We start from the raw sequence: 113266 nt of genomic DNA, 5'->3' as shown, positions 1-113266 counted from the left end.
GCTCCAAGGCGCCGCTGACGGAAGCCTTTGGCCAGTGGCGCAACGCCAAGATCGCGCTGCTCGCCCTGTTCGGTGCCGTCGTCGGCCAGGCCGTCGTCTGGTATTCCGGCCAGTTCTACGCGCTGTTCTTCCTGACGGGCGTGCTGAAGGTCGACAGCCAGTCGGCGAACCTGATGGTCGCCGCCTCGCTGATCTTCGGCACCGGCTTCTTCGTCTTCTTCGGCTGGCTGTCGGACAAGATCGGCCGCAAGCCGATCATCATGGCCGGCCTGTTGCTCGCCATGCTCACCTACTTCCCGCTGTTCAAGGCGCTGACCTGGGCCGGCAATCCGGCGCTGGCACAGGCGCAGCAGGCATCCCGTGCGACCGTCACGGCCGCTCCCGGCGACTGCAAGTTCCAGTTCAACCCGACTGGCACGGCGAAGTTCACCACGTCCTGCGATATCGCGACCGACTTCCTGACCCGTAACTCCGTGCCTTACGACGTCGTCACCACGGCGGCTCCCGGCACGGCCGCGACGGTCAAGATCGGCGACGAGACCATCACGAGCTATGATGCCGTCGCCTCGGCGGACCAGGCAAAGGCGCTCGACGCGGCTTTCAAGAAGGGTATCAACATCGCACTTCATGACGGCGGCTATCCGCTGGTCCGTGGCGCTGCCAAGGTTCCGGACAGCAAGCTTGACGCCTTCGTTGCGGCCAACCCGGAACTGAAGCTCGACGCCGCCGCCATCCGCGCCGGCGAGAAGGCGACCGTGCCGGCTGCCGACCTCGTTTCCGGCAAGCTGCTGACGGCCGAGGAAGTCGGTAGCGCCGCCGACATGGCCGTCTACACGATCCCGGCTGCCGGTGCCTTCACCATGGTCGCCGACCCGGCCAACGTGAACTGGGTCACGATCATCGCCGTGCTGACCGTGCTCGTGATCTACGTCACGATGGTCTACGGCCCGATCGCCGCCCTTCTGGTGGAACTGTTCCCGACCCGCATCCGCTACACCGGCATGTCGCTGCCCTACCATATCGGCAACGGCTGGTTCGGCGGCCTGCTGCCGGCAACGGCCTTCGCGATGAGCGCGGCCCGTGGCGATATCTACTTCGGCCTCTGGTATCCGATCATCTTCGCCGGTCTCACCCTCGTCATCGGCATGCTCTTCCTGCCGGAAACGAAGGACCGCGATATCCACGCCATGGATTGATCACCCCCTTCCGATCTTTCATGGCGAGCCGGCCCGTGGCGACACGGGCCGGCTTTTCATTGGGATTTCGCGCCGAACGATTTCGGCAGTGGCCAGCCGCGTTCGTCGAGACGGAAGAGCCATTGCCTGCGGGCGAAGATGTAGGCAACGGCAATGGCCGTCCACAGGCCGAGCAGCAGCCCGGCGGCGACATCGCTCGGATAATGCGCGCCGAGGATGACGCGCGAGACGCCGATCGCCAGCGCGCCCATGAGGAAGAGCGGGCGCAGGCGTGGCGCGAGCATGGCGAAGGCGCCGAAGAAGGCGCCGACGGCCGCCGAATGGCCGGAAGGAAAGCTGGAATAGAGATCGTCATAGGCGAACGGCGTCAGGCTATAGGCGCCGTGTTCGCCAAACAGCGCCGGGCGGGCGCGGCCGATGACCAGCTTGAGGAGGTGGACGAGGACGCTCGTCGCACCGATGGTCAGGAAGAAATAGAGCGCCAGTCGTCCGGCGGCTTGCGCCTTTCCCGCCACCGTTTCGCGGCTGCTCGCCCGGGCAAGTCCATAGGCGAGGACGGCGGTGAGGCCGGAGCCGTAAAGCATCCAGCGGAATGTGCCGAAGTCGGTGATGCGCCCGTTGAACGCCACGACGGCGGCGGGAAGGTCCTGGGCGCGCCGGGACAGCATCGGATCGAGGGGGACGAGGGCCGCGACGAGCACGACGGTGGCGGCGAGGATCCAGAGCGAGGAGGTCGCGAACGATCGGTTCATGGGTATCCCTTGACGGCGGCGTTGCCTCCATGTGCTGGCGGCGGGCGGTTTTTCAAGGGCGGGAAACGAAAAAGGCTCCCGGAGCGGTCGCGCCGGGAGCCTTTTCAGTAACGGGATCGGCTCAGGCCGAGAGCGTCTTGAATGCCGCGAGGATGGCGTCGCCCATCTCGGCGGTGCCGACCTTGCGGCTGCCTTCCGACATGATGTCGCCGGTGCGGATGCCGCTGTCGAGGACATTGGCGATCGCCTTTTCCAGGTTGTCGGCTTCTTTCACCATGTTGAACGAGTAGCGCAGGCACATGGCGAAGGAGGCGATCATGGCGATCGGGTTGGCAATGCCCTTGCCGGCAATGTCCGGGGCCGAACCGTGCACCGGCTCGTAGAGCGCCTTGCGCTGGCCCTTGGCATCCGGCGCGCCGAGCGAGGCGGACGGCAGCATGCCGAGCGAGCCGGTCAGCATGGCGGCGACGTCGGAAAGCATGTCGCCGAAAAGGTTGTCCGTCACGATGACGTCGAACTGCTTGGGAGCACGCACGAGCTGCATGCCGCCGGCATCCGCCAGCATATGTTCGAGCTGGACGTCGGAATAGCTGCGCTTGTGGGTTTCCGTCACGACCTGGTTCCACAGGACACCGGACTTCATGACGTTGCGCTTCTCCATGGAGCAGACGCGGTTGCCGCGCGTGCGGGCCAGCTCGAAGGCGACGCCGGCGATGCGCTCGATCTCGTAGGTGTCGTAGACCTGCGTGTCGATGCCGCGCTTCTGGCCGTTGCCGAGGTCGATGATCTCCTTCGGCTCGCCAAAATAGACGCCGCCCGTCAGCTCGCGCACGATGAGGATGTCTAGGCCCTCGACCAGCTCCGGCTTCAGCGAGGAGGCATTGGCAAGCGCCGGATAGCAGATGGCCGGGCGCAGGTTGGCGAAGAGCTTCAGGTCCTTGCGCAGGCGCAGCAGGCCGGCTTCGGGGCGCACCTCGTAAGGAACGGCATCCCACTTCGGGCCGCCGACGGCGCCGAAGAGCACGGCGTCGGCGGCAAGCGCCTTCTCCATGTCGCTTTCCGAGATCGCCGCGCCATGGGCGTCATAGGCCGAGCCGCCGACGAGGCCTTCGTCGGTCGAGAAGCCGGCGCCGAGTTCGGCGTTCATGTAGGCGATGATCTTGCGGACTTCCGCCATGGCTTCCGGGCCGATGCCGTCGCCGGGCAGAAGGAGGAGGGTACGCGCTGTCATGGGATTTTCCTTGGTCTCACGGAAAGGGTCGCGCGCTTCTTAGCGCAACTTCCGTTCAAGGAAAATCGTCGAAAGGAAAGAATTTTGCGCGCGGAAGTCAGCTTCGGCGCAATGCCGTGACCTCGATCTCGATCAGCATCTCCGGTCGGATCAGATCGCAGACGATCATCGTGGCGGCGGGGCGGATCGAGCCGAAGGTCTCGCCGAGGATCGGGAAGACGCGGTCGGCGAAGGCCGCTTCGGTCACATAGTAGTGGCAGCGGACCACGTCGGCGAAAGAAAAGCCGGCGTCCTCAAGGGCCTTGCCGATGGTGGCAAGGCAGTTGCGCGTCTGGTGCTCGACGCCTTCGGGCATGGTCATGGTGGCGTAGTCGTAGCCGGTCGTGCCGGAAACGAAGCACCAGTCGCCCTCTACGACGGCGCGCGAATAGCCCGCCGTCGCTTCGAATGGGGAGCCGGATGAAATCAGCCGGCGCATCGGATCAGGCCCAGGGGCGCGAGGTGGCGGCCTGCTTCTCGAACGTGTCGATGGACGTCGCCTTTTCCAGCGTCAGGCCGATATCGTCGAGGCCGTTCAGCAGGCAGTGGCGGCGGAAGGCGTCGATCTCGAAGCCGATGCGGCCGCCGTCCGGGCCGGTGATTTCCTGGGCTTCCAGGTCGACCGTCAGGATGGCGTTGGAGCCGCGGCTGGCGTCGTCCATCAGCTTGTCCAGGTCTTCCTGGCTGACGACGATCGGCAGGATGCCGTTCTTGAAACAGTTGTTGTAGAAGATGTCGGCAAAGCTCGTGGAGATGACGCAGCGGATGCCGAAGTCGAGCAGCGCCCAAGGCGCATGCTCGCGCGAGGAGCCGCAGCCGAAATTGTCGCCGGCGACGAGGATCGTAGCGTTCTGGTAGGCCGACTTGTTCAGCACGAAGCTCTCGTTGACGCTGCCGTCCTCGTTGTAGCGCGCTTCGGCGAAGAGGCCCTTGCCGAGGCCGGTGCGCTTGATCGTCTTGAGGTAATCCTTCGGAATGATCATGTCCGTGTCGATATTGACGACGGGAAGCGGCGCGGCGACGCCGGTCAGCTTGACGAACTTGTCCATGCGAAAACCCTCGAAATGCGGTGATGTCGGTTGAGCCAAGCGTTTAGATCAGTTTTCCCGGGATTTGAAGGAGAATCTTCGGGAAAGCCGGGCTGCAAGCGCAAAAGCCGGGCGCGAGAATACGCCCGGTCGTCCCTCCGCCGGGAGGGAATCGACGTCAGAGGTCGATGATCGTGCCGCGGCCGTCGTTCCAGATGCGCGGCTCGCGCTGGCCGGGCGCCCTGCGGTCGGTACGGGCGGTCGCGCGTACCGGAGCGGGCTGGAGCTTGGCGGCAAGCATGGAGCCGAGCATCAGCACGGCGACGATGCCGGCGATGGCAAGGCCCACGGAGGCGGCGAACACGAAGGTCGCGCCGGCGATCATCAGGCTGAGGACGGTGAAGACGATGGAGCGGATGCGCTGCATTTTGATTTGCCCTTTCTCTGACAAGCAATGTGGGGGGCGATCTTGTTCATTGCAAGGCCGAATTTGGTAGCGCTTGCGGCCTGCGGCAAAGCGCGGCACAAAGGCGGGATGAACAGAACGCCCCGCCATCATCCGCTCCACCTTCGCCGCTCGGTACTCACCGTTCCCGCCGTCAATGCCCGGGCGCTCGCCAAGTCCGCGACGCTCGATTGCGATGCGATCATCTTCGACCTTGAGGACTCCGTCCTTCCGGAGAAGAAGGGTGAGGCGCGCGAAGCACTGGCCCGGCATTTCGAGTCGCTCGACCGTTCGGCGGGCCGTGAGCACATCATCCGCATCAACCCGCTCGACGGGCCTGACGGTGTGCTCGACCTCGAGACGGCGCTGGCCTGCATGCCGGATGCGGTTCTGCTGCCGAAGGTGTGCGAGCCGCAGGACGTGCTCACCGTCGCCGACTGGTTCTCCGAGGCCGGCGCCGACGACGGGCCGCGCCTTTGGGCGATGATCGAGACGGCGGCCGGTCTCCTCAACCTTTCGGCCATCGCCGAGGTGGGCCGCACCCTGGGCGGACGCCTCGATTGCCTCGTTATCGGTCTCAACGACCTGCGCGCGGAAACCGGCATCGCCGATATTTCGGGCCGCCCCTTCCTCATGCCGTTGCTCCTGCAGGTGGTGATCGCGGCGCGGGCTTCGGGGCTGGACGTGATCGACGCCGTCTTCAATGATTTTGCCGATGCGGATGGATTTGCGGCGGAGTGCCGGCAGGGCCGGCAGATGGGTTTCGACGGCAAGATGCTGATCCATCCGGCGCAGATCGCGCCGGCCAACGCGGCCTACGGCGTGAGCGAGGCCGAGGCTGCCGAGGCGCTTGCTATCGTCGCCGCCTTCGCTGCGCCCGAGAATGCCGGCAAGGCGGTCGTCAGCATCGCCGGCCGCATGGTCGAAAAACTCCATGCCGACCAGGCCCGGCGGGTTATCGCCCGGGTCGACCTGATCAACGAGAGAAAGAAGAACGCATGAAAGTCTACCGCTTCCTCACCGCCCCCGACGACGCCTCGTTCTGCCACAAGGTCACGCTGGCGCTGAACAAGGGCTGGGAGCTGCACGGCTCGCCGAGCTATGCCTACAATGCCGAGGCGAAGATCATGCAGTGCGGCCAGGCAGTGGTGAAGGACGTTCCGGGCAAGGAATACACGCCGGATATCAAGCTGTCGGAGCAATAAGACCGACAAGGGCGCGGCGGGTCAGCCCGCCGCGATCTCCGCGCTCGCCTCGATGCGCTCCATGTCGTCGTCCGACAGGCCGAAATGGTGGCCGATCTCGTGGATGAGGACGTGGGTGATGATGTCGCCGAGGGTTTCCTCGTTCTCCGCCCAGTAGTCGAGAATGGGGCGGCGGTAGAGGGTGATGCGGTTCGGCATCTCGCCGGTCTCGACGGTGAAGCGCTCGCTGATGCCGCGGCCCTCGAAAAGGCCGAGCAGGTCGAACGGCGTTTCCAGCGCCATGTCCTCGAAGACATCGTCGCTCGGGAACTCTGCGATCTCGATGATGAGGTTGCCCGTCAGCGCGCGGAACTCCTCCGGCAGGTGGCCATAGGACTCCAGCGCCAGGGATTCGAAGGTGCTGATGGTCGGGGCGTGGCGTGTCTGCCAATCCTCGGTCTGGTCGATGCGGGCCATAGGGTCTCCTTTGCCCGTCATATAGACGATTTCCAGGGTTTTTCGAGGGTCGAATTTGCATGTCGCGCCTGCGCTGCGCGCGTGGTCCGGCCCGGGTGCCTCACGATTCGATCTTTTGACGCCCGTCGCGCCCACAAGGCAGGCGTGGCGGATCGGGCGTCGTCCAAAGTTTTTTAATAAATCGTGATCGGTCAGTTTGCCGCACCCGGCTCACAGAGTTGCAAGTGTTATCGAACTGTAACCCCATGAAAAGGCGACGGATTTATTCAAGATTAGAACGACTCTAAATATATGAGTCAATGAGGCTGACCTGTTCATTCTTGACAACGAAGGTCGTCTTTTGCTTAATCCCGGAAACTCAGTGCTTTGCGTATGACGGGCAAGACGAAATGCTGGTGTGCAGCTGCAATTTCATCACCGAAAAGGAAATCGTCGATGTGGTGAACAGCCTCCTCGACGAGGACTGTTGGCAGCTTATCGTGCCTGCAAAGGTCTACCACGCGATGCAGAAGCGCGGCCGTTGCTGCGGCTGTTTCCCCAACGTCGTCGACATCATCATCCGCACTACAGAGCAGTATCACGCCCGTCGTGACTCGACGGATGCCGAGATATTTGATTTCATGACCCGCCTCAAACAATTCCATGAAGAAAACAGGAGAGCGGACCTTGAAAGGCGACAAAAAAGTCATCGAGCAGCTTAACGAAGCGCTCTATCTCGAGCTGGGTGCTGTCAACCAGTACTGGCTCCACTACCGCCTTCTCGAAGACTGGGGTTACACGCTTCTCGCCAAGAAGGAGCGCGCCGAGTCCATCGAAGAGATGCAGCACGCCGACAAGCTCGTCGCCCGCATCATCTTCCTCGAAGGCCACCCGAACCTTCAGACCGTCGCACCCATGCGCATCGGCCAGAACGTCAAGGAAGTGCTGGAAGCGGACCTTGCCGGCGAATACGACGCCCGCGCGGCCTACAAGAAGTCGCGCGACATCTGTTACCAAGCCGGTGACTATGTCAGCATGAAGCTCTTCGAGGAGCTGCTGATCGACGAGGAAGGCCATATCGACTTCCTCGAAACCCAGCTCGAACTGCTCGGCACGATCGGCGAATCGAAATACGGCCAGCTCAACGCGGCCCCGGCCAACGAAGCCGAATAAGTTTCGGCTTCCGCAGATACGAAGAACCCCGGCTCTGCCGGGGTTTTTTGTTTCAGGGCGCCAGATGCGCGAAGGCTGCGACGACTTCTTCGTAGACCTTGCGCTTGAAGGGCACGATCAGGTCCGGCAGGTCGCGCATCGCCTTCCATTCCCAGGCGTCGAATTCCGCGTCGTGGCCGCCCGGCGGCGGGTTGATGGCGATCTCGTTTTCCGCGCCTTCGAAGCGGAAGGCAAACCAGCGCTGGGTCTGGCCGCGATACTTGCCCTTGAGACCGATGCCGAGGAGATGGGCCGGCAGGTCGTAGTCGATCCAGCGGCCGGCATCCGCGATGAGGGACACGGTCCTCATGCCGGTCTCCTCGTAGAGTTCGCGATAGGCGGCCTCCAGCGGGTCCTCGCCCTTGTCGATGCCGCCCTGCGGCATCTGCCAGAGCTGCGGCGAACCGTCATATTCCGAATTGCCGACAGGAATGCGCCGGCCGGCCCAGACCTTGTTGTCGGCGTTCAGCACCATGATGCCGACGCAGGGGCGATAGGGCAGATCCTCGGCCCGCACCACCTTGTCCTTATCCTTGCCCATCGAAATGTCCTATTTTCTGGCGGGAACGCCTGCGAGCGAGGCGACGCCGACGATCTCGACGCCGCGTGTCTCCGCTTCCTCGCACCATTTGCGGATGGCGTCCACACTTTCGTCGAAGGCCGAGGCGATGCCGATGGCCGTGCCGTTGCGCCGCGCGATGCGTTCCAGCTCGTCGAGTTTCTTCAGCACCGCCGCCTCGGAAAGATCGGCATCGAGCTGAAGGTCGGCGAAGGCGTGCGGCGCTTCGATCGCGCCGGCAAGGGTGCCGGAGAGCGACTGCGCCGTGCTGCCGTCATCGAGGAAGAGAAGGCCGCGACTTGCGATGTCGCGCATGACCGGCTCTAGCGCGTCGGCATCGGAAAGGAAGCGGCCTCCCATGAAATTGACGATGCCGGTATAATTGGTGAGCCTCGCCATGGCGCCGTGCAGTTCCGCAAGGTTCTGCGCCTCGCTCATATTCGTGCGCAGCGTGAAGGGGCCGGGATCGTTCTGCGGATAGTCGAAAGGTTCGAGCGGCATCTGCAGCAGGATCTCGTGGCCGTCGCGGCGCGCCTCCTGCATCCAGCGCGGCAGGCTGTTGCCGCTGGCGGCAAAGGCGAGCGTCACCTCGCCGGGCAGCTCGCGGATCGCCCGCTGCGTGCCCGTCTGGCTGAGGCCGAGACCGCCGACGACGACGGCGATGCGCGTGCCGCGCGCGCCGGACCACGGTCGGGCGTATTGATCCATCGGCCGCGTGCCATCGAGACCGACAACCGGGATCTTGCCGTCGGACGTTTCTTCCAGCAGCTCCTCGTTCGGGAAGGCGGCAGTGCGGGCATCCTGGCCGATGCGGTTCGCCTCGATGATCAGCGGGCCTGCGCCGTCGCGGGCACCGGGGGAATATTTGCGAACCACATTGCCATTCTCGGTCAACGTTTCCTCGACACGGGCGCCGGAAAGCCCCTTGGCCCTACGCACGCCGTCGCCGGCCTCGGCGATCTTCTGGTCGGGTTTCGCCTCCGTGGCGGCTTTTTCGCTGGGGATGGCAAGCGAGGCGGTGCGCAATCCGCTCGGCGCGAGCGCCGTCCAGCCGGAAAAGCCGAGGAGGCCGATAGCCGCAAATGTGAGCGCAATCGTTCCGCGGGAGAACCGGGACGGTCCCGCGGGTCCTGGCCTTGCCTTGCGGTTCTGGCCGAGAGGTGCGTGAATATCTGTGCCCAAGGTCAGTCCGCGCTGGCCGGAAGGTGCGGGAAAACGAGGCCCGTGCGGTCACGGGCCTCGTGAAGGCGGATTACTGCTTCAGCTCGGCCTTTTCCGGATTGGCCGGGAAGGCCGGGTCGGTCTTCTGGCCGCGCAGCAGTTCCAGCGCATACTGGAGCTGCTTGTCGTCCTTGGCTTCCGGCGGCACGTAGGCCGAAGAACCCGAACCGGCGTCCGTCTCGCTCTGGCCCTGGATATGGCCGCGCAGGCTGGATTCGCTGGCATTCTCGACCTTGCCCTGAAGCTCGGGCGGCAGCGGCTGCTCGACCGTGATGTCCGGCGTGATGCCGGTGCCCTGGATCGATTTGCCCGACGGCGTGTAGTAGAGCGCCGTCGTCAGGCGCAGCGCGCCGGCGTCGCCCATCGGAATGATGGTCTGCACGGAACCCTTGCCGAAGGAACGCGTGCCGAGCACGGTGGCGCGGCGCAGGTCCTGAAGTGCGCCGGCGACGATTTCCGATGCCGAGGCAGAGCCGCCATTGACCATGACGATGACCGGCTTGCCGTCGGTGATGTCGCCCGGCGTCGCGTTGAAGCGGCGGGTGTCCTCCTCGTCGCGGCCGCGGGTCGAGACAACCTCGCCGCGCTCCAGGAAGGCGTCGGAGACGTTGATCGCCTGGTCGAGCAGGCCGCCCGGATTGAGGCGCAGGTCCAGCACGTAGCCCTTCAGCTTGTCGGCCGGAACCTCTTCCTTGATCTTGTTGATGGCGGCTTCCAGGTCGTCATAGGTCTTGTCGGTGAAGGAGATGACGCGCAGGTAGCCGACATCGCCCTCCACGCGCGACTTGACCGCCTTCACGGCGATGATGTCGCGCACGACGGTCAGTTCGATCGGCTTGTCGGCGCCCTTGCGGATCAGCGTCAGCTTGATCGGCGTGTTGACGGCGCCGCGCATCTTCTCGACCGCTTCCTCCAGCTTCAGACCGCGTACGTCCACGCCGTCGATCTTCGCGATGAAGTCGCCGGCAAGAACGCCCGCGCGGGCGGCCGGGGTATCGTCGATCGGGGTGATGACCTTGACGAGTTCGTCTTCCATCGTGACCTCGATGCCGAGGCCGCCGAATTCGCCGCGCGTCTGGGTGCGCATGTCCTCGGCGTCCTTCGCATTCATGTAGGACGAATGCGGATCGAGCGAGGTGAGCATGCCGTTAATGGCGTTCTCGATGAGCTGGTCTTCCTTCGGCGGAGTGACGTACTGGGCGCGCACGCGCTCGAAGACGTCGCCGAAGATGGAAAGCTCGCGATAGGTCGACGAGCCGGCGGCTTCGGCAGGCAGCGTGACCGTGTTGATGACGCTCATGGCCGTGGCACCCATGAGTGCACCGACAATAACAAGTGAAGCCCTACGAATCATTGCGTGCCTTTCCAGGATTTCTTGCGGACCACCACGGCCGGGAATCAACCGGTTTTCCGTTCTTTCGGAATTCAATGTAGAGTGTCGGCTTGTCTGTTTCCAGCGTCAAGGCGTTGACACTCGCGACCCTTTTCTCGCCCATCGTGGCAAGCGGTTCTCCCGCCACGACGAACTGCCCTTCGCGCACATTCACCTTGTCCATGCCGGCCAGCACCAGATGGTAGCCCTCGCCGGCGTTCAGGATGATCATGCGCCCATAGCTGCGGAACGTTCCGGCGAAGACGATCCAACCGTCCGCAGGTGCCGTCACCAGCGCGCCCGGATTGGCGGCCAGCGTCAGCCCCTGCGAATCATGGCCGGTGCCGTCCGCCTCGCCAAACTGGCGCAGGACGTCGCCCGCCACGGGAAAATCGAGTTTTGCCTGCAGCTCCTGGAATTCATATGCCGGAGCAATGCGGTTTTTGTCGGGCATCGTCTCGCGGGCGATGGCCCTTGCCTTCTCCCGCTCCGCATCGCTCTGGTTGCGCCGCTCCTCTTCCCTGGTGCGGGCGAGCGCGGCGGCGTCGCGCACGGAGCCGATCTCCTGCTCCAGGCTGCCGATCAGGCCTTCGAGGCTGGTGGCGCGTGCGGCGAGTTCCTCGGCGCGGCGGCGCTCGGCTGCGAGCGTGCGGCTGTTCGTCTGCGTCAGCGCCTCGTTCTCGGCGACCAGAAGCTCGACGCGCTTTTCCGCCTCGATGCGCACCTGCATGGCGTCGGTCAGCTCGGTGCGCTCGCGGTCGATGTCGCTCTTGATGTCCATGAGGGCGGAGAGGTCGTCGATGAGCGCGTCGGTCTCCTTGCGGATGCCCGGCACGACCGCGCCGAGCAGGATGGCGCTGCGCACCGAGGCGAGCGCATCGTCCGGCGTCACCAGAAGGGCCGGCGGCGGATTGCGGCCCATGCGCTGGAGCGCAGCCAGCACTTCGGCAAGAAGTCCGCGGCGCTCGTGCAGCGAGGCGCGTACGCCCGCCTCCTCCTCGCGCATGCCTTCCAGCCGCTTCTCGCCCGCCAGGATTTTGCCTTCCATCTCCTTGCGCAGCGCGGCCGACTTGACGATCTCCTCGCGAAGGTTCTGCCGCGACTTCTCCAGCGTGGCGATCTCGGCCTCGAGCTGCTTTGTCTTCTCGTCGGAAACGGTGATGGACTGGGAGAGCGTTTCCAGTTCGCGTCGCGTGCTGTCGCGGCGCAGCGCAAGGGCGGCGGCGGGGTCCGGCTCGGCTTTGGGCAATGCGCCGGTCTTTTCCAGTGCGGCGGCGGCTTCCTGCGGTTCGGCACGGAGAGGCTGGCACATGAGCGCCGGCAGCAGGACGGCAAACAGCAATGCCGGCCGCAGCAGGCGGCTGACACCCTTGCCGGAATTGGCTGTGCCGATCTTCCTCATCGCTCCCCGAATGTCCGTTATGCCCGCTCTATGCTGATTTGCCGATTTCGCCAAGAAACAGCGCCGAAAATACGGCCTGGCCATCATGAACGTCAGGGCTTGCGCGGTGGTGGCGTGTTTCTCCCCGCGATCCACGCCCGTTTTCAGGTGCGGTGATAGGGGTGGCCGGAAAGAATGGTGACGGCACGATAGAGCTGCTCGGCGAGCAGGATGCGCACGAGCTGGTGCGGCCAGGTCATCTTGCCGAGGCAGAGCGTGGCGTTGGCGCGCTCGTAGAGGGCGGGGTCCAGCCCGTCGGCGCCGCCGATGGCGATCATCAGCTCGCGTTTTCCCGCATCGCGAAAACCGCCGAGAAGATCGGCAAAAGCGGGGGAGTCGAGCGATTTGCCGCGCTCGTCGAGCAGGATCAGAACGGCGCCGTCGGGCAGCGCCTTTTCCAGCATCGCCGCTTCCTCACGCTTGCGCGTGTCGGCATTGCCGGCCCGGCTTTCGCCGACTTCGGCAAGCTTGCCGAGCTCGAGGCCGATGGCGGGACCGGCCTTCGCGAAACGGTCGATATAGCGGGCCGCAAGTTCCTTCTCAGGGCCGGCCTTCAGCCGTCCCACCGAAAAAAGTCCCACCCGCATCGCCCAAAGCCCTGTCCGTTCGGGCGGCGCTCAGCCGCGCCACCGTTGTTCCTCGCCGGACAGGCGCCCGGCGTCTGAATTAGGTCTCTCTATCGCAATTCCGGACGCAAAACCGCTGCGCACTTTTGCTGGAATTGCTAGTGTACCGTACCGTCTTCGATCTCGGGAGCCGCCCACATCCGTTCGATGTTGTAGAACTCCCGGATTTCCGGCCGGAACACGTGGATGATGATATCGCCCGTGTCGATCAGCACCCAGTCGCCCGCCTCAAGGCCCTCGACGCGGGCATTGCCCAGGCCTTCGTCCTTCAGATCGGTGATGAGGTGATCGGCGATCGCCGTGACATGACGGTTCGAGCGTCCGGACACGACCACCATGTAGTCGCCCAGCGCCGATTTGCCGGCAATGTTGATGGTGACGATATCTTCCGCCTTGGAGTCCTCGAGGCTGGTGAGGACCAGTTGAAGGGCCCGGTCGGCGGCATCATCGCCCCTTCCCGCGCTCCTGGAGAAAACGCCGACGACGTTTCCCTTTGCGTGCACTGTTGTCAGGTTCGTTCCTTTCCGAATAACGAAACAGCACGTCTGTACCGGCAAACCGCGCCGGCACCTACTAAATGTAGGCACTGATGGCCATCAGTTTCAAGACGTCACTTCTGAGGGATGGTTTTCTCTAGAGCTCATCTGGTCGCGCAGCGCAGTGGAGCTAAGCGGCGAGCGGGGCCCGTGAATGAAGGTCCAGGCCGGCGCACGGCGGCCCGCCAGCGACATCGCATCCTCCTCATCAACGCGCGCATAGTCGAAGGTTTTCGCCATGCGCGAGGAGAGATAGGCGAGCGTCGAGCCGGGCCGGTCGATGACGGCGATGGGGAAGGTGCAGGCGATCTTCTGCCAGTTCTGCCAGCGGTGGAAGGTGCCGAGATTGTCCGCGCCCATGATCCAGATGAAGTGGACGCCGCGATTGAGGTCCTGCACGCGCTCCAGCGTCTTCGCCGTATAGCTCTGGCCGAGCCGCTTCTCGAAGGCCGTCACCTTCACGCGCGGACCGGGCACAATCTCTTCGCTGAGGCGGATACGCTCGGCGAGCGGGGCGAGCTGACGGTGATCCTTCAGGGGATTGCCCGGGGTCACCATCCACCAGAGCTGGTCGAGGCCGAGGCGGCGCAGCGCGATTTCCGCGACGAGCGCGTGGCCCTGATGCGGCGGATTGAAGGAGCCGCCGAACAGGCCGACCTTCATGCCCTTTTCGACATGCGGCATCCTCAGATAGCGCTCTGCCACCGCCTGCGCCGTCACGTCAGGGCCGCACCTGTCCGGTGCCGCGCACCCGGTATTTGAAGGAGGTGAGCTGCTCGACCCCGACGGGGCCGCGCGCATGCATCTTGCCGGTGGCGATGCCGATCTCGCCGCCCATGCCGAATTCGCCACCATCGGCGAACTGGGTGGAGGCATTGTGCAGGAGGATCGCCGAGTCGATTTCCGTGAAGAAGCGCTCGACGACGGCGGGATCCTCGGCGACCACGGCTTCCGTATGGGCCGAGGACCAGCGGTTGATGTGCTCGATGGCGCCGGAAATGCCGTCGACCAGCGAGATCGAGAGAATGGCGTCGAGATATTCCGTCGACCAGTCCGCTTCCGTCGCGGCAACGAGGTTTGGGATGCGGGCGCGGATTTCGTCCGTCGCGCGCACTTCGCAGCCGGCGGCGACAAGGCCTTCGACCAGCGGCGCGAGATGGGTGTCGGCGATGGCGCGGTCGATCAGTAGCGTCTCCATCGAGCCGCAGACGCCCGTACGGCGCATCTTGGCGTTGACGACGATCGACTTCGCCATGTCGAGATCGGCGGACTTGTCGACGTAGATATGGCAGAGGCCTTCGAGATGCGCGAAGACCGGCACGCGCGCCTCGCTCTGCACGCGGGCGACGAGGCTCTTGCCGCCGCGCGGCACGATGACGTCGATGGCGCCGCCAAGGCCGGACAGCATGGCGCCGACCGCGGCGCGGTCCGTCACCGGCACATACTGGATCGCATGCTCTGGAAGGCCGGCTGCCTTCAGGCCGGCGACCAGGCAGGAATGGATCGCCTGCGATGAATTCACGCTGTCCGAGCCGCCGCGCAGGATCACGGCATTGCCGGCCTTCAGGCACAGCGCGCCGGCATCCGCCGTCACGTTCGGCCGGCTCTCGTAGATGACGCCGATGACGCCGAGCGGCGTGCGAACGCGCTCGATATGAAGGCCGTTCGGCCGATCCCATTCGGCGATGACGTCGCCGACAGGGTCCTTGAGCGCGGCGATATCGCGGATCGCGCCGGCAATGCCTTCGATGCGCTCGGCCGTCAGCGTCAGCCGGTCGATGAAGGAGGCTGCGACGCCGCTCTCCTTCGCATTGGCAAGGTCGATGGCATTGGCGGCAAGGATCGCCTCGCGATGCGCGAGGATTTCCGCAGCCATGGCTTCAAGGGCGCGGTTCTTCTGATCGGCGGTGGCGATGGCAAGTGGGCGGGCGGCGGCGCGGGCGTTGCGGCCGATTTCGGCCATCAGGCTGTCGATGTCGGTCTTCACCTGGTCAAGCATGGCTCAAATCCCTCCCCGCCTCGGTGACGACAGGCAGCCCGGTCACCACGAGATCGTCCCTGTGTACCATCGCGGCGCGACCGGCATAACCGAGAATGGCGGCGATCTCCGCCGATTTCTTGCCAACGATCAGCCGCGCCTCGTCGGCATCGTAGCCGGCAAGGCCGCGCGCAATCTCGCGCCCGTTCGTGCCGTAGATCGAAACCGTGTCACCGCGCGAGAACGAACCCCAGACGCCGCGCACGCCAGCGGGCAGCAGGCTCTTGCCGGCCGAAAGCGCCGTTTCCGCGCCCGCATCGATCTCCAGCCGTCCGGCCGGCTGCAACTGCCCGGCAATCCAGGTTTTTCGCGCGGTAACGGGCGAACCCGAGGGGGCGAACCAGGAGGAGCGCGCACCCTCTTCGATGGCGCGCAGCGGATGGTCGACCTTGCCCGAGGCGATGATCATGGCGCAGCCAGCGCCCGTCGCGATCTTGCCGGCGTCGATCTTGGTGCGCATGCCGCCGCGCGACAGTTCCGAGGCCGCACCGCCCGCCATCGCCTCGATCTCGGGCGTGATGGCGTCGATGGTCTCAAGGAAGCGTGCTTGCGGGTCGAGATGTGGCGGGGCCGTATAGAGTCCGTCGATATCCGAGAGCAGCACGAGCAGGTCCGCCCCCGTCATCGTGGCGACGCGGGCAGCGAGCCGGTCGTTGTCGCCGTAGCGGATTTCCGTCGTGGCGACCGTGTCGTTCTCGTTGATGATCGGCACGGCGCCGAGCTTCAGGAGCTGGTTGATCGTCGCGCGGGCGTTGAGATAACGGCGGCGCTCTTCCGTGTCGCCCAGCGTCAGCAGGATCTGGCCGGCGACGATGCCGTCAGCCGAAAGGCTTTCCGACCAGGCGCGGGCAAGCGCGATCTGGCCGACGGCCGCCGCCGCCTGGCTTTCCTCCAGCTTGAGCGCGCCTGCCGGCACCTTCAGCACCGAGCGGCCGAGCGCGATGGCGCCCGAGGAGACGACGAGAACGTCCGTGCCGCCGGCCCGGAGCGCCGCGATATCCCGGCACATGGCGTCGAGCCAAGCCTTCTTCAAGCCGCTCGCCCGGTCGACGAGCAGTGCCGAGCCGATCTTGATCACAATCCGGCGGTATTTTCCGAGCGGTTTGCGGTTCTTCGTCATCTCAGTCGTCGGATCCGGAATTCTTCGCTTGAACGATGATGTCGCGCACCGCGCGCAGCGTGCCGACCATGCCGACATTGGCGACCGCAGAAAGCTGCAGCGGCGTCTGCCCGCAGGCCTTCGCCAGCGCCTTGGATTTCTTCTTCAGCTCATCCTCGTCGAGCACGTCGATCTGCGACAGCGCGACGATCTCCGGCTTGTCGGTGATGCCGCCGCCATAGGCTTCCAGCTCGCGCTTCACCGTCTTGTAGGCTTTCGCGACATCTTCCTCCTGCGCGGAGACGAGATGCAGCAGAACGCGCGTGCGCTCGACATGGCCGAGGAAACGGTCGCCGAGGCCGATACCGTCGTGCGCGCCCTCGATGAGGCCCGGAATGTCCGCAAGGATGAATTCCGCGCCGTCGATGGTCGCGACGCCGAGGTTCGGGTGCAGCGTCGTGAACGGATAGTTGGCGATCTTCGGACGCGCGCGCGTGCAGGTCGCAAGGAAAGTCGACTTGCCGGCATTCGGCAGGCCGACGAGGCCTGCATCGGCGATCAGCTTCAGGCGAAGCCAGATGGTCTTCTCCTCGCCCGCAAGGCCGGGATTGGCCCAGGTCGGCGCCTGGTTGGTGGCCGACTTGAAATGCGCGTTGCCGAAGCCGCCATTGCCGCCGGCCGCCAGCTTGAAGCGCTGTCCCTCGGTCACGAGGTCGATGATCAGCGTCTCGTTGTCTTCCTCGAAGATCTGCGTGCCGACCGGCACCTTCAGCGTCACGCTGGCGCCGTTCGCGCCGGTGCGGTTGCGGCCCATGCCGTGCGTGCCGATGGAGGCCTTGAAATGCTGCTGGTAGCGGAAATCGATCAGCGTGTTGAGGCCGTTGACGGCCTCCACCCACACGTCGCCGCCGCGCCCGCCGTCACCGCCGTCTGGGCCGCCGAATTCCACGAATTTTTCGCGGCGGAACGAGACAGCCCCTGCCCCGCCGTCGCCGGAGCGGATATAGACTTTTGCTTCGTCCAGGAACTTCATTGGCTCGCCGTTTGCTTTACTTTGATCGTCATGGTCATTTTGCCGTCTTCGATATAGCCGCTTCCCGCAGAGGTCAAAGACTATCGTGAAATTCGTCAGCTACAACGTCCAGTACGGCATCGGTCTCGATGATCGTTTCGACCTGCCGCGCATCGCCTCCAGCATTCACGGCGCCGATATCATCGCCCTGCAGGAAGTGACGCGGAACTTCCACCGCAACGGCCATGTCGACATGGTCGCCGAGTTGCGCACGCTGCTCGCCAACCACTATTCCGTCTTCGGCCCGGCCTGCGATCTCGATGCCGGCTCGGCGATCGAGAAGGGCCGGGTGGTCAACCGCCGCTTCCAGTTCGGCAACATGATCTTCTCACGCTGGCCGATCCTCTCGACCCGCACGATCCTCCTGCCGCGCACGCGCACCCTCGACAAGCTGAACCTGCAGCGCGGCGCGACCGAAGCGGTCATCGCGACGCCCGGCGGGCCGATCCGCGTCTATTCCGTGCATCTCGACCATGTCCACCGCGACGAGCGCATCGCGCAGATCCGCTACCTCAAGGACCGCGCCAGGCTCTACGGCGACGAGGGCGGGGCCATTTCCGGCGCGCATGAATTTGGCCTTGCCGAGCCGCCGGCGCCCGACGACTACGTGCTGATGGGCGACTTCAACATGGTGCCGGAATCGCCGGAATATTGCGAGATGGCGGGCGGCGTCGACCCCCTTTACGGACGGCAGATCCGCGCCACCAACCCGGTGGATGCGCTGGCCGGCCTCGGCAAGCGTCATGCCGGAAGCTTCAGCTGGATCAACCCCACGGACCATGCCGACCGCATGTTTCTCGACTATTGCTTCCTCAGCCATGGCCTCGTGGAGCGCCTGAAGGATGCCTGGGTCGACGAGACCGCCTTCGGCTCCGACCATATGCCGGTCTGGTTCGAATTGTCCTGACATGAAAGCGGGGCGGATCGCTCCGCCCCGCTCCTTTTTATTGCCTCGGCATTGCTGGGCGGAAGTCGCCCGGCTCCAACCGTGTCTCGATATGCGGGACCATCGAGCCCCGGGCGACGCAGTAGAGGTCGCTGCATCCGGTGATGCGGAAGCCCGCCTTCTCCTGGACCCGCAGCGAAGCGGGATTGTCGGCGAAGATGCCGGAATGGATGTCCGTTCCGGGTATGCGCGTCATGAACCGCGCCGTTACCGCATGCACCGCCTCGCTCATATAGCCGCGCCGCCAGTAGAAGCGGTTCAGCCAGTAGCCGAGATGCCATTCCCCGCCGAGCCACTCAAAGGAAACGCAGCCGATATGCACGTCGTCGCCGGTGGTGATGGCGAAGGCCCAGCCCTCGTTGAGATCGGTGGTGGCAATAGCGAGCCATTCGGCCGCATCCTGCCGGTCATAGGGGCGGGGGCCCGCGCCAGCATGCGCGCGACCTCGAAATCGCCGAGCGACTGGGCGATGGCATCCGCATCGGACATGCGGTGCGGACGCAGGGTGAGGCGTGCCGTCCGGATGGTCGGGCAGGGGCCCGGGCCAGTAACGCGCTCACGTTCCCTCTGGGTCTGCATGGCGTTCATCGCATGCCTCCCCAGCTCTTCAGCGAAACCCAGGTCTTGCGGTCGAGCCTGTACCATTCGACGGGCACCATGCCGCCGACGGCAAGGCTTTGCACCATGCCGGTCGCCTGGAACTGGAAGCCGCACTTCTGGATGACCCGGCGCGAGGGAATGTTCATGACCCGGCAGCGCGCATCGATCTGCTCGACATCGCGGGTGCGGAAGACCATGTCGATCAGCGCGTGGGCCGCCTCGGTGGCATAGCCGTCGTTCCAATAGGGTTCGCCCAGCCAGTAGCCCAGCTCGACCGTCCGTCCGTCCTCGTGCGGTTCGATCCCGCAGCAACCGAGGAAGGCGCCGTTGTCGGCTTTCGTAATGGCATAGACGCATTTGCCAATCGTGCCGGCGCGTGTGCGTCGCACGAAATCGGCGGCATCCGCAACCGTGTACGGGTGCGGCATGCGGGCGACCATGTTGGCGATGTTGGCGTTGTTGGCAAGATGGGCAAGGGCGTCGATGTCGTCTTCGTGCGGGGCTCTCATGACGAGCCTCGGCGACAGCAAGATCGGGCAATCGGTCCTTGGCCGCTCGGGCCTCAGCCTTTCCTTGGGAGACCTCGATTGGTCTTCCCGCAACAATTCGGTCTGCATGGCTCGTTCCTCCAGAACGTAAAAAAGGGAGATAAGGACTTGCCTCATCTCCCTTTTTTCCTGCAGGTCCGAAACCTGTAGCGTCAGCCGGGTCGATGAGACGCCGGCTGTTTTAGAGCGCTACCGGCTTATTCCGCTGCTTCCGCTTTCGTGGCTACAGACACGTAAACGCGACCGTTGGCCTTCGTACGGAAATTCACATTGCCAGCCGTAAGGGCGAAGATCGTGTGATCCTTGCCGATGCCGACATTGGCGCCGGGATGCCACTGCGTGCCGCGCTGGCGAACGATAATGTTGCCTGCGAGGACGGCTTCGCCGCCGAACTTCTTCACGCCGAGGCGCTTGGACTGGGAATCGCGACCGTTGCGCGAGGAACCGCCAGCTTTTTTGTGTGCCATGGGAGTTCTCCTTTACCTGTCCGGATTATTCGGCTGCTGCAACGGCTTCGGCTTCAGACTTCTTGGAAGCCTTCTTTGCCTTGCCGCCGGCTGCCGCGATCTCGACGATACGGACAGTCGTGTTGTGCTGGCGATGGCCGCGCGAGCGCTTTGAGTTCTGGCGGCGGCGCTTCTTGAAGGCGATGACCTTCTTGCCACGGCCATGCTCGACGACTTCGGCGGTCACGACGGCGCCTTCGACGAAGGGCGCACCGATCGTGGCATCGGCGCCGACGCCGACCATCAGCACTTCGGTGAATTCGATCTTCGCACCAGCTTCGCCGGACAGCTTTTCAACCGTCAGGACGTCGTTGGCGGCCACGCGGTACTGCTTACCGCCGGTCTTGATGACTGCGAACATTTTATATCCTTTCATGTTCGTGCCGGCTCTTTGCCCTTGAGGGCACGGCCGTCTTTTTGTCAGTCGCTACGAATGGAGAGGCATTGGCGCCCCGCCGGTTTAGTCGGTTCCTGCCGGCATGATCCCCGTGAAGCGAGGAAGTACGGCACAAAGAACCATCGTCGCGGCACAGGTCAGACCTATGCCGCTGCACCTTGCGCAATAGGTGAGCTGATGAAAACTGTCAAGGAGATTTCCGTCACCGTTGCAATTAGATGCATTCTACCCCCTTGCAACCCCACCCGACACCCGCTATGTACCGCCCGCGCTGAAGGCGCCGACCGACATCCGGAGAGGTGGCAGAGTGGTCGAATGCACCGCACTCGAAATGCGGCATACCTGCAAGGGTATCGTGGGTTCGAATCCCACCCTCTCCGCCACCCTGGGCCTGGGTTTCCGGCGTTTGACCGCATAACTGCGGTATCTGACAGACCTGCCAACGATAGGTTCCTCGTGGTAGGGCCACACTCTCGGCACGACCTCGCTCTTGGACTTCGATTTACGGTGTGCTCTAAAAGCGTGCTGTTATATCGCGTGCGTGAGGACCGATGCCGATCGAAATCGACGAAGTGCTGAGACGCTCCGAGCAGGGGGTTACGGAGCCCTATATTTGTCGAGGCTCGGATGGCAAACTCTACTTTGTTAAAGGCAGGGGAGCTGGTTACGATTCGCTCGTGAAAGAGTGGGTGGCCGGTCAGCTAGCACGACAACTGGGTTTGCCCATTCCGCGTTTCTGCGTCGTTGCGGTGCCGCGAGAACTATATGAGGCAGGCCGAGATGGGGTGTTGCGAGACCTGGGATACGGACTTCTGTTCGGCTCAGAAAATGTTGAGAACGCCAATGAAGTATCGTTCGTTAACGTTCAGCAAGCTCCGGAAGAGCTTAAGCGTGATATCGCTGCATTCGATTGGTGGATCCAAAACGGCGACCGGACGCTAACTGATGCTGGAGGAAATCCCAATCTCCTCTGGTCGGAAACGGCTCGCCGGCTGGTTGTCATCGATCATAATCTGGCCTTCGACGAAGGGGTAACTCTTCATTCACAGCTTGAAAGCCATATTTTCCGTAGTTCCCTGTCTGAGATTTGCGACCAACCGACTCTGCAGGGTCATTATAATACAAGGTTTGAGAAGGCCTTGACGGACTTACCCCAGATCCTTGGTGACATCCCAGAACGGTGGCACTATGTAGACGACGCCCGCACGGTCGATATCAACTTGTCGCTCGATCGTGTCGAAAACACACTGAGGCGACATAGAGTGCCGGCGTTTTGGGAACGAACATGAAAAAGCATGCTGTGAGCTATGCGATAATCCGTTTCCAACCACATGTCGAAACGGAAGAATTCGCCAACATCGGTATCGTGCTCGTTGCCCCGCGCGCGAGCTATTTGGACTTCAGGCTTGAGACAAGGCGTCTGGGGAGGCTGACGAGCTTCTTCGACAGTGTCGAGGGGGCGACTATTCGTGGCGTCCTCAAAAGCTACTACACAGAACTGAAGCGGATCAGAGATCTAGCTGGCCATACGGGCAGTGGGCAGCGTCGGTTCGAGTTCGAGCTGAGCGACAACGCAGAACATCTTTTTCATGCTTTGACTAAGGACCGCGAAGGGATCATCCGCTTCAGCGAAGTTCGCTTTGCTATGACGGATAACCCCAAGAGCAAGTTAGATGAACTCTTTGACTATTATGTCAGGCGGAATTTCGCTAGCTCGGTTTATCGTGAAGGGTTACTCGAAAAGCAGGTTCGTGGAATTCTAAAGCTGCGCGATATTGGCCGCAATTTTAAGCCAATGGCTTTTTCGGACGGACTATACTCGGCAAAATTCCCGTTCGTGGAAATTGTCCAGGACAAGCCCCTCAAAGTCTTGAAGCCGATCTATCTCGGGCAGGATGAACCGACGCGTATTCTCGACCATGGTAACAAATGGCTGTTCACCATCAACCGCTTGAAGGACAAGCTCCCACCCGACGTTGTTGTTGCAGTTGAGGGGCCGAAAGACTCCCTAAAGCGTAAGCAGGCTTTCCTGGAGGCGGTGGATTTATTCCGTGCGAACGATATCAAGGTGGTAGATGCGGGAAATGAGAATGAGCTAATCAGCGCGATGGAGCAATAGCTCGCTGTTGGGTATCTCTCTTCGCTTCTGGCTGCTGACCAACATATCCCGCCCACGATAAGAAGTCCAAGATCAGTGCCGGGATAATCCTTGGCTCCCCTCTAGGGGCATCCTATGCGTGATCTTCAACATCGATTGGAGGTCACATGGCAACGATCCGGAAGCTCAGAGGATGCTGGCATGCCCAGGTGCGCCCGCGCCCGGGTCAGTTCTTGGACGACGTGGTAAGCGAGGCGAGAACCGGATCAAAATGATCGAAGACCTTTCGAGCGAAAAGCTGAAGGGATTTCGTCACGATCTCAATGGCAGTCTCCATATCTGTTTCTTCATCGATCTGACTGCTGAGCATCTCCGACTTAGCCAGACACATCCAGTCACGCCCCACGCGTGTGTTGGGCCGGTGCAGTCTCTTCTTGTCTAACAAGGAAGCGTATGCTGCCCGAGCATCCTCCTCGCCGGGACCGAGATAGAGGTAGGCGTTGATCTTGGGACCCTCGCGCTTCAGCTCCAATAGGACAAACCGCTTCGACTCTGTCCAAGTTGCCTGCTTAAATCCTGGAAGATCATCCCACTTTGCAAAAGCGAAGCGGACAATGGTCTTGTAATCCGCGTCTAGAACGACTTGGGGGCCGACTTCGCTGAGGGCTTTCGCCAATTCGCCCCTGCGATCTTTCAGAGCATCGAACAGATTGCCAACCGCGTCGGGCCTTCGGTCAGCAAGAAATTCAAGCGCTTCTTTATGCCTCGACCATAGCTTGCTCGCGATTTCTTCAAGGCGTTTGTCTTCCAAGTGGTGCCTCCTCAGCATCCTAAGATATGCGCGCAAGCTCTCGCTCGCGACGCTCGAGCCGTTGGTCTTCGCTATCGGCTCAAGTTCGTTGACCAGGTCACTCATCCTGAGGGGATGCCATTGATCGGCGTCCAGTGGTGCTTCGTCATGTTTCGTGAGGAACACATTCAGGTGCTTCCATCCATGATCAAGAAGCCACTCGCTTTCAACGATGTGTCGGTATCGTTGAAGCTGATCGACGCCTTGCGTTGAGTCGATCTTCAACTCAATGGGAATTACGATTTTCTCGGAGGGCATGACAATGAGCAGATCGATGTTTCGCCATTCGCGTCGGACCTCAGCCTGCTGGATGTCCATCAGGTGAACGTCGAGGGGTCTTAAGCGAAAACTCCCGCTTGTCGGTGAGGTGGTTCGAGACAGTGCTAAGAGGAAAGCTCGGAGGATCTCGCTGTGAAAGCCATGAGGACGCTTCGGGTCCAAAAGGTATGCGAGGAAGTTTCCGTGACGGACTTCTGACCGAACCATCCCCAAAGCTTCGAAAGGACAGAACTGCTCGAATTCCTTTTCGAGCGTGTGGAAATCGTCGCCCTCAACAAGAAGGCGTTCCAGCTTAGCTTCCATTTCAGACGGTGTTGAGCTCAAATATCCATCTTCTCCAGAATGGGCGAGACGCGTTGGTAGCTGTGATTCTTGCTGCGATTCGCCACTCCGGCCAAGCATATTCGCGCGGCCCGCTGCCGGGATAGTCCTTGGCTCCCCTTCAAGGGCATCCTACGCGTGATCTTCAATAATCATTGGAGGCCACATGGCAACGATCCGGAAGCTCAGAGGACGCTGGCAGGCGCAGGTGCGTCGGCGCGGCATGAAGTCTCGCTGCAAATCCTTCGACACAAAGCAGGAGGCCGATAAGTGGGCGCGCGATCTGGAAGCTCAAGTTGACAAGTTCGGTGCTGCGCCGGACACGAAGATCCTTGAAAGCACGACGCTTGGGCAACTCCTCGAACGCTATCAGCGTGAGGTGTCACCCATGAAGCGCGGATCCGTCCAAGAGATCCAGCGGATCGACGTTCTCCAGCGTCATGATCTCGCCTACCGGACATTGATCGGCCTGAGCCAGCAGGACATCGCGTCGTTCCGCGACGAGCGCCTGCAGTCGGTAGCTCCATCTACCGCCGTTCGCGAGCTTGCTATCCTCAGCCACGTCATCGAGGTCGCTATCCGCGATTGGGGCATGCCGCTCGCCAGGAACGTCGTGAAGCTCGTGCGCCGTCCGGTCATTCGGAACGAGCGTAGCCGACGCCTGACCGGTGACGAGGAGCAGCGCCTTCTCGATGGTTGCGATGGTGGCAAGATTCCATATCTCCGGACGTTGCTCATCCTGGCGATCGAGACCGGGTGAGAGCGGCGGTGCAAAAGTCGGCCACGGTAGCGGCGGCATAATGCTGCTGCGGGCGGAGTAAAATCCGGCCACCTATCTTCCTTCTGCAATGATCGCAGGAGGGACAGGGGATCTACACCGTGGAACTATATCTGAAGGTTCGTCTGGCTGTTTCGGAAGGGATGACGCAGCGTCAGGCGGCGAAGCATTTCAACATATCGCGCGACAGCGTGGCGAAGATGGTGTCGTATTCGACGCCACCCGGTTACCAGCGGCGATCACCGATCCGGCGTCCGAAGCTGGATGCGTTTGTTTCGACGATCGAGCATTGGCTCGACGAGGACCTGAAGGTGCCGCGCAAGCAGCGGCATACGGCCAGGCGGGTATTTGACCGCCTGCGCGACGAGTGCGGGTTCACCGGCGGCTACACGATCATCAAGGACTACATGCGCGAGCGGGATCAGCGCCGGCAGGAAGTGTTCGTGCCACTTGCCCATCCGCCGGGCCACGCGCAGGCCGATTTCGGCGAGGCGATGGTGGTGATCGGCGGTGTGGAACAGAAGGCCCGCTTCTTCGTGCTGGATCTTCCGCATAGTGATGGCTGCTATGTTCGGGCCTATCCGGCGGCGGTGGCCGAGGCCTGGGTGGACGGTCACATCCATGGATTTGCCTTCTTCGGGGGCGTGCCGCAGTCGATCGTCTACGACAACGACCGTTGCCTGGTCGCAAAGATCCTGCCCGACGGTACACGCAAGCGGGCGGTGTTGTTCAGCGGCTTCTGTCCCACTACCTGATCCGGGATCGCTATGGGCGGCCGGGAAAGGGCAATGACAAAGGGAATGTCGAGGGCCTTGTGGGCTACGCCCGGCGCAACTTCATGGTGCCGATCCCGCAGTTTGCGACATGGGATGCGTTCAACGCCTTTCTGGAGGAGCAGTGCCGCAAACGCCAGCGCGACAGGCTGCGCGGCGAGAGCGAGACGATCGGCGAGCGCCTGCAGCGGGATCTGGCGGCCATGCGTCCATTGCCGACATCACCCTTCGATGCCTGCGATCAGGCCAGCACCAGCGTAACGGCCCAGTCCCTGGTGCGATACAAGACCAACGACTATTCCGTGCCGGTCGCCTACGGTCATCAGGACGTCTGGGTGCGGGGCTATGTCGACGAGGTGGTGATCGGCTGCCGTGGCGAGATCATTGCTCGCCATCCGCGGTGCTGGGATCGGGAAGACGTCGTCTTCGACCCTATCCACTACCTGCCGCTGATCGAGCAGAAGATCAATTCCCTGGATCAGGCCGCCCCTCTGCAAGGCTGGGACCTGCCGGAAGAGTTCGCTACGCTGCGCCGGCTGATGGAAGGCCGCATGGCCAAGCATGGTCGGCGGGAATACGTTCAGGTTCTGCGCCTGCTGGAGAGCTTCGAGCTCGCCGACCTGCATGCGGCGGTGAAGCAGGCAATCCAGCTCGGCGCAATCGGATTCGATGCGGTCAAGCATCTGATCCTGTGCCGGGTCGAGCGACGGCCACCTCGACTGGACCTGGCGATCTATCCCTACCTGCCGAGGGCGACGGTCGAGAAGACCTCGGCGAAAGCCTACATGCGGCTTTTGTCGTCTGATGCGGGAGAAGCGGCATGAGCACCGAAGCACCCGAGATACTGCTTGCCCACTATCTCAAGACCCTGAAGCTGCCGACCTTCCAGCGCGAGTATCAGAAGCTGGCCCGGTTATGCGCCACCGAGGGCGTCGACCACATCGACTACCTGTTCCGGCTTGCCGAACGGGAGATGATCGAACGCGATCGCCGCAAGGTCGAACGCCGGATCAAGGCGGCCAAATTCCCTGTCGTCAAAAGCCTCGACAGCTTCGACTTCACAGCCATCCCCAAGCTGAACAAGATGCAAGTGCTGGAGCTGGCACGTTGCGAGTGGATCGACCGCCGCGAGAACGTGATCGCTCTCGGCCCCAGCGGCACGGGCAAGACGCATGTCGCACTCGGCCTCGGACTGGCGGCCTGCCAGAAGGGGCTGTCCGTCGGCTTCACCACGGCCGCCGCCCTGGTCAGTGAGATGATGGAGGCGCGTGACGAGCGGCGTCTGCTCCGTTTCCAAAAGCAGATGGCAGCCTACAAGCTGCTGATCATCGATGAGCTGGGCTTCGTGCCGCTGTCCAAGACCGGCGCGGAATTGTTGTTCGAGTTGATCTCCCAGCGTTACGAGCGCGGTGCGACCATGATCACCAGCAATCTGCCTTTCGACGAATGGACGGAAACCCTGGGGTCCGAGCGTCTGACCGGCGCCCTGCTCGATCGCATCACCCACCACGTCAACATCCTCGAGATGAACGGCGACAGCTACCGTCTCGCCCAAAGCCGCGCCCGAAAGGCCGGCTGACGCCTTCTCTGAAAATCGCCGCGCGCGCCCGAGACCCCCGCTCGGGCTACGCCCTCCCGGCGGTCTCAGGCCCCGCGCCAAGGTGGCCGACTTTTGCTCCGCCCCGTGGCCGGTTTTTACTCCGCCGTTGACAGGCCATGCCGAAGAGATCGAGCGCGCGGTTCAAGGCCTCGTAGTGCCAGTCCTTGGCGTCGATCAGCACGCCATCCATGTCGAAAAGAACGGCCTTGATCATGTCGTACCCCGGAAATAGTTCAAAGCGGCTTCGGGAATGTCCGTGCAGAGCATCACGCGGTCGTCCTCGGCCATGTTCACCGTCGCGCGCCACTCCGCCCATGCGGCCTCGTGGCTGCGCCCGTGCAGTTCCGGCGAGACGAGGGCGGCGCGCTTGTCGTCGGCAAGCGTCTGCCGGATCCATTCGCCGGGGCTGTGGGGAATTTCGAAGCAATCGAGCCATACGCCCTGGCTGGACGCGTAGTAGGAAGGCGCGGCCTCCACGTCGCTCCGGCGCGTGAAGGTCGTGGCGCCGATCTTCAGGTAGCCCCGCATGTCCGGCACGGACATATCGAAGACGAAGGCATTGGCGACGCCGCATTCGGCAAGCTGCGCGGCGACCGCCTGCGCAAGGCCGTCCGCCTTGATGTTGAGCGCCAGCCAGCCGTCCGCCTTCATCGAGCGATAGAGGTCGAGAAACGCCGAAAACGGCATGGGGGCGTTCCGGCTCGCGGGCGGGTCGTGGGAAATCACCAGTTCGCCGTCGAGATCGCGAATGTCGGTCTCGATGCCGAAGCCTCCTTCGAAGGCGCGGCGGAAGGCGGTGAGACTGTTCTTCTCCCCCGGCTCCAGCCAGTAGCCCCTGTGCGCCAGAATGCGGCTTCTCATGCCTGCCCCTTAAATCGGATTTCCCGTTGTTTGCGCACGTAGCATCGGAAGCTGGCTCGAAGCCTTCCTGCCATGATGCTTGTCATTTCCGCTTCGGATAGGCGATTTGAGGCGGTCCGGCGGGCCTTGCGCATGGACGGACCGGCCGCGCCATGGCATAGGGCGCGCAACACGACGAGGCCGCCCTTCCATGATCCGCATCGAGAATATCAGCAAGTCCAACAGCCACCGCATCCTCTATATCGAGGCCTCCGCCGCATTGAACCGCGGCGAGAAGATCGGCCTCGTGGGGCCGAACGGCGCCGGCAAGACGACGCTCTTCCGCATGATCACCGGGCAGGAGCAGCCCGACGAGGGGCAGGTCTCCGTCGAGAAGAACGTCTCCATCGGCTATTTCAGCCAGGATGTCGGCGAGATGGAGGGCTGCAGCGCCGTCACCGAGGTGATGGACGGGGCCGGCCCGGTGAGTTCGGTCGCGGCGGAGCTGCGCGAGCTCGAGGCGGCGATGGTCGATCCCGACAGGCTCGACGAGATGGATGCCATCATCGAGCGCTACGGCGAGGTGCAGGCGCGCTACGAGGAACTCGACGGCTACGGGCTGGAGAGCCGGGCGCGCGAGGTCCTGGCCGGCCTCAGCTTCAGCCAGGAGATGATGGACGGCGATGTCGGCAAGCTCTCGGGCGGCTGGAAGATGCGCGTGGCGCTGGCCCGCATCCTGCTGATGCGGCCCGACGTCATGCTGCTCGACGAACCGAGCAACCATCTCGACATCGAAAGCCTGATCTGGCTGGAGCAGTTCCTGAAGGGCTATGACGGCGCGCTGCTGATGACCTCGCACGACCGCGAGTTCATGAACCGCATCGTCAACAAGATCATCGAGATCGACGCCGGCTCGCTCACCACCTTCTCCGGCGACTACGGCTTCTACGAGCAGCAGCGCGCGCAGAACGAGAAACAGCAGCAGGCGCAGTTCGAGCGCCAGCAGGCGATGCTCGCCAAGGAGATCAAGTTCATCGAGCGCTTCAAGGCGCGCGCCTCCCATGCCGCGCAGGTGCAGAGCCGGGTGAAGAAGCTCGACAAGATCGAGCGCGTCGAGCCGCCGCGCCGGCGCCAGACGGTCATGTTCGAATTCCAGCCGGCGCCGCGCTCGGGCGAAGATGTCGTCAACCTCAAGAATGTCGACAAGGCCTATGGCAGCCGCACGATCTACAAGGATTTCAGCTTCCTGATCCGCCGCCGGGAGCGCTGGTGCGTGATGGGCGTCAACGGCGCGGGCAAATCCACGCTCCTCAAGCTCATCGCCGGCACAGCCAATCCGGATACGGGCAGCGTGACGATCGGGGCGAGCGTCAAGGTCGGCTATTTCGCACAGCATGCGATGGATCTGCTCGACGGGGACCTGACGGTCTTCGAATGGCTGGAGCAGGAGTTTCCGCGCGCCGGGCAGGGGCCGCTGCGCACGCTTGCCGGCTGCTTCGGCTTTTCGGGCGACGACGTCGAGAAGAAATGCCGGGTGCTCTCGGGTGGCGAGAAGGCGCGGCTCGTCATGGCCGCCATGCTGTTCGATCCGCCGAACTTCCTGATCCTCGACGAGCCGACGAACCATCTCGACCTTGATACCAAGGAAATGCTGATCAAGGCGCTCGCCGACTACGAGGGCACCATGCTCTTCGTCTCGCACGACCGCCATTTCCTCGGCGCCCTGTCGAACCGCGTGCTGGAACTCAACGGCGACGACGTGCATCAATATCCGGGTGGATACACGGAATATGTCGCCCAGAGCGGCCACGAGGCGCCAGGTCTCGCCAACTGATTGCAGCCATCCGGCGCATCGGGATATCGTGGGGGATGATGGACCGAAAGAAGCCGCTCTATCGAAGCGTCAACACGCGGACCCATGGCGTGCGCCATGGCTCGGGCGGCGAATACCGCTGGTCACGGCGGCGCGAGGACCGGACGCATGACGGGGCCATGCGCGGCAAGCAGCACCATGGGCGCGATTATACGCCGCTCTTCAAGTTTCTGCTGTCGCGGGTCGGAGAGGAGTGGGGTGCCGTCTTCGCCGAGGTGGTGGCGCGGCTCGACAGGGACGAACCGGTCTTCTGGATAGTCGCCCGATCCGAGGCGGAGAAGACGCCTTTCGTACGAATCGGAGAAAATGCCTACTATTCCGGCCTGTTCGTCGATGCGGGCGGACGGCTTCAAATGGTGGATCCGGATTTGCGGGTGGAACATATGGAGCCGGGTTGCGCCTGCTGCACGCACACCTTCAACGGCGTGCCGTTCACGCGGAGATACATGCCGCCGGCCGGCTGACCGGCCCTTTCACGTGCCGCTGGCGAAGCCGCCGCGGACGCTCTATGAGGGGGCAAAGAGTTTCGAGGCACGGGCGGATGGTAAAGCGGATCGGGATTGTCGGCGGTGGGCCGGCGGGGCTGATGGTGGCGGACGTGCTGTCGGCGCGCGGCCATGCCGTTACGGTGCTGGAGGCGATGCCGACCGTGGGCCGCAAGTTCCTGCTCGCCGGAAAATCCGGTCTCAACATCACGCATTCCGAACCCTATGAGCGCTTCGCCACTCGTTTCGGTGCGGCGAACGGTCGGCTGCGCGCCGCACTCGATGCCTTCACGCCGGACGATCTTCGCACCTGGGCGTCGGAACTGGGGACCGAAACCTTCGTCGGTACTTCCGGCCGGGTGTTTCCGACCGTCATGAAGGCTTCGCCCCTGCTGCGCGCCTGGCGGGCACGGCTGGGGAAACAGGGTGTCGATATCCGCGTACGCCATCGCTGGACGGGTTTTGCGCCGGATGGTCTTCGGGTCGATACGCCGGAGGGCGCGGTGGTGCTGGCATTCGATGCGGTGCTGTTGGCGCTCGGTGGAGCGAGCTGGCCACGGCTCGGGTCGGATGCGGCGTGGGTGGAAGAGCTGGCCGAGCGGGGTGTCGGGATCGCGCCCTTCCGTCCCGCCAATTGCGGATTCGACGTGGACTGGTCGCCTTTCCTTGTGGAGCGCTTCGCCGGCGCGCCGGTCAAGGGCGTCACGGCGCAATCGGCCGCCGGCACGATCCCGGGCGAGTTCGTCATCTCGAAAACCGGCATCGAGGGCAGCCTCGTCTATGCCCATTCCGCCGCTCTGCGCGATGCGTTGGAGCAGGCGGGCGCTGCGACCCTCGTGCTCGATCTTGCGCCGGGGCGGAGCCATGAGCGGCTTGCCGGGGACCTCGCCCGGCAGAGCGGTAAGGCCAGTTTTTCCACGCGTCTGCGCAAGGCGGCGGGGCTGGATGGCGTCAAGGCGGCGCTGTTGCGCGAATGTGTGCCCGGGGCATCGACATTCGGCGCGGAAAGCCTTGCGGCGGCGATCAAGGCCGTGCCGCTTTCCCTTGTCCGGCCGCGGCCCATCGCCGAGGCGATTTCCTCGGCGGGTGGGATCGGCTTCGATGCCGTCGACGCGGGCTATATGCTGAAGGCGATGCCGGGTGTCTTCGTCGCCGGCGAGATGCTGGACTGGGAAGCCCCGACCGGCGGCTACCTTCTGACGGCGTGCTTTGCCACGGGGCGCGCAGCGGCCGAAGGCATGGATCGCTGGCTATGCGATGGTACTGGATAGCGCGGGTCAGCCCCGCCTTGGCGCGTGGCTGAGGCCGGCGGCGGCCATTTTCAAGGATTCGAGGTAGCGGTCACGGTTGGCGATGCCATCGGCGCGCGGAGCGACGAGGCAGAGCGTAGCTGCGGCGTGCCCGTCGTCCATGACCGGTACGGCGAAACAATGTGTGAAGCTGTCGACGATGCTGTCGAAGGTGAAGAAGCCGTCGCGCCAGGCCTGGCGCACCTGCGCAAGGAAGGCCGCCGGTTCCAGCCATTCGCCGCCCGGAAGACGAAAATCCTCCGGCGGGATGAAGGCGAGGATTTCCTCGTCCGTCATATGGGCGACCAGCAGGCGGCCGGAGGCGGTCCACGGGATCGGCACGGACTGGCCGATATCCGTGGAGATGCGGAAGGGCCGCGCGCCCTCACGCATGCGCACGACGGTGTATTTGTTGCCGTCGAGCATGCAGAACTGCGCCGTCTCGCGCGTCTCGTCGGCCAGCCTTTCCAGCGCCGCCTCGCATTCGCGGGTGAAATCGAAATGGTTCTCGTAGGCCGCGCCGAAGAAATAGAGTTTGCGGCCGAGATAGACGCGGCCCTCGCCGCCGGTGAATTCCAGAATGCCGTTGCGCAGCAACAGGTTCACCAGTTCATAGACCGAGGAGCGCGGCGCGCCGATCTGCGCCGCGATCTCGTTGGGTTTCAGCGCCTGTCGCTTCTGCCGCAGGAAATCGAGGATCTCGAACGCGCGGTCCAGCCCGCGGGCGCGCTTTCCCCCTGCTTCGTCGGCAATTGCATCCATCGCATTCATTCCTCGGCTGTCGTCGGCCAAGCTTCTCATACCCGCCGTCCCGTCTGTCAATCCGTACGCTGGTCCCGGCCGGACGAAATTTCCCGCCCCCTCTTGCAGGCCGGAAAAATCGGCATAAGATCACGGCGTCCATTATTAAGATCATTTGTACATTATATTGGACAATGACGGATGGCAAGCCCGAACGCTGGCCACAAAAAGGGGAACACCATGAAGAATTCTGCAAACCGCTCGTCCACCACGCTGCGCAACCGCCTTCTGGCCGGTGCCGCGGCTGCTGCGGCGCTTCTCGCCATGTCCGCCGGCACGGCGTCTGCCGCCGCAAACTGCATCAAGGGTGATCGCAAGGCGCCCTATACGGTCGGTTGGGCGAACATCTATTCCGTACCGACCTGGATGAAGCAGACCGAAGGCACCATCGCCGCCGAGGTCGAGGAGCTGAAGAAGGCCGGCCTCGTCAAGGACCTGATGATCACGGACGCGCAGGGCAACGCCCAGACGCAGATCCAGCACATCCAGTCGATGATCGACGCCAATGTCGACGCCATTGTCGTCATCGCCGGCTCGTCCAACGCGCTCGACCGCGTCATCTCGGATGCCTGCGACAAGGGCATCGCCGTCGTGAACTTCGACAGCCTCGTCAACACCGACAAGGTGACGGCGAAGATCAACACCGATTCCAATGAATGGGGCGCGGGCGCCGCCAAGTGGCTCGCCGACCAGCTCGGCGGCAAGGGCAAGATCATTGTCATGAACGGCCCGGCCGGCATTTCCGTCAGCGATGACCGCCGCAAGGGCGCCCAGCCGGTTCTCGAAGCCAATCCGGGTCTCGAAATCATCACCGAGACGAACACCGAATACAACGCCGCCCCGGCGCAGGAAGCCATGACCAGCCTCCTCTTCGCCAATCCGGAAATCGACGGCGTGCTTTCGCTCGGCGGCGCGCTTTCGGCCGGCTCCGTCATGGCCTTCGACCGCCAGGGCCGCGAGCAGGTTCCGATCACCGGCGAGAACGCCCGCCAGTTCCTGGAACTGTGGAAGGAAAAGGGCCTGAAGGGCTGGGCCACCATGCAGCCGAACTGGCTGGGCGCGCTCTCGGTCTACACGGCCGTCCAGGCGCTCGAAGGCAAGGACGTTCCGGCCTTCATCAAGGTGCCGCTGCCGGTCATCGACGACAGCACCATCGACGGCTACCTCGCCCGCGCCGATCAGTTCCCGGCCGACGGCTACATCTACTCGGATTACGACAAGGCGCTTTTCGACAAGCTGCTGGCCCAGTAATTCCGACCCGAGGACGCCGTCATGACGGATGCAAAACCCCTGCTGGAAGCCCGGCAGGTGTTCAAGGGATTTTTTGGCAATCCGGTTCTCAAGGGCGTCGATATCGCCCTTCTTCCGGGCAGGGTTCACGCCCTGCTCGGAGAGAACGGTGCGGGAAAATCCACATTGATCAACCTTCTCTCCGGCGCCCTCCAGCCGGATAGCGGAGCCATCGTCGTCGACGGCAAGCCGGTCGGGCGCTTCAGCCCGGCCGCCGCCCGCGCGGCCGGCATCGCCGTGGTGCAGCAGGAGCTGAGCCTGACGGCCGACCTGTCGATCGCCGAGAATATCGGCCTCGGCGCCTTCCCGCGCCGCTTCGGCCTCATCGACTATGCCGCGCTTCACCGCGGCGTGCGGGAGGTCTGCGACATGGTGGGCCTCACCGAACCGCTCGACATGCCGGTCGCGGATCTCGCGCTCGGCCGCCGCCAGATGGTGGAGATCGCCAAGGCGCTCTACCGCAAGCCGCGCGTGCTCATCCTCGACGAGCCGACCTCCTCGCTCTCCGCCCATGAGGCCGGCATTCTCGCCCGCCTCATCGAGACGCTCAGGGATCGCGGCACCGCGCTTCTCTATATCTCCCACCGCCTCAACGAGGTGCAGGCGCTCTGCTCGCACGTCACGGTGCTGAAGGACGGCGGCGTGACCGCCGACCAGTCGCTTTCCGGCATCGACGGCGAGGGGCTGGTACGCCTGATGGTCGGGCGCGAGACGGGCGATCTCTTCCCGCCGCGCGCCGTTTCCAGCCCGGGCGCGCTGCGCATCAGCGTCGAAGGCTTTTCCGCCGGTCTCGTCCGTGACATCGGCTTTTCCGCGCGGGCCGGCGAGATCGTCGGCATCGGCGGACTGGTGGGGCAGGGCCAGGAAGACCTGCTGCTCGGCCTCTACGGCGCTATTCCGGCCCGGGCCGCGAAGGCGGAAGTTTCCGGCAAGCCCGGCCTTCCCGCCCATGTCGGCGCGGCCAATGCCGCCGGCCTCGTCTATGTGCCGGCGGACCGCAAGCACGAGGGGCTGGTTCTGCCCCATTCCATCGCCTCCAACCTCATCCTGCCCTCGCTCGGCCGGCTCGCGCGCGGCGGCCTGCGTGATCGGGCGGCGGAGACGAACCTGATCGCCGATCTCGCCCGCCGCCTCACCATCAAGGGCGATGTCGCCCGCCCGGTGCAGGCGCTCTCGGGCGGCAACCAGCAGAAGGTGGCGCTCGCCAAGTGGCTGCCGCTCGATCCGTCCGTGCTGCTGCTCAACGATCCGACGCGCGGCGTCGACATCGAGACCAAGCGCGAAATCTACCACATGCTGCGCGCCTTCGCCGCCGAAGGCCGGCTCATCGTCATCGTCAGCTCCGACACGCCGGAGCTCGTGCATCTCAGCGACCGCGTCGTGGTGCTGCGCGAAGGGCGCGTCGCCGCGCAATTGTCCGGCACGGCGATCACCGAAGAGGCCATCGTCGGCGCGGCCATGGGCGTCAACACACAAGGAGCGGCCGCATGAGCGCTGTTTCATCCTCCGGCTGGCTCTACGGCGCCATCCAGCGCCGCCGTAACCGCAGCCTCGGCGGCCTCTATCTCGTCGTCGCCGCCTTCCTCATCCTCTATGCCGTGCTCTTCCCCGGCATTCTCTCGGTCGGCGGCTTCTCCAAGTTCACGCAGAACTGGTTCCCGCTCGCCCTCGTCACCATGGCGCAGGCGCTACTCATGCTGAACGGCGGCATCACGCTCGCCATCGGCCCGCTCGTCAGCCTCGGCGCGGTCATTGCCGCGACCACCATGGGCACGGCGCTCGGCGTGCCCGGCGGCTTCCTGGCCGTCGCCGTCACCGGGCTTGCCATCGGCGCCGTCATCGGCGTCATCGTCGCGCATCTGAGGCTCCCCGCCATCATCGTCACGCTTGCCGGTTCCTTCATCATCACCGGCGTCGCGCTGATCCTCCTGCCGCGCCCGGGCGGCTTCATTCCCGGCTGGCTGTCGAACACGCTCGCCGGCCACACGCCCGTCGCCTTCCTGCTGTTCGTCGTCGTCCTCGTGCTCTGGAAGGCGTTCCTTGCGACGCCCCTCGGTCTCGGCATCTATGCCGCCGGCGACAATCCCGTGGGCGCCTTCCGCTCCGGCGTGCCGGTCGAGCGGGTGAAGATCGTCGCCTTCGCGCTGTCTGGCCTGCTCGCCGCGCTTGCCGGTCTCTTCGTTGCAGCCCAGACGGGTTCTGGCGATCCGGTCATCGGCACGCCCTTCACGTTGAATTCCATCGCGGCGGCCGTGCTCGGCGGCGTCGGCTTCCTCGGCGGCAAGGGCACGATGCGCGGAGCGATCTGCGGCAGCCTGCTGCTCTCGGTCATGATCAACGTGATGTTCTTCCTCGGCTTTCCGCCGGTCGCGCAATATGTCGCGCAGGGGCTGATCATCGTCGGCGCCGTCGCCGTTCCGGAACTGCTCGCACAATGGAGGGCAAGGCGATGAATGCCGCTCGTTCCCTGTTCCGCAATCCCCCGCTCCTCACCTTCGTGCTCGTGGCGCTGGTCTGGCTCGTCGCCGGCCTCACGCTGCGCGGCTTCGGCGCCTACGGGCACCTGCGCTACCTGCTGGAGCTTGCCGCCGTCATCGGCATCGCCGCCGCCGGCCAGACGCTCGTCATCCTGATGGGCGGCATCGACCTCTCCGTCGGCGCGGTCATCACCGTCACGGCGATCCTCCTGCCGATCATCTCGCCGGCCTGGGATCCGACCGGCCTCGTCGGCATCGCCCTCGTGCTTGCCATCGCCACCGGCATCGGCTTCCTCAACGGCGCGGGCGCCGCTTACCTTCGCGTGCCGCCGATCATCATGACGCTTGCCATGGCGACGTTCCTGCAGGGCCTGCTCGTCATCGTCGCCGGCGGCAGCGCCGTCACGGTCAGCAACCCGGCCGTCATCCTGCTCGGGCAGGCGCGCCCGCTCGGCGTTCCCGCCGGCGTCCTCCTCTGGCTCGCCGTCTCGGCCGTGGTGCTCATCCTGATCCACCGCATGCCCATCGGCGCGCGGTTCCTCGCCATCGGGGCCAATCCGCTCGCCGCGCGCCTCTCGGGCGTCAGCATCACGCGCAACACGCTGGTCCTCTATGCGCTCTCGGGCTTCTTCGCGGGCCTTGCCGGCATTCTCGTGCTCGGCATGAACCGGCAGGGTTATGTCGGCATCGGCGATCCCTATCTCCTGACGTCGATCGCCGCCGTGGTGCTTGGCGGCACGTCCATCCTCGGCGGGCGCGGCACCTATGCCGGCACCATTCCGGGCGCGATCCTGCTCGTCACCACGACGGCGCTGATCACGGTGGTCAATGCCTCGCCCGGCTGGCGCTCCATCATGTTCGGCACGCTGATCCTGGCGCTCCTGCTCATTTCCGGCCGAGAGGCCCGGCGATGACGCTGCGCTACGGCGGGCCGGTCATCGACCCGCACCACCATCTCTGGGACCTTTCGCTCAACCGCCATCCCTGGCTGGAAAAGGCGCGCGGCGAGGGAACCGAGATGGTGTTCGGCAGCCTCGCGCCGATCCTCAGGGACTACGGCATCGAGGACTATCTGGCGGACGCCGCGAACCAGAACATCGTCGCCACCGTGCATGTGGAAGCCGGCTGGTCCGACGATCACCCGCTGGAGGAAACCCGCTGGCTGAATGGCCTCGACCGTATCTCGGGCGTCGCGCGGCGCTACATAGCCCGCGTTCCACTCGACAGCCCCGATGCCCTTCGCCTCCTCGAAGCGGAGGCGGCAAATCCCGATGTCGTCGGCATCCGCGACATCGTGAGCTGGCACCCCGAGCCTGCCAAGAGCTTCGCGCCGCGCGCCCACCGCATGGCCGATCCCGTCTGGCGGGCGAGCCTTGCCCATCTCTCCCGCCTCGGCTTCGTCTTCGACCTCATGCTCTATCCCTGGCAGATGGAGGAGGCGTTGCATCTCATGCGATCCTTCCCGGATACGCTCTTCGTGCTCAATCACGGCGGCAGCCCGGCCGACCGCAGCGCGGAAGGCATGGCGCTCTGGCGCAAGGGCCTTCGCGCGCTCGGCGGGGAGCCGAATGCCCGTCTGAAAATCTCCGACCTCGTCGCCTATGACAATGACTGGACGCCCGAAAGCCTCGGCGCGGTGATAGACCATTGCCTGGACTGTTTCGGCCCGTCGCGGTCGATGTTCGCCAGCGATTTCCCGGTCGCCGGCCTGCACGCCACCTTCGACGAGGTCTACGGCGTCTTCCGCAACGCGGCTGCATCCCTGTCGCTCGACGAGCAGCGCGCCCTTTTCTTCACCACCGCGAACGAGACCTACCGTCTCGGGATGGGAGAGCACCATGTCTGACCTTCACACCACCGGAACCGGCAATCCCGTCATCGACGACCGTATCCGCGGCTTTCCGCCGGGCCATGCCCCCCTGCCGCTCGACGCCATCGGCGCACAAGGCTGGAAGCCCTATGACGGCGAGATGGCGCTGCCGCTGATCTCGCTCGACCAGCAGGCCTTCGCCACCAATGTCGACCTGATGATGGCCTATGTGAGGGATCACGGCGTCGAGATCGCGCCCCATGCAAAGACGCCCATGTCGACGGCGATTTCCGGCGCGCTGCTGGCCGCCGGGGCCTGGGGCACGACGGTCGCCGATATAAGGCAGGCCGCCGTGATGCTGAAGGCCGGCCAGCGCCGGCTGATCCTCGCCAACGAGATCGGCGGTCCCGCCGCCGCGCGCCGCCTCGCCGCCCTGCTGGCCGGCTATCCCTCGGCCGAGGTGCATATCTTCGTCGATTCCGTGCCGCTCGCCGAAGCGCTCGTCGCCGCATGGCGAGAGCGGAGCGACCTGCCGCCGCTGGGCCTGCTGGTCGAGTTCGGCGCCGGCCGCGCCGGGGCGCGCAGCGCTGACGCCGCGAACGCGATCCTCGACGTGATCCTTCCGGCGGAAAGCCCGAACTTCAAGCTCACCGGCATCGCCGCCTATGAAGGCGCGGCCGCAACAGCGGATGCGGCGGAGACGCTGCGCCGCATCGACGGCCTCGTCACCCTGACCGCCGCCTTCCTGCCCGAAGTGCGCGCCCGGATCGGCAAGGAGCGGCCGCTTCTCGTCACCGCCGGCGGTTCGGTCTTCTTCGACCGTGTCGTCGCCGGCCTTTCCGCAGCCGTTTCGGCCGATCCCGATTGCAAGCTGATCCTGCGCAGCGGGGCGATCTTCTTCCACGATCACGGCGTCTACGAGCGTGGCCTTTCCGGCCTCGATGCGCGCGAAGGCTTCCGCTTCGGCGGCAAGGTCCATTCGGTGGCGCGGGAATTCCAGCCGGCGCTGCGCGTCTGGGCGGAAGTCCTGTCGCTGCCGGAGCCCGGCCTTGCCATCTGCGGCATGGGCCTGCGCGACGTCGCCATCGACCAGGGCCTGCCGCGCCCGCTGGCGCTCTACCGGGACGGCGCGAAGGCCGCCGACCTCACCAGTGCCGAGGTGCTGCGCCTTAACGACCAGCACGCCTTCGTCGCCCTTCCCGCCGGCAGTGCGGTCGCCGTGGGCGATGTGGTGGAGTTCGGCATTTCCCACCCCTGCACCTGCCTCGACCGGCACGCCATCCTCTACGGCCTCGACCCCGACCACCAGGTCGTGACGGCCTACCTCACCAGCTTCGGCTGATCCTCCCAGGACGAAAGGAAAACACCATGATCCAGCGTTACCAGAAGGGCTCGCGCATGAGCCAGGCCGTCTCCTATGGCGGTCTCGTCTACATTGCCGGCCAGGTCGCGGAAAACCGCAAGGCCGGCATCGAGGACCAGACCCGCGACGTGCTCGGCAAGATCGACGCGTTGCTCAAGGAAGCCGGCACGGACCGCTCGAAGCTCCTCGCCGTCAACGTCTTCTTGCCCGCCATCGTCGATTTCGACGCCATGAACAGCGTCTACGATACCTGGATCGACCCGGCGAACCCGCCGGCCCGCGCCTGCGTCGAGGCACGCCTTGCCGATCCGGACCTGCGCGTCGAGATGACCGCCGTCGCGGCGCTCTGACCATGCATAGCGGCGTCGTCAACCCGATCGATTTTGCGGCCGAGGGCCGGCAGGACGGCCACCTTGCCATCCCCTATTCCATCGACCGTTCGCCCTATTACCAGATCCGCATCCCGATCCTGCGCCTGAAGAACGGCGCGGGGCCGAGCCTCCTGCTCATGGCGGGCAATCACGGCGACGAGTATGAGGGCGAGCTGCAGCTCGGCCGGCTGATGCGGCTGCTCGATGTTGCAAAAATCCGTGGCGTCGTCACCATCCTGCCCATGGCGAACCTGCCGGCGGTGATGGCGGCCAGGCGCTGCTCGCCCTTCGACGGCGGCAATCTCAACCGCGCCTTCCCGGGCGACCCCGCAGGCACGCCGACGGCGCGCCTCGCCCACTTCCTGGAGCATGTGCTTTTCCCACAGCACGATGCGGTGCTGGACCTGCATTCGGGCGGCACCTCCATGGCCCATCTCGCCTGCACGCTTATCGAGCGGCAGGCCGATCCGGCGCGCTTCGCCCGCTCGCTGGAATTGATGCGTGCCATGGGTGCGGCCCATGCCTTCATCGCCGATAACGGCCCGGCGGCGCCGACCTCCATGGGCGCGGCGGGCCGGGCAGGCACAATCGGCCTTTCCGGCGAATTCGGCGGCGGCGGCACGGTGACACCAGACAGCATGGCCTTCACGGCGGCGGCCATCGACCGGCTGCTCGTGGCGCTCGGCATTGCGGAGGGGCCGGTTCTCTCGCGGCAGGCGCTGCCCGCCTCGCCGGAACTGCAGCTTCTCTCCCTGTCGCGGCACAGCCAGGGCATCTATGCCAACCGGCGCGGCTGGTTCGAGCCGGCCGTTCCGCTCGGCGCGCGCGTTGCCGCTGGCGATCTTGCCGGCTGGTATCACGATCTTGAACGGCTGGATCAGCCCGAGGAAGCGCTACGCTTTGCCGAGGGCGGCATCGTCATCTCCCACCGGCTGCACACCGACAGCCAGGCGGGCGATTGCCTGATCCAGGTGGCCGAGCCGATCAGCGGCTGATGGCCGCGACCGCCTCGCCGACCCAGTCGAGGCGTTTGGCCGGAATAAGTCCGTAATTGTAGAAATTGACGCCGTCGACGCCCGCTTCGACGGCGTTTTTCACGCGTGCCGTCAGGATCTCCGGGCCGTCGACTTCCGGATAGAAGACGCGCAGCCCCAGCCCGAGGAACTTGTCCGGGCCGAGGATCGCCCGGCCGGCCCGGATGACGTCGCCCACGGTTTCCGGAGTCATGTCGTAGCAGCAGAGGATCGCTCCGTCGCAAAGCTTGCCGACCGCGTCGAGATCGACACCGCCCAGCCAGGCGTCCTTGAGGTCGATCAGCACGATGCGTGTCGCCGGATCTGCGGCCGCCTTGATCTCGCCGATCAGGCTCGTCACCGGCTCGGTGCGCCAGGCGAGGAAGGCGTGCAGTTCGGGATAGGCCCGGAAGGCGTCGATGCCGGCGTCGGGAAAATCGGCGAACTGCCTTTCCGGCACGGCCCGCTCGCAGGTTTCGGCAATGAAGCGCGCCACGGTCTTGCGCGCGGCCTCAACGGGTATGCCGGCCTTCTGCGCCCGCGCCGTGCAATGATCGCAGAAGCAGAGCGAGAGCAGGAAATCGTCCTCGGCATTGAGGCCGACGCCGTCCTTCTCGTGGTGATGCTCGTGGGCGTAACCCATGAAATTGGGGCTTTCCAGCTCCAGCATGTCCGGCTTGTAGTTCGCCGTGATGTCCCGCACGAGCGTCACGACATAGTCGCGTGCCGCCGGGCTGGAGGGGCAGAGATTGTAATAGTTGGCGTTGCCGAAGGCGTTGCGGGTCACATGATCGGGATGCAGCGTGCCGAGGCGGGTATTGTGCAGGCAGACCGTCCAGCAGGAGACCTTGAGGCCGGTCGTCGCGCGCGCCCTGGTCAGCGCCTCCAGCATGTCGCCGCGTTCGATCAGGTTCTGTGCCACCAGCGGCTGGATTTCCTTGCCCTGCCAGAGGCTTTCGTCCGGGCGGAAATAGATCGTGCCGTCTTCCGGGAAATAGGCCTTCTGCTGCGGGCTGCGCGGCTGCAGGAAGCGCCCGGCATGATAGGAGGTCGCCATGCTGACCGTGTTCAGCCCGGCGCGGCCGACAAGGTCGGCGGCGAGCGTTTCGAGCCCCTGGTCCTGAATGTCCCAGGGATAGGTCCACATGGAAAGATGCATGATGTGCTCCGGTCAAATCTGTCCATTATGTAGAACATGCGTCCATAATAGTGTCTAGCGGGAATTTACCTGCGCGCCATCGATTCCGGCTTTTGCGGAAAGCGGATCGCATCTCTTGGCATTTTCGACGCATTGGATGTCGCGAACCGGAGGGATTCCTGACAAGAGGCGGCGTAGCTTCTCGCCATTGCAGGGCTTGCGCAGCCGCAGGCAGCCTGAAATATGCGCCGAGCCGTCATGTGCGGCGCATCAAAAGGGGATCGCCGTTGCCTGCCCCCAGCACCGGCCGAACGCGAGATTGAAACCGATGAAAAGCCACGTCCTGACCGTAACCTGCCAATCGACCCGCGGCATCGTCGCTGCGATCACCGGCTACCTCGCCGAGAAGGGGTGCTACATCTCCGATTCGTCGCAGTTCGACGATCTGGAGACGGGCCTGTTCTTCATGCGCCTGACCTTCCTGTCGCAGGAAGGCGTGTCGGAAGACGACATCAAGTCCGGCTTCGCTCCGGTCGCCAAGAAGTTCGCGATGACCTGGCGCTTCAACGACAGCGACGAGCGCATGAAGGTGCTGCTGATGGTCTCGCGCTTCGGCCATTGCCTCAACGACCTGCTCTACCGCTGGAAGATCGGCGCGCTGCCGATCGACATCGTCGGCGTCGTGTCGAACCACTTCGATTACCAGAAGGTCATCGTCAACCACGACATCCCCTTCCACCACATCAAGGTGACCAAGGAGAACAAGCCGCAGGCCGAGGCGCGGCTGATGGAAGTGGTCGAGCAGTCCGGGGCCGAGCTGATCGTGCTTGCCCGCTACATGCAGGTGCTGTCGGATGCGGTCTGCAAGAAGATGTCGGGCCGCATCATCAACATCCACCACTCGTTCCTGCCGTCGTTCAAGGGGGCGAACCCCTACAAGCAGGCCTTCGAGCGCGGCGTGAAGCTGATCGGCGCGACGGCGCACTATGTGACGGAAGACCTCGACGAGGGTCCGATCATCGAGCAGGACGTGGCGCGCATCACGCATGCGCAGTCGGCGGAGGACTATGTCTCGATCGGTCGCGACGTGGAGAGCCAGGTTCTGGCGCGCGCCGTGCATGCCCATATCCATCACCGCGTCTTCATGAACGGCAACAAGACCATCGTCTTCCCGCCGTCGCCAGGCTCCTACGCCTCCGAGCGCATGGGGTGACAAACGAAAAGGCCGGCGGAGACGCCGGCCTTTCTGCTTGATGGGGTGAGTTGCCTAGATACGCGCGCCAGCGAAGTGGGCGATCTGTGCGCCGAGTTCGTAGTAGCCCTCGCGCACCGAGCGGAAGGACTGGGCCTCCGGATCGGTGACCGGCAGCGGCAGGTCCATTTCGGCGATCTCGCCGGAAACGAGCTGGGCGAGCGTCCGGCCGAAAACGGTGCCGGGGGCGATGCCGCGGCCGTTATAGCCGGAAAAGCCGACGACATTGTCGGCGAGGCGATGGAAGCGCGGCAGGTTGTCGGTCGTCATGCCGATCTTGCCATACCATTCCGCCTCGAAGGCGACGTCGCCGATCTCGGGGAACAGTTTCTTCAGCGCGCGGCGCGCCCAGGCCTTGTGGATGCCGGTGCCGGTGCCGCGCAGCGCCCCGACGCTGCCGAAGACCAGCCGGCCACGCTTGTCGAAGCGGAAGGAAGAGAGAACTTCACGCGTATCCCAGGCGCCCTGCTTTTCCGGCAGGATCTTAGCCTGCATCTCCGCCGACAGCGGCACGGTGGCGAAGTTGAAATAGGGAAGATGCACGAGCTCGGCGCGCACCTCGTTCCACGGGGCGACGGTGTAAGCGTTCGTCGCGACCACCACCCAGTCCGCCGTCACCGAGCCGCCCGCGGTGTTGACCGTCCAGCGCTTGCCGTTCCGCTCGGCGCCCGTCACCGGGCTGCCGGTGAAGACGTTCGCGCCGGCGGCAATCGCGGCGCGGGCAAGGCCGCGCGCATAGGCGAGCGGCTGGATCGTGCCGGCGCGCATGTCGAGCAGCGAGCCCGTATAAGCTTCGGTGCCGACCTTGGCGGCCGTCTCGGCGGCATCCAGCAGGCGCACCGGCGCGCCGCGGCGCGCCCATTGCTCGGCGCGCTGCTTCAATTCGTCGAGGCCGGACTGGCCGACGGCGCAGTGCAGCGTGCCGGCCGGATTGATCTCGCAATCGATCTGGTGCTTCTCGACGAGGTCGAAGACGAGGCGCGGCGCATTGCCGAGCACTTCGAGCAGGCGGCTGCCGTAGAGGTCGCCGAGCACGCCGGGCAGTTCGTCCGGCATGACCCACATGCCGGCATTGACGAGGCCGACATTGCGGCCCGAGCCGCCATAGCCGATCTCGGCGCCTTCCAGCAGGATCACCCGCGTGCCGCGCTCGGCAAGGTGCAGCGCGGTCGAAAAGCCGGTATAGCCGCCGCCGACGATCACCACGTCCGCATCCGCCTTGCCGGAGAAGGCGACGGTTTGCGGGGCGGATGGGGCGGTCATCTCCCAGAGGCCATGGGAGCGCGGGTCGTTGAGCATGGTGGTCTGTCTTTTCGGAAGGAGGATGGTCATCGCACCATCGACGATGCGGCCCTTCCACTAAAGCAAAAAATCAGCACCGGGTCATGCCCCCTCCGCATGAAGGGGGCTTGTGCCCGTCATCTCGGAACCTGCTTGGCGATCCAGGCGCGAAAAGCCTGGCTCAGCGGGTTCTCCAGCTTTCCCTCGGGAACGACGAGATAATAGCTGTTCTCCATCTCCATCGGCCGGTCGAAGACGACGCAAAGGCGGCCGTTCGCAAGCTCCTGCTCGATCAGGTATTTCGGCAGCAGCGCGAAGCCGAGGCCGGCGACGGCCGATTCGATCACCATGGCGAACTGGTCGAAGCGGTGGCCGCGATAGGCGGTGTCGGCGGAGCCGCCGTTCAGCTCGAACCACTGCGCCCAGAGTTTCGGCCGCGTGGCGAGGTGCAGCAGCGGCGCCCGTTCCAGGTCCTTCGGCTCGGCAAGGTTCCAGGACTTCAGCAGTTCGGGGCTCGCCGCCGGCAGGATTTCCTCGCTGCAGAGATAGGAGCAGGCCGCGCGCGCCCAGACGGGCTGGCCGTAATGGATCGCGAGGTCAAAATTCTCCTCGTCGAAATCGAAAGGCGCCGAGCGCGAGGCGATGTTGATGATCGTGCCGGGATGCTCGGCAAGGAAGCCCGGAATGCGCGGCGTCAGCCAGCGGCTGCCGAAGGTCGGCAGCGTGGCGATGGCGAGGCTATGCTCGGAGGAAGCCGACGCCATGGCGCGCAGCATGGTCTCTTCCGTCTGGTGCAGCAGCTTGCGCACCTCCGGCAAGAAGCGACGGCCGTCGTCGGACAGCACGACGCGCTGGCGCACGCGCTCGAAGAGCAGCACGCCGAGCTGTTCCTCGAGGTCCTTGATCTGGCGGCTGACGGCGCTCTGGGTCAGGTTCAGCTCGTGCGCGGCTTGCGTGAAGCTGCCATGGCGGGCGGCGCATTCGAACGCCTGCAGCGTGGTGACGTCAGGGATCAGCCTGCGACTGAGCTTCATTCTTTCCTCGCATCAACATAGTCAGAACGGTCGCAATCGCTCAAGGAAACGATCCGGTATTATCCGTTTTGAGAATGAACAGGGCCTCCCTCCTTGTAAGATGAGACCGCTTCCCATGAAAGCAAATTCGTACATTTCCGCCGACAAGATCCGCTCGGATTTTTCCGCCGCCATGTCCGTCATGTATCGCGACGAGGTTCCGGCCTACGGCACGCTGATGTCGCTGGTCGCAAAGGTGAATGACGAGACGCTCGCCGCCGACCCGCATATGAAGACGCGCCTCGAAGCCACGGACTCGCTGGAGCGCATTTCCGAGGAGCGTCACGGTGCCATACGCCTCGGCACGCCGGAAGAACTTTCCATGATGCGCCGCGTCTTCGCGGTCATGGGCATGTTCCCGGTTGGCTACTACGACCTGTCGACGGCCGGCGTTCCCGTTCATTCCACCGCCTTCCGCCCGGTCGGCGCGGAAAGCCTCAGCCGCAACCCGTTCCGCGTCTTCACCTCGCTGCTCCGCCTCGATCTCATCGCGGACGAAGCGCTGCGCGCAGAAGCCGCTACGGTTCTCGCCGGCCGCAAGATCTTCACCAGCGCCGCTGTCGCCCTGGTCGAGAAGGCCGAGCGCGACGGCGGGCTGGACCGCACGGACGCCGCCCGCTTCGTCACCGAGGTGCTGGAGACCTTCCGCTGGCACGACCATGCCATCGTCAGCGCCGACATGTACAAGCGCCTGCACGACGCGCACCGCCTGATCGCCGACGTCGTGTCCTTCAAGGGACCGCACATCAATCACCTGACGCCGCGCACGCTCGACATCGACAAGGTGCAGGCGCGCATGCCGGAAGAGGGCATCGCCCCCAAGGCCATCGTCGAGGGCCCGCCGACCCGCACCTGCCCGATCCTGCTGCGCCAGACCTCGTTCAAGGCACTGGAAGAAGCCGTCTCCTTCATCGCGGAAGACGGCAGCTGGCAGAAGGGCTCGCACACCGCCCGCTTCGGCGAGATCGAACAGCGCGGCGTCGCGCTGACGCCGAAGGGCCGCGCGCTTTACGACCAGCTCCTGAACGACACCCGCGCCCGCGTGCGCCCGGCCGCCGACGGCTCCAACGCCGCCGAATACGAAGCCGCGCTCGCCGATGTCTTCAAGGCCTTCCCCGACACATGGGACGGCATCCGCAAGGCAGGCCTCGGCTATTTCCGCTATTGCCTGACGGAGAAGGGCAAGGCGGTCACCGGCCGCAACGCCGATCTCGAAACCGCCATCGAAGCCGGGTTGATCCAGTTCGACCCCATCGTCTACGAGGATTTCCTGCCGGTCAGCGCCGCGGGCATCTTCCAGTCGAATCTCGGCGACGACGCGACGCAGGATTTCGTCGCGAGCCCGAACCAGGTGATGTTCGAACGCGACATGGGCGCCACGGTACTGGACGAATTCGCCCACTATGCCGGCATCCAGCGCGCCTCGCTTGAAATGTGCCTCGGCATCGTCAACATGGCGGCAGCCGCGGAATAACGGACGGCAAAGGCCTTCCACGACAGATACACCCCGGACGGGAAGCGCAAGCGGACGGCCGGGGTGAAACCATTAAAGCGCCGGGCCTGCCGGGCGCCAAGAGACCCAAGAGACAACAGGGAGATACCCGATGACGAAAGTCGACGTGAAAACCGAAACCGCAGCCCTTCTCGACAAGCTCGGCGTTGCCCGCGCCGACTGGCAGGGTGGCGACATGGCCTCCTTCAGCCCGGTCAGCGGCGAGGAGATCGGCAAGCTGAAGACCGTCTCGGCCGCCGAGACGAACAAGGCCATCGATGCCGCCCACGAAGCCTTCAAGGCCTGGCGTCTCGTTCCGGCTCCCAAGCGCGGCGAACTGGTTCGCCTGCTCGGCGAAGAGCTGCGCGCCTCCAAGGCCGATCTCGGCCGCCTCGTCTCCATCGAGGCCGGCAAGATCACCTCCGAAGGCCTCGGCGAAGTGCAGGAAATGATCGACATCTGCGATTTCGCCGTCGGTCTCTCCCGCCAGCTCTACGGCCTGACGATCGCCACCGAGCGTCCCGGCCACCGCATGATGGAAACCTGGCACCCGCTCGGCGTCGTCGGCATCATCTCGGCCTTCAACTTCCCGGTCGCCGTCTGGTCGTGGAACGCGGCTCTGGCGCTCGTCGCCGGCAATTCCATCGTCTGGAAGCCCTCTGAAAAGACCCCGCTGACGGCGCTCGCCTGCCAGGCGATCTTCGAGCGCGCGCTTGCCCGCTTCGGCGATGCCCCGGCAAACCTGTCGATCGTCCTTATCGGCGACCGCACCATCGGTGAAGCCCTCGTCGACAACCACAAGGTCGCGCTCGTCTCGGCCACCGGCTCCACCCGCATGGGCAAGGAAGTCGGCCCGCGTCTCGCCAAGCGTTTCGCCCGCTCGATCCTCGAGCTCGGCGGCAACAATGCCGGCATCGTCTGCCCCTCGGCCGACCTCGACATGGCACTGCGCGCCATCGCCTTCGGCGCAATGGGCACCGCCGGCCAGCGCTGCACCACGCTGCGCCGCCTCTTCGTGCATGACAGCGTCTATGACCAGCTCGTTCCGCGCCTGAAGAAGGCCTATACCAGCGTTTCCGTCGGCAACCCGCTGGAAACCTCCGCTCTCGTCGGCCCGCTGGTCGACAAGCAGGCTTTCGACGGCATGCAGAAGGCAATCGCAGCGGCCAAGGCCGAGGGCGGTTCCGTCACCGGTGGCGAGCGCGTTGCCGAAGCCGGCAAGGACACGGCCTACTACGTCAAGCCCGCCATCGTCGAAATGCCGAAGCAGGCCGGCCCGGTTCTCGAAGAGACCTTCGCGCCGATCCTCTACGTCATGAAGTATTCCGACTTCGAAGCCGTGCTGGAAGACCACAACGCCGTTTCGGCCGGCCTCTCCTCGTCGATCTTCACGCTCAACGTTCAGGAAGCCGAGCGCTTCCTGTCGGCCGACGGTTCGGACTGCGGCATCGCCAATGTCAACATCGGCACCTCGGGCGCTGAAATCGGCGGCGCATTCGGCGGCGAGAAGGAAACCGGCGGCGGCCGCGAATCCGGCTCCGACGCCTGGAAGGCCTATATGCGCCGCGCCACCAACACGGTGAACTATTCGAAGGCCCTGCCGCTCGCCCAGGGCGTCTCCTTCGATATCGAGTAAGCGGCCATGACCGTATCCACCAAGATCGAGGAGGCGGGCTTCGTGCCCGCCTCGCGCATCGCCGCCATCGGCGTTTCGAAAATCCTGCAGATCGGCGCCCGCGCCGCTGCCATGAAGAAGGAAGGCCTGCCGGTCATCATCCTCGGCGCCGGCGAGCCTGACTTCGACACGCCCGACAACGTCAAGGCCGCCGCCAAGGCCGCCATCGACAAGGGCGACACCAAATACACCGCGCTCGACGGCACGCCGGAGCTGAAGAAGGCGATTTCCGAAAAATTCCGCCGCGAGAACAACGTTGATTACGCAATCGACGAAGTCACCGTCGCGACGGGCGCCAAGCAGATCCTCTTCAACGCCTTCATGGCGAGCGTCAATCCGGGCGACGAGGTGATCATCCCGACGCCCTACTGGACGTCCTATTCCGACATCGTGGAGATCTGCGGCGGCGTGCCGGTGCTGATCCCCTGCGACGCGGAAGCCGGCTTCCGCCTGAAGGCCGAACAGCTCGAAAAGGCGATCACACCGAAGACGCGCTGGGTGCTCTTCAACTCGCCGTCCAACCCGTCGGGCGCGGCCTACAGCGAAGCGGACTACCGCCCGCTGCTCGACGTGCTGCTGCGTCATCCGCATGTCTGGCTGATGGTCGACGACATGTACGAGCACATCGTCTATGACGGCTTCAAATTCGTGACCCCGGTCGCCATCGAACCGCGCCTGAAAAGCCGCGCGCTGACGATCAACGGCGTCTCGAAGGCCTATGCGATGACCGGCTGGCGCATCGGCTATGCCGGTGGTCCCAAGGCGCTGATCAAGGCCATGGCCGTGATCCAGAGCCAGGCGACCTCCTGCCCGTCTTCGGTCAGCCAGGCCGCTTCGGTCGAAGCGCTGAACGGCCCCCAGGACTTCCTGAAGGACCGCCAGGCGAGCTTCAAGCATCGCCGCGACCTCGTCGTCTCCGCACTCAACGCCATTCCCGGCCTTGCCTGCCGCACCCCGGAAGGCGCGTTCTACACCTTCTCCGGCTGCGCCGGCGTGATCGGCAAGACAACGCCGAAGGGCAAGCGCATCGAGGCCGACAGCGACTTCACGGACTACCTCCTCGAAGACGCGAATGTCGCCGTCGTCCCGGGCTCGGCCTTCGGCCTCTCGCCCTTTTTCCGCATCTCCTACGCCACGTTGGAAGCGGAACTGACGGAAGCGCTGAAGCGCATCGCGGACGCCTGCGCACGGCTTTCCTGAGCCGCCACGCACCTCGCCTTTCCGACCCGCCGCAGCCAGCCTGCGGCGGGTTTTTCTTTGCCGAAACGTCTGCTTGACCCGGCCCCGGGGGCCGGCCGCATAAGAGGGTGGTGAACGACAGGGAGGTGATTCGTGCGCAGGTCCAGCCTTCATCTGACCGCCGCCGAGGCGGCAAGGGAACTCGGCGTCTCGGCCAAGGCGCTCCGGCTCTACGAGCAGAATGGATTGCTGACCCCGCTGCGCACCACCGCCGGCTGGCGGATATACGGCCCGTCCGAACTGGCGCGCGCAAGAGAGGTTGCCGCCCTGCGGCGGCTCGGGATGGGGCTTACGCAGATCAAGGGTGTCCTGTCGGCTGGCGGTAGCCTCGATACCGCGCTTGCCGCCCATCAGGCGGGTCTCGAAAGCCAGATCGGCCGGATGGCCGAGACGGTTCAATCCGTCGAGGCGGCGCGAAAGAAGGTGGCGTCGGCCGTAGAGGCGGCCGTCTCGCTGGATTTGCCCTGGCCATGGGGTGGCGAGCGGTTCGAGCTCCCGGCCCTGAAACCCCTCACCTACATCACCGGTCCTCTGGGGAGCGGCAAGACACGGTTGGCGCTGGCGATTTCGGAAGCCCTGCCGGATGCCGCCTTTATCGGGCTGGAGCGGCAGGTGGACGGCGATGCGGTGGTAGAGGCGCGAAGCGACAGTCATCTTCACCGGCTTCTGGGACAGGGTGCGAACTTCTCGCCGGCCTTGGCGGCCTTGCTCTTCGCCGTCGAGGCCTCGGAGGCGGCAGTCCTTGTCATCGATATGGTGGAGCAAGGGCTGGATCAGGTCACGCAGCAGGCGTTGCGGCGCTATCTGCGAAGCCGGCCTTTCGGGGAGCGTCCGCTTTTCCTGCTCACGCGCTCCTCGTCGATGCTCGATCTTGCCGATATGTCCGCGGACGAAACCATCCTCTACTGCCCGGCAAATCACGACATGCCGATGATCGTGCCGCCGCGCAAGGGCGCGCGGGGCTACGAGGCGGTCGCGACATGCCTTGCGACGCCGGCCGTGCGGTCGCGGACGGAGGGCGTGATCGCCTTTCGGCCGAGCGCCGCCTGATGCCAAAAGAAAAGGGGCCTCGCAGGAGGCCCCATTTTTATTGGTTTGCGCCTTTGTGGCGTTCTTTGCTTCCCCGCGGCTGGGCCACGATGCGAAAACGCCCCGGTTTGGCCGGGGCGTTGAAGAGGTCGGGAAAATCAGGCGGCGTGCGCGCCGCGGTTTTCCTGGGCGTAGTAGTGGCCGAAGCGGTTGGCGAGGAAGGCCTCGAGGGCGATTTCTTCCTGGCGTACGAAGCCTTCGGCGCGCAGCGAACCGTCAGCCAGCATGTCGAGCACGGCGCAGATCGAGCCGGCCGTCGTGATCTGGATGGCGGAATGCAGGGCGCCGGCGACCGGGGCGCTGTAGACCTTGTTGGCGTAGGTTTCCTGGATCAGGCGACCGCCCTTGCGACCGGAAACGGTCACGAAGATGATCACGACGTCCTGCGTGGTGGTCGGCAGGGCGTTTTCGAAGATGTCCTTGAGGACTTCGCGGCGGTGACGCAGGCCGAGGTCGTTGAGCAGCGCCTTCATGATGGCGGCGTGGCCCGGATAGCGGATCGTGCGGTAGTTCAGCGTGCGAACCTTGCCCTTCAGCGTCTCGCAGAGCGTGCCGAGGCCGCCCGAGGTGTTGAAGGCTTCGTAGGTGACGCCGTCGAGCGAGAATTCTTCACGCTCTTCGAGGGCCGGAACCTCGATCAGCGAGCCTTCGACGATGGCTTCGCAGGGCTCGATATATTCGTTGATGACGCCGTCCGTGCTCCAGGTCAGGTTATAGTTGAGAGCGTTGGACGGGTACTGCGGCAGGGCGCCGACGCGCATGCGCACGCTGTCGAGCGTGTCGAAGCGGCTTGCGAGGTCATTGGCGACGATGGAGATGAAGCCCGGTGCGAGGCCGCACTGCGGAATGAAGGCCGTCTTGGCGTTCGCGGCGATGCGCTTGACCTGGCGGGTGGATTCGACGTCTTCCGTGAGGTCGAGATAGTGCACGCCGGCAGCGGCGGCAGCTTCGGCGATGGCGACCGTCAGGTGGTAGGGGGCAGCCGAGAGAACGGCGAACTTGCCGGTGAGCAGCGCCTTCATGGCGACGGCGTCGGCGATGTCGACGACGACGGTCGAAACGGCATCGTGCTTCTCGATGGCGGCGAGCTGGTCTTCCGAGCGGTCGGCGACGGTGACGCGGTAGTCTCCGCAATGGGCCAGCATGCGCGCGATGGTCGAGCCGATCTTGCCTGCGCCGATGACGACGATGTCCTTCATGTGATTACCCTCCGGCATGAATTGATGCACTTATTTTGAGGGGAGGGGCTGTCGATTTAAAGCGCCATATCTGGCATAATGCGTTATCATTATCGGCAGAACGACGGTGAAAATGAGCATTTCGACGCTAGGCGCCAAGGATCGCGCGCTTCTGGCCATCCTCAGCGAGAACGCCCGCGAACAGACGGCGACCATCGCCCGCAAGCTGGGCCTGTCGCGCACGACCGTGCAGGCGAAGATCGACCGGCTGGAGCGCGACGGCGTGATCGCCGGCTACGGCGTCAAGCTTTCCGACGCCTATGAGAGCGGCATGGTGAAGGCCCATGTGCTGATCACCATCGCGCCCAAGACCCTCGCCCGCATCACGACGGAGCTGCACGCCATTTCCGCCGTGCGCACGCTGCATTCGGTGAGCGGCAGCTTCGATCTCATCGCCGTGGTCGAGGCGGCGTCCATTGCGGAACTCGACCACCTGATCGACCGCATCGGCGCCATCGACGGCGTGGAGCGCACGCTGTCGTCGATCATCCTGTCGACGCGGATCAGGCGATAAAGCGCTCCGGCCGGTACGGCCCGATATTGATCACCGTGCGCTCGCCCAGCATCTTTTCCGCCAGCACGCGGCCGGTGATGGGGCCGAGGGTCATGCCGTGGTGGGCATGGCCGAAGGCGAACCAGAGACCGGCATGGCGTGGGGCCTTGCCGATGACCGGCATCATGTCCGGCGTGCAGGGGCGGGCGCCCATCCACGGTTCCTCGTCGCGCCGTTCGGCGAGCGGGAAGAATTCGCGGGCGACCTTTTCGGCGCGGCGAAGCTGGACCGGGGTTTTGCGCGTGTCGCGCCTGGCGAACTCCGCGCCGGTGGTGAGGCGGATGCCGCGCAGCATGGGGGCGAGGAAATAGCCGCGCTCGGCGTCGAGCACCCAGTTGTTGAGCGTCGCGCCCTCTTCCGCGCCGTAATGCATGTGGTAGCCGCGCTTGACGGCGAGCGGGAAGCGATAGCCGAGCTTGCGCGTCACCGTATCGGCCCAGGGGCCGAGCGCGACGACGACGTCCCTTGCTTCCAGCGGTCCCTCGGGCGTCGCGATGCGCCAGCCTTCGCCTTCAAGCACATGTTCGATGGTCGCCGCGTCGCCGGATTTCAATTCGCCGCCGAGGGACTGGAAATAGGCGAGGTAGCGCTTGAGGAGGCTCTGGGGATCGCGGATCGACCATGGGTCGGTCCAGCGCAGGCCGCCGGTCAGTTCCGCGCGGATATGCGGTTCGGCGGCGGCCACTTCCGCCGTCGTCAGCTTCTGGTGGTTGACGCCGAAATTGGCCGAAAGCTTTTCCGCCTCCGCATAGGCCTTGTCCCGCTCCTTCTCCGTGCGAAAGACCTTCATCCAGCCGTCCTTGCGGATGAGGTCGTCGGCACCGGAGGCGGCGATGAGGTCGGCGTGTTCGCTGATCGAATGTTCGATGAGCGGGGCATAGAGATGGGCGATGCTCTGGTGCTGGCGGAAGCCGGAATGCCACCAGTAGCGGGCGAGGAAGGGAATGATGCTCGGGATCGCCGAGGGGTGATAATGGGCGTCGATGGTGTTGTTCAGCGCGTAGCGGAAGAGCGCGCCGAAATCGTGCGGGAAGCCGTAAGGGAAGACGCCCTCGCGCTGGATGAGGCCGGCATTGCCGTAGGAGGTTTCCTCGGCCGGGCCGCGGCGGTCGATCATCACCACCTTCTTGCCGCGCCGGGCCAGATGGATCGCCGCCGAAATGCCGACCACGCCCGCGCCGAGAACAATCACATCCGCCTTCATCTGCCATTCCCCCTGTTGCCCGGCCTTTGGCCGGTGCGTTTATTGTCCTGCAAGTTTCAAGAGATTCTCGATGGCCGAACGCTCGAAACCGCCGATGCCCTCGGAAATGTCGGCCTTGATCGCCGTGGCCACGGCGTCCTCGTCGCGCTTGCGCAGCGCCTCGATGGCCTCCTGGTGGCGATCGACGAAATAGAGCTGGGCGACATGCTCCATGGCGATGCCGAGGAAGGGGCCGAGCTGGAGCCAGATGCTCTCCACCATCGGCATGATCACCTGCTCGGGATTGGCGGTGTATAGCGTGCGATGGAATTCCTGGTTCAGGAGGAGGGCGGTGCCGTTGTCCTTGCGGGCGATGGCCTCGTCCTGCGCGCGGTCGATCTCGGCGAGCTGGTCGATGCGGCGCTCGGTGATATGCGGCACGGCCCGGCGGGCGGCGTGCTGCTCCAGCATGGAGCGCAGCGAGACGAGTTCGCTGAAACGGTCCGCCGTCATGCGCGGCACCATGATGCGGCGATTGTCGAGCACGCGCAGCGCGCCTTCCGCGGAGAGACGGCGCAGCGCCTCGCGCACCGGCGTCGGGCTGCTCTCCATCGCCTCGGCAATGCCGCGGATGGTCAGCGATTCGCCGGGGCGGATCGAGCCGACCATGATGGCCTGGCGCAGGCGGCGATGCGCATATTCATGCGTCGTCATGCCTTCCGGCCGCTCCAGCGATTCCAGCGCCAAGTTGCCCAATCCATACCTCCTGTGAAAGGCTGTCGGGTGCCAGCCTGTCCTTCGTGACAGGTTCTAGCAGCTTGACCCGTGACAAGAAAGTGTGCATATCTGGAAAATGTGATCACAAAAATAATTATGTGATACGGAAGGGGATTTGACGTGACTGACGATTCCAACTGGCTGATCAATGCCGATGGCGTGGAGAGCATCCAGGCCGTCGTCTGCGACCTGAACGGCATTCTGCGCGGCAAGCGCGTGCCGGTAGGGCAGGCGGAAAAGGTGCTGAAGGGCGGTATCCGCATGCCGCTGTCCATCGTCGGCGTCGATGTGTGGGGTGAGGATATCGTCGGCTCGAGCCACGTCTTCGCCTCGGGCGACATGGACGGCATCTGCGCGGCGACCGGCCGCGGGCCGCTGCCCGTCAGCTGGACGCTGAAGCCTTCCGCCGTCGTGCCGCTCTGGCTGTTCAAGGAGAGCGGCGAGCCGTTCCTTGCCGATCCGCGTCAGGCGCTCGCCAATATCGTGCGGCAGTATAACGAGCTGGGCCTTCGCCCGGTCGTCGCCTCGGAAATGGAATTCTACCTGATCGACGCCGAGCCGGATCATGCCGAGCCGCCGATCTCGCCCTATACCGGCAAGCGCCTCGATTCCGACGCCATCCTCTCCATCGACGAACTCGACGATTTCGGCCAGTTCTTCTCCGACGTCTATGCGGAATGCGAGCGGCAGAACGTGCCGGCGGATTCGGCCGTCGCGGAAAACGGCATCGGCCAGTTCGAAATCAACCTGATGCATTCCGACGATCCGTTGAAAGCGGCCGACGACGCGCTGTTCTTCAAGCGCATCGTCAAGGGCATCGCGCGCAAGCACGGCTTTGCCGCCACCTTCATGGCCAAGCCCTACGGCATGCGCTCGGGCAGCGGCATGCACATGCATTTCAGCGTGATCGACGAGGACGGCAACAATGTCTTCGACGACGGCACGGCGGAAGGCTCGGCCATCATGAAACATGCCGTCGCCGGCCTGACGCGCGGCATGGCGGAATCGACCCTGCTCTTCGCCCCGCACTACAATTCCTATCGCCGCCTGCGCCCGGACACCCATGCGCCGACCTCGATTTCCTGGGGCTATGAGAACCGCACGGCCGCCATCCGCATTCCGGGCGGCAACAACAAGGCGCGGCGCATCGAGCACCGTGTCGCCGGCGCCGACGCCAACCCCTATCTCGTCATGGCCGCCATTCTCGGCGCTGCCCTCGTCGGCATCCGCAACAAGTGGGAGCCGCCGGCGCCGGTCTCGGGCCGGGCCTATCTTTCGCAGTTGCCGCGCATTCCCAGCGAATGGGGCTCTGCCGTCACCGCCTTCGAGAACGGCTCGATCGTCTCGGAAATCTTCGATGCGGATCTCCGCTCCATGCTGATCGCCTGCAAGCGGCAGGAAATCGCCGGTTTCGCCGAACAGGTGACCGACTTCGAATTCAGCGCCTACCTGGAAATCGTCTGATGGCCAACAAAGCTTCCTATGCCGGCAACGGCGAATATCCCGACAGCTACTACGCTGCTTCCCGCAACATCATCCGCACGCCGAAGGTGCTGGAGGGCGCGGTCACGGCCGATGTCGCCGTGCTCGGCGCCGGCTATTCCGGCCTCTCCACCGCCATCCACCTTGCCGAAAAGGGCTACAAGGTCGTGATGGTGGAAGGCGCCGGCATCGGCTGGGGCGCGTCCGGGCGCAATGGCGGCCAGCTCGTCAATGGCCTCAATGCCAGCCTCGACACGATCAAGCGCCGCTACGGCGACGAGGCCGGCGCCTTCATCGGCGGTCTGGTGCAGGAAGGCGGCAAGATCATCCGCCGCCTCGTTTCGCAGTACCAGATCGACTGTGACCTGAAGAATGGCAATATCTACGCCGCCTATACGCCCGCCCATATGAAGGAGCTGGAGCACAAGAAGGCGCTGTGGAAGAGCTACGGCATGGACGATTACCAGTTGCTGGACAAGGCTGCCATGCAGAAGCTGGTGAATACCGACGCCTATATCGGCGGCATGCTGGACACGAGCGGCGGCCACATGCACCCGCTCAACCTGACCCTCGGCGAGGCGAAGGCGCTGGAATCGCTCGGCGGCGTGATCTACGAACAGTCGCCCGTCATCCGCGTCGAGCATGAGGCGGAAAAGCCCGTCATTCATACCGCGAAAGGCAGCGTGACGGCGAATGCCGCCGTGCTTTGCGGCAACGCCTATCTCGGCCATGTCGTGCCGAAGCTCGTCTCGCGCGTCATGCCGGTTTCGACCCAGATGATCGCCACCGAGCCGCTGGGTGATCGCGCCGATGCACTGATCCCGAGCGACATGTGCGTGGAGGACGTGCGCTACATCCTCGACTATTTCCGCCTCTCGGCCGACAAGCGCATGATCTTCGGCGGCGGCACCGTCTATGGCGGCACGGACCCGGCCGACGTCAGGGCGAAAATCCGCCCGAACCTCGAAAAAGTCTTCCCGTCGCTGAAGGGCGTGAAGATCGACTATGCCTGGAGCGGCAATTTCGCGCTCTCCTTCTCGCGCGTGCCGCAGATGGGCAAGATCGGAAAGAACACCTATTTCGCCCATGGCTACAGCGGTCACGGCGTCACCGGCTCGCATCTCTTCGGCCAGATCCTGAGCGAAGCGATTCACGGCGATCTGTCGCGCTTCAACCAGTTCGAGAAGCTGCCCTGGATTCCCTTCCCGGGCGGTCGCATGTTCCGTGCGCAGTATTCGACCATCGGTTCCTGGTGGTACCAGTTCAAGGATGCCTTCGGTCTTTGAGGGCAATGCCTAAAACAGAAACGCCCGGCTTTCGCCGGGCGTTTTCGTCTGAGCTGGAGGTGCTCAGTGCCTTGCCGGCAGGCGCGGCAGGAAGATGGTGAGGATGCCGAGCAGCGGCATGTACGAGCAGAGCTTGTAGACATAGTCGATGCCGTGGCTGTCGGCGACGCCGCCGAGCAGGGCGGCGGCAAGGCCGCCCGCGCCGAAGGAGAAGCCGAAGAAGATGCCGGCGATCAGCCCGACGCGGCCCGGCACCAGTTCCTGCGCGAAGACGACGATGGCGGAGAAGGCCGAGGAGAAGATCAGGCCGATCAGCACCGTCAGCACGCCCGTCCAGAACAGGTTCGCATAGGGCAGCATCAGCGCGAAGGGGATGACACCGAGGATCGAGAACCAGATCACGAAGCGCGCGCCGAAGCGGTCGCCGATCGGGCCGCCCAGGAAGACGCCGACTGCCGAGGAGCCGAGGAAGAGGAACAGCATCAACTGCGCATCGCGCACGTCGAGGCCGAAGCGGCCGATCGTGTAGAAGGTGAAGTAGCTGGAGAGGCTGGAGAGATAGGCGTTCTTCGTGGTCGTCAGAACGATGAGCACGATGAGCGCCCAGGCGACCCGGCCGCGCGGCAGCGGCAGCGTGCGGCTGATGGCGGGGCGGCTTGCGGCGTTGCGGCGCTCGCCGGCATACCAGTTGCCGACCCAGGTCAGGATCATCATGCCGATCAGCGCCACCGCCGAGAACCAGGCGACGCTCGTCTGGCCGAAGGGCAGCACGATGAAGGCGGCAAGCAGCGGGCCGATTGCCGTGCCGGCATTGCCGCCGACCTGGAACATGGACTGCGCAAGGCCATGCCGCCCGCCGGAGGCAAGGCGTGCGACGCGCGAGGATTCGGGATGGAAGATCGCCGAGCCGAGACCGATCATGCAGGCGCCGAGGACCAGCATGGGGAAGGAATGCGCATAGGCGAGCAGGATGAGCCCGACGAAACTGCTGCCCATGCCGACCGGCAGGGAGAAGGGCATCGGCCAGCGGTCCGTCACCATGCCGATGGCCGGCTGCAGCAGCGAGGCCGTGACCTGGAAGGCCATGGTCAGAAGGCCGATCTGCACGAAGTCGAGCGCGTAGTTCTCCTTCAGCAGCGGATAGATCGACGTCAGCAGCGACTGCATGATGTCGTTCAGCATGTGGCAGGCGCTGACCGCGATGATGACGGAATAGGTGGTGGCGGCAGCGGCGCTACGGGGCGCCGCGGGAACGACAGTCGACATGGTTGCCTCGAAAGATGAGATGCCCGGCTCGGCATTTTTTGCTCAAATACAAGGATTGCTTGCGGCCTGCTTTTGTGCTGAGGTCCATTTCTTACGCGAGTGGGCCAAAATGGAAAAACTGACCGCAGCGCGCCTCAAGGCGCTGGACGAGGACCACGTCCATAACCTCGCCCGCATGGAGCAGTCGAACGAGGACGTTCTGGTCCACAGTTCGGATATTCCGGGCGGCTATACCGTGCCGCCGCACCGGCATCGCCGCACGCAGTTCCTCTGCGTCTTCTCCGGTGTCGTGCTGGTGGCGACGGGGCGCGGGCGCTGGATGATCCCGCCCGGCCATGCGCTGCTGATCCCCCGCGGCCTCGAACATTCGGTCGAAATGTACAGCGATGTCAGCATGCGCTCGGTCTATATCTATTCGCCGGAGGGCCGGGCCGCCTCGCAGGAGCCGACCGTGCTCGAAGTCACCGACCTTGCCCGCCAGCTCATCACCGAGGCCGTGCGCAAGGGGGCGATGGCGGAGGATCGCGCGCGGGCCGAACTTGTGATGGCGCTGCTTCTGGACGAGATCGGCCGGCTGCCCGAGCGCCGCCTCGGCCTGCCTTTCCCGGAAAGCGGGCGGCTTGCCGGCCTCTGCCGCGATTTCGTCGAGCAGCCTTCGCCGACGGTGAAGATCGACGACTGGGCGCGGCGTCTCAACATGAGCCGGCGCACCTTCACCCGTTTCTTCCGGCAGGAAATGGGCGTCAGCTTCGTCACCTGGCGGCAGCAGGCCTGCCTGTTCGCCTGCCTGCCGCGCCTTGCGGCCGGCGAGCCGGTGACGCGCGTGGCGCTCGATGCCGGCTACGAGAGCGTGCCGGCCTTCACCACCATGTTCAAGCGCATGCTCGGCACCTCGCCGCGCGTCTATCTCACCGATCGCAAGGCCGCCTGAGCGCGACGTCTCAAAAAGACCGGCAAAGGACGCGATCCGGGGACTGTATTCCGCCGGCTTTTGGGATTAGGAAGAGGTGCGGGACCCAAACAGGGCCGCGAACCGGGAGCGCAAGCCGCACGGGAGACGGATGTGAGGAAGATACTGGTCATCGGCATCGGCGCGGGCAATCCCGAGCACATGACCGTGCAGGCCATCAAGGCGCTGAACCGGGCCGATGTGCTGCTCATCCCGACCAAGGGCGCGGAAAAGGCATACCTTGCCGACGTGCGCCGCGAGATCTGCGACCGTTTCCTCGAAAATTCTTCATGCCGTATCCTCGACTATGCCGTGCCGGTGCGCCGCGCCGATGGCACCTATGAGGACGGCGTTCACGACTGGCACCGCGCCATTGCCGGTATCTACGAGCGCACGCTTCTGAACGAGCTTGGCGAGAACCAGACGCTCGGTCTTCTCGTCTGGGGCGACCCGATGCTCTACGACAGCACATTGCGCATCGTCGAGCATGTGCGCACTGCCGGAAACGTCGCCTTCGAAACCGAGGTCATCCCCGGCATCACCAGCGTGCAGGCGCTTTGCGCGGGCCATGGCATCGCGCTCAACCGCATCGGCCTGCCCGTCGAGATCACCACCGGCCGCCGCCTTTCGGAGGGCTGGCCGGAATCCTCCCGTGATGCGCTCGTCATGCTCGACGGCGTGCAGGCCTTCCGCACGGTGGAAGACCCGGAGGCGGAAATCTGGTGGGGTGCCTATCTTGGCACGCCGCACGAAATCCTGCTGTCCGGCAAGCTTGCGGACATTGCCGAGACCATCACGGAAACCCGGGCCAAGGCGCGCGAGGCGCATGGCTGGATCATGGACACCTACCTGATCCGCCGCCCGGCCGGCGAGGAGGAGGGCGCATGACGGTTCCTGCGCTGGACACCCTGCGCCGCGGCGCCTGCCCTTCGCTGTCCGCGCCAATGCGGACCGGCGACGGCCTTCTCGTGCGCCTGCGCCCCGCCGCCCCGGCGCTGGCGGCCGAAGACCTGCTCACCCTTGCCGACCTCGCCCGCGAACACGGCAATGGCCTGATCGAGATCACCGCCCGCGGCAATCTCCAGCTTCGTGGCCTGACGGAGGCTTCGGTGCCGCGCCTTGCCGAAGGGCTAGCCGCCGCCGGCATCGTGCCGCAGACGGGCGTCGCCATCGAAATCCCGCCGCTCTCGGGCATCGACCCCTCCGAGACTGTCGATGCGACGCCGGTGGCCGATGCGCTGCGCAAGGCCATCGCGGCGGCTTCGCTCATTCTCGCGCCCAAGCTTGCCATCGTCGTCGATGGCGGCGGCGTGCTCTCCCTTGGCGACATGGTGGCCGATATCCGGCTCGATGCGGTTGCGGCCGGCTGGCGGCTGTCGGTCGGCGGTGATCGGCAGGCGGCGCGACCCGTCGCGGTGCTGGCGGAAGATCGCGTCATTGCCGGTACGATGACCGTCATCGCCGCCCTTGCCGCCCTCGGCCCGGCTGCCCGCGGGCGTGACCTCGACGCTGCGGCGCTTGCCGCTGAATTCGGTGTGGTCTCGGAACCGCCCCCTTTCGCTGCTCTTTCCCGCCATCCGCTCGGCATTCACCGTATAGGTGGCGAACGCGTGCTCGGCATCGCCCCAGCCTATGGCCAGATGCAGGCCGATAAGCTCGCTGCCCTCGTGAAAGGCCTTGTCGCCTGTGGTGCTTCCGAATTCCGGCTCGCGCCGCATCGCATGCTGCTCGTGCGTGGGTTTTCTGGGGAAGGGCTGGCGGAGGCTGAAGCCTGTGCCAGCCTTGAAGGTTTCTGGTGCACGGATACCGCGCCCGGCCGCTCCATCTCGATCTGCGCCGGTGCCGCCGGCTGCGCTTCGGCCCGTTTCGATACCCATGCCGCAGCCGATGCCGTCGTGAGGGGTGCCGGAGAGTTGCTCGATGGTTCCGTCGACGTGCATATTTCCGGCTGCCCGAAGGGCTGCGCACATCCCGCTCGCGCCGCCGTCACGCTTTGCGGCACGGCCGCAGGCGTCGGGCTTGTGCTCGATGGGCGTGCCGGTGATGCGCCGGCCGCTGCCCTTCCCGTCGAAGACCTCCCATCCGCGATCCGGCGTCTCGGCACTCTCTTGCGCGCGCAGCGCAAGGAGGGCGAGACGGCGAAGAGTTTTATCGACCGCACCGCACCTGCCGCCCTCGTTTCCGCTTATCAAGGCCCGCAATGACAGACTACGACTACATAAAAGATGGCACCGCCATCTATGAAAAATCCTTCGCGATCATCCGCGCCGAGGCCGATCTTTCCCGCTTTTCCGAGGCGGAATCGGATGTCGCCGTGCGCATGATCCATGCGGCCGGTCTTGTCGAGGCGGCGGCGCATTTCGTCTTCTCGCCGGATTTCGTGGGCTCGGCCCGCACGGCGCTTCAGGCCGGCGCGCCGATCTTCTGCGATGCCGAAATGGTGGCGCGCGGCGTCACCGCCGCCCGCCTGCCGGCAAACAATGACGTGATCTGCACGCTGCGCGACCCGCGCACGCCGGAGATTGCCAAAGAGATCGACAACACCCGCTCGGCCGCCGCCATCCGCCTCTGGCTGGAGCGCATGGCCGGTTCGGTCGTCGCCATCGGCAATGCGCCGACAGCCCTTTTCTATCTGCTGGAACTCCTGCGCGACGGCGCGCCAAAACCGGCGGCGATCCTCGGCATGCCGGTCGGCTTCGTCGGCGCGGCGGAATCGAAGGATGCGCTGGCGGAAAATTCCTACGGCGTGCCCTTCGCCATCGTGCGCGGCCGCCTCGGCGGCAGCGCCATGACGGCCGCCGCCCTCAATTCGCTGGCAAGGCCGGGAGTATGACTATGACGGGACGACTCTATGGCGTGGGCACCGGCCCGGGCGATCCGGAACTCCTGACGCTGAAGGCCGTGCGGGCTATCGGCGAAGCCGATGTGCTGGCCTATTTCGCGAAGGCGGGCCGCTCCGGCAATGGCCGCGCCATCGTCGAGGGCCTTCTGAAGTCCGGCATGGTGGAGCTGCCGCTCTACTATCCGGTGACGGTCGAGATCGACAAGGAGCACGACGACTACAAGAGCCAGATCACGGCCTTCTACGATGCTTCCGCCGCCGCCGTCGCGGAACACCTTGCCGCCGGCCGCACGGTCGCGATCCTCTCCGAGGGCGACCCGATGTTCTACGGCTCCTACATGCATCTGCATGTGCGCCTTGCCGGCCGGTTCCCGACGGAGGTCATACCCGGCATCACCGCCATGTCCGGCTGCTGGTCGCTCTCCGGCCTGCCAATCGTGCAGGGCGACGACGTGCTCTCCGTGCTGCCCGGCACGATGGGTGAGGAGCAATTGTCGCGCCGGCTCGGAGATACCGAGGCCGCCGTCATCATGAAGGTCGGGCGCAACCTGCCGAAGATCCGCCGGGCGCTTGCCAATGCCGGGCGGCTCGGCGAGGCGGTCTATGTGGAGCGCGGCACCACGCCCTCAGGCAAGTCCATGCGCCTTTCCGAAAAGCTCGACGATACCGCGCCCTATTTCTCGCTGGTGCTCGTGCCCGGCTGGAGCGGCCGTCCATGACCGGCAGGCTCCATGTGATTGGCACCGGCCCCGGCAATCCGGACCAGATGACGCCGGAGGCGCTGCGTGCCGTCGAGGCCTCGACCGAGTTCTTCGGCTATTTCCCCTATATCGACCGGCTGAATCTGCGGCCGGACCAGATCAAGGTCGCTTCCGACAATCGCGAGGAACTGAACCGTGCCGAGGCGGCGCTGGCGCGGGCCGCAACGGGTGTGAATGTCTGCGTCGTCTCGGGCGGCGATCCGGGCGTCTTCGCCATGGCGGCGGCGGTCTGCGAGGCCATCGATGCCGGGCCGGAGGAATGGAAGTCCGTCGATCTCGTCGTGGTGCCGGGCGTCACGGCCATGCTGGCGGTCGCGGCACGCATCGGCGCGCCGCTCGGTCATGATTTCTGTGCCATCTCGCTCTCGGACAACCTGAAGCCCTGGGAGATCATCGAGAGGCGGCTGCGCATGGTCGCCGAAGCCGGCCTCGTAATCGCGCTCTACAACCCGATCAGCAAGGCACGGCCCTGGCAGCTTGGCAAGGCCTTCGAGATTTTGCGAGAGGTCCTGCCGGGTGAGACACCCGTCATCTTCGGCCGCGCGGCGGGCCGGCCGGACGAGCGCATGCTGGTCATGCCGCTCGGAGAAGCAGAGGCGGAGCGCGCCGACATGGCGACCTGTGTCGTCATCGGCTCGCCGGAAACCCGCGTCATCGCGCGGCCGGACCTGCCGGACCTCGTCTATACGCCGCGCTTCCTGAAGGCGCCGAGCAAATGATCGGCAAGCCGCAACGCCTCCTCGACCGTCCCGGCGCGATGACCATCGCCCGCCGCCGCCCGCTCGACCAGAAGGACGGGCAGGCTGAGGATGCGCGCGGCGACGATCTTGCCATAGGTGGCGTCACCGCCGGAATTCTTGCTGACGATGACGTCGATGCGGCGATCCCGCAGCAGCGCCACCTCTGCCTCGACGGCGAAGGGGCCGCGGGCGAGCAAGTACTCCACATCGGGTGCATCGAGCGGCGGATCGACGGGATCGACGCTGCGCACGAGATAGTGGTGCTGCGGCGCGGCGTCGAAGGCCTTGGCCTCCTGCCGGCCGATGGCGAGGAAGACGCGGCGCGGCTCCCCACCCAGCGCAGTCACCGCCTCGGCAATAGAAGTGACACGCGTCCAGCGGTCGCCGTCCGTTTCTTCCCAGCCGAGGCGCTCCAGCCGCAGCAGGGGGATACCGGCCGCCTTACTGGCGATGCCGGCATTGGCGGAAATCTGTCTTGCGAAAGGATGAGTGGCGTCGATGAGCAGATCGATGGTTTCGCCGCGCAGATAGGCGGCAAGTCCCTCTGCGCCGCCGAACCCTCCGCTGCGCACCGGCACGGGCTGCGGCGCGGGATCGAGCGTGCGGCCGGCGAGCGACAGCGTGACGGCGAGATCGGTTCGCCTAGCAAGCCGGGCCGCAAGGTCCCGGGCCTCGGTCGCGCCGCCCAGTATGAGGATGCGTCTCTTGTCCATGCCTGATCCAGCTCCCCCGTGGCTCACCATCGTCGGCATCGGCGAGGATGGTCTAGCCGGTCTCGGCGACGAGGCCAAGGCCGCCATCGCTGCGGCTGTTCTGGTCTTCGGTGGCGCGCGGCATCTGGAGCTTGCCGATGCGGCGATCCATGGTGAAAGACACGTCTGGCTGAGCCCCTTCGAGCGTTCCGTGGAGGCGGTGCTGGCGGCGCGGGGGCGCCCCGTCGCGGTGCTCGCCTCGGGCGATCCCTTCTTCTACGGCGTCGGCGTCACGCTTTGCAGGCGCATTTCGCGGGCGGAAATGCGGGTCTTCCCCGCGCCCTCCTCCTTCAGCCTCGCTGCCGCGCGCATGGGCTGGGCGTTGCAGGATACAGCGTGTGTTTCCCTGCACGGCCGTCCCATCGACCTCATCCGTCCGCATCTCCATCCCGGCAGCCGCATCCTCGCGCTGACCTCGGATAGCGATGGCCCGGCGGCGCTCGCGGCCCTTCTGGCCGAAAGCGGCTTTGGCGCATCGTGCCTCACCGTGCTGGAAGCGCTGGGCGGTGCGCGGGAACGGGTGAGCAGCCATCGGGCGGATCGATTTGCGCTTGCGGATGCGGACATGCTCAATGTCTGCGCCGTGGAAGTGGCGGCCGGCGAGGGCGCGCGCATCCTCGCCCTCACGCCCGGCCTCGATGACAGCCTTTTCGAGCATGATGGCCAGATCACCAAGCGCGAGGTCCGCGCGCTGACGCTCTCGGTGCTCGCGCCCCGGCGCGGCGCGCTTCTGTGGGATATCGGCGCGGGGTCCGGTTCCATCGGCATCGAATGGATGCTGGCCGATCCCTCGCTTCGGGCGATTGCCGTCGAGGGTCACCCGGAGCGCGCCGCCCGCATTCGCCGTAATGCGCGAGGCTTCGGCGTGCCGGGGCTTTCCGTCGTGGAAGGCGCCGCGCCGGCGGCGCTGGCCGGGCTTGCCGCGCCGGACGCCATCTTCATCGGCGGCGGCGGCAGCGAGGCGGGGGTGGTGGAAGCCGCGCTTTCCGGCCTGAAACCCGGCGGACGGCTTGTCGCCAATGCTGTGACGACGGAAATGGAGGCCGTGCTTCTGGCCCATCATGCCCGGCTCGGCGGTTCGCTGGTCCGCATCGATATCGCGCGGGCCTCGCCCGTCGGCCGGATGACCGGCTGGCGGCCGGCCATGCCGGTGACGCAATGGAGCTGGGTGAAGCCGGCTAAACAAACTGAGGGATGACATGACCGTTCACTTCATCGGCGCCGGTCCGGGCGCTGCCGATCTCATCACCGTGCGCGGCCGCGATCTCATTGGCAAATGTCCGGTCTGCCTCTATGCCGGCTCCATCGTCTCGCCGGAACTGCTGCAATATTGCCCGCCGGGTGCGCGTATCGTCGATACGGCGCCGATGTCGCTCGACGAGATTGAAGCCGAATATGTCCGCGCCGCGGCTGCGGGCGAGGATGTGGCGCGCCTCCATTCCGGCGACCTTTCGGTCTGGAGCGCCGTCGCCGAGCAGATCCGCCGGCTGGAAAAGCATGGCATCGCCTATACGATGACGCCGGGCGTGCCCTCCTTTGCCGCCGCCGCCTCGGCGCTCGGCCGCGAACTCACCATTCCGGCCGTTGCGCAGAGCCTCGTGCTCACCCGCGTCTCCGGCCGCGCCTCGCCCATGCCGAACCGCGAGACGCTGGAAGGTTTTGGCGCGACGGGGGCGACGCTGGCGATCCATCTCGCCATCCATGCGCTCGACAAGGTCGTGGAAGACCTGACGCCGCTCTACGGGGCCGATTGCCCGGTCGCCATCGTGGTCAAGGCGTCCTGGCCGGACGAGCGGGTCGTGCGCGGCACGCTGGCCGATATCGCGGGGAAGGTCGCGCAAGAGCCTATCGAGCGCACGGCGCTGATCTTTGTCGGCCGCACGCTGGCTGCGGAGGATTTTCGCGAAAGCTCGCTTTACGATCCTGCCTATCAGCGCCGCTTCCGCGGCCGCGGCGACTAGGACCGACCGACCGACATTCAGCCCATGCCGGCCTGCAAATAGCACTTTTCCGGACTTCCGGTGCTCACGTACCGAAAGTACGCTGCGCTCCGGGTCCCGCAAAAGCACCATTTTCGGCTCAGCCTGAACTGAATGTCGATCGGTCCTAAAGCAGCTTTTCGAAGGCGAGCGCGGCCTTGGAGCGGTAGCGCTCCTTGTGCCGCAGCAAGCGGAAGGCGCGCTCGGGCAGGTCGAAGGCGACGGGTGCGAGGCGGCCGGTCGCAAGATCGTCCCGCACCACATATTCCGAAACGGCCGTCAGGGCGTTTCCGGCAAGCACGGCGCTACGCACCGCCTCGTTGGAGGGCAGCGACAGGGCGATATCCAGCGCCGTTTCGTCCAGCGCCGAGGTCAGCGCGCTGCGGGTACCGGAGCCGGGTTCGCGCAGCACCCAGCGTGCCTGCGTCAGCTCATCTGGCGTGACGGGCCTGCCGGCGAAGGCATGGCCGGCAGGGGCGACGACGAGCACCCGGTCGCGGGCGACGATGCGCTGTGACAGGGCGGGGTGGTCCACTTCACCCTCGATGATGCCCAGTTCCGCCCGCCCCTCCAGAACGGCCTCGGCCGCCTGTTCCGTATTGCCGCCCACTATGCGGATATCGATCGCCGGATAGGCCTCGTGGAAGCGCAGAAGGAGCGGCGGCAGCCAGTAGCCGACCACCGTCTGGCTTGCGGCGATGGCGAGCGTGCCGCGCTTCAGGCCGCCGATCTCGGTGAGGAAGAGGTCGGCGCTTGTCGCGCGCGCCAGCGTCGCTTTCGCTTCGGGCAGGAAGGCGAGCCCCGCTTCCGTCAGCTCGATCCGTCGGCCTGTCCGGTGGAAGAGGGCGATGCCGTAGCGCTCTTCCAGCACGCGGATTGCCGAGCTTACCGCCGACGGCGTGAGATGCAGCGCCTCGGCGGCCTGGGTGAGATGTTCCCGCTCCGCCACGGCGACGAAGATGCGGAGCTGTTCCAGCGTCATCATTGTTCGATCCAGTCGAATGAAATGTCAGATATTTGCCGATGGATCGAATGGTTTTTCAAGCGCATTGCTCTGCGTATGGAAAAAACACCCAAAAAACATTCGATCCTTGGAATTCGCGCTTTGGCGCCCGGCGTGCTGCTCTCGGCGCTGGTGTCCGGCCTCGCGCTCGTTGCCGAGCGGCTCGAACTCACGTTGACGGGCGGCGCATGGATCGAGGCGCTGGTGCTGGCGATCCTTATCGGCGCGGTCGTTCGTCTCTTCCTGCGCCGGCCGGAGACCTTCGAGTCGGGCATCGCCTTTTCGGCTAAGTATTTTCTGGAAGTCGCCATCGTTCTGCTCGGCGCGGGTGTCAGCGCGGCGGCGATTGCCGGCATGGGCCTGCCCCTGATCGGCGCCATTGCGGCGGTGGTGGCCGTGTCCTTGATCGCCAGCTATGGAATCGGTCGGGGGCTCGGGCTTTCACGCCGTGTCGCGCTGCTGGTCGCCTGCGGCAATTCGATCTGCGGCAATTCCGCAATTGCCGCGACGGCGCCGGTCATCCATGCGGATGCGGAGGATGTCGCCTCGTCCATCGCATTTACGGCGGTGCTCGGCATGGCGACGGTGCTGCTGCTGCCGGCGCTCGTGCCGCTGCTCGGCCTGTCGGCGACGGGCTACGGCGTGATGGCGGGCATGACGGTCTATGCGGTGCCGCAGGTTCTGGCGGCGACCGCCCCGGTCTCTGCCCTCAGCATCCAGATCGGCACCTTCGTCAAGCTGGTGCGGGTGCTGATGCTCGGGCCGGTCATCTTCGTGCTGTCGCTCGCCTCCGGCAAGGCGGGCGGCCGCCGGCCGGCGCTTCATCGGCTGGTGCCCTGGTTCATCCTCGGCTTCCTCGCCATGCTTTTCGCGCGCAGCGTCGGCCTCATCGATGCCGGACTTGCCGGGGGCATGAGCAAGGCCGCCACCGTGCTGACGATCCTTTCCATGGCCGCGCTCGGCCTAGGCATCGATCTGCGGCGCGTTCTGCGTGCCGGGCCGCGGGTGACGGTGGCGGTCGTGCTGTCGCTCGGCGTGCTGGTCGTCGCCAGCTACGCCATGGTGCTTCTCCTCAACCTCGCGACGGCCTGATGCCGCTCAGGCCGCGTTTTCCCGCGCGGTCGTCGGGATGTAGTTGAGCACCGGGCCGAGCCAGCGTTCCACTTCGGCGATTTCCATGCCCTTGCGGCGGGCATAGTCCTCCACCTGGTCGCGCTCCACCTTGGCGACGCCGAAATAGTAGCTTTCGGGCGAGGCGATGTAGAGGCCGGAGACGGAGGAGCCGGGCCACATGGCGTAGCTCTCCGTCAGCGTCACGCCGATTTCCTTCTCTGCGTCGAGCAGGTGGAAGAGCGTCGTCTTTTCCGTATGGTCCGGCTGGGCGGGATAGCCCGGCGCGGGGCGGATGCCGGCATAGGGCTCGCCGATCAGGTCGGTCGGGCCGAAGGTCTCGTCCGGGGCGTAGCCCCAGAGTTCCCGGCGCACATATTCATGCATGCGCTCCGCGAAGGCCTCGGCGAAGCGGTCGGCCAGCGCCTTGACGAGGATCGAGTTGTAATCGTCGTTCGCCCGCTCGAAGCGCTCGGCAATGGCGATCTCGCCGATGCCGGCGGTGACGACGAAGCCGCCCAGATAATCCTCTTTGCCGCTATCGACGGGTGCGACGAAATCGGAGAGCGCCACGTTGGGCCGGCCGTCGCGCTTGGAAAGCTGCTGGCGAAGTGTGAAGAAGGTGGCAAGCTCCGCCTTGCGCGCCTCGTCGGTGAAGAGACGGATATCGTCGCCCACCACTCCGGCCGGCCAGAAGCCGACGACGGCCTTCGGCGTGAACCATTTTTCGGTGACGATCTTTTCCAGCATCGCCTGTGCGTCGGCGAAGAGCTGGCGGGCGGCGGGGCCCTGTTTCTCGTCGTCGAGGATTTTCGGATAGACGCCCTTCAGTTCCCAGGTCTGGAAGAACGGGGTCCAGTCGATGTAGCGGGCGAGGTCCGCGAGGTCCCAGTCCTGGAAGACGCGCGTGCCGAGAAAGGACGGCGTCTTGGGCTGGTAGGCGGACCAGTCGGCCTTGAAGGCGTTGTCGCGGGCCCTGGTTATGGGCAGGCGCTGCTTTTCCGCCTCGCTGCGTGCATGGGCGTCGGCCACCTTGCGGTATTCCGCCTTCAGCGTCTCGACATAGCCGAGCTTCATCTCGGGCGAAAGCAGGCTGCCGACGACGCCGACGGCTCGGCTGGCGTCGGTGACATAGACGGCCTGACCGCGCTCGTAGCGGGGGTGGATCTTCACCGCCGTGTGGACACGGCTGGTCGTCGCCCCGCCGATGAGGAGGGGAATGTCGAAGCCCTCGCGCTCCATTTCGGCGGCGACATGCACCATCTCGTCCAGCGAGGGGGTGATGAGGCCGGAAAGGCCGATGATGTCGACCTTCTCCGCCTTCGCGGTTTCAAGAATCTTCGTTGCCGGCACCATGACGCCGAGGTCGATGATCTCGTAATTGTTGCAGGCGAGCACGACGCCGACGATGTTCTTGCCGATATCGTGTACGTCGCCCTTGACGGTGGCCATCAGGATTTTCCCCGCGCTCTGCCGTTCGCCGCTGCCGCCATTGGCGCGCTTTTCGGCCTCCATGTAGGGCAGCAGAACGGCGACGGCCTGCTTCATCACGCGGGCGGATTTCACCACCTGCGGCAGGAACATCTTGCCTGCGCCGAAAAGGTCGCCGACAACGTTCATGCCGGCCATCAGCGGGCCCTCGATGACATGCAGCGGTCGCTCGGCATTCTGGCGGGCCTCTTCCGTGTCTTCTTCCACGAATTCGGTGATGCCGTTGACGAGGGCGTGTTCCAGCCGCTTTTCCACCGGCCATTCGCGCCAGGCGAGGTCGCGCTCCTTGGCCTCCTTGCCGCCCGCGCCCTTGAAGCGCTCGGCGATCTCGAGCATGCGCTCGGTGGCGGTGCCGCCGGCCTTGGGCACGCGGTTCAGCACCACATCCTCGCAGGCCTCGCGCAGTTCCGGCTCGATCGTGTCGTAGACGGCAAGCTGGCCGGCATTGACGATGCCCATGTCCATGCCCGCCTGGATGGCATGGTAGAGGAAGACGGCGTGCATCGCCTCGCGCACCGGCTCGTTGCCCCGGAAGGAGAAGGAGAGGTTGGAGACGCCGCCGGAGATATGCACATGCGGCAGCGTCGCGGTGATGTCCCGCGTCGCCTCGATGAAGTCGACGCCGTAATTGTCGTGCTCCTCGATGCCGGTGGCGACGGCGAAGATGTTCGGGTCGAAGACGATGTCTTCCGGGGCGAGGCCGGCGACTTCGGTCAGGAGCTTGTAGGCGCGGGTGCAGATTTCCACCTTGCGCGCCTTGGTATCGGCCTGCCCGGTCTCGTCGAAGGCCATGACGACGACGGCCGCGCCATAGGCGCGCACGAGCTTCGCGTGGTGCAGGAAGGCTTCCTCGCCTTCCTTCAGGGAGATCGAGTTGACCAGCGGCTTGCCCTGCACGCATTTCAGGCCCGCCTCGATCACTTCCCATTTGGAGCTGTCGATCATGACGGGGACGCGGGCGATGTCCGGCTCGGCGGCGACGAGGTTGAGATATTCCGTCATCGCCCGGCCGGAATCGATCAGGCCCTCATCCATGTTGATGTCGATGATCTGCGCGCCGTTCGCTACCTGGTCGCGGGCGACGTCGAGGGCGGCCGCATAGTCGCCCGCGGTGATCAGCTTGCGGAATTTCGCCGAGCCGGTGACGTTGGTGCGCTCGCCGACATTCACGAAGGGAATGGCCTCGGTCAGCGTGAAGGGCTCGAGGCCGGAAAGGCGCATGTGGCGGGGAATATCGGGGATTTTGCGCGGCTTGTGGCGCGCGGCGGCCTCGGCGATGGCGCGGATATGATCCGGCGTCGAGCCGCAGCAGCCGCCGACGACATTGACAAGGCCATCGCGCATGAAGCCTTCGATCTGCGCGGCCATTTCCTCCGGCGTCTCGTCGTAAAGGCCGAAGGCGTTCGGCAGGCCGGCATTGGGATAGGCGCAGACGAAGGTCTGCGCGACGGAGGAAATTTCTGCGAGATGGGCGCGCATGGCATTGGCGCCGAGCGCGCAGTTGAGGCCGATGGAGAAGGGATCGGCATGGCGCACCGAGTTCCAGAAGGCCTCCGGCGTCTGGCCGGAAAGGGTGCGGCCGGAAAGGTCGGTGATCGTGCCGGAGATCATGACGGGCAGATCGATGCCCTTTTCCTCGAACACTTCGCGCGTCGCGAAGATCGCGGCCTTGGCGTTCAGCGTGTCGAAGATCGTCTCGATCAGGATGATGTCGGCCCCGCCGTCGATGAGGCCGCGCACCTGATCGGCATAGGCGGTGCGCAGGTTGTCGAAGGTGACGGCGCGGTAGCCGGGATTGTTGACGTCCGGCGAGATGGAGGCGGTGCGGTTGGTCGGGCCGAGCGCGCCGGCGACGAAGCGGCGGCGGCCGTCCTTCTGCTGCGCACGCAGGCCGGCGCGGCGGGCAAGGCGCGCGCCGTCGCGGTTCAGCTCATACACCATGTCTTCCATGCCGTAGTCGGCCTGGGCGATGGTGGTGGAGGAGAAGGTGTTGGTCTCGAGGATATCGGCGCCGGCAAGCGCATAGCGATAGTGGATGTCCTCGATCGCGCCCGGCTGGGTGAGGGTCAGCAGGTCGTTGTTGCCCTGCTGGTGGCAGGCGCAGTCGCCGAAGCGGTCGCCGCGGAAATCCTCCTCCACCAGCTTCAGCGTCTGGATTTCCGTGCCCATCGCGCCATCGAGAACGAGGATGCGTTCGCGGGCGGCGGCCTCAAGGGCGGCACGAATCTCCTTGCCGTCGCGGGGTGGCTGTTCAGGCCCGAAAAGGGCGTCCAGGGGGGAGTTGGCCATGACAGGACCTCCGCTGCGCATATCGATGCATTCGAAGTCACATAAAGATATCTTTATGTCAATATGTCTCTATGTGGCGGGCCGTTTTCATCGGGCGCGGCGATTCACCAAAACCGCAGATCGGGGGCGGCGCTGCGCCATCTCGTCCCGTTGACATGTTGCAAGTCTTTGCCCTTACGGCTAAAAAATGCCGTTTTCATGCACCACGCGGCCAGGATGCCAATCTGCGTGTCGCTTGAGCCATATCCCTCCGTGAGGCGCCATGAAGGCGCGGTCCGGTGTCATGGCTGAACGCGGCACCGAGAAGAAGCCTGTCCGCGAAAAACCCTCCGGCGCAAAGGCCATTGCCGGATGGATCAACATGGCCGGATCCAGAATCAGAAACATGCCCCTGAACACTACGCCGCAAGCTCCGCGCGACGCCGATGCCAAGCAGATCGACTATAACGACTCGATCCGCGCCACCTATCTGACGCTGGAGGAGCTGGCCGAATGCGGCGAGACGCTCGCGCGCGACAGGACGGCATCGCTGCCCGGCTACCGGCCCTTCGAGTTCCGCCCCCGGCACAAGGAGAACGAGAAGGAAATCTTCCGCGTCTATCAGGCGACGGCCAAGGATGTGGAAGCGGGCGCCCAGATCACCCCGGCGGCCGAATGGCTGCTCGACAACTACTACGTCATCGAAGAGGCCATCCAGGAAGTCCGCCGCGACTTCCCGCGCCGCTTCTTCCGCCAGCTTCCGACCATGGAGATCGACGGCCAGCCGATCCCGCGCACGCTGGCGCTCGCCTGGCTCTATGTCGCCCATACGCATAGCGGCGTCTCCGTGGAGAGCCTGACGGCCTTCGTGCAGGGTTTCCAGAAGATCGACGCGCTGAAGATCGGCGAACTCTGGGCGCTGCCCTCCTTCGTGCGCTTCGTGCTGCTCGAGAACCTGCGCCGCATTTCCAGCCGCGTCGAGCGCTCGCGCAAGATGCGCATCAAGGCCAATGAGGTGGCCGACGAACTGGTGCGCCTCAACGACCCGGAAAAGTGCATCGCGCATCTCAGCGCGCTGGAAAGCTTCGTCGAGGACAACACCTTCGTCATCCAGCTTCTCTATCGCCTGCGCGACGGCCTTCAGGCCTCCGGCGCGGTGATCCAGTGGCTGGAGCGCAAGATCGAGAGCCGCGGCAGCGACCTCGAGGAACTGATCGTCGCGGAAAACAACCGCCTGTCTTCCGGCAACGTCACGATGAGTTCGCTCATCAAGGGCCTGCGCACGGTGGACGATACGGAATGGCCCGGCTGGTTCGAGAGTGTCAGCCGCCTCGACGAGGCGCTGCGCCAGCGCTCCGACTATAGCGATCTCGATTTCGGCTCGCGCAACAAGTACCGCAATTCCATCGAGCGCTTCGCCCGCCGCTCCGGCAAGACGGAGCTGGAAGTCACGGAAACGGCGCTCGACATGACGGCGGAAGACGCCGCGGCCCATGCGGACGATCCAGACTACGAGGCCAATGTCGCCTCCTTCATCGTCGGCAAGCAGCGCAAGCTCCTGGAAAAGCGCATCGGCTACCGGCCGACGGCGGTGCAGCGCGTCGTGCGCCTCACCCGCAAGCTCGACTGGCTGGCGGTGGCCGGGCCGAACATCATCCTCACGCTGCTGGCGATGATTGCGGTCTACTATTTTCTCGACCAGCTCGACATTCCGAACGGCGCCTGGCTGATCATGCTGATCCTCTTCGCGCTGCCGGCCTCGGAAGGCGCGACGGGTCTCTTCAACACGCTCGTCACCTTCTTCGTTACGCCCTCGCGGCTTGTCGGCTACGAGTTCAAGGACGGCATTCCCGACGACGCGCGCACGCTGCTCGTCGTGCCCTGTCTCATTTCCAAGCGCGACCATGTCGACGAACTGGTGCGCAACCTCGAAGTCCACTACCTCGCCAATCCGCGCGGCGAGATCTATTTCGCGCTGATCAGCGACTGGGCCGACAGCCAGGTGGAGGAAACGCCGGCCGACCTCGACGTGCTGGACTATGCCAAGCGCGAGATCGCCACGCTCTCCGCCCGCTATGCCTATGACGGGCGCACGCGCTTCTACCTCCTCCACCGCCGCCGCCTCTACAATCCTTCGGAAGGCGCGTGGATGGGCTGGGAGCGCAAGCGCGGCAAGCTGCACGAACTGAACCTGCTGCTGCGCGGCGACGGCGACACGACCTTCCTGCCGGGCGCCAATATCGTGCCGGCGAATGTCAAATATGTCATGACGCTCGATTCCGACACGCGCCTGATGCGCGATGCGGTGACGAAGCTCGTCGGCAAGATGCACCACCCGATCAACCGCCCCGTCATCGACGAGGCGACGGGCGAGATCGTCACCGGCTATTCCATCCTCCAGCCGCGCGTCACGCCCTCGCTGACGACCGGCAAGGAAGCCTCCACCTTCCAGCGCATCTTCTCCGCCGACCGCGGCGTGGACCCTTACGTCTTCACCGTCTCCGACGTCTATCAGGACCTTGCGGGCGAGGGCACCTTCACCGGCAAGGGCCTCTATCACGTCGACGCTTTCGAGGCGGCCGTGAAGGGCCGCATCGGCGAGAACGCGGTGCTCAGCCACGACCTGCTCGAAGGCTCGCTCTCGCGCTGCGCGCTGGTGACGGATGTGGAACTCGTCGAGGACTTCCCGACCCGCTACGGCGTCGAGACCTCGCGCCAGCATCGCTGGGCGCGCGGCGACTGGCAGTTGCTGCCCTATCTCTTCGGCCCGTCGAGCGGCATTCCCATGCTCGGCCGCTGGAAGATGTACGACAACCTGCGCCGCAGCCTCATCCCCATCGGCTGGCTCGTCGCCTCCGTCATGGGCTGGTACTACATGGAGCCGCGCCAGGCGCTGATCTGGCAGCTCGTGCTGATCTTCCTGCTCTTCGTCGCGCCGACGCTGTCGCTCATCTCGGGCATCATGCCGCGCAGCAGCGATATCGTCGCGCGCGCCCATGTGCATCGCGTGCTGTCCGATATCCGCGCGGCCAATGCGCAGGTCGCGCTGCGCATCGTCTTCATCGCCCATTCGGCGGCGTTGATGGCGGACGCCATCGTGCGCTCGCTCTACCGCACCTTCGTCAGCGGCAAGCTGATGCTGGAATGGCGCACGGCCGCGCAGGCCGACAGCGGCGCGCGTGGCGGAATCCTCGCCCATTACAGGTCCATGTGGCAGGCCCCGGCGCTTGCCGTGGTTTCCGTGGCGCTCGCCATGATCTCGGATACGGGCCTGCCCTTCATCGGCGTACCCTTCGCGCTGGTCTGGATGCTCTCGCCGATGATCGCCTGGTATGTCAGTCAGACGGCCGAGACCGAGGACCAGCTCGTCGTCTCCGACTACGTCGCGACCGAACTGCGCAAGATCGCGCGACGCACCTGGCGCTATTTCGAGACCTTCGTCACCGCCGAGCAGCACTTCCTGCCGCCGGACAATTTCCAGGAAACACCGCAGCCGGTTCTGGCCGAGCGCACTTCCCCGACCAATATCGGCGTCTATCTGCTCTCCGTCATCTCTGCCCGCGATTTCGGCTGGATCAGCTTCGAGGAGACGGTCCGCCGCCTCGAGCAGACCATCGCCACCATCGACGGCATGCCGAAATATCGCGGCCATCTCTACAACTGGTATCGCACCAACACGCTGGAAACGCTAGGGCCGCGCTACGTCTCGGCGGTCGACAGCGGCAACCTTGCCGGCCACCTCATCGCCGTCTCCTCCATGTGCCGCGAATGGGCCGAAGCCCCGTCCGCCCATCTCCAGGGCAGCCTCGACGGCATCGGCGACGTCGCCGCCATCCTCTCCGAAACGCTGAAGCAGCTCCCGGACGACCGCAAGACGGTCCGCCCGCTCCGCCGCCTCGTCGAGGAGCGCATCGAGGGCTTCCACAATGCGCTCGCAGCCGTCAAGCGCGAGCACGAATTCGCCTCCATCCGCGTCATCAATCTTTCGGTCTTGGCGCGCGATATCAACAAGCTGATCGTCAATCTCGACCACGAGATCAAATCGGCGGAAAGCGGCGAGCTTGCCGCCTGGGCCGGCGGGCTGGTTGCGACCTGCGAGGCGCATATCGCCGACAGCGTCTTCGACCTCGGCTCCATCGAGGGCCTGCGCGACCGCCTCGTCGTGCTGCGCGACCGCTCGCGCGACATCGCCTTCTCGATGGACTTCGGCTTCCTCTTCCGTCAGGAGCGCCGCCTTCTCTCCATCGGCTACCGCGTCGAGACGAACGAGCTGGACGAAGCCTGCTACGATCTGCTCGCCTCCGAGGCGCGTCTGACCAGCCTCTTCGCCATCGCCAAGGGCGACCTTCCGACCGAGCACTGGTACAAGCTCGGCCGTCCGGTCGTGCCGGTCGGCTCGCGCGGGGCGCTGGTTTCCTGGTCCGGCTCGATGTTCGAATATCTGATGCCCCCGCTCGTCATGCAGGAGCGTCAGGGCGGTATTCTCAACCAGACGAACAATCTCGTCGTGGTCGAGCAGATGAACCACGGCCGCCGCCTCGGCACGCCCTGGGGCATCTCGGAAGCGGCCTTCAACGCCCGCGACCATGAGCTGACCTACCAGTACACCAATTTCGGCGTGCCGACGCTCGGCCTCAAGCGCGGCCTCGGCCAGAACGCCGTCATCGCGCCCTATGCCTCGCTGCTGGCTGCCCAGTATGCGCCGAAGGAAGCGCTCGAAAACCTCGAGCGCCTGCGCAAGCTCGGCGCGCTCGGCGTCTACGGCTTCCACGACGCCGTCGACTTCACGCCGACCCGCGTGCCCGAGGGCAAGACCTGCGCCGTGGTGAAGAACTACATGGCGCACCATCACGGCATGTCCATCGCCGCCGTCGCCAATGTCGTCTTCAACGGGGCACTGCGCGAACGCTTCCATGCCGATCCGGTCATCGAGGCGGCCGAACTGCTGTTGCAGGAAAAGGCCCCGCGCGACATTCCGGTCATCAACGCCAAGCGTGAGCCGGAAACCGTCGGCAGCACGCAGGCCGACCTGCTGCGCCCGGAAATCCGCATCTTCAAGGACCCGATCTCGCGCGAACGCGAGGCCGTGTTCCTGTCGAACGGCCACTACTCCGTCATGCTCACGGCGACCGGCGCCGGTTACTCCCGCTGGAACGGCCAGTCCGTCACCCGCTGGAAGCCCGACCCGACGGAAGACCGCTGGGGTTCCTTCCTCTTCCTGCGCGACATGGCGACGAACGAGTGGTGGTCCGCCACCGCCGAGCCGAAGCGCATCGAGGGCGAGGAGACGAAGACCCAGTTCGGCGACGACAAGGCGGAATTTGTCAAGACCATCGGCAAGCTCACCAGCGAGGTCGAAGTCATCGTCGCCACCGAGCACGATGCCGAAGGCCGCCGCCTGACGCTGCTCAACACCGGCACGGAAGACCGCTTCATCGAGGTGACCTCCTATATGGAGCCGGTCATCTCGACGGATGACGCCGACAACGCCCATCCGCTCTTCTCGAAGATGTTCGTGCGCACCGAGATCGGCAAGCGCGGCGACGTCATCCGCGCCGAGCGCCAGAAGCGCAATCCGAACGAGCCGGACATGGCGGTCGCCCATCTGATCGTCGACAATGCCGGCCCGTCGCGCCGTACCGAGATCGAGACCGACCGCCGCCGCTTCATCGGCCGCGGCCGCTCGCTGGCAAATGCCGCCGCCTTCGACGCCGGCGCGCAGCTCTCGGGCACGGACGGCTTCACGCTCGATCCGATCATGGCGCTGCGCCGCGTGGTGCGCGTTCCGGCTGGCAAGAAGGTCAAGGTCATCTTCTGGACCATTGCGGCCCCGAGCCGCGCCGAGGTGGACGCGGCCATCGACCGCTATCGCCACCCGGACGCCTTCAACCATGAAATGATCCATGCCTGGACGCGCTCGCAGGTGCATATGCGCCATGTCGGCGTCACCTCGCAGGAGGCGGCGAGCTTCCAGATGCTCGGCCGCTACCTCACCTATCCGGACATGCATCTGCGGGCCGATACCGGCACGATCGAGACCGGCCTTGCCGCCCAGTCGGCGCTTTGGCCGCTGGCGATCTCGGGCGATTTCCCGATCTTCGTTTTGCGCATCAACGATGAAATCGACCTCGATGTCGCCCGCGAGGCGCTGCGCGCGCAGGAATATCTGCGTCATCGCGGCGTCACCGCCGATCTCGTCATTCTCAACGAGCGTGCGGCGTCCTATGCGCAGGACATGCAGCACACGCTCGATTATCTGTGCGAGAACCTGCGCATGCGCGGACAGTCGGACGGCGTGCGCCAGCATGTCTTCACGGTGCGCCGCGACCTGATGGATACCTCCACCTGGCAGGCGCTGCTGGCGACCGCCCGCGCGGTCTTCCACGCGCGTAACGGTTCGCTTGCCGACCAGATCGCCCGCACGGCCTCGCTCTATTCGACGCCGCGCGGCGAGGACGAGGTCAAGGCGGAAACGCCGGTGGCCAAGCTGCCGGCACCCGTTGCCGAACCCGTCGCCATCGACGGCGAGGGCCTGACCTTCTGGAACGGTTTTGGCGGCTTCAATGCCGACCGCCGCGAATATGCCGTGCGCCTGCGCGGCGGCGAGGCGACGCCCCAGCCGTGGATCAACGTCATCGCCAACCGCGAATTCGGCTTCCACGTCTCGGCGGAAGGTGCGGGCTTCACCTGGAGCCGCAATTCGCGCGACTTCCAGCTCACGCCCTGGACCAACGATCCGGTCGTCAACCGTCCGGGCGAGGCCTTCTATGTGCGCGATCGCGAGCGCGGCACGGTCATGACGCCGTTCGCGGCGCTGTCGCGCAAGCCATCGGTCAAGTTCGAGACCTGGCATGGCCTCGGCTACACCGCCTTCCGAAGCTGGGAGGACGGGATCGAGCTCGATCTGGTGCAGACGGTCGACCCGGAAGACCCGGTCAAATATTCGCGCCTCGTCGTGAAGAACACCGGCGACACGGAACGCAGCCTCTCCGTCTACGGCTATGTCGAATGGGTCCTCGGCAACAATCCCTCTAAAACGGCGCCCTTCGTGCTGACCAGTCAGGACGAGGAGAGCGGTGCGCTCTTCGCCGCCAATCCCTACAGCCTCGATTTCGCCGGCCGGACCAGCTTCTTCGCCGTCGATACGCCGCTGACGGGCTTTACCGCTAGACGCCGCGATTTCATCGGCCGCATCGGCGATATCGTCCTGCCGGTCGCCGTCGCCACGGGCGAACCGCTGCCCGGCAATGCCGACGGCATCGGCGATCCCTGTGCGGCGCTTGCCGTCGATATCACGCTGAAGCCGGGCGAGAAGCGCGAACTGCTCTTCGTGCTCGGCGACACCGCCGATGCGGACAGCGCCCGCGCGCTGGCCGACAAGGCCCGCACGGCCGATTTCGATACGGTCATGGCGTCGGTGCGCACCTTCTGGGAGGGCTTTACCGGCACGCTGCAGGTCAAGACGCCGGATGCGGCGCTCGACCGCATGGTCAACGACTGGCTGCCCTATCAGGCGCTCGGCTGCCGCATCATGGCCCGCACCGCCTTCTATCAGGCAAGCGGGGCCTATGGCTTCCGCGACCAGTTGCAGGACACGCTGGCCTTCCTGCTGCATCACCCGGAGCTTGCCCGCAAGCAGATCCTCAATGCGGCCGCGCGCCAGTTCGTCGAGGGTGACGTGCAGCACTGGTGGCTGCCGGATACCGGCGCCGGCGTGCGCACGATGATCTCGGATGATGTGGTGTGGCTCGCTTATGCGGTGGAATATTATTGCCGTGTGACCGGCGACCGCGCCGTGCTCGATGAGACGCTTGCCTTCATCGAAGGTCCGGCGCTTGCCGAGGGCCAGCACGATTCCTTCTACAGGCCCAACCGTTCGGGCGAGGAAGCGCCGCTCTACGAGCATTGCGCCCGTGCTCTCGATCTTGCCCTGAAGCGCACCGGCGAGAACGGCCTGCCGCTCATGCTCGGCGGCGACTGGAACGACGGTATGAACCGGGTCGGCGAAGCCGGCCGCGGCACCAGCGTCTGGCTCGGCTGGTTCCTTGCCGGCACGCTGCGCGGCTTCATCCCGCTCGCCCGCGCGCATGGCGATCATGTTCGCGCCGACGCGTGGGAAGGCCATCTCGGCCGCCTCAAGGAATCGCTGGAAACGGCGGGCTGGGACGGCGGCTATTACCGTCGCGGCTATTATGACGACGGAACGCCGCTCGGCTCGGCGACAAGCGACGAATGCCGCATCGATTCCATCGCGCAGAGCTGGAGCGTGCTGTCCGGCGAAGGCGATGCGGATCGCTCGCGTCAGGCGATGAACGCCGTCATGGCCGAGCTTGTCGACCGGGAGAACGGCATCATCCGCCTGTTCACCCCGCCGCTTTCCGAAACCCCGCAGGAGCCGGGCTATATCAAGGCTTATCCTCCGGGTGTGCGTGAGAATGGCGGCCAGTATACCCATGCCGCAACCTGGGTCGTGCTGGCGCTGGCGCGGCAGGGCAGGGGCGACGATGCCTTCGCCTGCCTCGACCTGCTGAATCCCGTCAAGCACGCGCTCGATGCGGACGCGGCCGAGCGCTACCGCGTGGAACCCTATGTGGTCGCCGCCGACGTCTATGGCGAAGGCGAGCGCACGGGCCGCGGCGGCTGGACCTGGTATACGGGCTCGGCCGGCTGGCTTTACCGCGCGGCGGTCGAGGGCATTCTCGGCATCCGCAAGGAAGGCGGCCGCCTCTTCGTCGCGCCGGTGCTTCCGGCGGCGTGGAATGGCTACAGCGCGACGCTGGTCATCGACGGCAAGAAACTCTCCATCCGTGTCGACCGCGCGGACGAAGGCGGATGGCAGGCGACGATCAACGGCGTCGCTCTCGATGCCCTGGACAAGGGCTACCCGCTCTGAGGCGGGTAGGCCGGAACGTCATGGAACGGATGAAATAAAAACGGCGGGGCTTCAGGCCCCGCCGTTTTGCATTTCGCTGATGTATCGATCAGGCCGCCGTGTGGCTCTTGCGCACGTCGTCGTCGGTCAGGATGCCGCTGGCGCGCAGCAGCGCGGCGAAGCGGCCGTTGCTCTGGCTGAGATCGTTGAAGGTGCCCATCTCCGCGACCTGACCGTGATCCATGAAGACGACGAGATCGGCCTCGCGGACCGTCGACAGGCGGTGCGCGATGATGAAGGTCGTGCGGCCCCGGCGCAGCGAGTCGATGGCCGTCTTCACGCGGGCTTCCGTCTCCACGTCGAGCGCGCTGGTCGCCTCGTCGAGCACGAGGATCGGTGCGTTCTTCAGGATGGCGCGGGCGATGGCGATGCGCTGGCGCTCGCCGCCCGAAAGCCGATTGCCGCGCTCGCCGACATGGGTCTCGTAGCCGTTCTGGCGCGAGACGATGAAGTCGTTCGCCGCCGCGGCTTCTGCCGCCGCCTCGATTTCCTCCTGGCTCGCGCCCTCGCGGCCGAGGCGGATATTGTCGGAGATCGAGCGGTTGAGCAGGCCCGCGTCCTGGAACACGGTGGCGATGGAGTGGCGCAGCGACCTGCGCGTCACCGTCCCTATATCCACGCCGTCGATGAAGATCTGGCCGGATTGCGGCTCGTAGACGCGCTGGAGCAGGTTGACGAGCGTCGTCTTGCCGGCGCCCGTCGGGCCGACGATAGCGACGGTCTGGCCGGCTTCCACCGTGAAGGAAACGTCGCGCACGCCCTGCGTGGCATTGGCGAAGTCGAAGCTGACATTGCGGTATTCGACCTTGCCCTTCACGTCGCCGAGCTCGCCCGCGCCGGTCGGTTCCTCGCGTTCCTTCACGGCGTCTTCCAGCGTGAAGAAGTCCTCCAGCTTGGCGCGCGCCTCGAAGATCTGCGTGGCGAAGGCCTTCATCTGGTCGAGGCGGCCGATGAGCAGGCCGGCGAAGCCGATGAAGGCGATGACGTCGCCGACGCGGATTTCGCCCCGCTGGACGAGCACCGTGCCGATGACGAGGATCGTCATCATCGAGATGGTCGAGGCGATGCGGTTGAGGGCGCTGGCGAGCGCCCACCAGTCGAGTACCGGGAACTGCGCGTTGATCAGCCGCTCGGCGAACTGCTTCAGTTCGCGCGTCTCCGCCTCGATGCGGTTGTAGCTGTGCACCACGGAGACGTTGCTGATCGAGTCCGACACATGGGAGAAGACGGTGTGGTAATGGTTCTCCACCGAGGCCTGTCCCTCGCGTGTGCGGTTCATCACCACCTTGCCGATGACGACATAGAGCGCGCCGAGCACCATCAGCACCAGCGACAGGCGGTAGTCCATCGAGAAGGCGGTCGGGATGAGCAGGGTGAGCGCCACGGCGGTGGCGAGATGCGTGCGCATGAATTCCAGCCACAGGCTGAACAGCGTCTCGCAGGCGCGCAGCAGCGTGTGCAGCGCGTTGGAGGTGCCGCGCTGGCTGTGCCAGGCGAGCGGCATGGAGATGATGCGGCCGAAGGCTTCCGTCAGGAGGCTGGCGCGGCGGCCATGGGCCAGCCGGTCGGCCTCACGCGCGACGAGCACATAGGCGACGGTGTTGAAGAGACCGAAGCCGGCCCACATCAGGAGGATCGGCGTGACGTCGCTCTTGGTGGAAATGGCATCGATGATGCGGCCGAACAGGATGGGTTCGGCAATGGTGATCACGGCAAGAACGATATTGGCGGCAACCACCAGCCCGACCCGGAGCTTGTAGATGCCAAGATAGCTGAGGGCCCTGGCATAGACCTGAAACAAAGACACGGAATGGAGCCTTTCCGGCAATAGCTGTTGTGCGGTGCAACGTTGGCACCTTCAGTCCCTTGGCTGAAGGTATTAACCAGCGGAAGCGGCAAAAGTTCTTCGCAGTCAAGCAAATTTGATAACGCGCCTGAAATCTTGCGTGATTGTGCAATTTCAGGTCAGCTATGCACGCAAAGCGATTGATTTTCACCTTCCGATCCTGCCAATTGTTCAGCGGGGATATCAGAGGGGCGCTTGGGCCGGTTGTCGGCCTGATTCAGCTTTATCAGTTGGTTATGCAAAGCTAGTCAAGCGCGGGGAATATGAAGATCAACTTGCTGGTGCAGTTCCTTGCACTGATCGACGAGTTGCGTGGTAGGGAGGAGACGACTGCCGAATTCGAGCGTCTCATTACACTCTACGGCTTCGAGTATTATTGGCTTAACCAGTCGCCGAGACCGGTGGAAAGCGTGCTGAGCCTGCTGCTGGCAGGACGCTGGCCGGAAGGCTGGCCGGAGACCTATCTGCGCAGAAGCTATATGCAGGTCGATCCGACCGTGCGCTATCTCGGCCATGCCCAGGTGGGTTTCCGCTGGCGCGACACGCTCGGCGCGTTCCGGGCCAGCCCGCATCGCAAGCGCATGGAGCGCATGATGGTCGATGCGCGGCAGAACGGGCTGGAGGATGGCTATCTGTTTCCGGTCCATGGTCGGCGCGGCCTTCTCGGCAGCCTCAGCATCGGCGGCAGGCCGGTGGAGCTGGAGACCGCGGAGATGGCGCTGTTCGACAGCATCGCCCGCCGGCTCTACTGGAAGCTCCTTCACGCAGCCGACCCGCAGGAGGCCGAGCGGCTTTCGGCGATCGTCGACGTCGAGTTGACGCGGCGCGAGATGGAGGCGCTGGCGCTGCTCGCCCAGGGCATGACCTCGCACGATATCGGGCGCGTCCTCGGCATCTCGAACCATACGGTCGACTGGTACATGAACGGCATCCAGGAAAAGCTCGGCGCCCGCAACCGGCACCACGCCATCGCCATCGCCTTCCGCCTGGGGCTGGTCTCGTAGCGGGGCGGTGCCGCATGAATCCGGCATAACCGTCTGTTTCTAAAAGATTTATCTATGGGGCAATGTCCCGGTCGCCGTCGGGATTATTTCCGGCGGCGCAAATCTTTTGTTCCATGGCGACGATAAAATTGCACTTTGGAAATTACCCGCTAATAATTCTCTTCGCGGGTGCAGCATTTCCCGCTCGAAGGTCCCCCATCCAGGTCATTGAGGAGTCCGACTTGCCCATTTCCAAGATTCTTGTCGCCAACCGTTCCGAAATCGCCATCCGCGTGTTCCGCGCGGCCAATGAACTCGGCTTGAAAACAGTTGCGATATGGGCGGAAGAGGACAAACTGGCGCTGCACCGCTTCAAGGCGGACGAGAGTTACCAGATCGGTCGCGGCCCGCATCTGACGCGCGATCTCGGTCCCATCGAGAGCTATCTTTCGATCGAGGAGGTGATCCGCGTCGCCAAGCTTTCCGGCGCGGATGCGATCCATCCCGGCTACGGCCTGCTTTCGGAGAGCCCGGAATTCGTCGATGCCTGCGATGCCGCCGGCATCATCTTCATCGGCCCGCGCCCGGCCACCATGCGCCAGCTCGGCAACAAGGTCGCCGCGCGCAATCTCGCCATCTCCGTCGGCGTGCCGGTCGTGCCCGCCACCGATCCGCTGCCGGATGACGAAGCGGAAATCCACCGTCTCGCCGCCGAGATCGGCTATCCCGTCATGCTCAAGGCCTCCTGGGGCGGCGGCGGTCGCGGCATGCGCGCCATCCGCGATGCCAAGGACCTGATCCGCGAGGTGACGGAAGCCAAGCGCGAGGCCAAGGCCGCCTTCGGCAAGGATGAGGTCTATCTCGAAAAGCTCGTCGAGCGCGCCCGCCACGTCGAAAGCCAGATCCTCGGCGATACGCATGGCAATGTCGTGCATCTCTTCGAGCGCGACTGCTCCATCCAGCGGCGTAACCAGAAGGTCGTCGAGCGTGCGCCCGCGCCTTACCTATCGGAAGCGCAGCGCCAGGAACTTGCCGACTATTCGCTGAAGATCGCCAAGGCGACCAGCTATGTCGGCGCCGGCACGGTCGAGTATCTGATGGATGTCGACAGCGGCAAGTTCTACTTCATCGAGGTGAATCCGCGCATCCAGGTCGAGCACACCGTCACGGAAGTCGTGACCGGCATCGATATCGTCAAGGCGCAGATCCACATCCTCGACGGCGAGGCCATCGGCACGCCGGAATCGGGCGTTCCCAAGCAGGCCGATATCCGCCTTAACGGTCATGCGCTCCAGTGCCGCATTACCACGGAAGACCCAGAACAGAACTTCATCCCGGACTATGGCCGCATCACTGGCTACCGCTCGGCGGCCGGCTTCGGCATCCGTCTCGATGGCGGCACGGCCTATACCGGGGCCTATATCACCCGCTATTACGACCCGCTGCTCGTCAAGGTCACGGCCTCGGGCAGCACGCCGGGGGAAGCCATCAACCGCATGGACCGTGCGCTGCGCGAATTCCGTATCCGCGGCGTCGCCACCAACCTCACCTTCCTCGAGGCGATCATCGGCCACGAGGCCTTCCGCGACAACAGCTACACGACCCGTTTCATCGATACGACGCCGGAACTGTTCCAGCAGGTCAAGCGCCAGGACCGCGCGACGAAGCTGCTCACCTACCTTGCCGACGTCACCGTCAACGGCCACCCGGAAGCCAAGGGCCGCCCGAAGCCGCCGGCAGACGTGGCCAAGCCCGTCGTGCCCTTCATCGGCGGAGATATCCCTGCCGGCACCAAGCAGAAGCTCGACGAACTCGGCCCGAAGAAATTCGGCGAATGGCTGCGCGCCGAACGCCGCGTGCTCCTCACCGACACGACCATGCGCGACGGCCACCAGTCGCTGCTGGCGACCCGCATGCGCACGCATGACATCGCCCGCGTCGCCGGCACCTATGCCCGGGCGCTGCCGCAGCTCTTCTCGTTGGAATGCTGGGGCGGCGCGACCTTCGACGTCTCCATGCGCTTCCTGACGGAAGACCCGTGGGAGCGTCTTGCCCGCATCCGCGAGGATGCGCCGAACCTGCTCTTGCAGATGCTGCTGCGCGGGGCGAACGGCGTCGGCTACAAGAACTATCCCGACAATGTCGTGAAGTATTTCGTCCGGCAGGCGGCGAAGGGCGGCATCGATGTCTTCCGCGTCTTCGATTGCCTCAACTGGGTCGACAACATGCGTGTCTCGATGGACGCCGTCGCCGAGGAGAACCGCATCTGCGAGGCGGCGATCTGCTATACCGGCGATATCCTGAATTCGGCCCGCCCGAAATACGACCTCAAATACTACACCGACCTCGCCGCCGAGCTGGAAAAGGCCGGCGCGCATATGATCGCGCTGAAGGATATGGCGGGCCTTCTGAAGCCCGCCGCCGCCCGCGTGCTGTTCAAGGCGCTGCGCGAGGCCACCGACCTGCCGATCCACTTCCACACGCATGACACGTCGGGCATCGCGGCCGCGACCGTGCTTGCCGCCGTCGATGCCGGCGTGGATGTGGTGGATGCGGCCATGGATGCCCTTTCGGGCAACACGTCCCAGCCTTGCCTCGGCTCCATCGTCGAGGCGCTGAAGGGATCGGAGCGCGATCCGGGTCTCGATCCCGAATGGATCCGTCGTATCTCCTTCTACTGGGAGGCCGTGCGCTTCCAGTATGCCGCCTTCGAAAGCGACCTCAAGGGGCCGGCTTCGGAAGTCTACCTGCATGAAATGCCGGGCGGCCAGTTCACCAATCTCAAGGAACAGGCCCGTTCGCTCGGGCTTGAGACCAAGTGGCACAAGGTCGCCCAGGCCTATGCCGACGCCAACCAGATGTTCGGCGATATCGTCAAGGTGACGCCGTCCTCCAAGGTGGTCGGCGATATGGCGCTGATGATGGTAAGCCAGGAACTGACCGTCGCCGACGTCGAGAATCCGGCTAAGGATGTGTCCTTCCCCGATTCCGTCGTCTCCATGTTGCGCGGCGATCTGGGCCAGCCTCCGGGCGGCTGGCCGGCCGGCCTGCAGAAGAAGGCGCTGAAGGGCGACGCGCCCTATACCGCCGTGCCCGGCTCGCTGCTGCCGGCGGCCGATCTCGATGCGGAGCGCAAAACCATCGAGGACAAGCTGGAGCGCAAGGTCGACGATTTCGAATTCGCCTCCTATCTCATGTATCCGAAGGTCTTTACCGACTATGCGCTGGCCGCCGACATGTACGGCCCCGTCAGCGTGCTGCCGACGCCCGCCTATTTCTACGGCCTTGCGCCGGGCGAGGAACTGCAGCCGGAAATCGAGCGCGGCAAGTCGCTCGTCATCCTGCATCAGGCGACCAGCGAGCCGGATGCGCAGGGCATGGTCAAGGTGTTCTTCGAACTGAACGGCCAGTCGCGCCTCATCAAGGTGCCGGACCGCAACCGCGCCGCCACCTCCGCCATCCGTCGCAAGGCCGACAACGGCAACGCCGCCCATCTCGGCGCGCCGATGCCGGGCGTCATCTCGACCGTCGCGGTCGCGGCCGGCCAGCCGGTCAAGGCCGGCGACGTGCTGCTCTCCATCGAGGCGATGAAGATGGAAACGGCGCTGCATGCCGAGAAGGACGGCATGATCTCGGAAGTGCTCGTCAGGGCCGGCGACCAGATCGACGCCAAGGACCTGCTGATCGTCTACGGCGCCTGAAGCGGCCCTCGATAAAGCCTCCATGACAGGGGATGGGTTAACCCCATCCCCTGTTTGCGCTTGCGCTCACGCAATTCCGGCCGCAAAACGCTGCGCACTTTACCGGAACCGTTCCAAGAAACGCAGGCTTCCATGAGCTTCGTCATCCGCACCGCCGCGCTCGGCGACATCGCCGCCTTCACCGAAATCTACCGCGAATCCGTGCTGAACGGCGTGGCGAGCTACGAGGTTGATCCGCCGACGCTCGACCAGATGGCGACGCGCTTCACGGCGATCACCGGCAAGGGCTATCCTTATATCGTCGCCGTCGAGCAGACCGGCCTCATCCTCGGCTATGCCTATGCCTCGGCCTTCCGCACGCGGCCGGCCTATCGCTGGCTCGTGGAGGATTCGGTCTATCTGGCGCCGGAGGCGCGCGGCAGGGGCATCGGCAAGGCATTGCTGGCCGAACTCATTCGCCGCTGCACGGATTGCGGCTTCCGCCAGATGGTGGCGGTGATCGGCGGGGCGCATCCCGCCTCCATCGCCGTGCACAGCGCGGCCGGCTTTGCGCATTCGGGCCGCATGAGTGCGACGGGCTTCAAGCACGGCCGCTGGCTCGACACGGTCTTCATGCAGCGCCCGCTCGGCGAGGGAGCCGAGACGGAACCCTCCGCGACGGATTTCCCGGGAACGATGGCATAAAAATGCCGGGGCTTTTGGCCCCGGCATCGTGTTTTCAGGCTTCAGGCCGCTCAGGCGGCGAGGTCGCGAAGAACGGTCTGCAGGATGCCGCCGTTGTTCATGTAGGTCACCTCGTCCAGCGTATCGATGCGGCAGAGGAGCGGAACGTCCTTCACCGTGCCGTCGGAGTAGGTGATCTTGGCGATCTTCTTCTCGCGCGGCTTGATATCGCCTTCCAGGCCCTCGATGGTGACGACTTCGTCGCCCTTGAGGTCGAGCGAGGCCCAGGTCGTGTCTTCCTCGAAGACGAAGGGCACGACGCCCATGCCGACGAGGTTGGAGCGGTGGATGCGCTCGAAGGACTGCGCCACCACGGCCTTGACGCCGAGGAGGTTGGTGCCCTTGGCCGCCCAGTCGCGCGAGGAGCCGTTGCCGTATTCGACGCCGGCGAAGATGACGAGCGGAACGCCCTCGGCCTTGTACTTCATGGCCGCGTCGTAAATCGACATCTCTTCCTTGGTCGGATAGTGGATCGTGTAGCCACCTTCCTTACCGTTCGGGCCGAGCATGTGGTTGCGGATGCGGATATTGGCGAAGGTGCCGCGCATCATGACTTCATGGTTGCCGCGGCGCGTGCCGTACTGGTTGAAGTCCGCCACCGCGACGCCGTTATCCGTAAGATACGCGCCGGCCGGCGAGGCCGCCTTGATCGAACCGGCCGGAGAGATGTGGTCGGTCGTGATCTTGTCGCCGAAGAGACCGAGGACGCGCGCGCCTTCGATGTTCTTCAGGCCCGAGCCGGTCTTGCCCATGCCCACGAAGTAGGGCGGGTTCTGCACATAGGTCGACTTGTCGTCCCAGGCATAGGTCTGGCCTTCCGGCACCTGCACGGCCTGCCAGTTCTCGTCGCCCTTGAAGACGTCGGCATATTTCGTGGCATAGAGCTCACGCGTGACGTACTTCATGATGAACTCCTGGATCTCCCTGGAGGAGGGCCAGATGTCCTTGAGGTAGACCGGATTGCCGTTCTGGTCTTCGCCGATCGGCTCCTTGGTCAGGTCCTTCTGGACCGTACCGGCAAGGGCGTAGGCGACGACGAGCGGCGGGGAGGCGAGGTAGTTTGCCTGCACGTCCGGCGAGATGCGGCCTTCGAAGTTGCGGTTGCCCGAGAGGACGCCCGCAGCGATCAGGCCCTTGTCGTTGATCGTCTTGGAGATCGGCGCCGGCAGCGGGCCGGAATTGCCGATGCAGGTCGTGCAGCCGAAGCCGACGAGGTTGAAGCCGAGCTTGTCGAGGTCCGCCTGCAGGCCCGACTTGGCGAGGTATTCGCCGACGACCTGCGATCCGGGCGCCAGCGACGTCTTGACCCACGGCTTCGTCTTCAGGCCCCTGGCGACCGCATTGCGGGCGAGAAGGCCGGCGGCAATGAGGACCGACGGGTTGGACGTGTTGGTGCAGGACGTGATGGCGGCGATGGCGACGTCGCCGTGGCCGATATCGTAATCCGTGCCTTCGACGGCATAGCGGTTCGAAAGCTGGCCGGGCTTCTTGCAGTCGTTTTCAAGGGCCGTCGCGAAGTTCGGCGCAATGTTTTCCAGCGGGATGCGGCCTTCCGGGCGCTTCGGGCCGGCCATGGCCGGAACGACGTCGCCGAGGTCGAGTTCGAGCGTGTCGGTGAAGACGAGGTCGGAGCCGTCGCCGTCACGCCACATGCCCTGCGCCTTCGAATAGGCTTCGACGAGGGCGATGCGCTGCTCTTCGCGGCCGGACATGGTGAGGTAGTTGACGGTCTCGCCGTCGACCGGGAAGAAGCCGCAGGTCGCGCCGTATTCCGGGCCCATATTGCCGATCGTTGCGCGGTCGGCGAGCGTCATGTTGTCGAGGCCGGGGCCGAAGAATTCGACAAACTTGGAGACGACGCCCTTCTTGCGCAGCATCTGCACGACCATCAGCACGAGGTCGGTCGCCGTAACGCCTTCCTTGAGCTTGCCGGTCAGCTTGAAGCCGATGACCTCGGGCAGCAGCATGGAGACCGGTTGGCCGAGCATGGCGGCTTCCGCCTCGATGCCGCCCACGCCCCAGCCGAGAACGCCGAGGCCGTTGATCATGGTCGTGTGGCTGTCCGTGCCGACACAGGTATCCGGGTAGGCGACGATCTCGCCGTCTTCTTCCTTGGTCCAAACCGTCTGGCCCAGATATTCCAGATTGACCTGGTGACAGATGCCGGTGCCCGGGGGAACGACGCGGAAGTTCTGGAACGCCTGCTGGCCCCACTTGAGGAAGCGGTAGCGCTCGCCGTTGCGCTGGTATTCCAGCTCGACGTTGCGGGCAAAGGCGGTCGGCGTGCCGAATTCGTCGACGATGACCGAGTGGTCGATGACGAGGTCGACGGGAACGAGCGGGTTGATCTTCTCCGGGTCGCCGCCGAGCGAGACCATCGCGTCGCGCATGGCCGCAAGGTCGACCACGGCGGGAACGCCGGTGAAGTCCTGCATCAGCACGCGCGCCGGGCGATAGGCGATCTCGTTCTCGACCGTGCCCTTGTTCGTCAGCCAGTCGACGACGGAAAGGATCTGCTCCTTGGTGACCGAGCGGCCGTCCTCGAAGCGCAGCAGGTTCTCAAGAAGCACCTTCATCGAGTAGGGGAGCTTCGAGACGCCGGCAAGGCCGTTCGCCTCGGCCTTGGGAAGGCTGTAATACACATAGTCGGTGCCGTTTACCGTAAGGGTCGAACGACAATTGAAACTGTCTAGGGATTTGGACACTTTATACCCCGTCTCGTCTGGCGCCAGAAAGCTGACGTACGAACGCCCGTGCGCGTCAAGCGCGAATGGGATGCGGGTGCGGCCATTTCCGCTGTCCGTACGCGGAAATCATTCCCGTGTTCGGCGCTTGGATGAAATTCACGCCGACCGCTGGCGTGTTGCGGGCGTTATAGATAATTTCTAAGAAACGATCCAGAGCGCCGAAGGGCAAATCGGGACAATTTTTTTGCGTTGCGACCAAGGTCGTAAAGGGAAAGTGAAAAGCCATGCGGCTCGTCGTCGAGGGATTGAGCGCCAAGCGCGGCGAAGACCTGATTTTCCAAGATATTTCCTTTGAAATCGCCAGCGGCGAGGCGCTTGTCGTCAAGGGTGCGAACGGTTCGGGAAAGTCGACGCTGCTGCGTGTTCTGGCGGGCCTTCTGCCGGCCCATTCGGGAGCGGCAAAACTTCTTGCTGCAGCGCAACCGGTCGAGCGTGTCAGCGAGGCCGCGCATTATCTCGGCCACCGCAACGCGATGAAGCGGGAGCTGACCGTCGAGGAGAATCTGTCCTTCTGGCAGTCCTTCCTCGGCGACTTTGCCGGCGGGGCGGGCCTGTCGGTCGTCGAGGCGGTCGAGGCGGTTGGTCTCGGCGGTATCGCGCACCTTCCCTTCGGCTATCTCTCCGCCGGCCAGCAGCGCCGCATGGCCATGGCCAAGCTTCTCGTTTCCTGGCGTCCGGTCTGGATTCTCGACGAGCCGACGGCCGCGCTCGATGCGGCCGCTGAAACCATGTTCGCCGGCCTTGTCATGGCCCACCTTTCACGCGGCGGCATTGCGATAGCTGCGACGCACCAGCCGCTTGGGCTGGAAGGGGTGAAGGAGTTGCACATGAAGGGCTTTGCCGGGATCATGGAGGATGTCTGGTGATCGCTCTCCTCCTCCGCGACGTGAAACTCTCCGTGCGCGCCGGTGGCGGCGCATTGGTGGGCGTGCTGTTCTTCATGACGGTCGTCGCCGTCATTCCCTTCGGCGTCGGGCCGGACCTCAATCTTCTCTCCCGCATCGGCCCCGCCATCCTCTGGATCGGCGCGCTGCTCGCCTCCCTCCTCGGCCTCGACCGGCTGTTCCAGGCCGAGCGCGAGGACGGCTCGCTCGATCTTCTCCTGATGCAGGAAACGCCGCTGGTGCTGACGGTCTTCGTCAAATGCATCGCGCACTGGATTGCGACCGGCCTGCCGCTCGTCGTCGCCGCGCCGCTGCTCGGCCTCTTCATGAACATGGACGAGACCGCCATCGGCGCGACGACGCTGACGCTCTTGGCCGGCACGCCCGCCATCACCTTCATCGGTGCGGTGGGCGCGGCGGTGGCGGTGGCGCTGCCGCGCGGCGGGTTGCTCGTCTCCATCCTCGTGCTGCCGCTCGCCATTCCCGTGCTGATCTTCGGGGTGAGCGCGGTCTATGCGGCGATCCAGGACCCGGCCCCGTTCCTGCCGCCCTTCCTCATCCTCGTCGCGCTCAATCTCGCCTTCGCCGTCATCGGCCCGGTCGCGGCGGCGGCGGCGCTTCGGCTTTCGAGCGACTGACGCGGCAAATTGACAGGAAAGTGATTGCGGCAGATCAATTGAAGCCCGGCCCCTTCCGCGTTAAAGAACCATCATGAGCGAACCGAGCCTTGCCATCCGCAAATTCAGCGATCTCGCCAACCCGACGCGGTTCCTGGCGCTGGTCGCCATGATCTGGCCGTGGCTTGCGGGGCTGACGCTCTGTCTGTTCGCCGCAGGTCTCTACCTTTCCTTCACGACGACGGGCGACTACCAGCAGGGCGAGACGGTGCGCATCATGTATGTGCATGTGCCGGCCGCCTGGCTTTCCATGATGTGCTATTCGGTCATGGCGCTCTCGGCGCTCGGCACGCTCGTCTGGCGCCATCCGCTCGCCGATGTCTCGGCCAAGGCCGCCGCGCCCATCGGCGCCTGCTTCACCCTCGTCGCACTCATCACCGGCTCGCTCTGGGGCAAGCCCATGTGGGGGACCTGGTGGGTGTGGGATGCGCGGCTTACCTCCGTCTTCGTGCTGTTCCTGATGTATCTCGGCCTCATCGCGCTCGGCCGCGCCATGGACGACCCGACGCGCGCCGCCAAGGTCAGCGCCGTCCTGATCCTCGTCGGCTTCGTCAACATCCCGATCATCAAATTCTCGGTCGAGTGGTGGAACACGCTGCACCAGCCGGCGAGCGTCATCCGTATGGACGGCCCGACCATAGATCCTGAATTCCTCTGGCCGCTCATCGTGATGGCCGTCGCCTTCACCCTGCTTTTCTTCACGCTGCATATCCTTGCCATGCGCAACGAGATCCTGCGCCGCCGCATCGCCGTGCTGCGCCGCCATGCGGCCCGCGCCGCCGGCCGCACGGGAGGCGCCGCATGAGCCACGCCTTCTACGTCGCGGTGTCCTATATCGCCGCCTTCGCCGTCACGCTCGGCCTCGTCGTCTGGGTGTGGCTCGATCACCGCGCCCGCCACCGCGAGATCGAACAGCTCGAAGCCGCCGGCATCCGCCGCCGTTCGGCGCGCAGCGAGGCCAGTCAATGAGCGAGAGCGAGACGAATGCCGAAGGTGCGGGCAAGCGCACGCGCCTGATCCTCGCCGCGCTGCCGCTGGCGATCTTTCTCGGTCTGGCGCTGATCTTCTGGACGCAGCTCAATTCCGGCCGCGACATTTCCGAAATCCCCTCGGCCCTCATCGGCACCAAGGCGCCCTTCCGCGATCTCGAGCCGCTCGCCGGCGCGACGAGGGACGGCGCGCCGGTGCCGGCGCTGACGGCGCAAGCCGTCAAGGGCAAGCTGACGCTCGTCAATTTCTGGGCGTCCTGGTGCGTGCCCTGCCGGCAGGAGCACCCGGTCATCCTGGCGCTGTCCAAGGACCCGCGCCTTACGGTGGTCGGCGTCAACTACAAGGACGGCAGCGAGAATGCGCTGCGTTTCCTCGGCGAACTCGGCAATCCTTTCTTCGCCATCGGCCTCGATCCCGTCGGCAAGATGGCGATCGACTGGGGCGTTTACGGTATCCCGGAATCCTATCTCGTCGGGCCCGACGGAACGATCCTCTACAAGCGGGTCGGCCCCTTCGATGACAAGAGCCTGAAGGACGGCCTCTATCCGGCCATCGAAAAGGCGCTTGGGACGCCCGCTGCGGCCGGCTGACCCTCCATTTCCGTATAAAACTGTTTCCGTCGCGGCCTCTTGCGTGCCGAGGCGCGCGGGATTATGCCTTTTTCCGCTCTAACGGGGTGCTCGCAGGTTTCGACCTGCCGGCTGAGAGGCTTTTGCCAACCCGAAGAACCTGATCCGGCTCGTACCGGCGGAGGGATTAGACGGCTCAATCCAGCGCCCTATTCCCGTTTGTGACCAGACAAGGAGGCGCTGATGCGCACGGCATTTCTTTCTTCCATCGCGGCGCTTGCCGTATCCCTCGCGTCCTCGGCCTTCGCCGCGGAAAAGACGCTGACCGTCTACACCTATGAGAGCTTCGTTTCCGAATGGGGACCGGGGCCGAAGGTCAAGGAAGAATTCGAAAAGACCTGCGGCTGCAAGGTCGAATGGGTTGGTGTCGCCGATGGCGTGGAACTCCTGACCCGCCTCAAGCTGGAGGGCGAGGGCACCAAGGCCGACGTGGTGCTCGGCCTCGATACAAACCTGATCTCGGAAGCCAAGGCGACCGGCCTCTTCGAGCCGCACGGCCTGAAGCCGGAAGGTCTTGCCGTTCCGGGCGGTTTTTCCGACGATACGTTCCTGCCCTATGACTACGGCCATTTCGCCGTCGTCTACGACACCGAGGCGCTGAAGACCCCGCCGACAAGCCTCAAGGAACTGGTCGAGGGCGATCCGTCGCAGAAGATCGTCATCGAGGATCCGCGCACCTCGACGCCCGGCCTCGGCCTGCTGCTCTGGGTGAAGTCCGTCTATGGTGACAAGTCGGCGGAAGCCTGGGCCAAGCTCAAGGACCGCGTCCTGACCGTCACCCCCGGCTGGTCGGAAGCCTATGGCCTGTTCACCAAGGGCGAGGCGCCGATGGTGCTCTCCTACACGACCTCGCCGGCCTATCACGTCATCGCGGAGAATACCGAGCGCTACAAGGCGGCCGCCTTCTCCGAGGGGCACTACATCCAGATCGAGGTCGCCGGCCTGACGCGCACCTCCCATGACAAGGACCTCGCCCGCCAGTTCCTTACCTTCATGACGGGGCCGGATTTCCAGTCGATCATCCCGGAAACCAACTGGATGATGCCTGCCGCCAAGACGCGCGATCCGCTGCCGGCCGCCTTCGACGCGCTGGTGAAGCCGGAAAAGACCTTCCTGATGTCGTCGGATGAGGTGGCGGCGAACCGTAAGGTCTGGATCGACGAATGGCTCGGCGCGATGAGCGCCAAGTAAGCAAGCAGGACGTAACATGCTTTTCGCCCGCGCCGAACGACAGACGCTCGATATTGCCGGGGGCCTTGCCCTCGGCGGCGTGCTGCTCTTCGTCGGCGCGGCGACTGCGGTGCTGCTTGCCCATGCGGGCGGCAGCGGCGCGCCGCTGTTCGATGCCTATATCGGCCGCGTGGCGCGGTTCACGCTGGTGCAGGCGGCGCTTTCGACGCTGCTTTCCATCGTGCTCGCCATTCCCGTCGCCCGGGCGCTCGCCCGGCAGCGGACCTTTCCCGGCCGCGTCTGGATCGTCAGGCTCTCCGTCGTGCCGCTCGGCCTGCCGGCGCTGGTCGCCGCGCTCGGCGTCGTCGAGATCTGGGGGCGGCAGGGCGTCGTCAACGATCTGCTGCGCCTTGCCGGATTGCAGAACCCCGTCAGCGTCTATGGGCTTGCCGGCATCCTTATCGCCCATGTCTTCTTCAACCTGCCGCTCGCCGCTCGCTTCATGCTCGCCGCGCTCGACCGCATCCCGCCGGAATACTGGCTGTCCTCGGCCAATCTCGGCATGGGTTCGGGGGCGGTCTTCCGGCTCATCGAATGGCCGGTCATCCGCCGCGTGCTGCCCGGCATCGCCGGCCTCGTCTTCATGCTCTGCGCGACGAGCTTCACCATTGTCCTGACGCTCGGCGGCGGGCCGGCGGCGACCACCATCGAGGTTGCGATCTATCAGGCGCTGCGCTTCGATTTCGATCCCCAGCGCGCCGTGCTGCTCGCCTTCCTGCAGATCGCGGTGACGGCGGCGCTGCTCTGGCTTATCTCGCTCTTCGGCCGCCCGCCGGAAGAGGGCATGACGGCCGGCCGCGCCATCCGCCGTTTCGACGGCCGCAGGCGGCGCGTATCGGATGGCCTCGTCATCCTTCTCTTCGCGCTCTTCACCGCCGCGCCGTTGGTCGCCACCCTGATCTCCGGCCTTGCCGCCGACTTCGGCAAGCTGGCGGCCGATGCGCAGCTCCATCGGGCGCTTGCCACGAGCCTCGCCATCTCGCTCGCCTCCGCAACGCTCAGCCTTACCATCGCGCTGCCCGTCGTGCTGGTGCCGCGCCTTGCCGAAAGTGGCGATAGCGGGGTCACGACGCGGCTGATGGGCCGTGCGCTGCCGGCGGTCGGCTCGCTGATCCTGCTCGTGCCGCCGGTGGTCGTTGCCACCGGCTGGTTCCTGATGCTGCGCAGTTTCGGCGAGACGGGCCGATTCGCGCCCTTCGTCGTCACGGTCCTCAACGCTTTGATGGCGCTGCCCTTCGTCACCCGGGTGCTGGAGCCGGCCTATCGAACGCATCTCTCCCGCACCGCGCGCCTTGCGCTCAGCCTTGGCGTCACTGGCTGGCGGCGTTTCCTGCGCATCGACTGGCCGGCGCTGAAAAAGCCCTTCCTTACGGCCTTCGCCTTCGCCATGGCGCTATCGCTCGGCGATCTCGGGGCCGTCGCCATCTTCGGTGCGGATGGTTTCGTTACGCTGCCCTGGCTGCTGTATTCCCGCATGGCGAGCTATCGCACGGCCGATGCCGCGGGCATCGCGCTGATCCTGGGCGTGCTGTGCCTCCTCCTGACGCTGCCTTCGACCACGACCGACCGCCAAATCGAAAGACCCGGCTCCGATGCCTGATCCCGCCATTTTCCTTGCCGACGTCACCGTGCGCTTTGCGGAAAAGCGCCTTGCGTTCGATTGCGCCATTCCCGCCGGCGCAGCCGTTGCCGTCGCCGGTCCCTCGGGTGCCGGCAAGTCGACGCTCTTCAATGTCATTGCGGGCTTCGAAAGGCCGGCGAGCGGCAGGGTCACGCTGTTCGGCGAGGACATGGCCGGCCGCGACCCGGCGGAACGGCCGGTCTCCGTCGTCTTCCAGGACAACAACCTCTTCGCCCACCTTTCCGTCGCCGACAATATCGGCCTCGGCATCGATCCGGGCCTGAAGCTCGATGCGGCGGGCCGGCAGGCCGTCGAGGCCGCGCTCGCCCGTGTCGGCCTTGCCGGTTACGGCAAGCGCCTGCCGGGTTCGCTGTCCGGCGGCGAGCGGCAGCGCGTGGCGCTTGCCCGCGCGCTGGTGCGCCGCCGGCCGATCCTGCTGCTCGACGAACCCTTCGCCGCGCTCGATCCGGCCATGCGGGCGGATATGGCGCGGCTGATCGCCGAACTTCACGCCGAGACGAAGAGCACGCTCCTCTTCATCACCCATCAGCCGGAGGATATCGGCCGGCTTGCGGAGCGGGTGCTGTTCCTCGAGGCCGGTGCGGTGCTCCTCGATACGTCGGCGGAGGATTTCCTTGCGCGCCTCGATCCACCCGCCGTTGCAAAATTCCTCGGCCATTCCGGCATTTAGCGACGGGAGTGGTGATTTGACCGGGCTGGATGCCACAATTTGGTCGCCCCCCTGTGTCACCGGAGCCACAGGAAAACCGTTTGTCGAATGGGGAGTTGCCGGCCGGGTATGGCGCGTCTATCTCATCCGTTCGAAGGCGCGAAGATGCGCGTTCGCGCCGCACCCCAAGGCTGTGGCACGAATGCGAACCCATTGAGGGGCTTGGGCGAAAGACATGGCGAAAGCGACGCAGGAAGCTGCAACGGTATCCGGACGCGGGGTCGCACGGCCTGTCGTGGCCCTGCTGCTTGCCGGCACGCTGCTGGCCGGCTGCCAGTCGCTCATCGAGCAGAGCTATGAGCCGACCATCTCGCCCTCTTCCAATCCGCAGATCGTCGACGAGGTGCAGAAGAATGATCCGCGCGCCCAGATGGGCGCGCGCGAGCATCCGCGCATCGTGGCGAGCTATGGCGGCGAATACAAGGATGCCAAGACCGAGCGCCTCGTCGCACGCATCATCGGCGCGCTGACGGCCGTTTCGGAAAACCCGAACCAGTCCTACCGCATCACCATCCTCAATTCGCCGGCCATCAACGCCTTCGCGCTGCCGGGCGGCTATCTCTATGTCACGCGCGGCCTGCTGGCGCTTGCCAACGACGCCTCGGAAGTTGCGGCCGTGCTGTCGCACGAAATGGCGCATGTCACCGCCAATCACGGCATCGAGCGGCAGAAGAAGGAAGAGGCCGAGGTCATCGCCAGCCGCGTCGTCGCCGAGGTGCTGTCCAGCAACATCGCCGGCAAGCAGGCGCTGGCGCGCGGCAAGCTGCGCCTTGCCGCCTTCTCACGCAATCAGGAGCTTCAGGCCGACGTGATCGGTGTGCGCATGCTGGGCGAAGCGGGCTACGACCCCTATGCCGCCGCGCGCTTCCTCGATTCCATGGCCGGCTATGCACGCTTCACGGCGGTCGATCCGGAAGCGGACCAGAGCCTCGACTTCCTGTCGAGCCACCCGAACGCGCCGCAGCGCGTGGAGCTTGCGCGCATGCATGCGCGGGCTTTCGGCGCGGAAGGCTCGATCGGCGACCGTGGACGCGACTACTATCTCGCCGGCATCGACGGCCTGCTCTACGGCGATGCGCCGGAAGAGGGCTATGTGCGCGGCCAGACCTTCCTGCACGGCAAGCTCGGCATCCGCTTCGACGTGCCGGCCGGCTTCCAGATCGACAACAAGGCCGATGCCGTGCTGGCGACCGGCCCCGGCGATGTCGCGATCCGTTTCGACGGCGTGGCCGACAGCCGTGGGCAGGACCTCGTCAACTACATTTCCAGCGGCTGGGTGACGGGCCTCAAGCCCGAGACGATCCGGCCGATCACCATCAACGGCCTGCAGGCGGCAACCGCCCGGGCCGCTGCGGACCGTTGGGAATTCGATGTCACCGTCGTGCGCATCGACAACCAGATCTATCGCTTCCTGACGGCGGTGCCGGCGGGGTCCAAGGCGCTGGAGCCGACGGCGGAGATCCTCAAGGGTTCGTTCCGCAAGCTGACGCCGGCCGAGGTGGCCGAGCTGAAGCCGCTGCGCGTGCGCGTCGTCACCGCCCGCCCGGGCGATACCGTCGCTTCGCTCGCCGGCCGCATGATGGGCACCGACCGCAAGCTCGACCTCTTCCGCCTGATCAACGCCATGACGCCGACCAGCACGGTCAAGCCGGGCGAGAAATTCAAGATCATCGGCGAGTGACGGCGGCGCACGCCGCCAAAATCTTTCCCTTTCCGCACGACATGCGCTAAGGGCTTCAACCATGATCACGCCGGCTTCCACAGACCAGACCTTCGTCGTCCTTCTCGGCGGCACGCTTGCCGCGACGCCGCGTCTGCGCGCGGACGTGGCCGGCGCCCGGGTCGTGGCGGCGGATGGCGGGATGCGCCATGCGGCCGGCCTCGGTGTTGCGCCGGAACTGTGGGTCGGCGATTTCGATTCCACGCCGCCGGAGCTTCTGGCCGCCTGGCCCCAAATCGAGCGCCAGCCCTATCCCGCCGCCAAGAACGAGACCGATGGGGCGCTTGCCGTCTCCGTCGCCACCGAACGGGGCGCGCGGCGGATCGTGCTTGCCGGCGCGCTCGGCGGGGAGCGCAGCGACCATGCGCTGATGCATCTCATCCATGCCGTCTCGCTGGAAGAGCAGGGCTTTGCGATCAAGCTGACCTCCGGCGAGGAGGAGGCCTGGCCGCTTCTGCCCGGCACGCGGGAAATCGACCTGCCGCAGGGCAGCCTCTTCTCCATTCTCGGCCTTTCGCCGCTGAGCGGCCTTTCCATCGGCAATGTGCGTTATCCGCTCACGGATTTCGCGCTGCCCTTCGGTTCGTCCCGCACCATTTCCAATGTCGCGGAAGGCCCGATCCGCCTTTCGCTCGCCTCCGGCCGCGCAATCCTCATCGCCCGGCCCTATGACCTTTCAGGAGCCTGACCCTTGGCACCGCCTATCCTCAAACTCGACGATATCTTCCTCAGCTTCGGCGGCACGCCGCTGCTTGCCGGCGCAAGCCTGCAGGTGGAGCCGGGCGACCGCATCTGCCTCGTCGGCCGCAACGGCTCGGGCAAGTCGACGCTGATGAAGATCGCCGCCGGCCTTGCCGAGGCGCAGTCGGGCGAGGTCTTCCGCCACCCTTCCGCGACCATCCGCTACCTGCACCAGGCCCCCGATTTCGACGGCTACGACACCGTCGCCGCCTATGCCGAGGCGGGCCTCGGGCCGAGCGACGATCCCTACCGCGTCACCTATCTGCTCGAACATCTCGGCCTTTCCGGTAACGAGGACCCCAAGTCGCTGTCGGGCGGCGAGGCGCGCCGGGCGGCGCTTGCCCGCGTCATGGCGCCGGAGCCGGATATCCTGCTGCTCGACGAGCCGACCAACCATCTCGACCTGCCGACCATCGAATGGCTGGAAGGCGAGCTGCAATCGACCCGCTCGGCCCTCGTCGTCATCTCGCACGACCGCCGCTTCCTCGAAAAGGTCTCCAACGCCACCGTCTGGCTCGATCGCGGCCAGTCGCGCCGTCTCAATCGCGGCTTTGCCCATTTCGAGGCCTGGCGCGACGAGGTGCTGGAGGCCGAGGAGCTGGAGCAGCACAAGCTCGGCAAGGCCATCGAGCGCGAGGAGCACTGGCTGCGCTACGGCGTGACGGCCCGCCGCAAGCGCAATATGCGCCGCCTCGGTGCGCTGCACGACCTGCGCGCCCGCTATCGCGGCCACAAGGGTCCGCAGGGCAGCGTGCAGGCCAGCGCCTCCGACGCGCAGGAATCCGGCAAGCTGGTCATCGAGGCGGAAAAGATCGCCAAGAGCTACGGCGAACGCACCATCGTCGCCCCCTTCTCGATCCGCGTGCATCGCGGCGACTGCATCGGTCTCGTCGGCCCGAACGGCGCGGGCAAGACGACGCTCCTGAAGATGCTGACCGGCCAGCTCGAACCCGACAGCGGCACGGTGAAACTCGGCACGAACCTTGAGATCGCCACGCTCGATCAGCGCCGCGAGGACCTCAATCTCGACGACACGCTCGCCCACTACCTCACCGACGGGCGCGGCGAGACGCTGCTGGTCAACGGCGAGCAACGCCACGTCACCGGCTACATGAAGGAATTCCTCTTCCAGCCGGAACAGTCCCGCACGCCGATCCGCAACCTTTCCGGCGGCGAGCGCGCCCGGCTGATGCTGGCGCGCATCCTCTCGCGCCCGACGAACCTGCTCATCCTCGACGAGCCGACCAACGACCTCGACATCGAGACGCTGGACCTCCTCCAGGAGATCGTCGCGGGCTTTGCCGGCACGGTGCTGCTCGTCAGCCACGACCGCGATTTCCTCGACCGCACCGTCACCTCCACCATCGCGCCCGCCGACCCGGAAAGCCCGGATGGGCGCTGGATCGAATATGCCGGCGGCTATACGGACATGATGGCCCAGCGTCGCGGCGCGATCGAGGAGAAGCGCAAGGCGGAGAAGGCCGAGAAGGCCAAGGCCGCCGACACTTCCGCCGCCGTCGCCGCGGACAGCAAGGGCAAGTCGAAACTCTCCTACAAGCAGAAATTCGCCCTCGAGAACCTGCCGAAGGAGATGGAGAAGGCGGAAAAGGAAATCGCCGCCCGCGAGGCGAAGATGGCCGATCCGAACCTCTTCGCCAAGGACCCGGCCACCTTCAACAAGCTCGCCGCGGAAATGGAGAAACTGCGCGACGGCCTGACGAAGATGGAAGAGGAATGGCTGGAGCTGGAAATGCTGCGGGAAGAGCTGGAGGGCTGAAAAGCCGCCGCGTCGGCCGCCCCTGGAGGGAAAATCTCACTCCATCGTGACTTCCTGTTGAAGCGGCGAGGGCGTATGACCGCTTGAAAGGCTGGCATTGCCGGCGCGCCACTGGAAATGACCATGCCGAAACCGACCCTCTTGCATTGTCTGGCGATCGCGCTGACGCTCGGAGCCGGCGCCGTGCATGCGCAGGAAATAACGAAGCCCAGGGGCGTCGTCGAACTCTTCACCAGCCAGGGCTGCTCTTCCTGTCCGCCGGCCGACAAGGCGCTGGAGACGCTGGCGCGCGAAGGCGAGGTCGTCGCCCTCGCCTATCATGTCGATTACTGGAACTATCTCGGCTGGGCGGACACGCTTGCCTCCAAGGACAATACCGACCGGCAATATGCCTATGCCCGCATGTTCGGCCGCAACGGCGTCTATACGCCCCAGGTCGTGCTGAACGGCCGCGAGCACATCAACGGCGCGGACCTTGCCGGCATCCGCAACCGCATCGCCGCGATGCCGCAGGAGGGCAAGGGGCTGGAAGTGCCGGTCGATGTCGCGGTGAAGAACGACGAGCTGCGCATCCATGTCGGGCCGGGCGAGGGCAAGGCCAATATCGTGATCGCCTATTTCGAGCAGCAGCGCACGATCAATATCGACGAGGGCGAGAACCGCGGCAAGACCGTCAACTACTGGCATGCTGTGACCGACATGGAGACGATCGGCATGTGGGAGGGCAAGGAAACCAATCTGGTGCTTCCCGCCGACATGCTGAAGAAGAAAAAGAAGGCCGGCGGCTGCGCCGTGCTGATCCAGCGCATGCAGAGCGCCGATACGCCCGGCGCCATTCTCGGCGCAACGGTGCTGACGGGCGAGCACGCCTCCCGCTGACGGCCTCCCCGATGGGGGAGGTCCGGTCCGGCTTCCTCGAGGGGCTGGGGCTTGAGGGTTCGAAGAGGCACGGACCGGACCGTAACGAAGCTGCCGGCAACGGAATTTCAGGGCAGCCTCGAGCGACGCACGCTCCACCGAACCGGCTTCCCGCACAAGGCGGCGGGCCGGCGCGAGCGGCGACGGGCGGACTTTCCCCTTAAATTTGGGCGTCTGTTTGTCTGAAATGCGGCGAGAGGAATTTTTGCCAAAACGCAAGTCCGTGGCATCCGCCTTGCATTTCGGTGCCGGTCAGGCACACTGTCACCGTGCCGTCATGGACGAGGTGCCGAGATTCGATGACCGACCAGCCGGATTTTCAGACGCCCGACGTCGTGGTCGACCTTCGGGAATACAGGAGCAGCAAGGACCCGCTGCCCGTGACCTTCCACCGCCGGGAACTCGACGCCATCCTCTGGGTCTATGGCCGCATGGTCGGCGAGGGGGAATGGCGCGACTACGCCATCGACCATATGCGCGACAAGGCGGTGTTCTCCGTCTTCAAGCGTTCCGGCGAAATGCCGCTCTACCGTATCGAGAAGAACCCCAAGCTCGCCGCCAAGCAGGGCGCCTACAGCGTGCTCAACACCCATGGCATGATCCTGAAGCGCGGCCATGAGCTGAGCCAGGTGCTGAAGGTCTTCGACAAGGTGCTGCGTCTGGTCGAGACCTGAGCGCGGCGCCGCGCGCCGGATTGATTCGTGCGCGCAGAGGCAGTATCTATGGACTTCGTGGTGATTTGGCCGGCCGGCTTGCAGCCACGTTAAACAAGTCGCTAAAGGGCCGCGCGAGGAAGAGCCTTACGTGGACCGGTTGCGACGTCGTTGCGGCCGGTTTTGTTTTGGATCGAGTTGAAAGATGCCCATCAAGATTCCCGATACGCTCCCCGCCTTCGAGACCCTCGTCAACGAGGGTGTCCGGGTGATGACCGAAACGATGGCGATCCGGCAGGACATCCGCCCGCTGCAGATCGGGCTGCTCAACCTCATGCCGAACAAGATCAAGACGGAAGTGCAGATGGCGCGCCTCGTCGGCGCCTCGCCGCTGCAGGTCGAGCTGTCGCTGGTGCGCGTCGGCGGCCACCGCGCCAAGAACACGTCGGAAGATCACCTGCTCGCCTTCTACGATACGTGGGAAGAGGTGAAGCACCGCAAGTTCGACGGCTTCATCATCACCGGCGCGCCGGTGGAAACCCTCGACTACGAGGACGTCACCTACTGGGACGAGATGAAGCAGATTCTCGACTGGACCGAGACCAATGTCCATTCGACGCTGAACGTCTGCTGGGGCGCGATGGCGGCGATCTATCATTTCCATGGCGTGCCGAAGCACACGCTGGAAGAAAAGGCCTTCGGCGTCTACCGGCACCACAACAGGAAGCCCTCGTCGGTCTATCTCAACGGCTTTTCCGACAATTTCGAGGTTCCCGTCTCGCGCTGGACGGAAATCCGCATCGAGGACATCCGCAACGTGGCGGAACTCGACATCCTGCTCGATTCCGACGAAACGGGTGTCTGCCTCGTGCAGGAGACGGCCGGCAACCGGCTCTACATCTTCAACCATGTGGAATACGATTCGACCTCGCTCGCCGACGAGTATTTCCGCGATGTCTCGGCCGGCGTGCCGATCAAGCTGCCGAAGAACTATTTCCCGCACAACGATCCGTCGCTGCCGCCGCAGAACCGCTGGCGGGGCCATGCGCATCTGCTCTTCGGCAACTGGATCAACGAAATCTACCAGACCACGCCCTACGACCTTCAGAAAATCGGAACGGGAGCCTGAGCCATGAGCCGCGTCGTCATTCGCCCCCTGCACAAGGATGATGAAGGCGAGTGGCGGCGCCTTTGGACCGCCTATCTCGCCTTCTACGAGACGGTCCTGCCGGAAGACGTCTTCGCCAGCACCTTCGCCCGGCTGACGGGCGCGGCGGCCGAAGGCGAGTATCGCGGCCTTCTGGCGACGCTCGACGGCCGGCCGGTCGGGCTTGCCCACTATCTCTTCCACCGCTCCTGCTGGACCGTCGACAATATCTGCTACCTGCAGGACCTTTTCGCCGATCCGGATGTGCGCGGCAGCGGCATCGGCCGCGCGCTGATCGAAGGCGTCTATGCCAGGGCGAAGGAGGCGGGCGCGCCGGAAGTCTACTGGATGACGCAGGATTTCAACGCCACCGCCCGCCGGCTCTACGACCGCATCGCCGACAAGACGCCCTTCATCGTCTATCAGAAGAATTTCTGAGGCACGCCAGAAAAAGTATGACTTTTTGATTGCGGGCGCGGGCAAATAGCGGCAGGTTGCCCGCACGATTGGGCCGGATGCGGAGGAAACGGGCGGTGCATGCAGGAAACGAGATCTTCGGCCATCTGGAAAGCGGCGAGCCGGTCGAGCGCATCAGGCTGACCGGCGGCGGGCTGACCGCCCATGTGCTGACCTGGGGGTCTGTCATCCAGGACCTGCGGCTTGCCGGCCACGACGCCCCGCTCGTTCTGGGTTACGAAGACCTGCCGTCCTATCTCGCCCACTCCCCCTATTTCGGCGCGACGCCCGGCCGCTGCGCCAACCGTATCGCCGGCGGCCGCTTCGCCATCGATGGCGTCGCCTATCAGCTCGAACGCAACGAGCGCGGCGTCACGCATCTGCATGGGGGCAGCGACGGCATGGGCCGGCAGAACTGGCGCATTGCGGATCAGGGCGGCGATTTCGTCACGCTGGCCGTCACCGATCCTGCCGGCCGCGCCGGCTATCCCGGCACTGCCGCCCTTACCTGCACCTACCGCCTTGCCGGCGACGGCGTGCTCTCGGTCGTTTACGAGGCGACGGCGGATGCCCCGACGCCCGTCAATCTCTGCCAGCACAGCTATTTCAACCTTGACGGTAGCGCCGACGCCTTCGGTCATGAAATCCGCCTTGCCGCCGATCACTACCTGCCCGTCGACGACAAGCTCATTCCGACCGGCGAGGTCCGCTCCGTAGCGGGCACGCCCTTCGACCTTCGGGACTGGACGCCGCTTCGCCGGCAGACGGAGGCGGGCGGCATCGCCTTCGACCATAATTTCTGCCTCTCGCCGGAGCGGCGGGCGAAGCGTTCCGTGGGCGCCGTGCGTAGCCCGGCATCGGGCGTTTCGCTGGAAGTTCTGACCACCGAACCGGGCGTGCAGCTCTATACCGGCGGCTATGTGAATTCGCCCGTTCCCGGCCTCGACGGCCGGCGCTACGGCCCCTTCGCGGGTTTCTGCCTGGAAACGCAGATCTGGCCGGATGCCGTCAACCACGACCATTTCCCCAAGGCGGTGCTGCGCCCCGGCGAGACGCTGCGGCAGGAAACGGACTACGCCTTCCGCAAGGATTGACCGTCTCAGCCGGCCTGCGGCGGAACGATATGGCGGCGGTTGATGGTTGCCGGGCGGCCCCTGATGGAGAGGGCCGTGTCGCGCTTTTCGCGCTCGGCGACGACCTTGCCCTTCGCGACGACGCAGAGCCGGTCGGGACGCAGGCGCACCGCCTCGATGGGATTGCCGGCGTCGAGCACGACGAGGCTCGCGGTCTTGCCGACGGCAAGGCCGAGGTGATCCAGCCCCATGATCTCGGCATTCACCCTTGTCACCATGTCGAAGCAGGCGCGCATATCCGCCGGCGAGGACATCTGCGCGACGTGCAGGCCCATGAAGGCGACGTCGAGCATGTCGGCGGTGCCGAGCGAGTACCACGGGTCGAGCACGCAATCCTGACCCCAGCCGACGCGGATGCCGTATTTCAGCATTTCCGGCACGCGGGTCATGCCGCGACGTTTCGGATAGGTGTCGTGCCGGCCCTGCAGCATGATGTTGATCAGCGGATTGGGAATGGCCGATACGCCCGCCTCGGCGATCAGCGGCAGCAGCTTGGAGACGTAGTAGTTGTCCATCGAATGCATGGACGTGAGGTGCGAGCCGGCCACCCGGCCCGCAAGGCCGAGCCGCTGGGTCTCGTAGGCGAGCTGCTCGATATGGCGCGACAGCGGGTCGTCGGTCTCGTCGCAGTGGAGGTCGACCATCAGGCCGCGCGTCGCCGCGATCTCGCAAAGCTCGGTGACGGAGCGCCGGCCGTCTTCCATGGTGCGCTCGAAATGCGGGATGCCGCCGACGATATCGACGCCCATGTCGAGGGCGCGGATCGTGTTCTCCCGCGCGTTCGGGGCGCGGTAGAGGCCATCCTGCGGGAAGGCGACGAGCTGGAGGTCGATATAGGGCGCGATCTCCTTCTTCACCTCGAGCAGCGCTTCCACGGCGAGAAGGCGGTCGTCGCAGGTATCGACATGGGTGCGGATGGCAAGCAGCCCCATCGAGACGGCCCAGTCGCAATAGGCGAGCGCCCGTTCCTTGACGGCCTCGTGCGTCAGGAGAGGCTTCAGCTCGCCCCAGAGCGCGATGCCCTCCAGCAGCGTGCCCGAGGCGTTGATGCGCGGCAGGCCATAGGACAGCGTCGCATCCATGTGAAAATGCGGATCGACGAAGGGCTGGCTGACGAGGTTGCCGGTGGCGTCGACGATGCGGCCGGCCTCGGCATCGATGCGCGGCTCGATCGCGGCGATCGTCTCGCCCCGGATGCCGATATCGGCGACGGTTCCATCGGGCAGCGTGCCGCCCTTTACGATCAGGTCGAAACTCATCTTTCGCCTTTCTGGTACGGGATCATCAAAGCTTTGGGATAGGTGGCGCGGCGCGCGACCAGGATCAGCGCCAGGATCGACAGCGCATAGGGCATCATCAGGAAGACCTGATAGGGGACGACGCCGCCCGATATCTGCTGCAGGCGGACCTGGTAGGCGTCGAAGGCGGCGAAGAGGATGGCGCCGATCAGCGCCTTGCCCGGCCGCCAGGAGCCGAAGACGACGAGCGCGATGCAGATCCAGCCGCGCCCGTTGATCATCTGGAAGAAGAAGGAATTGAAGGCCGAGGTGGTGAGGAACGCGCCGCCGACCGCCATCAGGGCGCTGCCGGCCATGACCGCGCCCATGCGGATGCCGGTGACGGAAATGCCCTGCGCCTCGACCGCCGAGGGATTTTCACCCGCCGCGCGCACGGCAAGGCCGACGGGCGTGCGGTAGAGAACCCAGGCGACGGCCGCGACCGTGAAGAAGGCGAGATAGGTGAGCGGCGTCTGGGTGAATAGCGCCTCGCCGACGATCGGTATGCTGGACAGGCCCGGGACGGGCCAGGGCTGGAACGGCTCGATCTTCGGCGGCGACGTCACTTCGGGCAGGGCGAGGCGATAGGTGAAATAGGTGAGGCTGGTGGCAAGCAGCGTGACGCCGATGCCCACGACATGCTGCGACAGGCCGAGCGGCACGGTGAGCGTTGCGTGCAGCAGGCCGAACAGCGCGCCGACGAGGGCGGCGACGACGAGGCCCGCCCAGAGATCGCCGCCGGAATAGACGGTGAACCAGCCGGCGAAGGCCCCGGCCGTCATGATGCCCTCGATGCCGAGGTTGAGCACGCCAGCGCGCTCGCAGATGAGTTCGCCCATGGTCGCGAAGATCAGCGGCGAGGCGATGCGGATGGCGGCGACCCAGAAGGAGGCGGAAAAGAGGATGTCGAGCGCGTCCATGTTACTTCCACCTGATCCGGTAGCGCGTCAGGAGGATCGCCACCACCATTGTCAGCAGGGAGGTCGCGACCATGACGTCGGCGATGTAGCTCGGCACCTTGGCCGCGCGGCTCATGGCGTCCGCGCCGACGAAGATGCCGGCGACGAAGATGGCCGAGGCGATGACGCCGAGCGGGTTCAGCATGGCGAGCATGGCGACGACGATGCCGGTGTAGCCGTAGCCCGGCGACAGGTCGAGCGTCAGGTTGCCCTTGAGGCCGGAGACCTCGGAAAAGCCGGCGAGCGCGGCAAGGCCGCCCGAAAGCAGCGCCGTCTTCATCAGCGTGCCGTTGACCGGAATGCCGACGAAGCGTGCGCCCTCGGGATTGTGGCCGACGGCGCGCATCTCGTAGCCGAGCACCGTCTTCTTCATGACGACCCAGACGAGCACGGCCGAGACGAGCGCGACGACGAAGCCGTAATGCAGGCGCTTGCCCTGGATGAGACGCGGAAGCTGCGCCTCGGCGATGACCTTCTGCGACTGCGGCCAGCCGAGGCCCATCGGATCCTTCAGCACGCCTTCGAGCAGCATGGAGACGAACAGCAGGACGATGAAATTGAGGAGCAGCGTGGTGACGACCTCGTCGACGCCGAAGCGGGTCTTCAGCACGGCCGGGCCGAGCAGCAGCAGCGCGCCCGCGGCCATGGCGGCGGCCATGATGAGGGGGATGAGGATCACCGAGGGCAGCGGCAGCGCGCCGGTTCCCAGCACCACCGTCACCACCCCGCCGATATAGAGCTGCGCTTCCGCGCCGATATTCCAGAGCTTCGCCCGGAAGGCGACGGCGATGGCAAGGCCGGTGAAGATCAGCGGCGTCGCGCGGGTCAGCGTTTCGAGGAAGGCGAACTGCGAGCCGGCCGCGCCCTTGGCGACCAGATAGAACACCGACAGCGGCGATGCGCCGGCGGCAAGAACCAGGATCGAGGTCAGCGCCAGCGTGGCGGCGATGGCCGCCAGCGGAAACAGGATCGTGACCGCCAGCGACGGCGCGGGCTTCGGTTCAAGCCGCATGGTCGCTGCGCTCCCCGCTATGGCCGGCCATCAGTTCCCCCAGTTCCCTTATGCTGCGTTCGCCGCGTGAAGACGGCGTCGAAAAACGTCCCTTGGACATGACGACGATGCGGTCCGACAGGGCCAGAACTTCTTCCAGATCCTCGGAGATCAGCAGGATCGCCGCCCCCCGCTCGCGCGCTTCGAGCAGCATGCGGTGCACATAGGAAACCGCGCCGACATCGAGGCCGCGCGTCGGCTGGCTGGCGAGAATGACCGCTGGATCGGGATCGAGCGCCCGGCCGAGGATGAGCTTCTGCATGTTGCCACCGGAAAGCAGGCGGATGCGGGCCTCCGGCGAGGGACACTTGACGTCGTAATCGGCGATGAGCTTTTCGGCGAAGCTGCGGGCGGCCTTCCAGTTGAGGAAGCCGAAGCGGCTGAAGCGTTCGCTGCGGTAGCGCTCGGCGACGACATTCTCGGTCACGCTCATGTCGCCGATACTGCCGACGGCGTGGCGGTCTTCCGGGATGCGGGCGATGCCGTGGGAAAGCGCGGCGCGCGGCGACCAGTCCGCGACCATGCGTCCGGCGATAGAGATGGTGCCGGCGGTCGGGCGGCGGGTGCCGGAAAGGAGCGCGGCGAGGGCCGCCTGGCCATTGCCGGAAACGCCGGCAAGGCCGGTGATCTCGCCCGCCGTGAGCGTGAGCGACACCGCGTCCAGCCCCGCCCCGTTATAGGGCGCGGTGGAGACGCGCTCGAGCACCAGCAGCGGCGCGCCGGGCTTCACCGGGCTGACTTCCGCCGGTTTTACTTCCTGGCCGACCATGAGGGCGGCCAGCTCCTTGCGGTTGGTATCGCCCGTCCGGCGCTCGCCGGCGAGCCGCCCGGCGCGCAGGACCAGCACCCGGTCGCTGACGGCCATGACCTCGTGCAGCTTGTGGGAAATGAAGATGATCGACAGGCCCTTGGCGACGAGCAGCTTCAGCGTGCGGAACAGCGCGTCGGTCTCGGCCGGGGTCAGGACGGCGGTCGGCTCGTCGAGAATGAGGATGCGGGCCTCGCGATAGAGCGCCTTCAGGATCTCGACGCGCTGGCGCTCGCCGACCGAAAGCGTGGAGACCGTGGCGGCGGGGTCGACGGCAAGGCCGAAATCGGCGGAAAGCTGCTCGATGCGCCGGCGCGCCGCGCCCCGGTCGAGCCGCGCGCGCCAAAGGCTCTCGGTGCCGAGCGCGATGTTTTCCTGCACCGTCATGTTGTCGGCGAGGGTGAAATGCTGGTGGACCATGCCGATGCCGGCATCGAGCGCAGCGCGCGGATCGCCCGGCGGAAGCTGGCGGCCGAAGGCCTCGACGGTTCCCTCGTCGGCGACGTAATGGCCGAAGAGGATGTTCATCAGCGTCGTCTTGCCTGCGCCGTTCTCCCCGAGAAGCGCGATGACTTCGCCCCGGTGAAGATCGAAGGAAATGGCGTCGTTGGCCCGGAGCGGACCGAAACGCTTGCTGATGCCGGAAAGGCGAAGGACGGGATCGGGATTGCTGGACACGGCGATGACCGGAATTGCGTTGTGGGCGAGGCATTCTCCCGCTCAGGGAGAGGAGGCCGCCGGCGGTGAAGGCTGAACCTTCATCCGCCGCCACGGCCATCCTTCCCATGAACGGGAGGTAAAGTCAGCTCGACTTCGGTTCGGCGTCGTTGATCTCGACGACGAACGAGCCGTCCTTGATCGCCTTTTCCTTTTCCGCGATCCGCGCCCTGATTTCCTCCGGAACCTTGTTTTCGAAGGTGCCGAGCGGGGCGAGCGAACAGCCGCCATGCTTCATGAAGGAATAGACGCCGTAGTCGGCGGCCTTGAAGGTGCCGGCCTTCACTTCGGCGATCGCCTTGTCGAGCGTCGGTTCGAAATGCCACAGCGCGGAAGCGACCACGGTGTTCGGATAGTCCGCCTGGGTGTCGATGACATTGCCGATGGCGAGCACGTTCCGCTCCTTGGCGGCGTCGGACACGCCGAAACGCTCGGCATAGAGCAGATCCGCCCCGCCATCGATCTGGGCGAAGGCGGTTTCCTTGGCCTTCGGCGGATCGAACCAGGAGCCGATGAAGGCGACCTGGAACTTGGTGTCGGGCGCGGTTTCCTTCACGCCGGCCATGAAGGCGTTCATCAGCCGGTTGACTTCCGGGATCGGATAGCCGCCCACCATGCCGATATTCTTGGACTTGGTCATCGCGCCGGCGACAAGGCCGGAGAGATAGGATGCGTCCTGGATATAGTTGTCGAAGACGGCGAAGTTCGGCACGGCGTCGTCGGGCTTGAAGCTCGATCCCATCAGGAAGGCGACGTCGGGGTAGTCCTTGGCGACGGCGCGCGCGGCGTCCTCCACGCCGAAGACCTCGCCGAGGATCAGCTTGTTGCCGGCCTCGCAATATTCGCGCATGACGCGCTCATAGTCGTTGTTCGCGGTGTTTTCCGAATAGACATATTCGATATCGCCGCGCTCCTTGGCGGCATTGGCCGCCTTGTGGATGCGGCTGACCCATTGCTGCTCGACCGGAACGGTAAAGATGGCCGCGACCTTGATCGGATCGGCGGCGAGAAGACGGCCCGGCAGGCCCGCGGCGGCCACCACGGCGGAGGCGCCGGCGGCCTTGATCAGCGTGCGTCTGGAAATGCCCGAATTGAAGGAATCGCGTCGCATTACATTCCCCTCTGTTTGCCCGCGCGCTTTGAAACGCGTCGTTTTTTACCACTTGGTCAACATAGGAGAAGTCGCGGGGTACAGCAATCGGGTGCGGCGGAAACTTCACAGCGCGCGCAGGCGCGGCAAGAAGCCATGGGCCGCGCGGTTTCGGCGGCGCCAAAACACACAAAAGCCTCGGCGAACCGAGGCTTGGTGTTGATTGCCACTGAGAACTGACCCGGCGTTTCCACCGAGAATTGACCCGCTTATTAGGTATGTTTCGGCTCTGCGGTCGTGGTCAAGTTCCTCGTTTTCTCCTTTGTCGTTTTGGTGTCGTGCGCGGAGCTGTTCTTGAAGCGGAAGCTGTCGTTGCCGGTCTCGAGGATGTG

Annotated in this window: 98 protein-coding genes, 1 tRNA gene, 4 pseudogenes and 2 riboswitches (2 of these 105 cut by a window edge); of the genes and pseudogenes, 60 read left to right on the top strand and 43 right to left on the bottom strand. The window is 65.1% G+C overall.

Features of this window, described 5'->3' with window-relative positions; translation table 11 throughout:
- Positions 1-1196, top strand: the 3' portion of a protein-coding gene (locus MOE34_RS19445) for an MFS transporter (protein ID WP_242219027.1). The gene continues 694 nt to the left of window position 1, outside the view; 1196 of the gene's 1890 nt are visible here — the last part of the coding sequence; its start codon lies off the left edge, out of view; it ends in the stop codon at positions 1194-1196.
- Between the two features lie 56 nt (positions 1197-1252).
- Here MOE34_RS19445 and MOE34_RS19440 read toward each other — a convergent pair whose 3' ends face one another.
- The 5 genes from MOE34_RS19440 to MOE34_RS19420 form a co-directional block, all read right to left on the bottom strand.
- Positions 1253-1948, bottom strand: coding sequence for a phosphatase PAP2 family protein (locus MOE34_RS19440; RefSeq protein ID WP_242219025.1), 696 nt, complete (start codon positions 1946-1948; stop codon positions 1253-1255).
- Between the two features lie 121 nt (positions 1949-2069).
- Positions 2070-3179, bottom strand: coding sequence for a 3-isopropylmalate dehydrogenase (gene leuB / locus MOE34_RS19435; RefSeq protein ID WP_242219023.1), 1110 nt, complete (start codon positions 3177-3179; stop codon positions 2070-2072).
- A gap of 97 nt (positions 3180-3276) precedes the next feature.
- Positions 3277-3657: a RidA family protein gene (locus MOE34_RS19430; RefSeq protein WP_242219022.1), complete on the bottom strand. Its 381-nt coding sequence runs from the start codon at positions 3655-3657 to the stop codon at positions 3277-3279.
- Between the two features lie 4 nt (positions 3658-3661).
- Complete coding sequence (gene leuD, locus MOE34_RS19425; protein ID WP_242219021.1) at positions 3662-4267, bottom strand: 3-isopropylmalate dehydratase small subunit; 606 nt, start codon at positions 4265-4267, stop codon at positions 3662-3664.
- A gap of 157 nt (positions 4268-4424) precedes the next feature.
- A complete protein-coding gene (locus MOE34_RS19420; protein ID WP_242219020.1) occupies positions 4425-4673 on the bottom strand; it encodes a hypothetical protein in 249 nt (82 codons plus the stop codon).
- A 108-nt stretch (positions 4674-4781) separates the two neighbouring features.
- Between MOE34_RS19420 and MOE34_RS19415 the strand changes: the two genes are divergently transcribed.
- Positions 4782-5693, top strand: coding sequence for an HpcH/HpaI aldolase/citrate lyase family protein (locus tag MOE34_RS19415; RefSeq protein WP_242219019.1), 912 nt, complete (start codon positions 4782-4784; stop codon positions 5691-5693).
- Complete coding sequence (locus MOE34_RS19410; RefSeq protein WP_242219017.1) at positions 5690-5896, top strand: DUF1737 domain-containing protein; 207 nt, start codon at positions 5690-5692, stop codon at positions 5894-5896. The genes MOE34_RS19415 and MOE34_RS19410 overlap by 4 nt, the downstream gene beginning before the upstream one ends.
- A 21-nt stretch (positions 5897-5917) precedes the next feature.
- Here MOE34_RS19410 and MOE34_RS19405 read toward each other — a convergent pair whose 3' ends face one another.
- Positions 5918-6352, bottom strand: coding sequence for a metallopeptidase family protein (locus MOE34_RS19405; RefSeq protein WP_242224143.1), 435 nt, complete (start codon positions 6350-6352; stop codon positions 5918-5920).
- A gap of 389 nt (positions 6353-6741) precedes the next feature.
- On the opposite strand from MOE34_RS19405, the gene MOE34_RS19400 reads away from it, so the two are divergent.
- Together MOE34_RS19400 and bfr are read left to right on the top strand one after the other, a co-directional pair.
- Complete coding sequence (locus tag MOE34_RS19400; RefSeq protein ID WP_242224141.1) at positions 6742-7053, top strand: (2Fe-2S)-binding protein; 312 nt, start codon at positions 6742-6744, stop codon at positions 7051-7053.
- Entirely contained in the window at positions 7019-7504 is a 486-nt protein-coding gene (bfr, locus tag MOE34_RS19395; RefSeq protein ID WP_242219016.1) for a bacterioferritin, read from the top strand. Before MOE34_RS19400 ends, bfr begins: the two co-directional genes overlap by 35 nt.
- Positions 7505-7556: 52 nt before the next feature.
- On the opposite strand, the gene MOE34_RS19390 is transcribed toward bfr, so the two are convergent.
- From MOE34_RS19390 to obgE, 10 genes are all read right to left on the bottom strand, one after another.
- Positions 7557-8084, bottom strand: coding sequence for an RNA pyrophosphohydrolase (locus MOE34_RS19390; RefSeq protein WP_242219014.1), 528 nt, complete (start codon positions 8082-8084; stop codon positions 7557-7559).
- 9 nt (positions 8085-8093) lie between these two features.
- Positions 8094-9284, bottom strand: coding sequence for a divergent polysaccharide deacetylase family protein (locus MOE34_RS19385; protein WP_242219012.1), 1191 nt, complete (start codon positions 9282-9284; stop codon positions 8094-8096).
- 70 nt (positions 9285-9354) lie between these two features.
- Complete coding sequence (locus MOE34_RS19380; RefSeq protein ID WP_242219010.1) at positions 9355-10677, bottom strand: S41 family peptidase; 1323 nt, start codon at positions 10675-10677, stop codon at positions 9355-9357.
- Complete coding sequence (locus tag MOE34_RS19375; protein WP_242219008.1) at positions 10667-12097, bottom strand: murein hydrolase activator EnvC family protein; 1431 nt, start codon at positions 12095-12097, stop codon at positions 10667-10669. Before MOE34_RS19375 ends, MOE34_RS19380 begins: the two co-directional genes overlap by 11 nt.
- A gap of 143 nt (positions 12098-12240) precedes the next feature.
- Positions 12241-12723: a 23S rRNA (pseudouridine(1915)-N(3))-methyltransferase RlmH gene (rlmH, locus tag MOE34_RS19370; RefSeq protein ID WP_242219006.1), complete on the bottom strand. Its 483-nt coding sequence runs from the start codon at positions 12721-12723 to the stop codon at positions 12241-12243.
- A 137-nt stretch (positions 12724-12860) separates the two neighbouring features.
- On the bottom strand, positions 12861-13319 hold the full coding sequence (gene rsfS / locus MOE34_RS19365) for a ribosome silencing factor (protein ID WP_242219004.1): 459 nt from the start codon (positions 13317-13319) through the stop codon (positions 12861-12863).
- A gap of 45 nt (positions 13320-13364) precedes the next feature.
- Positions 13365-13982 carry a nicotinate-nucleotide adenylyltransferase gene (locus tag MOE34_RS19360; protein WP_242224138.1) on the bottom strand — a complete coding sequence of 206 codons (618 nt, stop codon included), beginning with the start codon at positions 13980-13982 and terminating at the stop codon, positions 13365-13367.
- Between the two features lie 37 nt (positions 13983-14019).
- Entirely contained in the window at positions 14020-15297 is a 1278-nt protein-coding gene (locus MOE34_RS19355) for a glutamate-5-semialdehyde dehydrogenase (protein ID WP_242219002.1), read from the bottom strand.
- Entirely contained in the window at positions 15290-16456 is a 1167-nt protein-coding gene (proB, locus tag MOE34_RS19350) for a glutamate 5-kinase (RefSeq protein ID WP_242219000.1), read from the bottom strand. The genes MOE34_RS19355 and proB overlap by 8 nt, the downstream gene beginning before the upstream one ends.
- A 1-nt stretch (position 16457) precedes the next feature.
- Positions 16458-17468: a GTPase ObgE gene (obgE, locus tag MOE34_RS19345; RefSeq protein ID WP_242218998.1), complete on the bottom strand. Its 1011-nt coding sequence runs from the start codon at positions 17466-17468 to the stop codon at positions 16458-16460.
- 85 nt (positions 17469-17553) lie between these two features.
- Here obgE and MOE34_RS19340 point away from each other — a divergent pair, with 85 nt between their 5' ends.
- Positions 17554-18414, top strand: a complete 861-nt coding sequence (locus MOE34_RS19340; RefSeq protein ID WP_242218996.1) for an endonuclease/exonuclease/phosphatase family protein — start codon at positions 17554-17556, stop codon at positions 18412-18414.
- Positions 18415-18451: 37 nt separating this feature from the next.
- Here MOE34_RS19340 and MOE34_RS19335 read toward each other — a convergent pair.
- The 4 genes and pseudogenes from MOE34_RS19335 to rplU form a co-directional block, all read right to left on the bottom strand.
- Positions 18452-19041 (bottom strand): annotated as a pseudogene (locus tag MOE34_RS19335) (GNAT family N-acetyltransferase).
- Complete coding sequence (locus tag MOE34_RS19330; RefSeq protein WP_242218994.1) at positions 19038-19670, bottom strand: GNAT family N-acetyltransferase; 633 nt, start codon at positions 19668-19670, stop codon at positions 19038-19040. Before MOE34_RS19330 ends, MOE34_RS19335 begins: the two are co-directional and overlap by 4 nt.
- A 128-nt stretch (positions 19671-19798) precedes the next feature.
- Entirely contained in the window at positions 19799-20068 is a 270-nt protein-coding gene (gene rpmA / locus MOE34_RS19325) for a 50S ribosomal protein L27 (RefSeq protein WP_242218993.1), read from the bottom strand.
- An 88-nt stretch (positions 20069-20156) separates the two neighbouring features.
- Positions 20157-20468: pseudogene (gene rplU / locus MOE34_RS19320) on the bottom strand (50S ribosomal protein L21); the annotation flags it as partial.
- Positions 20469-20797: 329 nt separating this feature from the next.
- On the opposite strand from rplU, the gene MOE34_RS19315 reads away from it, so the two are divergent.
- The 3 genes from MOE34_RS19315 to MOE34_RS19305 all read left to right on the top strand — a co-directional run bounded on the left by MOE34_RS19315 (position 20798) and on the right by MOE34_RS19305 (position 22623).
- A tRNA-Ser gene (locus MOE34_RS19315) sits at positions 20798-20887 on the top strand.
- Between the two features lie 168 nt (positions 20888-21055).
- On the top strand, positions 21056-21793 hold the full coding sequence (locus MOE34_RS19310) for a HipA family kinase (RefSeq protein WP_242218992.1): 738 nt from the start codon (positions 21056-21058) through the stop codon (positions 21791-21793).
- Positions 21790-22623, top strand: a complete 834-nt coding sequence (locus MOE34_RS19305; protein WP_242218991.1) for a DUF3037 domain-containing protein — start codon at positions 21790-21792, stop codon at positions 22621-22623. Before MOE34_RS19310 ends, MOE34_RS19305 begins: the two co-directional genes overlap by 4 nt.
- A gap of 205 nt (positions 22624-22828) precedes the next feature.
- Here the strand turns inward: MOE34_RS19305 and MOE34_RS19300 are convergent, their stop codons facing one another.
- Positions 22829-24055, bottom strand: coding sequence for a PD-(D/E)XK nuclease family protein (locus tag MOE34_RS19300; protein WP_242218990.1), 1227 nt, complete (start codon positions 24053-24055; stop codon positions 22829-22831).
- A gap of 163 nt (positions 24056-24218) precedes the next feature.
- Here MOE34_RS19300 and MOE34_RS19295 point away from each other — a divergent pair.
- The 3 genes and pseudogenes from MOE34_RS19295 to istB (MOE34_RS19285) all read left to right on the top strand — a co-directional run.
- Positions 24219-24809, top strand: a pseudogene (locus tag MOE34_RS19295) (site-specific integrase); the annotation flags it as partial.
- A gap of 122 nt (positions 24810-24931) precedes the next feature.
- Positions 24932-26427: pseudogene (gene istA / locus MOE34_RS19290) on the top strand (IS21 family transposase).
- On the top strand, positions 26424-27182 hold the full coding sequence (istB, locus tag MOE34_RS19285) for an IS21-like element helper ATPase IstB (protein WP_242218626.1): 759 nt from the start codon (positions 26424-26426) through the stop codon (positions 27180-27182). The pseudogene istA and the gene istB (MOE34_RS19285) overlap by 4 nt, the downstream one beginning before the upstream one ends.
- Positions 27183-27228: 46 nt before the next feature.
- On the opposite strand, the gene MOE34_RS19280 is transcribed toward istB (MOE34_RS19285), so the two are convergent.
- On the bottom strand, positions 27229-27417 hold the full coding sequence (locus tag MOE34_RS19280) for a hypothetical protein (protein WP_242218989.1): 189 nt from the start codon (positions 27415-27417) through the stop codon (positions 27229-27231).
- Positions 27414-28064 carry a hypothetical protein gene (locus MOE34_RS19275; protein ID WP_242218988.1) on the bottom strand — a complete coding sequence of 217 codons (651 nt, stop codon included), beginning with the start codon at positions 28062-28064 and terminating at the stop codon, positions 27414-27416. The genes MOE34_RS19280 and MOE34_RS19275 overlap by 4 nt, the downstream gene beginning before the upstream one ends.
- 190 nt (positions 28065-28254) lie before the next feature.
- Here MOE34_RS19275 and MOE34_RS19270 point away from each other — a divergent pair, with 190 nt between their 5' ends.
- The 3 genes from MOE34_RS19270 to MOE34_RS19260 all read left to right on the top strand — a co-directional run bounded on the left by MOE34_RS19270 (position 28255) and on the right by MOE34_RS19260 (position 31672).
- Positions 28255-29877 (top strand): ABC-F family ATP-binding cassette domain-containing protein, encoded by a 1623-nt coding sequence (locus tag MOE34_RS19270; protein ID WP_242218986.1) that lies wholly within the window; start codon positions 28255-28257, stop codon positions 29875-29877.
- Positions 29878-29912: 35 nt separating this feature from the next.
- On the top strand, positions 29913-30380 hold the full coding sequence (locus tag MOE34_RS19265) for a hypothetical protein (RefSeq protein ID WP_242218984.1): 468 nt from the start codon (positions 29913-29915) through the stop codon (positions 30378-30380).
- A gap of 77 nt (positions 30381-30457) precedes the next feature.
- The gene (locus MOE34_RS19260) at positions 30458-31672 is read left to right on the top strand and encodes a TIGR03862 family flavoprotein (RefSeq protein ID WP_242218982.1); all 1215 of its coding nucleotides are present in this window, start codon (positions 30458-30460) and stop codon (positions 31670-31672) included.
- Positions 31673-31678: 6 nt separating this feature from the next.
- Here the strand turns inward: MOE34_RS19260 and MOE34_RS19255 are convergent, their stop codons facing one another.
- The gene (locus MOE34_RS19255; RefSeq protein ID WP_242218980.1) at positions 31679-32452 is read right to left on the bottom strand and encodes an IclR family transcriptional regulator; all 774 of its coding nucleotides are present in this window, start codon (positions 32450-32452) and stop codon (positions 31679-31681) included.
- A 219-nt stretch (positions 32453-32671) separates the two neighbouring features.
- Between MOE34_RS19255 and MOE34_RS19250 the strand changes: the two genes are divergently transcribed.
- From MOE34_RS19250 to MOE34_RS19215, 8 genes are read left to right on the top strand one after another with little or no spacing between them, the layout of a single operon-like run.
- Positions 32672-33742 (top strand): ABC transporter substrate-binding protein, encoded by a 1071-nt coding sequence (locus MOE34_RS19250; RefSeq protein ID WP_242218978.1) that lies wholly within the window; start codon positions 32672-32674, stop codon positions 33740-33742.
- 21 nt (positions 33743-33763) lie between these two features.
- Positions 33764-35272, top strand: a complete 1509-nt coding sequence (locus MOE34_RS19245; protein ID WP_242218977.1) for a sugar ABC transporter ATP-binding protein — start codon at positions 33764-33766, stop codon at positions 35270-35272.
- Positions 35269-36234 carry an ABC transporter permease gene (locus tag MOE34_RS19240; protein ID WP_242218976.1) on the top strand — a complete coding sequence of 322 codons (966 nt, stop codon included), beginning with the start codon at positions 35269-35271 and terminating at the stop codon, positions 36232-36234. The genes MOE34_RS19245 and MOE34_RS19240 overlap by 4 nt, the downstream gene beginning before the upstream one ends.
- The gene (locus tag MOE34_RS19235; RefSeq protein ID WP_242218975.1) at positions 36231-37172 is read left to right on the top strand and encodes an ABC transporter permease; all 942 of its coding nucleotides are present in this window, start codon (positions 36231-36233) and stop codon (positions 37170-37172) included. The genes MOE34_RS19240 and MOE34_RS19235 overlap by 4 nt, the downstream gene beginning before the upstream one ends.
- Entirely contained in the window at positions 37169-38104 is a 936-nt protein-coding gene (locus MOE34_RS19230) for an amidohydrolase family protein (RefSeq protein WP_242218973.1), read from the top strand. The genes MOE34_RS19235 and MOE34_RS19230 overlap by 4 nt, the downstream gene beginning before the upstream one ends.
- Positions 38097-39410 carry an alanine racemase gene (locus MOE34_RS19225; protein ID WP_242218971.1) on the top strand — a complete coding sequence of 438 codons (1314 nt, stop codon included), beginning with the start codon at positions 38097-38099 and terminating at the stop codon, positions 39408-39410. The genes MOE34_RS19230 and MOE34_RS19225 overlap by 8 nt, the downstream gene beginning before the upstream one ends.
- Positions 39411-39436: 26 nt before the next feature.
- Entirely contained in the window at positions 39437-39781 is a 345-nt protein-coding gene (locus MOE34_RS19220; RefSeq protein ID WP_242218969.1) for a RidA family protein, read from the top strand.
- Positions 39782-39783: 2 nt separating this feature from the next.
- The gene (locus MOE34_RS19215) at positions 39784-40797 is read left to right on the top strand and encodes a succinylglutamate desuccinylase/aspartoacylase family protein (protein ID WP_242218968.1); all 1014 of its coding nucleotides are present in this window, start codon (positions 39784-39786) and stop codon (positions 40795-40797) included.
- Here the strand turns inward: MOE34_RS19215 and MOE34_RS19210 are convergent.
- A complete protein-coding gene (locus MOE34_RS19210; RefSeq protein WP_242218966.1) occupies positions 40787-41974 on the bottom strand; it encodes a hypothetical protein in 1188 nt (395 codons plus the stop codon). The genes MOE34_RS19215 and MOE34_RS19210 overlap by 11 nt on opposite strands.
- Positions 41975-42281: 307 nt before the next feature.
- On the opposite strand from MOE34_RS19210, the gene purU reads away from it, so the two are divergent.
- Complete coding sequence (gene purU / locus MOE34_RS19205) at positions 42282-43166, top strand: formyltetrahydrofolate deformylase (RefSeq protein ID WP_242218965.1); 885 nt, start codon at positions 42282-42284, stop codon at positions 43164-43166.
- A gap of 54 nt (positions 43167-43220) precedes the next feature.
- Here the strand turns inward: purU and MOE34_RS19200 are convergent, their stop codons facing one another.
- Together MOE34_RS19200 and MOE34_RS19195 are read right to left on the bottom strand one after the other, a co-directional pair.
- The gene (locus MOE34_RS19200) at positions 43221-44504 is read right to left on the bottom strand and encodes an NAD(P)/FAD-dependent oxidoreductase (RefSeq protein WP_242224136.1); all 1284 of its coding nucleotides are present in this window, start codon (positions 44502-44504) and stop codon (positions 43221-43223) included.
- A gap of 119 nt (positions 44505-44623) precedes the next feature.
- A complete protein-coding gene (locus tag MOE34_RS19195; protein ID WP_242218964.1) occupies positions 44624-45520 on the bottom strand; it encodes a LysR family transcriptional regulator in 897 nt (298 codons plus the stop codon).
- A 115-nt stretch (positions 45521-45635) separates the two neighbouring features.
- Between MOE34_RS19195 and hglS the strand changes: the two genes are divergently transcribed.
- From hglS to MOE34_RS19175, 4 genes are all read left to right on the top strand, one after another.
- Entirely contained in the window at positions 45636-47033 is a 1398-nt protein-coding gene (gene hglS / locus MOE34_RS19190) for a 2-oxoadipate dioxygenase/decarboxylase HglS (protein WP_242218962.1), read from the top strand.
- A 130-nt stretch (positions 47034-47163) separates the two neighbouring features.
- Complete coding sequence (amaB, locus tag MOE34_RS19185) at positions 47164-48687, top strand: L-piperidine-6-carboxylate dehydrogenase (protein ID WP_160787632.1); 1524 nt, start codon at positions 47164-47166, stop codon at positions 48685-48687.
- Positions 48688-48693: 6 nt separating this feature from the next.
- Positions 48694-49926, top strand: coding sequence for a pyridoxal phosphate-dependent aminotransferase (locus MOE34_RS19180; RefSeq protein ID WP_160787633.1), 1233 nt, complete (start codon positions 48694-48696; stop codon positions 49924-49926).
- A 132-nt stretch (positions 49927-50058) separates the two neighbouring features.
- On the top strand, positions 50059-51015 hold the full coding sequence (locus MOE34_RS19175; protein ID WP_160787634.1) for a MerR family transcriptional regulator: 957 nt from the start codon (positions 50059-50061) through the stop codon (positions 51013-51015).
- A 137-nt stretch (positions 51016-51152) separates the two neighbouring features.
- Here the strand turns inward: MOE34_RS19175 and MOE34_RS19170 are convergent, their stop codons facing one another.
- Complete coding sequence (locus tag MOE34_RS19170; RefSeq protein WP_160787635.1) at positions 51153-52253, bottom strand: saccharopine dehydrogenase family protein; 1101 nt, start codon at positions 52251-52253, stop codon at positions 51153-51155.
- Between the two features lie 112 nt (positions 52254-52365).
- Between MOE34_RS19170 and MOE34_RS19165 the strand changes: the two genes are divergently transcribed.
- Positions 52366-52806 carry an Lrp/AsnC family transcriptional regulator gene (locus MOE34_RS19165; protein ID WP_160787636.1) on the top strand — a complete coding sequence of 147 codons (441 nt, stop codon included), beginning with the start codon at positions 52366-52368 and terminating at the stop codon, positions 52804-52806.
- Here MOE34_RS19165 and MOE34_RS19160 read toward each other — a convergent pair.
- Together MOE34_RS19160 and MOE34_RS19155 are read right to left on the bottom strand one after the other, a co-directional pair.
- Positions 52796-54049: an NAD(P)/FAD-dependent oxidoreductase gene (locus MOE34_RS19160; RefSeq protein ID WP_160787637.1), complete on the bottom strand. Its 1254-nt coding sequence runs from the start codon at positions 54047-54049 to the stop codon at positions 52796-52798. The two genes, MOE34_RS19165 and MOE34_RS19160, sit on opposite strands and share 11 nt — an antisense overlap.
- A 39-nt stretch (positions 54050-54088) precedes the next feature.
- Complete coding sequence (locus MOE34_RS19155) at positions 54089-54784, bottom strand: GntR family transcriptional regulator (protein ID WP_380735582.1); 696 nt, start codon at positions 54782-54784, stop codon at positions 54089-54091.
- 141 nt (positions 54785-54925) lie between these two features.
- Between MOE34_RS19155 and MOE34_RS19150 the strand changes: the two genes are divergently transcribed.
- Positions 54926-56269, top strand: a complete 1344-nt coding sequence (locus MOE34_RS19150) for a glutamine synthetase family protein (RefSeq protein ID WP_160787638.1) — start codon at positions 54926-54928, stop codon at positions 56267-56269.
- Positions 56269-57573: an NAD(P)/FAD-dependent oxidoreductase gene (locus MOE34_RS19145; RefSeq protein WP_160787639.1), complete on the top strand. Its 1305-nt coding sequence runs from the start codon at positions 56269-56271 to the stop codon at positions 57571-57573. Before MOE34_RS19150 ends, MOE34_RS19145 begins: the two co-directional genes overlap by 1 nt.
- A 63-nt stretch (positions 57574-57636) precedes the next feature.
- Here the strand turns inward: MOE34_RS19145 and MOE34_RS19140 are convergent, their stop codons facing one another.
- Positions 57637-58839 carry an MFS transporter gene (locus tag MOE34_RS19140; RefSeq protein ID WP_160787640.1) on the bottom strand — a complete coding sequence of 401 codons (1203 nt, stop codon included), beginning with the start codon at positions 58837-58839 and terminating at the stop codon, positions 57637-57639.
- A 109-nt stretch (positions 58840-58948) separates the two neighbouring features.
- Here MOE34_RS19140 and MOE34_RS19135 point away from each other — a divergent pair, with 109 nt between their 5' ends.
- The 6 genes from MOE34_RS19135 to MOE34_RS19110 all read left to right on the top strand — a co-directional run bounded on the left by MOE34_RS19135 (position 58949) and on the right by MOE34_RS19110 (position 64110).
- The gene (locus MOE34_RS19135) at positions 58949-59770 is read left to right on the top strand and encodes an AraC family transcriptional regulator (RefSeq protein ID WP_160787641.1); all 822 of its coding nucleotides are present in this window, start codon (positions 58949-58951) and stop codon (positions 59768-59770) included.
- A 132-nt stretch (positions 59771-59902) separates the two neighbouring features.
- Positions 59903-60676 carry a precorrin-6A synthase (deacetylating) gene (gene cobF, locus MOE34_RS19130; protein WP_160787642.1) on the top strand — a complete coding sequence of 258 codons (774 nt, stop codon included), beginning with the start codon at positions 59903-59905 and terminating at the stop codon, positions 60674-60676.
- The gene (gene cobG, locus MOE34_RS19125) at positions 60673-61992 is read left to right on the top strand and encodes a precorrin-3B synthase (RefSeq protein ID WP_160787643.1); all 1320 of its coding nucleotides are present in this window, start codon (positions 60673-60675) and stop codon (positions 61990-61992) included. Before cobF ends, cobG begins: the two co-directional genes overlap by 4 nt.
- A complete protein-coding gene (locus MOE34_RS19120; RefSeq protein WP_160787644.1) occupies positions 61989-62621 on the top strand; it encodes a precorrin-8X methylmutase in 633 nt (210 codons plus the stop codon). Before cobG ends, MOE34_RS19120 begins: the two co-directional genes overlap by 4 nt.
- The gene (locus MOE34_RS19115) at positions 62618-63349 is read left to right on the top strand and encodes a precorrin-2 C(20)-methyltransferase (protein ID WP_160787645.1); all 732 of its coding nucleotides are present in this window, start codon (positions 62618-62620) and stop codon (positions 63347-63349) included. The genes MOE34_RS19120 and MOE34_RS19115 overlap by 4 nt, the downstream gene beginning before the upstream one ends.
- Positions 63346-64110, top strand: coding sequence for a precorrin-3B C(17)-methyltransferase (locus MOE34_RS19110; protein ID WP_160787646.1), 765 nt, complete (start codon positions 63346-63348; stop codon positions 64108-64110). Before MOE34_RS19115 ends, MOE34_RS19110 begins: the two co-directional genes overlap by 4 nt.
- On the opposite strand, the gene MOE34_RS19105 is transcribed toward MOE34_RS19110, so the two are convergent.
- Entirely contained in the window at positions 64074-64844 is a 771-nt protein-coding gene (locus MOE34_RS19105) for a cobalt-precorrin-6A reductase (RefSeq protein ID WP_160787647.1), read from the bottom strand. The two genes, MOE34_RS19110 and MOE34_RS19105, sit on opposite strands and share 37 nt — an antisense overlap.
- Here MOE34_RS19105 and cbiE point away from each other — a divergent pair.
- Complete coding sequence (gene cbiE / locus MOE34_RS19100; protein WP_160787648.1) at positions 64843-66081, top strand: precorrin-6y C5,15-methyltransferase (decarboxylating) subunit CbiE; 1239 nt, start codon at positions 64843-64845, stop codon at positions 66079-66081. The two genes, MOE34_RS19105 and cbiE, sit on opposite strands and share 2 nt — an antisense overlap.
- A gap of 1 nt (position 66082) precedes the next feature.
- Complete coding sequence (gene cobM, locus MOE34_RS19095; protein WP_160787649.1) at positions 66083-66844, top strand: precorrin-4 C(11)-methyltransferase; 762 nt, start codon at positions 66083-66085, stop codon at positions 66842-66844.
- A 145-nt stretch (positions 66845-66989) separates the two neighbouring features.
- On the opposite strand, the gene MOE34_RS19090 is transcribed toward cobM, so the two are convergent.
- The gene (locus MOE34_RS19090; RefSeq protein ID WP_324256101.1) at positions 66990-67847 is read right to left on the bottom strand and encodes a LysR family transcriptional regulator; all 858 of its coding nucleotides are present in this window, start codon (positions 67845-67847) and stop codon (positions 66990-66992) included.
- A gap of 75 nt (positions 67848-67922) precedes the next feature.
- Here MOE34_RS19090 and MOE34_RS19085 point away from each other — a divergent pair, with 75 nt between their 5' ends.
- Positions 67923-68957, top strand: coding sequence for a YeiH family protein (locus MOE34_RS19085; RefSeq protein ID WP_160787650.1), 1035 nt, complete (start codon positions 67923-67925; stop codon positions 68955-68957).
- Between the two features lie 6 nt (positions 68958-68963).
- Here the strand turns inward: MOE34_RS19085 and metH are convergent, their stop codons facing one another.
- Entirely contained in the window at positions 68964-72755 is a 3792-nt protein-coding gene (gene metH, locus MOE34_RS19080) for a methionine synthase (RefSeq protein WP_160787651.1), read from the bottom strand.
- Between the two features lie 180 nt (positions 72756-72935).
- Positions 72936-73142, bottom strand: coding sequence for a hypothetical protein (locus MOE34_RS19075; RefSeq protein ID WP_160787652.1), 207 nt, complete (start codon positions 73140-73142; stop codon positions 72936-72938).
- Between MOE34_RS19075 and MOE34_RS19070 the strand changes: the two genes are divergently transcribed.
- Positions 73141-81627, top strand: a complete 8487-nt coding sequence (locus MOE34_RS19070; protein ID WP_160787653.1) for a GH36-type glycosyl hydrolase domain-containing protein — start codon at positions 73141-73143, stop codon at positions 81625-81627. The genes MOE34_RS19075 and MOE34_RS19070 overlap by 2 nt on opposite strands.
- 88 nt (positions 81628-81715) lie before the next feature.
- Here MOE34_RS19070 and MOE34_RS19065 read toward each other — a convergent pair whose 3' ends face one another.
- Positions 81716-83473: a glucan ABC transporter ATP-binding protein/ permease gene (locus tag MOE34_RS19065; RefSeq protein ID WP_160787654.1), complete on the bottom strand. Its 1758-nt coding sequence runs from the start codon at positions 83471-83473 to the stop codon at positions 81716-81718.
- Between the two features lie 302 nt (positions 83474-83775).
- Here MOE34_RS19065 and MOE34_RS19060 point away from each other — a divergent pair, with 302 nt between their 5' ends.
- The 3 genes from MOE34_RS19060 (at position 83776) to MOE34_RS19050 (ending at position 88880) form a co-directional block, all read left to right on the top strand.
- On the top strand, positions 83776-84516 hold the full coding sequence (locus MOE34_RS19060) for a helix-turn-helix transcriptional regulator (protein WP_160787655.1): 741 nt from the start codon (positions 83776-83778) through the stop codon (positions 84514-84516).
- Positions 84517-84737: 221 nt separating this feature from the next.
- On the top strand, positions 84738-88196 hold the full coding sequence (gene pyc, locus MOE34_RS19055; RefSeq protein ID WP_160787656.1) for a pyruvate carboxylase: 3459 nt from the start codon (positions 84738-84740) through the stop codon (positions 88194-88196).
- Between the two features lie 132 nt (positions 88197-88328).
- Entirely contained in the window at positions 88329-88880 is a 552-nt protein-coding gene (locus MOE34_RS19050; RefSeq protein ID WP_160787657.1) for a GNAT family N-acetyltransferase, read from the top strand.
- Between the two features lie 50 nt (positions 88881-88930).
- On the opposite strand, the gene acnA is transcribed toward MOE34_RS19050, so the two are convergent.
- The gene (acnA, locus tag MOE34_RS19045; RefSeq protein ID WP_242218960.1) at positions 88931-91624 is read right to left on the bottom strand and encodes an aconitate hydratase AcnA; all 2694 of its coding nucleotides are present in this window, start codon (positions 91622-91624) and stop codon (positions 88931-88933) included.
- A 266-nt stretch (positions 91625-91890) separates the two neighbouring features.
- Between acnA and ccmA the strand changes: the two genes are divergently transcribed.
- The 16 genes from ccmA to MOE34_RS18965 all read left to right on the top strand — a co-directional run bounded on the left by ccmA (position 91891) and on the right by MOE34_RS18965 (position 106933).
- The gene (gene ccmA, locus MOE34_RS19040) at positions 91891-92532 is read left to right on the top strand and encodes a heme ABC exporter ATP-binding protein CcmA (protein ID WP_160787659.1); all 642 of its coding nucleotides are present in this window, start codon (positions 91891-91893) and stop codon (positions 92530-92532) included.
- Entirely contained in the window at positions 92529-93188 is a 660-nt protein-coding gene (gene ccmB, locus MOE34_RS19035; RefSeq protein ID WP_160787660.1) for a heme exporter protein CcmB, read from the top strand. Before ccmA ends, ccmB begins: the two co-directional genes overlap by 4 nt.
- Before the next feature lie 73 nt (positions 93189-93261).
- Positions 93262-94032 carry a heme ABC transporter permease gene (locus MOE34_RS19030; protein ID WP_160787661.1) on the top strand — a complete coding sequence of 257 codons (771 nt, stop codon included), beginning with the start codon at positions 93262-93264 and terminating at the stop codon, positions 94030-94032.
- Entirely contained in the window at positions 94029-94196 is a 168-nt protein-coding gene (gene ccmD / locus MOE34_RS19025; RefSeq protein WP_160787662.1) for a heme exporter protein CcmD, read from the top strand. The genes MOE34_RS19030 and ccmD overlap by 4 nt, the downstream gene beginning before the upstream one ends.
- Positions 94193-94807, top strand: coding sequence for a DsbE family thiol:disulfide interchange protein (locus tag MOE34_RS19020; protein WP_160787663.1), 615 nt, complete (start codon positions 94193-94195; stop codon positions 94805-94807). The genes ccmD and MOE34_RS19020 overlap by 4 nt, the downstream gene beginning before the upstream one ends.
- Before the next feature lie 72 nt (positions 94808-94879).
- Positions 94880-94990, top strand: a riboswitch (TPP riboswitch).
- Positions 94991-95029: 39 nt separating this feature from the next.
- On the top strand, positions 95030-96037 hold the full coding sequence (gene thiB / locus MOE34_RS19015) for a thiamine ABC transporter substrate binding subunit (RefSeq protein WP_160787664.1): 1008 nt from the start codon (positions 95030-95032) through the stop codon (positions 96035-96037).
- A gap of 16 nt (positions 96038-96053) precedes the next feature.
- Complete coding sequence (thiP, locus tag MOE34_RS19010; RefSeq protein ID WP_160787665.1) at positions 96054-97676, top strand: thiamine/thiamine pyrophosphate ABC transporter permease; 1623 nt, start codon at positions 96054-96056, stop codon at positions 97674-97676.
- Complete coding sequence (thiQ, locus tag MOE34_RS19005) at positions 97669-98388, top strand: thiamine ABC transporter ATP-binding protein (RefSeq protein WP_160787666.1); 720 nt, start codon at positions 97669-97671, stop codon at positions 98386-98388. The genes thiP and thiQ overlap by 8 nt, the downstream gene beginning before the upstream one ends.
- A gap of 214 nt (positions 98389-98602) precedes the next feature.
- Positions 98603-100108, top strand: coding sequence for a M48 family metalloprotease (locus tag MOE34_RS19000; RefSeq protein WP_160787667.1), 1506 nt, complete (start codon positions 98603-98605; stop codon positions 100106-100108).
- A 61-nt stretch (positions 100109-100169) separates the two neighbouring features.
- On the top strand, positions 100170-100835 hold the full coding sequence (locus MOE34_RS18995) for a thiamine diphosphokinase (RefSeq protein ID WP_160787668.1): 666 nt from the start codon (positions 100170-100172) through the stop codon (positions 100833-100835).
- A 3-nt stretch (positions 100836-100838) separates the two neighbouring features.
- The gene (locus MOE34_RS18990) at positions 100839-102665 is read left to right on the top strand and encodes an ABC-F family ATP-binding cassette domain-containing protein (RefSeq protein ID WP_160787669.1); all 1827 of its coding nucleotides are present in this window, start codon (positions 100839-100841) and stop codon (positions 102663-102665) included.
- A 117-nt stretch (positions 102666-102782) separates the two neighbouring features.
- Complete coding sequence (locus MOE34_RS18985) at positions 102783-103544, top strand: DUF1223 domain-containing protein (protein ID WP_160787670.1); 762 nt, start codon at positions 102783-102785, stop codon at positions 103542-103544.
- 338 nt (positions 103545-103882) lie between these two features.
- Positions 103883-104257 carry a DUF2794 domain-containing protein gene (locus MOE34_RS18980; RefSeq protein ID WP_160787671.1) on the top strand — a complete coding sequence of 125 codons (375 nt, stop codon included), beginning with the start codon at positions 103883-103885 and terminating at the stop codon, positions 104255-104257.
- Positions 104258-104304: 47 nt separating this feature from the next.
- Positions 104305-104382: riboswitch (SAM riboswitch) on the top strand.
- Between the two features lie 59 nt (positions 104383-104441).
- Positions 104442-105365: a homoserine O-acetyltransferase MetA gene (gene metA / locus MOE34_RS18975; RefSeq protein WP_160787672.1), complete on the top strand. Its 924-nt coding sequence runs from the start codon at positions 104442-104444 to the stop codon at positions 105363-105365.
- Positions 105366-105368: 3 nt separating this feature from the next.
- Positions 105369-105821, top strand: a complete 453-nt coding sequence (locus tag MOE34_RS18970) for a GNAT family N-acetyltransferase (protein ID WP_160787673.1) — start codon at positions 105369-105371, stop codon at positions 105819-105821.
- A 77-nt stretch (positions 105822-105898) separates the two neighbouring features.
- Positions 105899-106933: an aldose epimerase family protein gene (locus MOE34_RS18965; RefSeq protein WP_160787674.1), complete on the top strand. Its 1035-nt coding sequence runs from the start codon at positions 105899-105901 to the stop codon at positions 106931-106933.
- A 5-nt stretch (positions 106934-106938) separates the two neighbouring features.
- Here MOE34_RS18965 and MOE34_RS18960 read toward each other — a convergent pair whose 3' ends face one another.
- The 6 genes from MOE34_RS18960 to istB (MOE34_RS18935) all read right to left on the bottom strand — a co-directional run.
- Positions 106939-108231: an amidohydrolase family protein gene (locus MOE34_RS18960; RefSeq protein ID WP_160787675.1), complete on the bottom strand. Its 1293-nt coding sequence runs from the start codon at positions 108229-108231 to the stop codon at positions 106939-106941.
- On the bottom strand, positions 108228-109169 hold the full coding sequence (locus tag MOE34_RS18955) for an ABC transporter permease (RefSeq protein WP_160787676.1): 942 nt from the start codon (positions 109167-109169) through the stop codon (positions 108228-108230). The genes MOE34_RS18960 and MOE34_RS18955 overlap by 4 nt, the downstream gene beginning before the upstream one ends.
- Position 109170: 1 nt before the next feature.
- Complete coding sequence (locus tag MOE34_RS18950) at positions 109171-110220, bottom strand: ABC transporter permease (RefSeq protein ID WP_160787677.1); 1050 nt, start codon at positions 110218-110220, stop codon at positions 109171-109173.
- A complete protein-coding gene (locus tag MOE34_RS18945) occupies positions 110210-111745 on the bottom strand; it encodes an ABC transporter ATP-binding protein (protein ID WP_160787678.1) in 1536 nt (511 codons plus the stop codon). The genes MOE34_RS18950 and MOE34_RS18945 overlap by 11 nt, the downstream gene beginning before the upstream one ends.
- A 124-nt stretch (positions 111746-111869) precedes the next feature.
- Entirely contained in the window at positions 111870-112895 is a 1026-nt protein-coding gene (locus MOE34_RS18940; protein ID WP_160787679.1) for a BMP family protein, read from the bottom strand.
- A 251-nt stretch (positions 112896-113146) separates the two neighbouring features.
- Positions 113147-113266, bottom strand: the final stretch of a protein-coding gene (gene istB, locus MOE34_RS18935) for an IS21-like element helper ATPase IstB (RefSeq protein WP_160788246.1). 693 nt of this gene lie beyond the right edge of the window; 120 of the gene's 813 nt are visible here — the last part of the coding sequence; the start codon falls outside the window, past its right edge; it ends in the stop codon at positions 113147-113149.

It is taken from the genome of Shinella zoogloeoides (genome assembly GCF_022682305.1).
In the GTDB taxonomy this organism is placed as follows: domain Bacteria; phylum Pseudomonadota; class Alphaproteobacteria; order Rhizobiales; family Rhizobiaceae; genus Shinella; species Shinella zoogloeoides_B.
The sequence above is the reverse complement of the archived record's forward strand: the minus strand, read 5'-3'. Positions and strand labels throughout refer to the sequence as shown.

Excerpts from the sequence above, each read along its gene's own strand:
- MOE34_RS19440 (WP_242219025.1), bottom strand. The coding sequence starts at position 1,948 with ATGAACCGATCGTTCGCGACCTCCTCGCTCTGGATCCTCGCCGCCACC.
- leuB (WP_242219023.1), bottom strand. The coding sequence starts at position 3,179 with ATGACAGCGCGTACCCTCCTCCTTCTGCCCGGCGACGGCATCGGCCCG.
- MOE34_RS19430 (WP_242219022.1), bottom strand. The coding sequence starts at position 3,657 with ATGCGCCGGCTGATTTCATCCGGCTCCCCATTCGAAGCGACGGCGGGC.
- leuD (WP_242219021.1), bottom strand. The coding sequence starts at position 4,267 with ATGGACAAGTTCGTCAAGCTGACCGGCGTCGCCGCGCCGCTTCCCGTC.
- MOE34_RS19420 (WP_242219020.1), bottom strand. The coding sequence starts at position 4,673 with ATGCAGCGCATCCGCTCCATCGTCTTCACCGTCCTCAGCCTGATGATC.
- MOE34_RS19415 (WP_242219019.1), top strand. The coding sequence starts at position 4,782 with ATGAACAGAACGCCCCGCCATCATCCGCTCCACCTTCGCCGCTCGGTA.
- MOE34_RS19410 (WP_242219017.1), top strand. The coding sequence starts at position 5,690 with ATGAAAGTCTACCGCTTCCTCACCGCCCCCGACGACGCCTCGTTCTGC.
- MOE34_RS19405 (WP_242224143.1), bottom strand. The coding sequence starts at position 6,352 with ATGGCCCGCATCGACCAGACCGAGGATTGGCAGACACGCCACGCCCCG.
- MOE34_RS19400 (WP_242224141.1), top strand. The coding sequence starts at position 6,742 with ATGCTGGTGTGCAGCTGCAATTTCATCACCGAAAAGGAAATCGTCGAT.
- MOE34_RS19390 (WP_242219014.1), bottom strand. The coding sequence starts at position 8,084 with ATGGGCAAGGATAAGGACAAGGTGGTGCGGGCCGAGGATCTGCCCTAT.
- MOE34_RS19380 (WP_242219010.1), bottom strand. The coding sequence starts at position 10,677 with ATGATTCGTAGGGCTTCACTTGTTATTGTCGGTGCACTCATGGGTGCC.
- MOE34_RS19375 (WP_242219008.1), bottom strand. The coding sequence starts at position 12,097 with ATGAGGAAGATCGGCACAGCCAATTCCGGCAAGGGTGTCAGCCGCCTG.
- rlmH (WP_242219006.1), bottom strand. The coding sequence starts at position 12,723 with ATGCGGGTGGGACTTTTTTCGGTGGGACGGCTGAAGGCCGGCCCTGAG.
- MOE34_RS19360 (WP_242224138.1), bottom strand. The coding sequence starts at position 13,982 with ATGCCGCATGTCGAAAAGGGCATGAAGGTCGGCCTGTTCGGCGGCTCC.
- MOE34_RS19355 (WP_242219002.1), bottom strand. The coding sequence starts at position 15,297 with ATGCTTGACCAGGTGAAGACCGACATCGACAGCCTGATGGCCGAAATC.
- proB (WP_242219000.1), bottom strand. The coding sequence starts at position 16,456 with ATGACGAAGAACCGCAAACCGCTCGGAAAATACCGCCGGATTGTGATC.
- obgE (WP_242218998.1), bottom strand. The coding sequence starts at position 17,468 with ATGAAGTTCCTGGACGAAGCAAAAGTCTATATCCGCTCCGGCGACGGC.
- MOE34_RS19330 (WP_242218994.1), bottom strand. The coding sequence starts at position 19,670 with ATGCAGACCGAATTGTTGCGGGAAGACCAATCGAGGTCTCCCAAGGAA.
- rpmA (WP_242218993.1), bottom strand. The coding sequence starts at position 20,068 with ATGGCACACAAAAAAGCTGGCGGTTCCTCGCGCAACGGTCGCGATTCC.
- MOE34_RS19310 (WP_242218992.1), top strand. The coding sequence starts at position 21,056 with ATGCCGATCGAAATCGACGAAGTGCTGAGACGCTCCGAGCAGGGGGTT.
- MOE34_RS19305 (WP_242218991.1), top strand. The coding sequence starts at position 21,790 with ATGAAAAAGCATGCTGTGAGCTATGCGATAATCCGTTTCCAACCACAT.
- istB (WP_242218626.1), top strand. The coding sequence starts at position 26,424 with ATGAGCACCGAAGCACCCGAGATACTGCTTGCCCACTATCTCAAGACC.
- MOE34_RS19280 (WP_242218989.1), bottom strand. The coding sequence starts at position 27,417 with ATGATCAAGGCCGTTCTTTTCGACATGGATGGCGTGCTGATCGACGCC.
- MOE34_RS19275 (WP_242218988.1), bottom strand. The coding sequence starts at position 28,064 with ATGAGAAGCCGCATTCTGGCGCACAGGGGCTACTGGCTGGAGCCGGGG.
- MOE34_RS19270 (WP_242218986.1), top strand. The coding sequence starts at position 28,255 with ATGATCCGCATCGAGAATATCAGCAAGTCCAACAGCCACCGCATCCTC.
- MOE34_RS19265 (WP_242218984.1), top strand. The coding sequence starts at position 29,913 with ATGATGGACCGAAAGAAGCCGCTCTATCGAAGCGTCAACACGCGGACC.
- MOE34_RS19260 (WP_242218982.1), top strand. The coding sequence starts at position 30,458 with ATGGTAAAGCGGATCGGGATTGTCGGCGGTGGGCCGGCGGGGCTGATG.
- MOE34_RS19255 (WP_242218980.1), bottom strand. The coding sequence starts at position 32,452 with ATGGATGCAATTGCCGACGAAGCAGGGGGAAAGCGCGCCCGCGGGCTG.
- MOE34_RS19250 (WP_242218978.1), top strand. The coding sequence starts at position 32,672 with ATGAAGAATTCTGCAAACCGCTCGTCCACCACGCTGCGCAACCGCCTT.
- MOE34_RS19245 (WP_242218977.1), top strand. The coding sequence starts at position 33,764 with ATGACGGATGCAAAACCCCTGCTGGAAGCCCGGCAGGTGTTCAAGGGA.
- MOE34_RS19240 (WP_242218976.1), top strand. The coding sequence starts at position 35,269 with ATGAGCGCTGTTTCATCCTCCGGCTGGCTCTACGGCGCCATCCAGCGC.
- MOE34_RS19235 (WP_242218975.1), top strand. The coding sequence starts at position 36,231 with ATGAATGCCGCTCGTTCCCTGTTCCGCAATCCCCCGCTCCTCACCTTC.
- MOE34_RS19230 (WP_242218973.1), top strand. The coding sequence starts at position 37,169 with ATGACGCTGCGCTACGGCGGGCCGGTCATCGACCCGCACCACCATCTC.
- MOE34_RS19225 (WP_242218971.1), top strand. The coding sequence starts at position 38,097 with ATGTCTGACCTTCACACCACCGGAACCGGCAATCCCGTCATCGACGAC.
- MOE34_RS19220 (WP_242218969.1), top strand. The coding sequence starts at position 39,437 with ATGATCCAGCGTTACCAGAAGGGCTCGCGCATGAGCCAGGCCGTCTCC.
- MOE34_RS19215 (WP_242218968.1), top strand. The coding sequence starts at position 39,784 with ATGCATAGCGGCGTCGTCAACCCGATCGATTTTGCGGCCGAGGGCCGG.
- MOE34_RS19210 (WP_242218966.1), bottom strand. The coding sequence starts at position 41,974 with ATGCATCTTTCCATGTGGACCTATCCCTGGGACATTCAGGACCAGGGG.
- purU (WP_242218965.1), top strand. The coding sequence starts at position 42,282 with ATGAAAAGCCACGTCCTGACCGTAACCTGCCAATCGACCCGCGGCATC.
- MOE34_RS19200 (WP_242224136.1), bottom strand. The coding sequence starts at position 44,504 with ATGCTCAACGACCCGCGCTCCCATGGCCTCTGGGAGATGACCGCCCCA.
- MOE34_RS19195 (WP_242218964.1), bottom strand. The coding sequence starts at position 45,520 with ATGAAGCTCAGTCGCAGGCTGATCCCTGACGTCACCACGCTGCAGGCG.
- hglS (WP_242218962.1), top strand. The coding sequence starts at position 45,636 with ATGAAAGCAAATTCGTACATTTCCGCCGACAAGATCCGCTCGGATTTT.
- amaB (WP_160787632.1), top strand. The coding sequence starts at position 47,164 with ATGACGAAAGTCGACGTGAAAACCGAAACCGCAGCCCTTCTCGACAAG.
- MOE34_RS19180 (WP_160787633.1), top strand. The coding sequence starts at position 48,694 with ATGACCGTATCCACCAAGATCGAGGAGGCGGGCTTCGTGCCCGCCTCG.
- MOE34_RS19170 (WP_160787635.1), bottom strand. The coding sequence starts at position 52,253 with ATGAAGGACATCGTCGTCATCGGCGCAGGCAAGATCGGCTCGACCATC.
- MOE34_RS19165 (WP_160787636.1), top strand. The coding sequence starts at position 52,366 with ATGAGCATTTCGACGCTAGGCGCCAAGGATCGCGCGCTTCTGGCCATC.
- MOE34_RS19160 (WP_160787637.1), bottom strand. The coding sequence starts at position 54,049 with ATGAAGGCGGATGTGATTGTTCTCGGCGCGGGCGTGGTCGGCATTTCG.
- MOE34_RS19145 (WP_160787639.1), top strand. The coding sequence starts at position 56,269 with ATGGCCAACAAAGCTTCCTATGCCGGCAACGGCGAATATCCCGACAGC.
- MOE34_RS19140 (WP_160787640.1), bottom strand. The coding sequence starts at position 58,839 with ATGTCGACTGTCGTTCCCGCGGCGCCCCGTAGCGCCGCTGCCGCCACC.
- MOE34_RS19135 (WP_160787641.1), top strand. The coding sequence starts at position 58,949 with ATGGAAAAACTGACCGCAGCGCGCCTCAAGGCGCTGGACGAGGACCAC.
- cobG (WP_160787643.1), top strand. The coding sequence starts at position 60,673 with ATGACGGTTCCTGCGCTGGACACCCTGCGCCGCGGCGCCTGCCCTTCG.
- MOE34_RS19120 (WP_160787644.1), top strand. The coding sequence starts at position 61,989 with ATGACAGACTACGACTACATAAAAGATGGCACCGCCATCTATGAAAAA.
- MOE34_RS19115 (WP_160787645.1), top strand. The coding sequence starts at position 62,618 with ATGACTATGACGGGACGACTCTATGGCGTGGGCACCGGCCCGGGCGAT.
- MOE34_RS19110 (WP_160787646.1), top strand. The coding sequence starts at position 63,346 with ATGACCGGCAGGCTCCATGTGATTGGCACCGGCCCCGGCAATCCGGAC.
- cbiE (WP_160787648.1), top strand. The coding sequence starts at position 64,843 with ATGCCTGATCCAGCTCCCCCGTGGCTCACCATCGTCGGCATCGGCGAG.
- MOE34_RS19105 (WP_160787647.1), bottom strand. The coding sequence starts at position 64,844 with ATGGACAAGAGACGCATCCTCATACTGGGCGGCGCGACCGAGGCCCGG.
- cobM (WP_160787649.1), top strand. The coding sequence starts at position 66,083 with ATGACCGTTCACTTCATCGGCGCCGGTCCGGGCGCTGCCGATCTCATC.
- MOE34_RS19090 (WP_324256101.1), bottom strand. The coding sequence starts at position 67,847 with ATGATGACGCTGGAACAGCTCCGCATCTTCGTCGCCGTGGCGGAGCGG.
- MOE34_RS19085 (WP_160787650.1), top strand. The coding sequence starts at position 67,923 with ATGGAAAAAACACCCAAAAAACATTCGATCCTTGGAATTCGCGCTTTG.
- metH (WP_160787651.1), bottom strand. The coding sequence starts at position 72,755 with ATGGCCAACTCCCCCCTGGACGCCCTTTTCGGGCCTGAACAGCCACCC.
- MOE34_RS19070 (WP_160787653.1), top strand. The coding sequence starts at position 73,141 with ATGCCCCTGAACACTACGCCGCAAGCTCCGCGCGACGCCGATGCCAAG.
- MOE34_RS19075 (WP_160787652.1), bottom strand. The coding sequence starts at position 73,142 with ATGTTTCTGATTCTGGATCCGGCCATGTTGATCCATCCGGCAATGGCC.
- MOE34_RS19060 (WP_160787655.1), top strand. The coding sequence starts at position 83,776 with ATGAAGATCAACTTGCTGGTGCAGTTCCTTGCACTGATCGACGAGTTG.
- MOE34_RS19050 (WP_160787657.1), top strand. The coding sequence starts at position 88,329 with ATGAGCTTCGTCATCCGCACCGCCGCGCTCGGCGACATCGCCGCCTTC.
- ccmA (WP_160787659.1), top strand. The coding sequence starts at position 91,891 with ATGCGGCTCGTCGTCGAGGGATTGAGCGCCAAGCGCGGCGAAGACCTG.
- MOE34_RS19030 (WP_160787661.1), top strand. The coding sequence starts at position 93,262 with ATGAGCGAACCGAGCCTTGCCATCCGCAAATTCAGCGATCTCGCCAAC.
- ccmD (WP_160787662.1), top strand. The coding sequence starts at position 94,029 with ATGAGCCACGCCTTCTACGTCGCGGTGTCCTATATCGCCGCCTTCGCC.
- MOE34_RS19020 (WP_160787663.1), top strand. The coding sequence starts at position 94,193 with ATGAGCGAGAGCGAGACGAATGCCGAAGGTGCGGGCAAGCGCACGCGC.
- thiB (WP_160787664.1), top strand. The coding sequence starts at position 95,030 with ATGCGCACGGCATTTCTTTCTTCCATCGCGGCGCTTGCCGTATCCCTC.
- thiP (WP_160787665.1), top strand. The coding sequence starts at position 96,054 with ATGCTTTTCGCCCGCGCCGAACGACAGACGCTCGATATTGCCGGGGGC.
- thiQ (WP_160787666.1), top strand. The coding sequence starts at position 97,669 with ATGCCTGATCCCGCCATTTTCCTTGCCGACGTCACCGTGCGCTTTGCG.
- MOE34_RS19000 (WP_160787667.1), top strand. The coding sequence starts at position 98,603 with ATGGCGAAAGCGACGCAGGAAGCTGCAACGGTATCCGGACGCGGGGTC.
- MOE34_RS18995 (WP_160787668.1), top strand. The coding sequence starts at position 100,170 with ATGATCACGCCGGCTTCCACAGACCAGACCTTCGTCGTCCTTCTCGGC.
- MOE34_RS18985 (WP_160787670.1), top strand. The coding sequence starts at position 102,783 with ATGACCATGCCGAAACCGACCCTCTTGCATTGTCTGGCGATCGCGCTG.
- MOE34_RS18980 (WP_160787671.1), top strand. The coding sequence starts at position 103,883 with ATGACCGACCAGCCGGATTTTCAGACGCCCGACGTCGTGGTCGACCTT.
- metA (WP_160787672.1), top strand. The coding sequence starts at position 104,442 with ATGCCCATCAAGATTCCCGATACGCTCCCCGCCTTCGAGACCCTCGTC.
- MOE34_RS18970 (WP_160787673.1), top strand. The coding sequence starts at position 105,369 with ATGAGCCGCGTCGTCATTCGCCCCCTGCACAAGGATGATGAAGGCGAG.
- MOE34_RS18965 (WP_160787674.1), top strand. The coding sequence starts at position 105,899 with ATGCGGAGGAAACGGGCGGTGCATGCAGGAAACGAGATCTTCGGCCAT.
- MOE34_RS18960 (WP_160787675.1), bottom strand. The coding sequence starts at position 108,231 with ATGAGTTTCGACCTGATCGTAAAGGGCGGCACGCTGCCCGATGGAACC.
- MOE34_RS18955 (WP_160787676.1), bottom strand. The coding sequence starts at position 109,169 with ATGGACGCGCTCGACATCCTCTTTTCCGCCTCCTTCTGGGTCGCCGCC.
- MOE34_RS18950 (WP_160787677.1), bottom strand. The coding sequence starts at position 110,220 with ATGCGGCTTGAACCGAAGCCCGCGCCGTCGCTGGCGGTCACGATCCTG.
- MOE34_RS18940 (WP_160787679.1), bottom strand. The coding sequence starts at position 112,895 with ATGCGACGCGATTCCTTCAATTCGGGCATTTCCAGACGCACGCTGATC.